114 protein-coding genes and 4 pseudogenes (2 of these 118 cut by a window edge) are annotated in these 110889 nt (G+C 60.7%); 64 read left to right on the top strand and 54 right to left on the bottom strand.

All coding sequences use genetic code 11. The annotated features are described in order from the left end of the window. The 4 genes from BLR69_RS15075 to BLR69_RS15060 all read right to left on the bottom strand — a co-directional run. Positions 1 to 61, bottom strand: the beginning of a protein-coding gene (locus BLR69_RS15075; RefSeq protein WP_071496555.1) for a response regulator transcription factor. Its footprint begins 617 nt before the window's first position; only the first 61 of its 678 coding nucleotides appear in the window; the start codon lies at positions 59 to 61; its stop codon lies beyond the left edge, outside the window. 7 nt (positions 62 to 68) lie between these two features. Next, positions 69 to 476 (bottom strand): translation initiation factor 2, encoded by a 408-nt coding sequence (locus tag BLR69_RS15070; protein ID WP_071496556.1) that lies wholly within the window; start codon positions 474 to 476, stop codon positions 69 to 71. Between the two features lie 105 nt (positions 477 to 581). Next, complete coding sequence (locus BLR69_RS15065; RefSeq protein ID WP_071496557.1) at positions 582 to 881, bottom strand: YciI family protein; 300 nt, start codon at positions 879 to 881, stop codon at positions 582 to 584. Position 882: 1 nt separating this feature from the next. Beyond that, positions 883 to 1479, bottom strand: a complete 597-nt coding sequence (locus BLR69_RS15060) for a septation protein A (RefSeq protein ID WP_058423243.1) — start codon at positions 1477 to 1479, stop codon at positions 883 to 885. An 87-nt stretch (positions 1480 to 1566) separates the two neighbouring features. Between BLR69_RS15060 and BLR69_RS15055 the strand changes: the two genes are divergently transcribed. The 5 genes from BLR69_RS15055 to rluB all read left to right on the top strand — a co-directional run bounded on the left by BLR69_RS15055 (position 1567) and on the right by rluB (position 6328). Beyond that, positions 1567 to 2430 carry a PHP domain-containing protein gene (locus BLR69_RS15055; RefSeq protein ID WP_071496558.1) on the top strand — a complete coding sequence of 288 codons (864 nt, stop codon included), beginning with the start codon at positions 1567 to 1569 and terminating at the stop codon, positions 2428 to 2430. Between the two features lie 13 nt (positions 2431 to 2443). After that, positions 2444 to 3073, top strand: a complete 630-nt coding sequence (locus BLR69_RS15050; protein WP_071496559.1) for an L-threonylcarbamoyladenylate synthase — start codon at positions 2444 to 2446, stop codon at positions 3071 to 3073. A 120-nt stretch (positions 3074 to 3193) separates the two neighbouring features. Continuing rightward, complete coding sequence (locus BLR69_RS15045) at positions 3194 to 3892, top strand: segregation and condensation protein A (protein WP_164365898.1); 699 nt, start codon at positions 3194 to 3196, stop codon at positions 3890 to 3892. 12 nt (positions 3893 to 3904) lie between these two features. Continuing rightward, the gene (gene scpB / locus BLR69_RS15040) at positions 3905 to 4813 is read left to right on the top strand and encodes an SMC-Scp complex subunit ScpB (RefSeq protein ID WP_071496560.1); all 909 of its coding nucleotides are present in this window, start codon (positions 3905 to 3907) and stop codon (positions 4811 to 4813) included. A gap of 303 nt (positions 4814 to 5116) precedes the next feature. Then, on the top strand, positions 5117 to 6328 hold the full coding sequence (gene rluB, locus BLR69_RS15035; RefSeq protein ID WP_025858414.1) for a 23S rRNA pseudouridine(2605) synthase RluB: 1212 nt from the start codon (positions 5117 to 5119) through the stop codon (positions 6326 to 6328). 193 nt (positions 6329 to 6521) lie between these two features. Here rluB and BLR69_RS15030 read toward each other — a convergent pair whose 3' ends face one another. Both BLR69_RS15030 and BLR69_RS30950 read right to left on the bottom strand, forming a co-directional pair. After that, the gene (locus tag BLR69_RS15030) at positions 6522 to 7481 is read right to left on the bottom strand and encodes a M29 family metallopeptidase (RefSeq protein ID WP_071496561.1); all 960 of its coding nucleotides are present in this window, start codon (positions 7479 to 7481) and stop codon (positions 6522 to 6524) included. 73 nt (positions 7482 to 7554) lie between these two features. Continuing rightward, entirely contained in the window at positions 7555 to 7692 is a 138-nt protein-coding gene (locus tag BLR69_RS30950) for a hypothetical protein (protein WP_003175756.1), read from the bottom strand. 638 nt (positions 7693 to 8330) lie between these two features. On the opposite strand from BLR69_RS30950, the gene BLR69_RS15025 reads away from it, so the two are divergent. From BLR69_RS15025 to arfB, 3 genes are all read left to right on the top strand, one after another. Continuing rightward, positions 8331 to 9752 carry an amino acid permease gene (locus BLR69_RS15025; protein WP_071496562.1) on the top strand — a complete coding sequence of 474 codons (1422 nt, stop codon included), beginning with the start codon at positions 8331 to 8333 and terminating at the stop codon, positions 9750 to 9752. A 100-nt stretch (positions 9753 to 9852) separates the two neighbouring features. After that, positions 9853 to 10536: a pentapeptide repeat-containing protein gene (locus tag BLR69_RS15020; RefSeq protein ID WP_071496563.1), complete on the top strand. Its 684-nt coding sequence runs from the start codon at positions 9853 to 9855 to the stop codon at positions 10534 to 10536. 12 nt (positions 10537 to 10548) lie between these two features. Beyond that, positions 10549 to 10962, top strand: a complete 414-nt coding sequence (gene arfB, locus BLR69_RS15015; protein ID WP_034109044.1) for an alternative ribosome rescue aminoacyl-tRNA hydrolase ArfB — start codon at positions 10549 to 10551, stop codon at positions 10960 to 10962. Here the strand turns inward: arfB and BLR69_RS15010 are convergent. The 3 genes from BLR69_RS15010 to BLR69_RS15000 all read right to left on the bottom strand — a co-directional run bounded on the left by BLR69_RS15010 (position 10959) and on the right by BLR69_RS15000 (position 13104). After that, positions 10959 to 12155 (bottom strand): MFS transporter, encoded by a 1197-nt coding sequence (locus tag BLR69_RS15010; RefSeq protein WP_071496564.1) that lies wholly within the window; start codon positions 12153 to 12155, stop codon positions 10959 to 10961. The two genes, arfB and BLR69_RS15010, sit on opposite strands and share 4 nt — an antisense overlap. Positions 12156 to 12259: 104 nt before the next feature. After that, positions 12260 to 12442 carry a hypothetical protein gene (locus tag BLR69_RS15005; RefSeq protein ID WP_071496565.1) on the bottom strand — a complete coding sequence of 61 codons (183 nt, stop codon included), beginning with the start codon at positions 12440 to 12442 and terminating at the stop codon, positions 12260 to 12262. A 350-nt stretch (positions 12443 to 12792) separates the two neighbouring features. Next, the gene (locus BLR69_RS15000; protein WP_071496603.1) at positions 12793 to 13104 is read right to left on the bottom strand and encodes a DUF962 domain-containing protein; all 312 of its coding nucleotides are present in this window, start codon (positions 13102 to 13104) and stop codon (positions 12793 to 12795) included. Between the two features lie 160 nt (positions 13105 to 13264). Between BLR69_RS15000 and BLR69_RS14995 the strand changes: the two genes are divergently transcribed. Further along, on the top strand, positions 13265 to 14323 hold the full coding sequence (locus BLR69_RS14995; RefSeq protein ID WP_071496567.1) for an AraC family transcriptional regulator: 1059 nt from the start codon (positions 13265 to 13267) through the stop codon (positions 14321 to 14323). Here the strand turns inward: BLR69_RS14995 and BLR69_RS14990 are convergent. From BLR69_RS14990 to BLR69_RS14960, 7 genes are all read right to left on the bottom strand, one after another. After that, complete coding sequence (locus BLR69_RS14990; protein ID WP_071489431.1) at positions 14280 to 15734, bottom strand: TrkH family potassium uptake protein; 1455 nt, start codon at positions 15732 to 15734, stop codon at positions 14280 to 14282. The genes BLR69_RS14995 and BLR69_RS14990 overlap by 44 nt on opposite strands. A 177-nt stretch (positions 15735 to 15911) precedes the next feature. Beyond that, the gene (locus tag BLR69_RS14985) at positions 15912 to 17255 is read right to left on the bottom strand and encodes an imelysin family protein (protein WP_071496568.1); all 1344 of its coding nucleotides are present in this window, start codon (positions 17253 to 17255) and stop codon (positions 15912 to 15914) included. Between the two features lie 128 nt (positions 17256 to 17383). Continuing rightward, on the bottom strand, positions 17384 to 19435 hold the full coding sequence (locus BLR69_RS14980; RefSeq protein ID WP_071496569.1) for a putative bifunctional diguanylate cyclase/phosphodiesterase: 2052 nt from the start codon (positions 19433 to 19435) through the stop codon (positions 17384 to 17386). A 442-nt stretch (positions 19436 to 19877) separates the two neighbouring features. Then, complete coding sequence (locus tag BLR69_RS14975) at positions 19878 to 20102, bottom strand: hypothetical protein (protein ID WP_071496570.1); 225 nt, start codon at positions 20100 to 20102, stop codon at positions 19878 to 19880. A gap of 147 nt (positions 20103 to 20249) precedes the next feature. After that, on the bottom strand, positions 20250 to 20846 hold the full coding sequence (locus BLR69_RS14970; RefSeq protein ID WP_071496571.1) for a superoxide dismutase: 597 nt from the start codon (positions 20844 to 20846) through the stop codon (positions 20250 to 20252). Between the two features lie 178 nt (positions 20847 to 21024). Beyond that, positions 21025 to 21624 carry a LysE/ArgO family amino acid transporter gene (locus tag BLR69_RS14965; protein ID WP_071496572.1) on the bottom strand — a complete coding sequence of 200 codons (600 nt, stop codon included), beginning with the start codon at positions 21622 to 21624 and terminating at the stop codon, positions 21025 to 21027. Between the two features lie 5 nt (positions 21625 to 21629). After that, entirely contained in the window at positions 21630 to 22031 is a 402-nt protein-coding gene (locus BLR69_RS14960; RefSeq protein ID WP_071496573.1) for an ACT domain-containing protein, read from the bottom strand. A 98-nt stretch (positions 22032 to 22129) separates the two neighbouring features. Between BLR69_RS14960 and BLR69_RS14955 the strand changes: the two genes are divergently transcribed. The 10 genes from BLR69_RS14955 to BLR69_RS14910 all read left to right on the top strand — a co-directional run bounded on the left by BLR69_RS14955 (position 22130) and on the right by BLR69_RS14910 (position 33250). After that, a complete protein-coding gene (locus BLR69_RS14955; protein WP_071496574.1) occupies positions 22130 to 23023 on the top strand; it encodes a LysR family transcriptional regulator ArgP in 894 nt (297 codons plus the stop codon). Between the two features lie 52 nt (positions 23024 to 23075). Beyond that, positions 23076 to 24074, top strand: a complete 999-nt coding sequence (locus tag BLR69_RS14950; protein ID WP_071496575.1) for an NAD-dependent epimerase/dehydratase family protein — start codon at positions 23076 to 23078, stop codon at positions 24072 to 24074. A gap of 114 nt (positions 24075 to 24188) precedes the next feature. Then, on the top strand, positions 24189 to 25034 hold the full coding sequence (locus BLR69_RS14945; protein ID WP_071496576.1) for an ATPase: 846 nt from the start codon (positions 24189 to 24191) through the stop codon (positions 25032 to 25034). 115 nt (positions 25035 to 25149) lie between these two features. Next, complete coding sequence (locus BLR69_RS14940; RefSeq protein ID WP_071496577.1) at positions 25150 to 26409, top strand: D-mannose isomerase; 1260 nt, start codon at positions 25150 to 25152, stop codon at positions 26407 to 26409. A gap of 104 nt (positions 26410 to 26513) precedes the next feature. Continuing rightward, a complete protein-coding gene (locus BLR69_RS14935; RefSeq protein ID WP_071496578.1) occupies positions 26514 to 27800 on the top strand; it encodes an ABC transporter substrate-binding protein in 1287 nt (428 codons plus the stop codon). A 159-nt stretch (positions 27801 to 27959) separates the two neighbouring features. Further along, positions 27960 to 28868, top strand: coding sequence for a carbohydrate ABC transporter permease (locus tag BLR69_RS14930; RefSeq protein ID WP_058423219.1), 909 nt, complete (start codon positions 27960 to 27962; stop codon positions 28866 to 28868). Beyond that, the gene (locus BLR69_RS14925; RefSeq protein ID WP_010208187.1) at positions 28861 to 29706 is read left to right on the top strand and encodes a carbohydrate ABC transporter permease; all 846 of its coding nucleotides are present in this window, start codon (positions 28861 to 28863) and stop codon (positions 29704 to 29706) included. Before BLR69_RS14930 ends, BLR69_RS14925 begins: the two co-directional genes overlap by 8 nt. Before the next feature lie 2 nt (positions 29707 to 29708). Beyond that, positions 29709 to 30869: an ABC transporter ATP-binding protein gene (locus tag BLR69_RS14920; protein WP_071496579.1), complete on the top strand. Its 1161-nt coding sequence runs from the start codon at positions 29709 to 29711 to the stop codon at positions 30867 to 30869. A gap of 85 nt (positions 30870 to 30954) precedes the next feature. After that, a complete protein-coding gene (locus BLR69_RS14915; RefSeq protein WP_071496580.1) occupies positions 30955 to 32301 on the top strand; it encodes a carbohydrate porin in 1347 nt (448 codons plus the stop codon). Between the two features lie 103 nt (positions 32302 to 32404). Further along, positions 32405 to 33250 carry a D-hexose-6-phosphate mutarotase gene (locus BLR69_RS14910; RefSeq protein ID WP_071496581.1) on the top strand — a complete coding sequence of 282 codons (846 nt, stop codon included), beginning with the start codon at positions 32405 to 32407 and terminating at the stop codon, positions 33248 to 33250. Positions 33251 to 33372: 122 nt separating this feature from the next. Here BLR69_RS14910 and BLR69_RS14905 read toward each other — a convergent pair whose 3' ends face one another. Then, positions 33373 to 34233 (bottom strand): MurR/RpiR family transcriptional regulator, encoded by an 861-nt coding sequence (locus tag BLR69_RS14905; protein ID WP_172832156.1) that lies wholly within the window; start codon positions 34231 to 34233, stop codon positions 33373 to 33375. Between the two features lie 218 nt (positions 34234 to 34451). Between BLR69_RS14905 and zwf the strand changes: the two genes are divergently transcribed. Genes zwf through BLR69_RS14890 form a run of 3 tightly spaced genes read left to right on the top strand, consistent with a single transcriptional unit; the run spans position 34452 to position 37301 of the window. Further along, positions 34452 to 35918, top strand: a complete 1467-nt coding sequence (gene zwf, locus BLR69_RS14900) for a glucose-6-phosphate dehydrogenase (RefSeq protein ID WP_071496582.1) — start codon at positions 34452 to 34454, stop codon at positions 35916 to 35918. Continuing rightward, positions 35905 to 36618, top strand: coding sequence for a 6-phosphogluconolactonase (pgl, locus tag BLR69_RS14895; RefSeq protein WP_071496583.1), 714 nt, complete (start codon positions 35905 to 35907; stop codon positions 36616 to 36618). The genes zwf and pgl overlap by 14 nt, the downstream gene beginning before the upstream one ends. A gap of 17 nt (positions 36619 to 36635) precedes the next feature. Continuing rightward, positions 36636 to 37301: a bifunctional 4-hydroxy-2-oxoglutarate aldolase/2-dehydro-3-deoxy-phosphogluconate aldolase gene (locus BLR69_RS14890; protein WP_026013852.1), complete on the top strand. Its 666-nt coding sequence runs from the start codon at positions 36636 to 36638 to the stop codon at positions 37299 to 37301. 186 nt (positions 37302 to 37487) lie between these two features. Here BLR69_RS14890 and BLR69_RS14885 read toward each other — a convergent pair whose 3' ends face one another. Continuing rightward, positions 37488 to 38669, bottom strand: coding sequence for an aminotransferase class V-fold PLP-dependent enzyme (locus BLR69_RS14885; RefSeq protein WP_071496584.1), 1182 nt, complete (start codon positions 38667 to 38669; stop codon positions 37488 to 37490). A gap of 9 nt (positions 38670 to 38678) precedes the next feature. After that, entirely contained in the window at positions 38679 to 38915 is a 237-nt protein-coding gene (locus BLR69_RS14880; protein WP_010208204.1) for a DUF3820 family protein, read from the bottom strand. A gap of 21 nt (positions 38916 to 38936) precedes the next feature. Here BLR69_RS14880 and BLR69_RS30765 point away from each other — a divergent pair, with 21 nt between their 5' ends. Both BLR69_RS30765 and BLR69_RS14875 read left to right on the top strand, forming a co-directional pair. Further along, positions 38937 to 39128 (top strand): hypothetical protein, encoded by a 192-nt coding sequence (locus BLR69_RS30765; protein ID WP_134434976.1) that lies wholly within the window; start codon positions 38937 to 38939, stop codon positions 39126 to 39128. Next, positions 39121 to 39588 carry a ferritin-like domain-containing protein gene (locus tag BLR69_RS14875; RefSeq protein ID WP_010208206.1) on the top strand — a complete coding sequence of 156 codons (468 nt, stop codon included), beginning with the start codon at positions 39121 to 39123 and terminating at the stop codon, positions 39586 to 39588. The genes BLR69_RS30765 and BLR69_RS14875 overlap by 8 nt, the downstream gene beginning before the upstream one ends. A 146-nt stretch (positions 39589 to 39734) precedes the next feature. Here BLR69_RS14875 and BLR69_RS14870 read toward each other — a convergent pair whose 3' ends face one another. Both BLR69_RS14870 and BLR69_RS14865 read right to left on the bottom strand, forming a co-directional pair. Beyond that, the gene (locus tag BLR69_RS14870; protein WP_010208208.1) at positions 39735 to 40205 is read right to left on the bottom strand and encodes a MaoC family dehydratase; all 471 of its coding nucleotides are present in this window, start codon (positions 40203 to 40205) and stop codon (positions 39735 to 39737) included. A 57-nt stretch (positions 40206 to 40262) separates the two neighbouring features. Then, on the bottom strand, positions 40263 to 41207 hold the full coding sequence (locus BLR69_RS14865; RefSeq protein ID WP_071496585.1) for an alpha/beta hydrolase: 945 nt from the start codon (positions 41205 to 41207) through the stop codon (positions 40263 to 40265). A 232-nt stretch (positions 41208 to 41439) separates the two neighbouring features. Between BLR69_RS14865 and fadD2 the strand changes: the two genes are divergently transcribed. Together fadD2 and fadD1 are read left to right on the top strand one after the other, a co-directional pair. Continuing rightward, positions 41440 to 43128: a long-chain-fatty-acid--CoA ligase FadD2 gene (gene fadD2, locus BLR69_RS14860; RefSeq protein ID WP_071496586.1), complete on the top strand. Its 1689-nt coding sequence runs from the start codon at positions 41440 to 41442 to the stop codon at positions 43126 to 43128. A 394-nt stretch (positions 43129 to 43522) separates the two neighbouring features. After that, positions 43523 to 45214 carry a long-chain-fatty-acid--CoA ligase FadD1 gene (fadD1, locus tag BLR69_RS14855; protein WP_071496587.1) on the top strand — a complete coding sequence of 564 codons (1692 nt, stop codon included), beginning with the start codon at positions 43523 to 43525 and terminating at the stop codon, positions 45212 to 45214. A 116-nt stretch (positions 45215 to 45330) separates the two neighbouring features. On the opposite strand, the gene BLR69_RS14850 is transcribed toward fadD1, so the two are convergent. Then, the gene (locus BLR69_RS14850; protein ID WP_071496588.1) at positions 45331 to 45708 is read right to left on the bottom strand and encodes a hypothetical protein; all 378 of its coding nucleotides are present in this window, start codon (positions 45706 to 45708) and stop codon (positions 45331 to 45333) included. A 201-nt stretch (positions 45709 to 45909) separates the two neighbouring features. Between BLR69_RS14850 and BLR69_RS14845 the strand changes: the two genes are divergently transcribed. The 3 genes from BLR69_RS14845 to def all read left to right on the top strand — a co-directional run bounded on the left by BLR69_RS14845 (position 45910) and on the right by def (position 47758). Then, entirely contained in the window at positions 45910 to 46095 is a 186-nt protein-coding gene (locus tag BLR69_RS14845) for a CsbD family protein (protein ID WP_024077074.1), read from the top strand. 169 nt (positions 46096 to 46264) lie between these two features. Continuing rightward, entirely contained in the window at positions 46265 to 47215 is a 951-nt protein-coding gene (locus BLR69_RS14840; protein ID WP_071496589.1) for a YihY/virulence factor BrkB family protein, read from the top strand. A 3-nt stretch (positions 47216 to 47218) separates the two neighbouring features. After that, complete coding sequence (gene def / locus BLR69_RS14835; RefSeq protein WP_071496590.1) at positions 47219 to 47758, top strand: peptide deformylase; 540 nt, start codon at positions 47219 to 47221, stop codon at positions 47756 to 47758. 185 nt (positions 47759 to 47943) lie between these two features. Here the strand turns inward: def and BLR69_RS14830 are convergent, their stop codons facing one another. Both BLR69_RS14830 and BLR69_RS14825 read right to left on the bottom strand, forming a co-directional pair. Further along, the gene (locus tag BLR69_RS14830) at positions 47944 to 48762 is read right to left on the bottom strand and encodes a class I SAM-dependent methyltransferase (RefSeq protein ID WP_071496591.1); all 819 of its coding nucleotides are present in this window, start codon (positions 48760 to 48762) and stop codon (positions 47944 to 47946) included. A 59-nt stretch (positions 48763 to 48821) separates the two neighbouring features. Beyond that, entirely contained in the window at positions 48822 to 49259 is a 438-nt protein-coding gene (locus BLR69_RS14825; RefSeq protein WP_071496592.1) for a GNAT family N-acetyltransferase, read from the bottom strand. A gap of 301 nt (positions 49260 to 49560) precedes the next feature. Here BLR69_RS14825 and BLR69_RS14820 point away from each other — a divergent pair, with 301 nt between their 5' ends. From BLR69_RS14820 to BLR69_RS14780, 9 genes are all read left to right on the top strand, one after another. Next, complete coding sequence (locus BLR69_RS14820; RefSeq protein ID WP_071496593.1) at positions 49561 to 50490, top strand: fatty acid desaturase; 930 nt, start codon at positions 49561 to 49563, stop codon at positions 50488 to 50490. A 9-nt stretch (positions 50491 to 50499) separates the two neighbouring features. After that, positions 50500 to 51291 carry a phosphate/phosphite/phosphonate ABC transporter substrate-binding protein gene (locus BLR69_RS14815; RefSeq protein WP_071496594.1) on the top strand — a complete coding sequence of 264 codons (792 nt, stop codon included), beginning with the start codon at positions 50500 to 50502 and terminating at the stop codon, positions 51289 to 51291. A gap of 108 nt (positions 51292 to 51399) precedes the next feature. Further along, the gene (locus tag BLR69_RS14810) at positions 51400 to 51909 is read left to right on the top strand and encodes a sigma-70 family RNA polymerase sigma factor (protein ID WP_071496595.1); all 510 of its coding nucleotides are present in this window, start codon (positions 51400 to 51402) and stop codon (positions 51907 to 51909) included. Then, positions 51906 to 52850, top strand: coding sequence for a FecR domain-containing protein (locus BLR69_RS14805; protein WP_076955193.1), 945 nt, complete (start codon positions 51906 to 51908; stop codon positions 52848 to 52850). The genes BLR69_RS14810 and BLR69_RS14805 overlap by 4 nt, the downstream gene beginning before the upstream one ends. A gap of 115 nt (positions 52851 to 52965) precedes the next feature. Beyond that, complete coding sequence (locus BLR69_RS14800; RefSeq protein ID WP_071496604.1) at positions 52966 to 55602, top strand: TonB-dependent receptor; 2637 nt, start codon at positions 52966 to 52968, stop codon at positions 55600 to 55602. 162 nt (positions 55603 to 55764) lie between these two features. Next, the gene (locus tag BLR69_RS14795; RefSeq protein WP_071496605.1) at positions 55765 to 56778 is read left to right on the top strand and encodes an ABC transporter substrate-binding protein; all 1014 of its coding nucleotides are present in this window, start codon (positions 55765 to 55767) and stop codon (positions 56776 to 56778) included. Continuing rightward, the gene (locus tag BLR69_RS14790) at positions 56778 to 57704 is read left to right on the top strand and encodes an aliphatic sulfonate ABC transporter substrate-binding protein (protein ID WP_071496606.1); all 927 of its coding nucleotides are present in this window, start codon (positions 56778 to 56780) and stop codon (positions 57702 to 57704) included. The genes BLR69_RS14795 and BLR69_RS14790 overlap by 1 nt, the downstream gene beginning before the upstream one ends. A gap of 2 nt (positions 57705 to 57706) precedes the next feature. Further along, positions 57707 to 58711 (top strand): ornithine cyclodeaminase family protein, encoded by a 1005-nt coding sequence (locus BLR69_RS14785; RefSeq protein WP_071496607.1) that lies wholly within the window; start codon positions 57707 to 57709, stop codon positions 58709 to 58711. Further along, a complete protein-coding gene (locus BLR69_RS14780; protein ID WP_071496608.1) occupies positions 58708 to 60138 on the top strand; it encodes an aromatic amino acid lyase in 1431 nt (476 codons plus the stop codon). The genes BLR69_RS14785 and BLR69_RS14780 overlap by 4 nt, the downstream gene beginning before the upstream one ends. Here BLR69_RS14780 and gstA read toward each other — a convergent pair. Next, positions 60078 to 60680, bottom strand: coding sequence for a glutathione transferase GstA (gstA, locus tag BLR69_RS14775; protein ID WP_071496609.1), 603 nt, complete (start codon positions 60678 to 60680; stop codon positions 60078 to 60080). The two genes, BLR69_RS14780 and gstA, sit on opposite strands and share 61 nt — an antisense overlap. Before the next feature lie 96 nt (positions 60681 to 60776). On the opposite strand from gstA, the gene BLR69_RS14770 reads away from it, so the two are divergent. From BLR69_RS14770 to BLR69_RS31540, 3 genes and pseudogenes are all read left to right on the top strand, one after another. Further along, positions 60777 to 61646, top strand: a complete 870-nt coding sequence (locus BLR69_RS14770; protein ID WP_071496610.1) for a LysR family transcriptional regulator — start codon at positions 60777 to 60779, stop codon at positions 61644 to 61646. Between the two features lie 168 nt (positions 61647 to 61814). Beyond that, positions 61815 to 62591: pseudogene (locus BLR69_RS31545) on the top strand (PAS domain-containing protein); the annotation flags it as partial. Next, positions 62565 to 63134, top strand: coding sequence for a methyl-accepting chemotaxis protein (locus BLR69_RS31540; protein ID WP_408003533.1), 570 nt, complete (start codon positions 62565 to 62567; stop codon positions 63132 to 63134). The pseudogene BLR69_RS31545 and the gene BLR69_RS31540, both read left to right, overlap by 27 nt. A 56-nt stretch (positions 63135 to 63190) precedes the next feature. Here the strand turns inward: BLR69_RS31540 and BLR69_RS14760 are convergent, their stop codons facing one another. The 5 genes from BLR69_RS14760 to gntR form a co-directional block, all read right to left on the bottom strand. Beyond that, positions 63191 to 63712: a hypothetical protein gene (locus tag BLR69_RS14760; protein WP_071496612.1), complete on the bottom strand. Its 522-nt coding sequence runs from the start codon at positions 63710 to 63712 to the stop codon at positions 63191 to 63193. Positions 63713 to 63845: 133 nt separating this feature from the next. Then, on the bottom strand, positions 63846 to 65255 hold the full coding sequence (locus BLR69_RS14755; protein WP_071496613.1) for an MFS transporter: 1410 nt from the start codon (positions 65253 to 65255) through the stop codon (positions 63846 to 63848). A 9-nt stretch (positions 65256 to 65264) separates the two neighbouring features. Continuing rightward, a complete protein-coding gene (locus BLR69_RS14750) occupies positions 65265 to 66002 on the bottom strand; it encodes an NAD-dependent epimerase/dehydratase family protein (RefSeq protein ID WP_071496614.1) in 738 nt (245 codons plus the stop codon). Positions 66003 to 66017: 15 nt separating this feature from the next. After that, a complete protein-coding gene (locus BLR69_RS14745; protein ID WP_071496615.1) occupies positions 66018 to 66650 on the bottom strand; it encodes a glutathione S-transferase family protein in 633 nt (210 codons plus the stop codon). Between the two features lie 144 nt (positions 66651 to 66794). After that, positions 66795 to 67826 carry an HTH-type transcriptional regulator GntR gene (gntR, locus tag BLR69_RS14740; protein WP_166794328.1) on the bottom strand — a complete coding sequence of 344 codons (1032 nt, stop codon included), beginning with the start codon at positions 67824 to 67826 and terminating at the stop codon, positions 66795 to 66797. 212 nt (positions 67827 to 68038) lie between these two features. Here gntR and BLR69_RS14735 point away from each other — a divergent pair, with 212 nt between their 5' ends. After that, positions 68039 to 68572, top strand: a complete 534-nt coding sequence (locus tag BLR69_RS14735; RefSeq protein ID WP_071496617.1) for a gluconokinase — start codon at positions 68039 to 68041, stop codon at positions 68570 to 68572. 84 nt (positions 68573 to 68656) lie between these two features. Next, complete coding sequence (locus BLR69_RS14730) at positions 68657 to 70009, top strand: GntP family permease (RefSeq protein ID WP_069078116.1); 1353 nt, start codon at positions 68657 to 68659, stop codon at positions 70007 to 70009. A 119-nt stretch (positions 70010 to 70128) separates the two neighbouring features. Here BLR69_RS14730 and alaC read toward each other — a convergent pair whose 3' ends face one another. Then, entirely contained in the window at positions 70129 to 71346 is a 1218-nt protein-coding gene (gene alaC / locus BLR69_RS14725; RefSeq protein ID WP_071496618.1) for an alanine transaminase, read from the bottom strand. Between the two features lie 196 nt (positions 71347 to 71542). Between alaC and BLR69_RS14720 the strand changes: the two genes are divergently transcribed. After that, positions 71543 to 72025 carry a GyrI-like domain-containing protein gene (locus BLR69_RS14720; RefSeq protein WP_071496619.1) on the top strand — a complete coding sequence of 161 codons (483 nt, stop codon included), beginning with the start codon at positions 71543 to 71545 and terminating at the stop codon, positions 72023 to 72025. 60 nt (positions 72026 to 72085) lie between these two features. Here BLR69_RS14720 and BLR69_RS14715 read toward each other — a convergent pair whose 3' ends face one another. Continuing rightward, the gene (locus BLR69_RS14715) at positions 72086 to 72586 is read right to left on the bottom strand and encodes a GNAT family N-acetyltransferase (RefSeq protein ID WP_071496620.1); all 501 of its coding nucleotides are present in this window, start codon (positions 72584 to 72586) and stop codon (positions 72086 to 72088) included. 148 nt (positions 72587 to 72734) lie between these two features. Between BLR69_RS14715 and BLR69_RS14710 the strand changes: the two genes are divergently transcribed. From BLR69_RS14710 to BLR69_RS14695, 4 genes are read left to right on the top strand one after another with little or no spacing between them, the layout of a single operon-like run. Next, a complete protein-coding gene (locus BLR69_RS14710) occupies positions 72735 to 73154 on the top strand; it encodes a YybH family protein (RefSeq protein ID WP_071496621.1) in 420 nt (139 codons plus the stop codon). Between the two features lie 42 nt (positions 73155 to 73196). Next, complete coding sequence (locus BLR69_RS14705) at positions 73197 to 73541, top strand: YciI family protein (RefSeq protein WP_016978318.1); 345 nt, start codon at positions 73197 to 73199, stop codon at positions 73539 to 73541. Between the two features lie 34 nt (positions 73542 to 73575). Beyond that, on the top strand, positions 73576 to 74052 hold the full coding sequence (locus BLR69_RS14700) for an SRPBCC family protein (protein WP_071496622.1): 477 nt from the start codon (positions 73576 to 73578) through the stop codon (positions 74050 to 74052). Next, a complete protein-coding gene (locus tag BLR69_RS14695; protein WP_071496623.1) occupies positions 74049 to 75257 on the top strand; it encodes an RNA polymerase sigma factor in 1209 nt (402 codons plus the stop codon). Before BLR69_RS14700 ends, BLR69_RS14695 begins: the two co-directional genes overlap by 4 nt. Positions 75258 to 75263: 6 nt before the next feature. Here the strand turns inward: BLR69_RS14695 and BLR69_RS14690 are convergent, their stop codons facing one another. Further along, a complete protein-coding gene (locus BLR69_RS14690) occupies positions 75264 to 76118 on the bottom strand; it encodes a LysR family transcriptional regulator (protein ID WP_071496624.1) in 855 nt (284 codons plus the stop codon). A gap of 89 nt (positions 76119 to 76207) precedes the next feature. Here BLR69_RS14690 and BLR69_RS14685 point away from each other — a divergent pair, with 89 nt between their 5' ends. Continuing rightward, a complete protein-coding gene (locus BLR69_RS14685) occupies positions 76208 to 76720 on the top strand; it encodes a multidrug/biocide efflux PACE transporter (RefSeq protein WP_071496625.1) in 513 nt (170 codons plus the stop codon). Here BLR69_RS14685 and BLR69_RS14680 read toward each other — a convergent pair. Next, complete coding sequence (locus tag BLR69_RS14680; protein ID WP_071496626.1) at positions 76619 to 77377, bottom strand: SDR family NAD(P)-dependent oxidoreductase; 759 nt, start codon at positions 77375 to 77377, stop codon at positions 76619 to 76621. The two genes, BLR69_RS14685 and BLR69_RS14680, sit on opposite strands and share 102 nt — an antisense overlap. Before the next feature lie 106 nt (positions 77378 to 77483). Here BLR69_RS14680 and BLR69_RS14675 point away from each other — a divergent pair, with 106 nt between their 5' ends. Next, positions 77484 to 78380: a LysR family transcriptional regulator gene (locus BLR69_RS14675; RefSeq protein ID WP_071496627.1), complete on the top strand. Its 897-nt coding sequence runs from the start codon at positions 77484 to 77486 to the stop codon at positions 78378 to 78380. Here the strand turns inward: BLR69_RS14675 and BLR69_RS14670 are convergent. Beyond that, positions 78377 to 79294: a LysR family transcriptional regulator gene (locus tag BLR69_RS14670; protein WP_071496628.1), complete on the bottom strand. Its 918-nt coding sequence runs from the start codon at positions 79292 to 79294 to the stop codon at positions 78377 to 78379. The genes BLR69_RS14675 and BLR69_RS14670 overlap by 4 nt on opposite strands. 120 nt (positions 79295 to 79414) lie before the next feature. Between BLR69_RS14670 and BLR69_RS14665 the strand changes: the two genes are divergently transcribed. From BLR69_RS14665 to BLR69_RS14655, 3 genes are read left to right on the top strand one after another with little or no spacing between them, the layout of a single operon-like run. After that, on the top strand, positions 79415 to 80173 hold the full coding sequence (locus BLR69_RS14665) for a 5-oxoprolinase subunit PxpA (RefSeq protein ID WP_071496629.1): 759 nt from the start codon (positions 79415 to 79417) through the stop codon (positions 80171 to 80173). Positions 80174 to 80231: 58 nt separating this feature from the next. Beyond that, positions 80232 to 81110 carry a 5-oxoprolinase subunit B family protein gene (locus tag BLR69_RS14660; protein WP_071496630.1) on the top strand — a complete coding sequence of 293 codons (879 nt, stop codon included), beginning with the start codon at positions 80232 to 80234 and terminating at the stop codon, positions 81108 to 81110. Beyond that, positions 81107 to 82081: a 5-oxoprolinase subunit C family protein gene (locus BLR69_RS14655; protein WP_071496631.1), complete on the top strand. Its 975-nt coding sequence runs from the start codon at positions 81107 to 81109 to the stop codon at positions 82079 to 82081. Before BLR69_RS14660 ends, BLR69_RS14655 begins: the two co-directional genes overlap by 4 nt. Before the next feature lie 127 nt (positions 82082 to 82208). On the opposite strand, the gene BLR69_RS14650 is transcribed toward BLR69_RS14655, so the two are convergent. Both BLR69_RS14650 and BLR69_RS14645 read right to left on the bottom strand, forming a co-directional pair. Beyond that, the gene (locus BLR69_RS14650; protein WP_071496632.1) at positions 82209 to 83825 is read right to left on the bottom strand and encodes an inorganic phosphate transporter; all 1617 of its coding nucleotides are present in this window, start codon (positions 83823 to 83825) and stop codon (positions 82209 to 82211) included. A gap of 234 nt (positions 83826 to 84059) precedes the next feature. Then, complete coding sequence (locus BLR69_RS14645; protein ID WP_058423173.1) at positions 84060 to 85082, bottom strand: transporter; 1023 nt, start codon at positions 85080 to 85082, stop codon at positions 84060 to 84062. 206 nt (positions 85083 to 85288) lie between these two features. Between BLR69_RS14645 and BLR69_RS31535 the strand changes: the two are divergent. Continuing rightward, a pseudogene (locus BLR69_RS31535) lies at positions 85289 to 86041 on the top strand (methyl-accepting chemotaxis protein); the annotation flags it as partial. A 165-nt stretch (positions 86042 to 86206) separates the two neighbouring features. Continuing rightward, on the top strand, positions 86207 to 86974 hold the full coding sequence (locus BLR69_RS31530; protein ID WP_408003532.1) for a methyl-accepting chemotaxis protein: 768 nt from the start codon (positions 86207 to 86209) through the stop codon (positions 86972 to 86974). A gap of 138 nt (positions 86975 to 87112) precedes the next feature. Here BLR69_RS31530 and BLR69_RS14635 read toward each other — a convergent pair whose 3' ends face one another. Continuing rightward, positions 87113 to 87421 carry a PepSY domain-containing protein gene (locus BLR69_RS14635; RefSeq protein WP_071496634.1) on the bottom strand — a complete coding sequence of 103 codons (309 nt, stop codon included), beginning with the start codon at positions 87419 to 87421 and terminating at the stop codon, positions 87113 to 87115. 155 nt (positions 87422 to 87576) lie between these two features. Here BLR69_RS14635 and BLR69_RS14630 point away from each other — a divergent pair, with 155 nt between their 5' ends. Beyond that, positions 87577 to 88440, top strand: a complete 864-nt coding sequence (locus BLR69_RS14630) for a sterol desaturase family protein (RefSeq protein WP_071496635.1) — start codon at positions 87577 to 87579, stop codon at positions 88438 to 88440. On the opposite strand, the gene BLR69_RS14625 is transcribed toward BLR69_RS14630, so the two are convergent. Both BLR69_RS14625 and BLR69_RS14620 read right to left on the bottom strand, forming a co-directional pair. Continuing rightward, a complete protein-coding gene (locus BLR69_RS14625; RefSeq protein ID WP_071496636.1) occupies positions 88432 to 89085 on the bottom strand; it encodes a helix-turn-helix domain-containing protein in 654 nt (217 codons plus the stop codon). The two genes, BLR69_RS14630 and BLR69_RS14625, sit on opposite strands and share 9 nt — an antisense overlap. Next, entirely contained in the window at positions 89086 to 90213 is a 1128-nt protein-coding gene (locus BLR69_RS14620) for a glycerophosphodiester phosphodiesterase family protein (protein ID WP_058423170.1), read from the bottom strand. Between the two features lie 232 nt (positions 90214 to 90445). Here BLR69_RS14620 and BLR69_RS14615 point away from each other — a divergent pair, with 232 nt between their 5' ends. Next, the gene (locus BLR69_RS14615; RefSeq protein ID WP_032891062.1) at positions 90446 to 90769 is read left to right on the top strand and encodes a DUF2025 family protein; all 324 of its coding nucleotides are present in this window, start codon (positions 90446 to 90448) and stop codon (positions 90767 to 90769) included. On the opposite strand, the gene BLR69_RS14610 is transcribed toward BLR69_RS14615, so the two are convergent. After that, positions 90766 to 91089, bottom strand: coding sequence for an antibiotic biosynthesis monooxygenase family protein (locus BLR69_RS14610; protein ID WP_071496637.1), 324 nt, complete (start codon positions 91087 to 91089; stop codon positions 90766 to 90768). The two genes, BLR69_RS14615 and BLR69_RS14610, sit on opposite strands and share 4 nt — an antisense overlap. Further along, on the bottom strand, positions 91086 to 91787 hold the full coding sequence (locus BLR69_RS14605; protein WP_172832130.1) for a CTP synthase C-terminal region-related (seleno)protein: 702 nt from the start codon (positions 91785 to 91787) through the stop codon (positions 91086 to 91088). Before BLR69_RS14605 ends, BLR69_RS14610 begins: the two co-directional genes overlap by 4 nt. An 80-nt stretch (positions 91788 to 91867) precedes the next feature. Here BLR69_RS14605 and BLR69_RS14600 point away from each other — a divergent pair, with 80 nt between their 5' ends. After that, positions 91868 to 92746, top strand: coding sequence for a LysR family transcriptional regulator (locus BLR69_RS14600; protein ID WP_071496639.1), 879 nt, complete (start codon positions 91868 to 91870; stop codon positions 92744 to 92746). Here the strand turns inward: BLR69_RS14600 and BLR69_RS14595 are convergent. The 5 genes and pseudogenes from BLR69_RS14595 to BLR69_RS14580 all read right to left on the bottom strand — a co-directional run bounded on the left by BLR69_RS14595 (position 92743) and on the right by BLR69_RS14580 (position 96796). Continuing rightward, positions 92743 to 93261 carry a DUF1003 domain-containing protein gene (locus tag BLR69_RS14595; protein ID WP_071496640.1) on the bottom strand — a complete coding sequence of 173 codons (519 nt, stop codon included), beginning with the start codon at positions 93259 to 93261 and terminating at the stop codon, positions 92743 to 92745. The two genes, BLR69_RS14600 and BLR69_RS14595, sit on opposite strands and share 4 nt — an antisense overlap. Before the next feature lie 76 nt (positions 93262 to 93337). Beyond that, positions 93338 to 93775 (bottom strand): annotated as a pseudogene (locus BLR69_RS31525) (methyl-accepting chemotaxis protein); the annotation flags it as partial. 159 nt (positions 93776 to 93934) lie between these two features. Beyond that, positions 93935 to 94567: pseudogene (locus BLR69_RS31520) on the bottom strand (PAS domain-containing protein); the annotation flags it as partial. 350 nt (positions 94568 to 94917) lie between these two features. Further along, positions 94918 to 95976 carry a diguanylate cyclase gene (locus BLR69_RS14585; protein WP_071496642.1) on the bottom strand — a complete coding sequence of 353 codons (1059 nt, stop codon included), beginning with the start codon at positions 95974 to 95976 and terminating at the stop codon, positions 94918 to 94920. A 193-nt stretch (positions 95977 to 96169) separates the two neighbouring features. Next, positions 96170 to 96796: a TetR/AcrR family transcriptional regulator gene (locus BLR69_RS14580; protein ID WP_071496643.1), complete on the bottom strand. Its 627-nt coding sequence runs from the start codon at positions 96794 to 96796 to the stop codon at positions 96170 to 96172. A 123-nt stretch (positions 96797 to 96919) separates the two neighbouring features. Here BLR69_RS14580 and BLR69_RS14575 point away from each other — a divergent pair, with 123 nt between their 5' ends. The 3 genes from BLR69_RS14575 (at position 96920) to BLR69_RS14565 (ending at position 100431) form a co-directional block, all read left to right on the top strand. Further along, complete coding sequence (locus BLR69_RS14575; RefSeq protein ID WP_071496644.1) at positions 96920 to 97969, top strand: MBL fold metallo-hydrolase; 1050 nt, start codon at positions 96920 to 96922, stop codon at positions 97967 to 97969. A gap of 386 nt (positions 97970 to 98355) precedes the next feature. Beyond that, entirely contained in the window at positions 98356 to 98817 is a 462-nt protein-coding gene (locus BLR69_RS14570) for a hypothetical protein (RefSeq protein ID WP_071496645.1), read from the top strand. A 114-nt stretch (positions 98818 to 98931) separates the two neighbouring features. Further along, entirely contained in the window at positions 98932 to 100431 is a 1500-nt protein-coding gene (locus BLR69_RS14565; protein ID WP_083365810.1) for an amidase family protein, read from the top strand. 112 nt (positions 100432 to 100543) lie between these two features. Here the strand turns inward: BLR69_RS14565 and BLR69_RS14560 are convergent, their stop codons facing one another. After that, positions 100544 to 100924, bottom strand: coding sequence for a helix-turn-helix domain-containing protein (locus BLR69_RS14560; protein WP_071496646.1), 381 nt, complete (start codon positions 100922 to 100924; stop codon positions 100544 to 100546). Between the two features lie 378 nt (positions 100925 to 101302). Here BLR69_RS14560 and BLR69_RS14555 point away from each other — a divergent pair, with 378 nt between their 5' ends. After that, on the top strand, positions 101303 to 101953 hold the full coding sequence (locus BLR69_RS14555; protein WP_071496647.1) for a DUF6933 domain-containing protein: 651 nt from the start codon (positions 101303 to 101305) through the stop codon (positions 101951 to 101953). 6 nt (positions 101954 to 101959) lie between these two features. On the opposite strand, the gene BLR69_RS14550 is transcribed toward BLR69_RS14555, so the two are convergent. The 6 genes from BLR69_RS14550 to argH form a co-directional block, all read right to left on the bottom strand. Continuing rightward, positions 101960 to 102907 (bottom strand): hypothetical protein, encoded by a 948-nt coding sequence (locus tag BLR69_RS14550; RefSeq protein WP_071496648.1) that lies wholly within the window; start codon positions 102905 to 102907, stop codon positions 101960 to 101962. Positions 102908 to 102961: 54 nt separating this feature from the next. Then, a complete protein-coding gene (locus BLR69_RS14545; protein ID WP_071496649.1) occupies positions 102962 to 104131 on the bottom strand; it encodes an MFS transporter in 1170 nt (389 codons plus the stop codon). Between the two features lie 147 nt (positions 104132 to 104278). Beyond that, positions 104279 to 105100, bottom strand: coding sequence for an ABC transporter substrate-binding protein (locus BLR69_RS14540; protein ID WP_071496650.1), 822 nt, complete (start codon positions 105098 to 105100; stop codon positions 104279 to 104281). A 25-nt stretch (positions 105101 to 105125) separates the two neighbouring features. Next, complete coding sequence (locus tag BLR69_RS14535) at positions 105126 to 105890, bottom strand: amino acid ABC transporter ATP-binding protein (protein WP_016974699.1); 765 nt, start codon at positions 105888 to 105890, stop codon at positions 105126 to 105128. A gap of 24 nt (positions 105891 to 105914) precedes the next feature. Further along, positions 105915 to 106793: an amino acid ABC transporter permease gene (locus BLR69_RS14530; RefSeq protein ID WP_071496651.1), complete on the bottom strand. Its 879-nt coding sequence runs from the start codon at positions 106791 to 106793 to the stop codon at positions 105915 to 105917. Between the two features lie 157 nt (positions 106794 to 106950). Beyond that, on the bottom strand, positions 106951 to 108378 hold the full coding sequence (gene argH, locus BLR69_RS14525; protein ID WP_071496652.1) for an argininosuccinate lyase: 1428 nt from the start codon (positions 108376 to 108378) through the stop codon (positions 106951 to 106953). 193 nt (positions 108379 to 108571) lie between these two features. On the opposite strand from argH, the gene BLR69_RS14520 reads away from it, so the two are divergent. Together BLR69_RS14520 and BLR69_RS14515 are read left to right on the top strand one after the other, a co-directional pair. Then, entirely contained in the window at positions 108572 to 109531 is a 960-nt protein-coding gene (locus BLR69_RS14520; protein ID WP_071496653.1) for a LysR family transcriptional regulator, read from the top strand. A 269-nt stretch (positions 109532 to 109800) separates the two neighbouring features. Next, positions 109801 to 110889, top strand: partial view of a Fic family protein gene (locus BLR69_RS14515; RefSeq protein WP_071496654.1) — the 5' portion only. Its footprint extends 456 nt past the window's final position; 1089 of the gene's 1545 nt are visible here — the first part of the coding sequence; the start codon lies at positions 109801 to 109803; the stop codon falls past the right edge of the window.

The raw sequence follows: 110889 nt of genomic DNA, 5'->3' as shown, positions 1-110889 counted from the left end.
ACCAACTGGTCAGCAGCTCGCAGAGCTCCTGGTCATCATCTATCAGTAACAGCTCGCTCATGACTCACTCAATTTAGCCATTGTCGACGGCGACGGTGCCCCCCACTGGCGAAGATCCCGCACAGCAGGGCTATCAGTGCGACGGCCCCACCGGTGACGAACCACTGTTGCTGCTCGGTCAGCCATCGGGTCAAGGCGCCGCCCTGTGTATCTTTGAGTTGCTGGGCCAGGCGTTGGTTCTCTTGGCGAAGGCGACTCAATTGAGCACTTTCGCGGGTAGCGTCCGCGCTCTGCAGTTGCCTGCTCAGTTCTTCGCGCTGGCGTTCGCTTTCTTTCAAACGTTGCTGCAACTCGGTGATCTGGGCGCCGGCACTCAAGGACAGGGGCGTGGAACTGCCGGTGTTTGAGGTTTCTTCAGCGTGGGCCGTAGCCCCGATCATTACCACTGCCAACAGACACAACTGACGTAAGCGCATCGGAACTCCTGATTCCACACGAATATTCAGAACGTTGTCGGCAGGTTACCGAGAATAATGAGCAATCAGGCGTACGCCGAACCGATCAGGTTCGGCGGGCCGTTATCAAGGCAGGACTTGTTTGAATGGCTTGATCACGACGTCGGCGTAAACGCCGGCCGTCACGTACGGGTCGGCTTTGGCCCAAGCCTGGGCATCGGCCAACGAGGCAAACTCGGCAACCACCAGGCTACCGGTGAAACCTGCCGCGCCTGGGTCGTTGCTGTCCACCGCAGGATGCGGGCCGGCCAGTACCAGGCGGCCTGCGGCTTGCAGCACGTTCAGACGCTCGAGATGGGCCGGGCGCACGCTCAGGCGTTTTTCCAGCGAGTTGGCAACGTCGGTGGCAATGATTGCGTAGAGCATGTCAGTCCTCGGTTTTCGGGGTGGTAGGGGCGACGTCATGCAGGTGGCGTGACAGGTAGATACCCTGGCCAACCAGGAACAGCACGGTCATGGCCAGGCTGCCGAAGACCTTGAAGTCGACCCAGTAGTCCTGGAAGGTGAAGGCCACGAACAGGTTGGCGGCGCCGCAGAACAGGAAGAACACGATCCACGCAACGTTCAAGCGTGTCCACACCGGCTCCGGCAGGGTCAGCGCATGGCCCATGATCCGCTTGATCAGCAGGCGGTCACCGATGAAGTGGCTGCCGATGAAGACCAGGGCGAACAGCCAGTTCACCACCGGTGCTTTCCATTTGAGGAAGGTTTCGCTGTGGAACGCCAGGGTCAGGCCGCCGAATACCAGGCACGCGACCAGGGTGAGCCATTGGCTTTTTTCCAGCTTGCGCTGGGAGATGAAAATGGCGCCGTAGACGACGATAGAGCTGATGATCAGTACGGCGGTGGCGCTGTAGATGCCCCCGAACGAGAACTCATGACCGGCGATTTCGATGACCCTGGGGTCGAGCTTGGTAACGATGAAAAACAGCAACAGCGGGATGAAGTCGATGAATTGTTTCACAGTAAGAGCCAGAAGCTGGATGTGGCGGCATAATAACAAACATCCTTGGTAGCGAAAGCGCCAGCTGACTTGAGGTTACACATCCCCGTGAATGTTGATTTGCACTGCCACAGCACGGCCTCCGACGGCGCCCTGGCGCCCGCGGTACTGGTTGCGCGTGCGTTTGAAAAAGGCGTGCGAGTCCTGGCGTTGACCGACCATGACACCCTCGAAGGCCTCGACGAAGCCCGCGAAGCCGCGCATGCGTTAGGCATGCAGTTGGTCAACGGTGTGGAATTGTCCTGCACCTGGGGCGGCGCCACCATTCATGTGCTCGGCTACGGTTTCGATCAAAAAGCCACGCCTTTGGTCGCCGCCATTGCCCAGTTGCACGATGGCCGCTGGCTGCGGTCCGAAGAAATAAGCCGCAAGCTCGGCCTTAAAGGCATGTCCGGTGCCCTGGAAGGCGCCCGCGCCATCCAGCAGGAGCTGGGTGACAGTGGCAACGCACCGGCCCGGCCGCATTTCGCCGAATGGATGGTGCGGGAAGGTTTTGTAAAGGATCGCGCCGAAGCGTTTCGCAAATGGTTGGGGGCCGGCAAGTTGGGGGATGTAAAGCAACATTGGCCGACCCTGGAAGACACCGTCGAGACCCTGCGGGCCTCCGGTGCCTGGGTCAGCCTGGCCCATCCCTGGCATTACGATTTCACCCGCAGCAAGCGCCGCAAGCTGATTGCCGACTATATTGGAGCGGGCGGCCACGCAATCGAAGTGGTCAACGGGCATCAACCCGCCGAGCAGGTCGGCAGCCTGGCGATTCTTGCCCGCGAATTTGGTCTGCTGGTCAGTGCCGGCAGTGATTTTCATGGCCCAGGCGGCTGGTCCGAGATCGGCGAGTATCGTCCCGTCCCGGAAGATTTGCCGCTCTTGTGGGGGCGATTCAAGCATGACCCCATTATTGCCACCGTCTGAACAGGTAGAACACGTGAGTCAATTCTTCCAGATTCATCCGGAAAACCCTCAGGCGCGCCTGATCAAACAGGCCGTCGAGATCATCCGCGCCGGCGGCGTGGTGATCTACCCAACCGATTCGTCCTACGCCATTGGTTGCCAGATCGGCGACAAGGGCGCGGTCGAACGTGTAAGGCGCCTGCGCCAGTTGGACGACAAGCACAACTTCGCGCTGATCTGCAGCGACCTGTCCCAGTTGGGGCTGTTCGCCAAGGTCGACACCGGCACCTTCCGCCTGCTCAAGGCCCACACGCCGGGGCCCTACACCTTTATTCTGAATGCCACCCGCGAAGTGCCGCGCCTGCTGCTGCACCCGAAGAAACGCACCATCGGCCTGCGGGTGCCGGAGCATCCCATCGCCCTGGCACTGCTTGCGGAGTTGGGGGAGCCGTTGATGAGTGTTTCGTTGATCCTGCCGGGTGAAGACGAGCCGTTGTACGATCCCTACGAAATGCGCCAGTTGCTGGAAAAGCAGGTGGACCTGATCATCGACGGCGGCTACGGCGGCAACAAAGCCTCCACCGTGATCAACCTGGCCGACGGCGAACCCGAAGTGATCCGCGTGGGTTGCGGCGATCCGGCGCCGTTCATGGTCGAGGCCTGAATGTCAGCCGTGGAAACCGTCGACAGCCAGGCGGGCGCCCAGCAGGAGCTGCCGTTTGCCATGGTGTATGGCCAGGCGGTCATGGAAATGCCCCTGGATCTGTACATTCCGCCGGACGCCCTGGAGGTCTTCCTTGAAGCCTTCGAGGGCCCGCTGGACTTGCTGCTGTACCTGATCCGCAAACAGAACATCAACATCCTCGACATCCCGGTGGCCGAAATCACCCGCCAGTACATGGGCTATGTCGAGCTGATGCAGTCGGTGCGCCTGGAACTGGCCGCCGAGTACCTCGTGATGGCCGCCATGCTCGCCGAGATCAAGTCGCGCATGCTGCTGCCGCGCTCGGAGACGGTGGAGGCCGAAGAAGACGACCCGCGCGCCGAACTGATCCGCCGCCTGCAGGAGTACGAACGCTTCAAGGCCGCCGCCGAAGGCATCGATGGCCTGAGCCGGGTGGGCCGCGACGTGGTGGTGCCCAAGCTGGATGCCCCCGAAGCCCGTGCGCGCAAGCTGTTGCCGGACGTGAGCCTGGAAGAATTGCTGATGTCCATGGCCGAGGTATTGCGCCGTGGCGATATGTTTGAAAGCCACCAGGTCAGCCGCGAGGCGCTGTCGACCCGCGAGCGCATGAGCGACGTACTGGAGCGCCTCAAGGGCGGCGGTTTCGTGCCGTTTGTCGAGCTGTTCACCGCCGAAGAAGGGCGCCTGGGAGTGGTGGTGACCTTTATGGCGATCCTCGAACTGGTCAAGGAGTCCTTGGTCGAGCTGGTCCAGAATGAGCCTTTTGCGGCTATCCACGTGCGGGCGCGAGCCGAATAAAGAGCTGAATCGATGAATCTGACTGAACCCCGCGAACTGGCACCGCTGCTGGAAGCTTTCCTACTGGCGTCGGGCAAACCGCAATCCCTGGAACGTTTGTTCGAGCTCTTTGAAGAGGCCGAACGTCCCGAGCCGCCAGTGTTCAAGAAGGCGCTGGAGATTCTGCGCAAGTCTTGCGAGGGTCGTGCGTTCGAACTGCGCGAGGTGGCGTCGGGGTATCGCCTGCAGATTCGTGAGAAATTTTCCCCTTGGGTCGGACGCCTGTGGGAAGAGCGCCCGCAGCGTTACTCGCGGGCCATGCTGGAGACCATGGCGCTGATCGCGTATCGCCAGCCCATCACCCGAGGCGAGATCGAGGACGTGCGGGGCGTGGCGGTCAACAGCCATATCGTCAAGACGCTGCTGGAGCGTGAGTGGATCCGCATCGTCGGTTACCGTGACGTGCCCGGCAAACCGGCGATGTTTGCCACCACCAAGGTGTTCCTCGACCATTTCAACCTGAAAAATCTGGACGATCTGCCGCCGCTGGCCGAATTGCGCGAAATGGAAGCGGAGCCGGTGCTCGACTTCGACGACGCCCCGGTGCCGGCCAGCCTGCAAGAGCTTGCCGATGCGACAGCAGAGCCGGAAGAGCCGAAGGACGAAACCAGCTTCCACACCTTGCTGCTGGAACTGGACGACATGGAGCAGGGCATCAAGACCGACTTTGATGACTTGCTGCGCGATGGTGCGACTGAGGCAGAACCCCTGGAAACTGTTGAGCCCGAGCCCGAGGAAGATATCCTTGGCGTCGCCGAAGCCCGCGAAAAACTCCTCGCCGCCGTCGCCGCCCTTGAACAGCCGGCTTTGAGCGATGAAGAAGCCGAAGCCCGCGCATTGGCGGAAGCCATCGAAGCTGAACGTCGCGAGTTCGAAGACTGACGCGTTCCTGCAAACACTGCTGAATCCCTGTGGGAGCGGGCTTGCTCGCGAAAGCGGAGTATCAGCCACCGGAGATGGCGACTGATCCACCGCATTCGCGAGCAAGCCCGCTCCCACATTTTGATTTGTGGTGCTGCCGGCTGGCGGAAAAACCGGTGACTGCGTACTAATCGACTAGTCTCTGATGCGCAACGTGCGCCATGCGCGTATGATTCGCGACCCTTTGCCGAGCTATTCGGCCAAAGCCCCGCTTTCAACATTCTTCAGGCCACGCCTGAATCGACCCACCGGGAGGTGCTTAAGATGAACGACAAAGACCAGAACGACAGCCAGGAAATCGGCCCAGCAGGCGAAAAACTGCAAAAGGTGCTGGCGCGTATCGGCGTGGGCTCGCGCCGCGACGTCGAAGCCTGGATTACCCAGAAGCGCATCAAGGTCAACGGCGTCGAGGCTACCCTCGGCCAGCGCGTCGACCTGCACGACGCAATTACCATCGATGGCAAGGTCATCAAGCGTGAAGAGGCCGCCGAATCGGTGCGCCGCGTGATCATGTACAACAAGCCCGATGGCGAGATCTGCACCCGCGACGACCCGGAAGGCCGTCCGACCGTGTTCGACAAGATGCCCAAGCCCAAAGAAGGCCGCTGGATCAACATCGGTCGCCTGGATATCAACACCACTGGCTTGCTGATGTTCACCACCGACGGTGAACTGGCCAACCGCCTGATGCACCCGTCCTACGAGATGGACCGCGAGTACGCCGTACGTGTACGCGGCGAAGTCGACGACGAGATGATCGAGCGCCTCAAGGCGGGCGTGGTGCTGGAAGACGGCCCGGCCAAGTTCACCGACATCAAGCAGGCACCGGGTGGTGAAGGTTTCAACCACTGGTACCACTGCGTGGTGATGGAAGGCCGTAACCGTGAAGTGCGTCGCCTGTGGGAATCCCAGGGCCTGGTGGTCAGCCGCCTGAAGCGCGTGCGTTTCGGCCCGGTATTCCTGAACTCCGACCTGCCGATGGGCCGCTGGCGCGAAATGAGCCAGTACGAAGTCGACATCCTCAGCGCCGAAGTCGGCCTGACGCCGGTGGCGATGCCGCAGATGAACGCCAAGAGCAAAGACAAGCTTGAGCGTATGCAGCGTAAATCGTCGCGCCCGGTGGCGCGCACCGAGCGGGTTGCCCGCACCCTGCGCCCGGCGTTGAATGCTCCGGCGACCGGCGGTCGTATTTCCCGTGAGCCGCAGATCGAAGGTGAGCGCCGCCCAACCGCGCCGTCGCGTCAGGAAGGCGAGCGTGCGCCACGTGCGCCGCGTCCTGCCCCATCGGGTGGCCGCAGCAACCGGGGTGAAGCGGATCGCCCGGCCGACAACGCCAGCACCAAGCGTCCAGCCAAGCCTGCCGCTAACAAGCGTCCCGGCCCGAAACTGGTCGCGGACGAGCCGTCTGGCAAGCGCCGTGGCGCCCCGGCCGGTTCTGGTCAGCGTCCTGGTTTTGGTCGCAAGAAGCCGCAGTGATGTTTTAATTGCTGCACAAAAACGCCAACCCTCGGGTTGGCGTTTTTTTATGCCTTGGAATACGGTCAAAAATGTGGGAGCGGGCTTGCTCGCGAATGCGGAGTATCAGGTAACACATGCATCAACTGACACGCAGCCTTCGCGAGCAAGCCCGCTCCCACATTTGGATCGTCATAGATTTCTAAATCACTGATCAGAACGCGAAAGTGCCGTCGAATACTGGCTTGTCATCCAAGGCCAACACCCCACTGGCAAAGATCAGATCCAGGTGATGGCTGCCTTTCTGCCCACCGCCCAGGCCCAGATGCAACCCGCAATGGCGCTCCTCGAACCCGGCGTTGCGCGCATACAGATCCTTCACGCCTTCATTGGTACCAATCCCCAACTCCTCCACACGCCGGTTCGACGGGTTGGCATTCAGGTACTTGTTGAAATCATCCGCCAACCCCGGCACCTCGCTGGCCACGCTGCAGATGGTCGAGTTCTCGATCCACAACTCCAGCGGCGATTGCAGCACACCATATTTGCGCGCAAACGGGATGGTGCTGAGAAAGGTACCGACAAACCGCACCTGACCATTGATGGCCTCACTGTGGGTGGCGATCTCGCCCGGGGCCAGATCGTGGTTGCCGACCCCGTTGATATTGGTCCACTTCTTGATGCTGCTCATCGGCGCTTCCAGCCGTGAGCCATGTTTGTCGGTAAAGCTCAGCACGTTGGCCTGGGACATGCGCCGGATCAGCGTGGCATTGAGGTCGGCAATGCGTTGGGGCTCGACGCTGAAGGTGTCGTAGAAATAGTCGCCGTAATCCTTGAACAGCAGGGATTTTTTCCAGTGTTCGGCCATCACGCCTTGCAGGGCACGGATAAAGTCCGGGCCTTCGGCACGAGGGTTGGGCAAGGTGGAGGAATCGTAGAGAAACAGGTACAGGTCGCAGGCTTCGATGGCCTGGGCCAGGGTGTCGCTGGCGGCCAGGTCCAGGCGCTGCACCTGGAAGTTGAAACGGGCGGCGCTGCCTTGGGTGATCGCCTGGGCGATGGCGTCGTAGCGCTCGGTATGGCCCAGCAGCACGGTGGGGCGGCTCAGGCCATTGAGGGCCGGGTGGTGCGCGAGGTAGTAGAGAAAATGTTCGACTGCGCGGGCCTTGTCCATGACGTGCGTCCTTCTGTGCCTTGGGTAAGGGAGCAGGTGCCGTGCACGGCACCTGCCGGGAGCGTGCCGGTTTTTAGAAGGGCCACATCGCGGTGCCAAATGGCACAACAGCGTCGGCTTGCATCATTTCAACGGCGGCCTCATGGGTCGGCGCTTCAAACCAGTCGTCGAGTTGCAGTTCGGTTTCCAGGTCGTTTTCCAGTGCTTGCATGGTGTATCTCCTAGAGGACGGTGTTTGAGAACGGCTTGCCAACGGGCTTCGCAGGCAAGTGGAAAGAACCTAGGAGAGAGTGTTTCAAAATGCAAAATTTTTATTGACACGGTTTCATTTGGATTTTTTGTTCTGTTTTTTATGTTTGATTGTTTCTTGAGGAAAAACAGACAGCTGGCAGCGCTGAATTGCAGGAAATTTCTGACCGTCATTTTTTATTCAGATCACAGCTGTAACGTGAATTTTCCATGCTGTAACGATTAATTTACGAGTAAATGGCGACATTGTTGGTTGATCTTGCCCTGTAAGGATTACCTGACAGATCGTCGCACACGCTTTTGGCGGGCGGCCCCAAGCTGTCGAGCGGTGTACAATGCGCCGCGTTTTACTGTGACCCCCTTGCGTAACCACGTAAAAGGCCAAGACCTCAGGGTGTACCCACCCTGATCACTCCGCCTGGCCACGAGCCGGACGGGTTCGATTTCGTCACAGATAAAAACAAACAGGTGACGCATGACCGTAAGAAAGACGCTGTACTCCTGGTGCCTGCGCTGGGGTTTGAGCGGCGCTGCTTGAGTCGGTAATTCAAGGCAGCAACCTGCAATCAATCTTCTCAAACCTTGCGTGAGACCCTTTTCATGAGTGGACCCCATTCCTCTTCAGGCGAGCTGAAACGCGGCCTGAAAAACCGGCATATCCAGTTGATCGCCCTCGGTGGCGCCATCGGCACCGGCCTGTTCCTTGGCTCGGCCGGGGTGCTCAAATCCGCCGGGCCGTCGATGATCCTGGGTTATGCCATCTGCGGCTTCATTGCCTTCATGATCATGCGCCAGCTCGGCGAAATGATCGTCGAAGAGCCTGTTGCCGGTTCCTTCAGCCACTTTGCCCACAAGTACTGGGGCGGTTTCGCCGGCTTCCTGTCGGGCTGGAACTGCTGGATTTTGTACATCCTGGTGGGTATGTCGGAGCTGACGGCCGTCGGCAAATACGTGCATTACTGGTGGCCGGAGATTCCGACCTGGGTTTCGGCCGCGGCGTTTTTCGTGCTGATCAACCTGATCAACCTGGCCAATGTCAAAGTGTTCGGTGAGGCCGAGTTCTGGTTCGCCATCATCAAGGTGGTGGCCATCGTCGGCATGATCGCCCTGGGCAGCTATTTGCTGGTCAGCGGCAGCGGCGGGCCGCAGGCGTCTGTGACCAACCTGTGGGAGCACGGTGGCTTCTTCCCCCACGGTGTCGGCGGATTGGTGATGGCCATGGCGATCATCATGTTCTCCTTCGGCGGCCTGGAAATGCTCGGTTTCACTGCTGCTGAGGCGGACAAACCGCGCACCGTGATCCCGAAGGCGATCAACCAGGTGATCTACCGCATCCTGATTTTCTACATCGGTGCCCTGGTGGTGCTGTTGTCGTTGACGCCATGGGACAGCTTGCTGGAGACCCTCAACGCTTCGGGTGACGCCTACAGCGGCAGCCCGTTCGTGCAGGTGTTCTCGATGCTCGGCAGTAACACTGCCGCGCATATTCTCAACTTTGTGGTCCTTACAGCGGCGCTGTCGGTGTACAACAGCGGCACTTACTGCAACAGCCGCATGTTGCTGGGCATGGCCGAGCAGGGCGATGCGCCCAAGGCATTGGCCAAGATCGACAAGCGCGGTGTGCCGGTGCGCTCCATCCTTGCGTCGGCGGCGATCACCCTGGTGGCAGTGCTGATGAACTACCTGATCCCGCAGCACGCGCTGGAACTGCTGATGTCCCTGGTCGTGGCCACGCTGGTGATCAACTGGGCGATGATCAGCTTCTCCCACTTCAAGTTCCGCCAGCACATGAACCGTACCGGCCAGGTGCCGCTGTTCAAGGCGCTTTGGTATCCGTACGGCAACTATGTGTGCCTGGCGTTCGTGGTGTTCATCCTGGTGATTATGCTGATGATTCCGGGGATCCAGGTGTCGGTGTATGCGATCCCGGTGTGGGTGGCGTTTATGGCGGTGTGTTATGGCATCAAGAACAAACGCAAGGCCCGTGCGGCCATGAGCACAACGGGGACAGTTCTGGAGTAGGACCTTTCCTTAAACAGAAGACCCGGCGCCGTGCCGGGTTTTTTGTTTGGATGGGCAGGTTAGAATCGCTCCTCGTTTTTCGAGCGTGCCCGGAGGCCCCATGCAACACATCGACATCGACGGCGGCGCCTTTCAGCGTGATGAGTTGGAAGACCTGATCGACCAGCACTCCGGCCCCCTGTGCCTCACTGGCGTGGACTTGAGCGGCGCTGATTTGTCGCGCATGACCCTGGATCATTGGGTGTTCGAACGCTGCATCCTGGTCCAGGCTTCTTTCCTGGGGGCTCGCCTCGAAGGCACGCAGTGGAAAAGCTGCCGTGCCAGCCTCGCCATTTTCGAAGCGGCCAACCTGCTGGAGGCGCAGTTCCACAGCTGCGACCTGAATAACACCCGTTGGCAGCGCAGCAAGCTGTCTCAGGCCAGTTTTGAACACTGCAAGTTGACCGGCGCCAACTTCACCCATTGCGCCTCGCTGGGACTGAGTTTCAGCGAAACGCGGCTGAACAGCGCTTTTCTGTCTGGATTGTCGTTTGCGCGCAGCGTACTGAATAACCTGGATTTTTCCGACAGCGATTTGTCTGATGCCGACTTTCGCAAGGCTGAGCTGGTCGATTGCAGCCTCGCCCATGCTCGCATCAATGGCGCCAATTTTGCCGGCGCCGACCTGCGCGGTGCGGATTTGAGCGGGTTTCGCCTCAATGATGCCAAACTGTTCAAAGGCGCCGTGATTTCCAAAGCCCAGGCGTCGATGCTCTTGTCTGAGTTGGGCTTGTCCGTTGCCTAAGGTTTTTGATTGATGCTGGTGATTTCCAACAACGTCCACCTGCCCGACGCCGAGATCGAGCTGACCGCCATTCGCGCCCAGGGTGCCGGTGGGCAGAACGTCAACAAGGTGTCGAGTGCCGTGCACCTGCGCTTTGATATTCCCGCGTCGTCGCTGCCGGACTTCTACAAGGAGCGGTTGCTGGCGCTGCGCGACAGCCGTATCACCAGCGAAGGTGTGCTGGTGCTCAAGGCGCAGCAATACCGGACCCAGGAGCAGAACCGCGCGGATGCGCTGGAGCGCCTGGTGGAGTTGATCCTCAGCGCCACCAAGGTGGAAAAGAAGCGCCGTCCGACCAAGCCTACGCTGGGCTCGAAAAAGCGTCGCCTCGAATCCAAGACCAAGCGCGGCAGTATCAAGGCCGGGCGTGGCAAGGTCGACTTCTAGGCGTCGCGGGCTTCGCGGGCTTCAGGCGCTTGTCGATACAGGTATACGCTGAGCAATAAGCCTCCCAGGGCGGCGAGGGCGGCGAACAGGAAGATCGATGCAAAGCCAAAGCCAGCCGCCACGGCGCCGGCCAGCGGCCCGGTAATGCCCAACGACAGATCGATAAACAGTGAATAGGCCCCTACGGCTGCGCCTCGGCTGGATGCCGGCACTAGATTGACGGCTTCAACCCCCAGGGCCGGAAACACCAGGGAAAAGCCAAACCCGCTCAACGCCGCACCGGCCAGTGCCAGATGGGCATCTGGCGCCAGCCACAGCATCAGCAGCCCGAGGGTTTCTACGGACAGGCAGGCAATCGCCACGCGAAACCCACCGATGCGGTTGATCAAATTGCCGAACAGCAGCCGTGCGCTGATGAAACTGGCGCCGAACAAACTAAGCGCCCATACCGCGTTATCCCACTGCTGAGTGGTGTAATACAGCGTGATGAACGTTGCGATCGTGCCGAACCCAATCGACCCCAGCGCCAGTCCGCAGCCGTGGGGGAACACTCGGCCCAGCACGTTCATGAACGGCAGGCGCACACCGGCAACAATGGGGGCAGCGACTTTGTTCCACCCCAGTAACAGGCCGACGATTGCCAGCAGGATGATGCTGGCACCCATGCTCCACAGTCCGAAATTTCGCACCAGTACTACGCCCAACGGCGCACCGATGGCCAGGGCGCCGTAATTGGCGATGCCGTTCCAGGAAATGACCTTGGCGGTATTTTGCGCGCCCACCCGGCCGATCCCCCAGCCAATGGCGCCGGAGCCCACCAGGCTTTCGGCGCTGCCCAGGACCAGGCGGCCGATCAGCAGGCAGCCCAGACTCAAGGCCGGCAGGCTTGAAGCCCATGCCGCAAATAACATGAACACACCGCTCAGACCGCAACCCGCCAAACCGATCAGCACGGCTTGTTTGCTGCCAAGGTTGTCGATAATTTTGCCCGCGTAGGGACGGCTCAGCAGAGTGGCCAGGTATTGCACGCTGATCACCAGGCCGGCAATCACCGCGCCGTAGCCCAGTTCGCTATGGACATAGCCCGGCAACACGGCCAGGGGAATGCCGATATTCAGGTAGCCGATAAAGGTGAACAACACGATGGAAACAACTTGCAGCGTGACCGCCATGGGGCGCTGGGTATCTGGCATGGGAGGGGTCCACTGTCGCAGCAGGTAAAGATAGGCTGCTAATGATACCGGTGGTTGGGCCCGCGTAGGGCGGTAAAACGCGAAAACCTCAGATCAAAAAGACCTCAGGGTTGCGCAGGGGCCAGCAGTTGGGTAGTGACCAGGGCCGCCAAGGCGTTCTCCTGGGTGCCGAAGCGCTTGAGCAATACGGCTTGTTTCTGCGCACTGAGGCGGTTCCACACCTCGACCATCTGCAGGGCAGCGTCGAGTACGGCGGTATCCGGGGTGTCGGGGAGGGTATCGGTCATGATGGGCGTCTCGATTGATTCAGGCAGTGTGGAAAGCGCTCAACGTTGCGCTTTCCACACGGTCTGGTACGGCGTCAGTCCTGGCTTTCGCTGTCGACTGGTTTTGCTTCTTTGGCCTCAGGCTGTTTGTCGCTGGCCTGTTGCGGTGTTGGCTGCTCTGTAGGGTGCAGGCTTGGGAAGGGGAGATTAGGTATCTCGTGCATCGTCGTCGCTCCTCGCAAGGTCTGTTTTTTCAATCGCAGGTGATTCCGCGCTTTCAAAAAGCCTTGGCAGGATACAGCACCGCAAATGACAAAAAGATTTTTATGTCGGCGGATGTATGAACTTTCATCGTTTAAACGGTCGTTCGGTTAGAACGGCACCTTGTCCAGAATCATGTCGCGGTACATCACAAAGTCCCCCAGCAAGCTGTAAAACGGGTGCTGAAAGGTCGCCGGACGGTTCTTTTCGAAGAAAAAGTGGCCGATCCAGGCAAAGCTGTAGCCGGCAATCGGCAAGGCGATCAGCAAGCCCAACGAACCCCGGCCGATGGCATACGCCAGAATGCCGATCACCAGCGTGGTACCGATGAAATGCAGGCGCCGGCAGGTACTGTTGGCGTGCTCGGCCAGGTAATAGGGGTAGAACTCAGCAAAGCTATTGAATCGCTTGACGTTTTCCACAGTGGCCGGCCCTTTGGTGGTTATGCCGCCCAACAGATGTTCGGCGGGGAGCTTATTTGAGTCTAGAGTGATCAGTAGTAACAGCCAGTGACAATAGATGCCACTTTAGTATCCTTGGCTTCCTGGCTGTCGTTTGAGCCTGCTTTATTAAGAAGACGCCATGAGCGAACGAACAACTTCTGCAAGCTGGGCGATGGGGATAGTCAAGGCATTGGAAATGGACGGCCTGGATTGCCGCGCCTTGTTCAAGCAATTGGGCCTGGACTACGCTGCCCTGAATGATCCCGATGCGCGGTTCCCGCAGGATTGCATGACCCGCCTATGGCAGCGCGCGGTGGAGCTGTCGGGCAACCCGGCGATCGGCCTGAACATGGGCAAGGTGGTGCGCCCGGCGTCGTTTCATGTGGCCGGCTATGCCCTGATGTCCAGCAACACCCTCGCCGAGGGTTTTATGCGCCTGGTGCGTTACCAGCGCATCATCGCTGAAAGTGCCGACCTGAGTTTCCGACTGATCCCCGAAGGTTATGCGCTGATTCTGACGGTGCATGGCGATCACCTGCCGCCGACCCGGCAAAGCGCCGAAGCCTCGCTGGCCAGTGCCCTGGCGCTGTGTGGCTGGCTCACCGGCCGTACCCTGCAGCCGCGCAAGGTGGTGCTGCAAGGTGATCAACCGGCGGACCTGGCGCCTTACAAACAAGCCTTTCATGCACCCCTGGAGTTCAACGCTCCCTACGACGCACTCATTTTCGAGCGGGCCGACATGGAAGCGCCGCTGCCCACGGCCAACGAGGCCATGGCGCTGTTGCATGATCGATTTGCCGGTGAGTACCTGGCGCGCTTCTCGGAAAGCCGCGTGACCCACAAGGCGCGGCAAGTGCTGTGCCGGCTGTTGCCCCAGGGCGAGCCCAAGCGTGAAGTGGTGGCGCAGACGTTGCACCTGTCCCAGCGCACCTTGCAGCGGCGGCTACAGGAGGAGGGCACCAGCTTCCAGACCCTGCTCGACGACACCCGTCGGGAACTGGCCGAGCAATACCTGGCACAGCCGAGCATGACCTTGCTGGAAATCGCCTATCTGCTGGGTTTTGCCGACCCAAGCAACTTCTTCCGTGCGTTTCGTCGCTGGTTCGATGCCACGCCCGGCGAATACCGGGCGCGGTTGTTGGAACACTCGGTTGTCAGTGACGCCAAAACGCCGGAATACACAGAACAAAGACCGTAATGATCTCCAGTCGGCCGAGCAGCATGCCCAATGACAGGATCCATTTGGCCGCGTCCGGCAGGCTGGCGAAGTTGCCCGCCGGGCCGATGGTTTCCCCCAGCCCCGGGCCGACACCGGACACCGTACTGGCTGCGCCGGTCAAGGCGGTCATCCAGTCCAGGCCCAACAGCGACAACGCGAGGGCTATGGCGCAAATGGTGATGGCGAAGAAGAACGAAAAGGTCAGGATCGAACGTACGATCTCTTCATCCAGCCGGTGGCCGTTGTACTTCTGCTTGATCACCGCGCGCGGGTGAATCAACTGGTTCAAGTTGGCCTTGAGCAGGATGTAGGCGACCTGGAAACGGAAGATCTTGATCCCGCCGGCCGTCGAGCCCGAGCAGCCGCCGATAAAGCCGAGGTAGAAGAACAGCATGAGTGAGAAGTTGCCCCACAGGCTGTAGTCCCCCAACGCGAAACCGGTGGTGGTGACCACCGAGGTTACGTTCAACGCCACATGGCGCAGGGCATCAAGCCAGTGCAGGTTGGTAGTCCACCAGTACCAGGTGCCGAGCACCAGCCAGGTCACGATCAATAAACCGAGCAAGCCTTGTACCTGCTGATCCTTGATCAGCGCCTTGCGGTTGCCACGCAACGTGGCCACATACAGGGTGAACGGCAGGCTGCCGAGAATCATCACCACCACGGCTACCCAGTGCACCGCCGGTTGTTTCCAGTGGGCCAGGGATTCGTCCGAGGTGGAGAACCCGCCGGTGGAAATCGCCGACATCGCGTGGTTGATCGCGTCGAACAGGCCCATGCCGGCCCACCAGAATGCCAGGCTGCCGAGGATGGTGATGCCCACGTAGGCGGCCACGATCAGCCGCGCCACCATGTGCGAACGGGGCATGACCTTTTCCGAGCGGTCAGAGGATTCGGTCTGGAACAGGCGCATGCCACCGATGCGTAGCAGCGGCAGGATCGCTACCGCCATGCCGATAAAACCGATGCCGCCCAGCCAGTGCAGCAGCGAGCGCCACATCAGGATGCCCGGCGACAGGGTGTCCAGGCCACTCAATACCGTGGAACCGGTGGCGGTGATGCCGGACATGCTTTCGAAGAAGGAGTCGGTGTAGCTGATGTGCTGGGTCAGCAGAAAGGGCAGCGCGGCGAACACACACACCACCACCCAGCTGCTGACTGTCAGCAGGTACATGTCCCGTGGGCGCAGGTGTACATGCTCGGGGCGACCGGGAATCACCAGGGCCAGGCCGGCGAGAAAGGTGATCATGCTGGCCCACAGGAACGAGGGCAGGTCGCTGGTGCGTTCGAAGATCACCAGGGTGGCCATGGGCACGACCATGGCGATCGCGAGGGTGATCAGGAAGATGCCGATGATGAAACCGATGATGCGCAGGGTCGGCAACGCCATGAAATTCGCTCGAGATAGGGCAGAGGCGCCATTCTACCTAGGGTGCGGGGCATGTAAACCGGGGTTTGAGGCAATGCAGTCAAATGTGGGAGGGGGCTTGCCCCCGATGGCGATGTGTCAGTAAACACGTGCTTCACTGACACACCGCTATCGGGAGCAAGCCCCCTCCCACCTGGATCAGAACTCGTGATCGGCGTTATCCGGGTTCAGGTCGCTGATGCCCAGCTTGCCCGCTGCCGCTTCGATCGAACCGGTCTGCTTGACCAGTGCGGCGATGGCGTCGCGCACGATCTGGTTGCCTGCGTCGTTACCGGCCGCGATCAACTGGTCGTAGTGCTCACCCTTGTTGGCGTGGTCCACCATGACCTGGATCTTCGCTTCGGTGGCAGCCAGGTCCGCTTTCAGCGCGGAGTCGGCAGCCGGGTCAGCCTTGGCTACCAGGGACGAAAGGCTGGCGCCGGTCATCTTGGTGCCGTCGACGCGGGTGTACTCGCCCAGGTAGACGTTGCGGATGCCCTTGGCGTCGTAGAAGTGCGAGTTGTGGGTGTTGTCGCTGAAGCAGTCCTGTTCGTCTTCCGGCGAGTTGGCTTCCAGGGACACCTTCATGCGCTCACCGGCCAGCTCGCCCAGGGACAGGCTGCCCATGCCGAACAACATTTTGCGCAGGCCATCGGTGGCAGGTTCTGCCTCCAGGGTGGCGCGGTAGTTGTCTTCGACGTTCGGTTTCCAGTTACCGACCATTTCTTCCAGGTCACTGACCAGCAGTTGGGTCACGGCACGCAGGTAAGTACGGCGACGCTCGTTGTGGCCACCGGTGGCGCCGTCGCCAGTCAGGTAGTCCGACGCCGGACGGTTGCCGGCGCCTGGGCCGGTGCCGTTCAGGTCCTGGCCCCACAGCAGGAATTCGATGGCGTGGTAGCCGGTGGCAACGTTGGCTTCGGAACCGCCCAGCTCATTGAGGCTGGCGAGTTTTTCCGGAGTGATGTCCTTCACATCGACCTTGTCTTCGCCGACCTGGATCTGGGTGTTGGCGATGATGTTGGCGGTGGCGCCCGGGTTACCCAGGGCGTGCTCGTAGGACTTGTCGACGTAGTCGATCAGGCCTTCGTCCAGCGGCCATGCGTTCACCTGGCCTTCCCAGTCGTCGATGATGGTGTTGCCGAAGCGGAACACTTCGCTTTGCAGGTACGGGACGCGGGCGGCGATCCAGGCGGTACGTGCGGCTTTCAGGGTTTCGTCGTTCGGCTTGGCGAGGAATGCGTCGATGGCGGTCTGCAGGGTTTTTGCAGTGGACTCGGCATCGCTGTAGACCGCAAACACCATGTCTGCGTAATGCGCGACCACGGCCTTGGCGGCCGCTTCGTCGACCTGGCCGGCAGGGGTGGCAGCCGCTGGAGCGGTAGTGCTGGCAGCCGGGGTCGGCGCCTGTGGCGCTGCGGCCTTGTCTTTACCTTCGCCACAGCCGGCGAGAGAAATGGCAATGGCCAGCAGACTGGCGGTGGCCAGGGGCATACGAATCATGGCGAACATCCTGCTTCGGTTGTTGATGGGGCGCGCGGGGGGAGCGCAAAAACTGCGACATAATGCGAAAGATTTGCATTTTGTGTAAAGGGTTATACGCGGGAAATATTCAGTATCGTTTTGACTAGTCACAGAATCGCTGCGTTATTGCGCTCAGACTGCTTCAGGAAGGCCGCCAACTCCCGGGCCTGCAAGGGTTTGCTGTAGTGGTAACCCTGACCCTCATGGCAGCCCTCGGAGATGATGTAGGCCTCCTGCTCAGCGGTTTCCACGCCTTCTGCGATCACCTGCATGCCCAGGCTTTTGCCCAACTGGATGATGGCCCGCACGATGGTGGCATCGTCGTCGTCATCCAACAGATCCTGAACAAAGCTCTTGTCGATCTTGATCTTGTCCAGGGGCAGGCTTTTCAGGTAACTGAGGGATGAGTAACCGGTGCCAAAGTCATCGATGGCAATCAACGCCCCGGAACGGCGCAGGCTCAGCAGATGCTGGGCTGCGGTGCTGATATCTTCCATCAGGCCGGTTTCGGTGACTTCCAGTTCCAGGCTGCGCGGTGGCAGGCGGTAGATCTGCATCAGGTTATTGACCACCCGTGGCAATTCGGTGTGGTGCAGTTGCACGGTGGACAAGTTGACCGCCATGCGCAGGTCGGTGAAACCCAGGTCGTGCCACTCGCGCAATTGCCGGCAGGCCTGGTCCAGCACCCACTCGCCAATCGGAATAATGGTGCCGTTCTGCTCGGCCAACGGGATAAACAGGTCCGGCGGGACCAGGCCATGCTCCGGATGCTGCCAGCGGATCAACGCTTCCACACCGACCACGCGGTGATCGCGATAGCTGATCTGCGGTTGGTACACCAGGTGGAACTGGTCGCGACTGAGCGCCTCGCGCAGGTCTTTTTCCAGCTCGCGGCGGCGGCGCATTTCGCTGTCGACGCTGGCGATATAGAACTGATAGCGATTGCGCGAACGGGTCTTGGCCAGGGTCATGGTCTGTTCGGCTTTTTGCAGCAGCTTTTCGGTGCTGTCGCCGTCTTCCGGGAACAGGGTGATGCCGATAGTGGCGCGCAGGCGGATGCCTTCGTGGTCGAGGGCGAACTCTGCCTCCAGGTCGTCCAGGATGCTTTGTGCCAGCTCGGCGGCCTCGTAAGGCTGGTCGATATCGGCCTGCACTAGGGCGAACTGGTCGCCGCCCAGTCGAGCGAGTGCGCCGAGGCGACCGCTGTGGGCGCGCAAACGGTCGGCGAGGGCCAGCAACAGTTTGTCGCCGGCCTGGTAGGTGAACTGCTCGTTGACGCTCTTGAAGTCATCCAGCCCCACGCACAACACCGCCACGCGCCGTTGCCGGCGGCCGGCGTCGATGAGGATCTTGTCCAGTTGCTCCTGCAGTTTCTGGCGGTTCGGCAGGCCGGTGAGGAAGTCGTATTGGGCCATGCGCAACAGGCTGCTTTCGGCCTCATGGCGCAGGTGGGTGTTACGTTCGATGGATTCGAGCAGTTGGTTGGCGGTGTTGATCCACAGCCCCAACTCGTTGCGCTCGTGGCCCTTGAGTTGTGGGATCTTGTGCTCGCTGGGGCGGTCCGGGTTGATCGAAGTCAGGTGCTCGATAATCCGTGACAGCGGCTTGGTCAGCAGCCAGTGATAGACCAGGTACAGCACCAGGCCCATGGCCAGGGCGCGCAGCACCCCGGAAATGAAGATGATCACCGAATTGACGATAAATCCCTGGCCATAGGTGGCGGTGTCGAGGGTGATGCTCAGGTCGCCGTAGTACTCGCTGTAGGGGCCTTTGCCGACCAGGGCCGTGGTGAAGGTGCGTTCCTGGCCAAGGATCAGATCGGTCAACCAGCGACTGGGCGCTTGCTGCAAGGCGCGGCTTTTTTCCGCCAGCATGGTTTCGTTGGGATGGCCGATGGACGCCATGCGGACGGCGTCATCCTGGAACAGGCCCTCAATGACTTGCATGCCCATCTCGCGGTCCAGGCTGTAGACGGCCTGGGTCGAGGGGTCGCGAAACATGTCGAGGATGCGCTGGGCATCGCCGGCCACGGCCTGGCGCGTCTTGTAGGCATCGAAAACGATCTGCGCCACGCTCAGCGCGACGCCCACGATCAAGGCCGACAGCAGCACAACCCGTAGCAACTTCACCGACAAGCTGTTCTTGAGTTCCAGCTTCAAAGGGGCATTCCTTGTCTCATGCGGGTGGCCTTCAATATGCCATGAGTATTGGCAATCTGGGGTCGGCAGTCAAAGAGACATTGGGGCAAGGGCTAAAAGTTACGAAAAGAGGAACTGAACCGTCGGAACCGACCACCCAGGTAGGGAGAGGAATACGCCTTTCGTTCAATTGTGGAGAGTTTACGTATGATCGCAGCAGGGGCAGCTGTAGCCGGAGTCGCAGCACTGGCACCCGTGGTTCTACCTTTGGTAGGGGAGGGGGTAAAAATGGCGGCGGATGTCGCGAAGGGCATGTTGGGCGCAGGGATCGGCTTGGCTGGAAGCGCTGTCAGCAAACAACCGCAAATTCAGTTCTGAGTAAGTTTCGCTCCTATGTCATCAGGGGGTGGCGGAGAGAGGCCTTTCCGCCACCTCTTGGTTTCTTCTTCAGCTGGGTCAGCGCTTATTGCTTGAAGCTGATGGTCAACGTTCCTGCGTCTTTCTCCATGGGGAACTCAATAGTTTTGCTGGGGGGGGCTTCCTCCTTGCCAGCAATCTGTTTTGCCAGTGCATCGGCAAAGGGTTGCAACAGCGGCGCGACCGCTTTGACGATGTCGCCAAGCACAGGAAGTCCTGTTTTTACCAGATCGCCCACTACGGGAAGTGCTGTCAGTGCACCAATAGTCATTGTTATTTCTCCGACAGGTAAGAGACCTCAATTCGTCTCACTGAATACGTGGCAAATGACAATGGCTGAGTTCCTGAGCCTAAATGACTATATGTTGCGCAAAAAAAAGCCCGGCATTCGCCGGGCTTTTTTTACTGCAAGCAGTGCTTAGGCAGTGAAGGTCTTGCCTTCGAACTGCTCAGCCACGAACTTCCAGTTGACCAGGTTCCAGAACGCTTCCACATACTTTGGACGCACGTTGCGGTAGTCGATGTAGTAAGCGTGTTCCCACACGTCGCAGGTCAGCAGCGGGGTATCGCCGCTGGTCAGCGGGTTGCCGGCGCCGATGGTGCTGGCCAGGGCCAGGGAACCGTCAGCCTTTTTCACCAGCCAGCCCCAACCGGAACCGAAGGTGCCGACGGACGTCTTGGTGAACTCTTCCTTGAACTTTTCGAACGAACCGAACGCAGCGTTGATGGCTTCAGCCAGTGCGCCGGTCGGTTGGCCGCCGGCATTTGGCGCCAGGCAGTTCCAGTAGAAGGTGTGGTTCCAGACCTGGGCAGCGTTGTTGAAGATGCCACCCGAAGAGGATTTGACGATCTCTTCCAGGGTCTTGCCTTCGAACTCGGTGCCTGGCACCAGGTTGTTCAGGTTCACGACATAGGTGTTGTGGTGCTTGTCGTGGTGGAACTCCAAGGTTTCCTTGGAGATGTGCGGCTGCAGGGCATCGTGTGCGTAGGGCAGCGGCGGCAATTCGAAAGCCATGATAAATCTCCTAATCAGGTCAGTTGCGGTGAGCGCAAGGCCGATCACGGGCGGCCAAACAAGCGCCGGGGAGTTTGTACTCTTTGCGGCGCAGGGTCCGGATCATAGCACCGGGGGTGCGGCAAAACCACGCAACAACTGTGTGGGATAGAGGTTCCAGAGCGTTTTGGAATATTCCTCAGGCACTGATCAATTGATAGGCCACGCTGAACATCATCACCGCCACCAATAGATCCAGCAGGCGCCAGGTGGCGGGGCGTGCCAGCCAGGGCGCCAGCCACGCCGCGCCGAGGGCGAGGGTAGAGAACCACAGCAGCGATGCACTGGCCGCGCCGGCGACGTAGGCGCCGGGCTCGGTTTGTTGGGCGCCGAGTGAGCCGATCAGCAATACGGTGTCCAGGTACACATGGGGGTTGAGCAGGGTGACGGCCAGCGCGCTCAGCAGCACCGCGCGCAATGAGCGCACCTGCAGATTGCCGCCCTGATCCAGGCTCTGTTTCGAACAGGCCCGGCGCAGCGCACAGGCGCCGTACCAGATCAGGAAAGCCGCGCCGCCCCAGCGTGCCACCGCCAGCAGTATCGGGCTTTGCGCCAGTACCGTCGCCAGGCCGAACACCCCGGCGGCCACCAGCAGTGCATCACACACCACGCATAACGCGGCTACTGGCAAGTGATGTTCGCGGCGCAGGCTTTGCGCCAACACAAAGGCATTCTGGGTACCGATGGCCATGATCAGGCCGAGGGCGACCAGCAAACCATTCAGATAGCTTTGCCACATAGGGTCTACTCCGCGTTTGTCGCCAGTTGCTGCAACACCTGCATGGCACGCTGGGCATCGGCACGGCCGACGAACAGGTGGTCGTGGTAATAGCCGGCAATCACGTTGCAACTGATGCCGGCCTTGCCCAATGCGCTGGCGAAGGCGGCGGTCAGGCCCACTGCCTCCAGGGCCGAGTGCACATTCAAGGTGATCCACGCGGCGACGTAGTCGAAGACCAACCCAGCCTGTTCCGCCTGTTGGCGATCGAGGATCAAGGTCAGGCCTTCTTGTTCGCGGAAACTGCCGATCACCTCGCAACCCTCAGGGATGCGCTGATCGGGCAGGGTGCAGAACACGTAGTCACCGTCATTCAGATGCGGGCTCATGCTGCGCAGCAGGGTTGCCAGGGCGGTTTCGCCAGCCATGGGAGGTTCCTTATAAAGAGAGAAGCGATGCTGGCTATTCTCATGGTGCAGGCTGTATAAGAAAAACAAATATTGCTGATCGCTCATTAGAGAAACTGATGTTCGACTATAAATTGCTTTCCGCCCTGGCGGCGGTGGTGGAACAGGCCGGCTTCGAGCGCGCCGCCCAGGTGCTGGGGCTGTCGCAGTCGGCGATCTCCCAGCGCATCAAGTTGCTGGAGGCGCGCATCGGCCAGCCGGTACTGGTGCGGGCCACGCCGCCGACGCCCACCGATATCGGCCGTCGCCTGCTCAACCATGTGCAACAGGTGCGCCTGTTGGAGCGTGACCTGCAAAGCCAGGTGCCGGCCCTGGATGAGGAAGGCATGCCCGAGCGCCTGCGCATCGCGTTGAACGCTGACAGCCTCGCCACCTGGTGGGCCGAGGCCGTCAGTGGTTTTTGCGCCGAGCAGCATCTGCTGCTGGATCTGGTGGTGGAGGACCAGACCGTAGGCCTCAAGCGCATGCGTGCCGGTGAGGTGGCGGCCTGCATCTGCGCCAGCGAGCGCCCGGTGGCCGGGGCGCGTAGCCTGTTGCTGGGGGCCATGCGTTATCGAGCGCTGGCCAGCCCTGCCTTTATTGCCCGGCACTTTCCGGATGGGGTGCGCGCCGACCAACTGGCACGCACACCGGCCTTGGTGTTCGGCCCGGATGATTTCCTGCAACACCGCTACCTGGCATCCCTCGGCGTGGATGGCGGTTTCGAACATCATTTATGCCCATCGTCCGAAGGCTTTATCCGCCTTACCGAAGCGGGCCTGGGCTGGGGGCTGGTGCCGGAATTGCAGGTCCGCGACCAACTGCAAAAGGGCCTCTTGGTCGAGTTATTGCCAGATAAGCCCATCGATGTGCCGTTGTACTGGCATCATTGGCGCAGTGGCGGGCAACTGCTGGGCTTGTTGACCGACCATCTGGCCCAGGCGTGTGGACAGTGGTTGGTGCCGTTGGAGTGATGGCGCGCGTCAAGGCAGCAGCGATGAAAAACGAAAGAACATGGGGTAATACATGAAGATTCTGGTCACCGGCGCAAGCGGCTTCATCGGCGGGCGCTTTGCGCGTTTCGCCCTGGAGCAGGGCCTGGACGTGCGGGTCAACGGGCGACGTGCCGAAGGCGTGGAGCACCTGGTCAGGCGCGGCGCCGAGTTTATCCAGGGTGATTTGAATGACGCCGACCTGGTGCGCGACCTCTGCCGCGACGTCGAAGCCGTGGTGCATTGCGCCGGCGCCGTCGGGCTGTGGGGCAAGTATCAGGACTTTCATCAGGGCAATGTGCTGGTCACCGAAAATGTCGTCGAGGCCTGCCTGAAGGAGCGCGTCGGGCGCCTGGTGCACCTGTCGTCGCCGTCGATCTATTTCGACGGGCGCGATCATTTGGGGCTGACTGAAGAGCAAGTGCCCAAACGCTTCAAACACCCCTATGCCGCCACCAAGTACCTGGCCGAGCAGAAGGTATTCGGTGCCCAGGAGTTCGGCCTCGAAGTAGTGGCCCTGCGTCCGCGCTTCGTCACGGGCGCCGGTGACATGAGCATCTTCCCGCGCTTGCTGAAAATGCAGCGCAAGAATCGCCTGGCCATCGTCGGCGACGGCCTCAACAAGGTCGATTTCACCAGTGTGCACAACCTCAACGAAGCGCTGCTCAGCAGCCTGCTCGCCACGGGCTCGGCGTTGGGCAAGGCTTACAACATCAGCAACGGAACCCCAGTGCCCGTGTGGGATGTGGTGAACTACGTGATGCGCCAGATGGAGTTGCCGCAGGTGACGCGGTATCGCTCCTACGGTTTGTCCTACAGCGTGGCGGCGCTCAACGAAGCGTTTTGCGCGATGTGGCCGGGCCGTCCGGAGCCGGCGTTGTCGCGCCTGGGCATGCAAGTGATGAACAAAGATTTCACCCTCGACATCAGCCGCGCCAGGCATTATCTGGACTATGAACCCAAGGTCAGCCTGTGGACCGCCCTCGACGAGTTTTGCAGTTGGTGGAAGGCCCAGGACCCTGGGTCGAAGTAAGCACACAACAGGCAACACTTCGGGAACCGAATTCGGCGTTCCGGGTCGATCAGAGCGCCGGGAACGCGGTTTATACTCCCGTCGCTCGCCACCTCACCGATTCAGGGTTGATTCATGCGTAACGATGCTAAAGACGACTTCGACAACGTTCCCAGCCTGCGGGCCGATGTCGGGGATGACGATGACTTCGAACCTTCCCCGGCCACTTCAGTGCGTTCGCGTAACGCCAAGGTGGTCAAGGTCAAGAGCGCCAGCACCGGCCCGTTGTGGGCCTTGATCGGCGCGCTGCTGATCGCCTTTGCGGGCCTGGCCTGGTGGAGCTTCCAGCAGATTTCCCTGATGGGCCAGCAGTTGGTGGCCACCCAGGAGAGCTTTGCGCGCATCAGCGAAGAAGCGGCGGGGCGGCTGCAGGATATTTCCGGCAAGGTGGTGGCCAGTGAAGCCAGCGTCAACAACGGCAGCGAAGCGCTGAAACTGCAGATCAAACAGCTTGAAAACCAACTGCTGGAACAGGGCAAGCAGCAAATCGGCGTGGCCGGCCAGGCCACCGAGCTGGACAAGCGCCTGGCGCAAATGACCGCCAGCACCACCGACCTGTCCAACGCCAACAGCAAGCTGCAAGGCCAGGTCCAGGCGTTGACCGACGCCGTGGCGACGCTCAAGGCGGCGCAGGGCGATGCCGGCAAGCGCGACAGCGAAATCAAGGAGCTGTCCGCTGATGTGGCCGCTTTGAAGAAGCAGGGCAACCCCAGCGCTGCCATCGCCCGTATCGAGCAGGACCTCGTGGTGCTCAAGAGCGCCCAGGACAACGCGTCGGCCAGCAGTGATGGGCCTACCAACAAGGAGTTCGACGTGTTCCGCATCCAGACCACGCGCAACATCACCACCTTGCAGAGCCAGGTGCAGACCCTCAACCAACAGCTCAACGCGCCGGCGAGAGTCACCCCGCTCGGGCAATGAGGTCTTTTATGGAAATGTCACCACTCGGTGACATTTCCCATCCCCTTCGTTACTTGCCCCCACCGCGCCCTTGTTTAGACTCCGGTCATCCCACAAACAATAATAAGGGCCACCCATGACCACCCAACCACTGCCTGCCAGCAGTTGGCTGAACGCGCCTGCCCATCACGCCTGGCTCGCTGCCGAAGGGCAGCGCCTGCTGGCGTTTGCCAAGGCGTCTCGTCTGGCCGATGGCTTTGGCAACCTGGACGATAGAGGCCGGTTGCCAGTCGATGCCCGCGCCGAAACCATGAACACCGCCCGCATGACCCACAGCTTCGCCATGGCCCACGCCATGGGGTTGCCCGGTTACGCCGAACTGATTGAGCACGGGGTTGCCTCCCTCAACGGCCCGTTGCGCGACAGTGAGCACGGCGGCTGGTTCGCCACGCCCCACGCCGTCGACGGCAACCGTGGCAAGGCCGCCTACCTGCACGCCTTTGTCGCCCTGGCCGCCAGCTCGGCGGTGGTGGCCGGTGCTCCGGGCGCGCAAAACCTGCTGAATGACGCCATCCATATCATCGACCAGTTCTTCTGGAGTGAAGAGGAGGGCGTGATGCTTGAGTCCTTTGATCAGGACTGGAGCCGCGTCGAGGCTTATCGCGGCGCCAACAGCAACATGCACGCCACCGAAGCCTTTCTTGCCCTGGCCGATGTAACGGGTGACACCCGCTGGCTGGACCGCGCCCTGCGGATCGTCGAACGTGTGATCCACACCCATGCCGCCGGCAACCAGTTCATGGTCATCGAGCATTTCGACACAACTTGGCAACCCTTGCTCGGCTACAACGAAGACAACCCCGCCGATGGCTTCCGCCCCTACGGCATTACCCCCGGCCATGGCTTCGAGTGGGCGCGGCTGGTGCTGCACCTTGAGGCCGCGCGCCTGCAAGCCGGGCTCGCCACACCCGAATGGCTGGTGACCGATGCCAAAGGCCTGTTCGCCAGTGCCTGCGAGTACGCCTGGGCGGTGGACGGCGCCCCCGGCATCGTCTACACCCTGGACTGGAACCACCGCCCAGTGGTGCGCGAGCGCCTGCATTGGACCCACGCCGAAGCCAGCGCCGCTGCCCAGGCCTTGCTCAAACGCACCGGCGAATTGCACTACGAAACCTGGTACCGGCGCTTCTGGGAATTCTGCGAAACCCACTTCATCGACCGCATCCACGGCAGCTGGCACCACGAACTCAGCCCGCACAACCAACCCAGCAGCAAAATATGGGGCGGCAAGCCGGACCTGTACCATGCCTGGCAAGCGGTAGTGCTGCCTGCACTGCCCTTGGCACCCAGCATGGCCAGTGCCATCGGGGCTGGACGCTATGTCACCAACTGGTGACATTTGTGCATCCCTTTGTTACCTGCGCCTCAAAAAACCCTGTTTAAACTCCGTGCAGCGCAAGCCTAAGACTTGCATGCATAACAACAAGAAAAGGTACTCAGATGAACGCGATTAATCGCCTCGCCGTCGCTATTTCCATTGCCTCGTTGTTTCCCCTCAGTGCATTTGCCGCCGACTCCAAAGGTACGGTTGAAGTTGTGCATTGGTGGACCTCGGGTGGTGAGAAGGCGGCTGTAGATGTCCTGAAGGCCCAAGTTGAGAAAGACGGCTTCACTTGGAAAGACGGTGCCGTCGCAGGTGGCGGTGGCGCCACGGCCATGACTGTGCTGAAAAGCCGTGCAGTCGCCGGCAACCCGCCAGGCGTTGCCCAGATCAAAGGCCCTGATATCCAGGAATGGGCGTCCACCGGCCTGCTCGACACCGACGTGCTCAAAGACGTCGCCAAAGAAGAAAAGTGGGACTCCCTGCTCGACAAGAAAGTCTCCGATACCGTGAAGTACGAAGGTGACTACGTCGCCGTACCGGTCAACATCCACCGCGTAAACTGGCTGTGGATCAACCCGGAAGTCTTCAAGAAAGCCGGTATCACCAAGAACCCGACCACCCTCGAAGAATTCTACGCCGCCGGCGACAAGCTGAAAAAAGCCGGCTTCATCCCGCTTGCCCACGGTGGCCAGCCTTGGCAGGACAGCACCGTGTTCGAAGCGGTGGTGCTCTCGGTGATGGGTGCCGATGGCTACAAGAAAGCCCTGGTCGACCTGGATAACGCTGCACTGACCGGTCCGGAAATGGTCAAGGCCTTGACAGAGCTGAAGAAAGTCGCGACCTACATGGACGTCGACGGCAAGGGCCAGGACTGGAACCTCGAAGCAGGCAAGGTCATCAACGGCAAGGCCGGCATGCAGATCATGGGTGACTGGGCCAAGTCCGAATGGACCGCCGCCAAGAAAGTCGCTGGCAAGGACTACGAGTGCGTAGCCTTCCCGGGCACCGACAAAGCCTTCACCTACAACATCGACTCCCTGGCGGTGTTCAAGCAGAAAGACAAAGGCACTGCTGCCGGTCAGCAGGACATTGCCAGAGTCGTGCTGGGTGAAAACTTCCAGAAAGTGTTCAGCATCAACAAGGGTTCGATCCCTGTGCGTAACGACATGCTGAACAAAATGGACTCGTACGGCTTCGACTCCTGCGCCCAGACCGCTGCCAAGGACTTCCTGGCAGACGCCAAGACCGGCGGCCTGCAGCCAAGCATGGCGCACAACATGGCCACGACCCTGGCGGTGCAAGGTGCGTTCTTTGACGTCGTGACCAACTACATCAACGACCCGAAAGCCGACCCGGCCGACACCGCCAAGAAACTTGGCGCTGCGATCAAGTCCGCCAAGTAACGCAGCCCTTCTGTAGGAGCGAGCTTGCTCGCGAAGGTCTTCAAGGATAACGCGAGCATCCAGGATGAACGCGGTGACCTAGAGTTTTTCGCGAGCAAGCTCGCTCCTACAGTGAAAGAGCGACAAGCAAGTCCTTTTTTCCCTGTACTGGATTTCCCCATGAGTTCTGTTGCTGTGTTCAGCAAAGCCTCGCCGTTCGATGCACTGCAGCGCTGGCTCCCCAAACTGGTGCTGGCGCCCAGCATGTTCATCGTGTTGGTGGGCTTCTACGGCTACATCCTGTGGACGTTTGTACTCTCGTTCACCAATTCCACGTTCCTGCCAAGCTACAAATGGGCGGGCCTTGCGCAATACGCGCGGTTGTTCGACAACGACCGCTGGTGGGTTGCGAGCAAGAACCTGGCGGTGTTTGGCGGGATGTTCATCGGCATCACCCTGGTCATCGGCGTGACCCTGGCGATCTTCCTCGACCAGAAAATCCGTCGCGAAGGCTTTATCCGCACCATTTACCTGTACCCGATGGCGCTCTCGATGATCGTCACCGGTACCGCCTGGAAATGGCTGCTCAACCCGGGCATGGGCCTGGACAAACTCCTGCGTGACTGGGGCTGGGAAGGCTTCCGTCTCGACTGGCTGATCGACCCGGACCGCGTGGTCTACTGCCTGGTGATCGCCGCTGTGTGGCAAGCCTCGGGTTTCATCATGGCGATGTTCCTCGCCGGCCTGCGTGGCGTCGATCAATCGATCGTACGCGCCGCACAGATCGACGGCGCGAGCCTGCCGCGCATCTACTGGAGCGTGGTGCTGCCCAGCCTGCGTCCGGTGTTCTTCAGTGCGGTGATGATCCTGGCGCACATTGCGATCAAGAGCTTTGACCTGGTCGCGGCGATGACCGCTGGCGGCCCGGGCTACTCGTCCGACCTGCCCGCGATGTTCATGTACTCGTTCACCTTCAGCCGTGGCCAGATGGGCATGGGCTCGGCCAGTGCCATCCTGATGCTCGGTGCGATCCTCGCGATCATCGTGCCTTACCTCTACTCCGAGCTGAGGACCAAACGTCATGACTAGTCTCGCCTCCAAACCTGCCATCAGCCTGAGTCGCATCGCGATCTACGCGGTGCTGATCCTTGCCGTGCTGCTGTACCTGGTGCCGCTGGTGGTGATGCTGCTGACCAGCTTCAAGACCCCGGAAGACATCAGCTCCGGCAACCTGCTGAGCTGGCCGACCGTGGTCACCGGCATCGGCTGGGTCAAGGCCTGGGCGACTGTGGACGGCTACTTCTGGAACTCGATCAAGATCACCGTTCCGGCCGTACTGATCTCCACCGCCATCGGTGCATTGAACGGCTATGTGCTGTCGTTCTGGCGCTTCAAAGGCTCGCAGCTGTTCTTCGGCCTGTTGTTGTTCGGCTGCTTCCTGCCGTTCCAGACCGTGCTGCTGCCGGCGTCGTTTACCCTCGGCAAGATGGGCCTGGCCAGCACCACCACCGGCCTGGTGTTTGTGCATGTGGTCTACGGCCTGGCGTTCACCACGCTGTTCTTCCGTAACTACTACGTGAGCATCCCGGATGCGCTGATCAAGGCCGCGCGTCTGGACGGTGCGGGCTTCTTCACCATCTTCCGTCAAATCATCCTGCCGATGTCGACCCCGATCATCATGGTCTGCCTGATCTGGCAGTTCACCCAGATCTGGAACGACTTCCTGTTCGGCGTAGTGTTCTCCAGCGGCGACTCCCAGCCCATCACGGTGGCGCTGAACAACCTGGTCAACACCAGCACCGGGGCCAAGGAATATAACGTGGATATGGCGGCGGCGATGATCGCCGGGCTGCCGACCCTGCTGGTCTATGTGATCGCAGGCAAGTATTTCGTGCGCGGCCTCACGGCCGGCGCGGTCAAGGGGTAATCATGGCTACGCTTGAACTTCGCAATGTAAACAAGACCTATGGCGCCGGCCTGCCCGACACCTTGAAGAACATCGAACTGTCGATCAAGGAAGGCGAATTCCTGATCCTGGTCGGTCCTTCGGGGTGCGGCAAATCCACGCTGATGAACTGCATCGCCGGCCTTGAGACCATCACTGGCGGCGCGATCATGATCGGTGATCAGGACGTGAGCGGCATGAGCCCCAAGGACCGTGACATCGCCATGGTGTTCCAGTCCTACGCGCTGTACCCGACCATGAGCGTGCGCGAGAACATCGAATTCGGCCTCAAGATCCGCAAGATGCCCCAGGCCGATATCGACGCCGAAGTGGCGCGGGTGGCCAGGCTGCTGCAGATCGAACACCTGCTCAACCGCAAGCCGGGCCAGCTCTCCGGCGGCCAGCAACAGCGCGTGGCCATGGGGCGTGCCCTGGCGCGTCGGCCGAAGATCTACCTGTTCGACGAACCGCTGTCCAACCTCGACGCCAAGCTGCGCGTCGAGATGCGCACCGAAATGAAACTGATGCACCAGCGCCTCAAGACCACCACGGTCTACGTGACCCACGACCAGATCGAAGCGATGACCCTGGGCGACAAGGTCGCGGTGATGAAGGACGGCATCATCCAGCAGTTCGGCACGCCGAAAGAGATCTACAACAACCCGGCCAACCAGTTCGTGGCGAGCTTTATCGGTTCGCCGCCGATGAACTTCGTGCCGCTGCGCCTGCAGCGCAAGGACGGCCGCCTGGTGGCACTGCTCGACAGCGGCCAGGCGCGCTGCGAGCTGGCCCTGAATACCACGGATGCCGGCCTGGAAGACCGCGACGTGATCCTGGGCCTGCGCCCAGAGCAAATCATGTTGGCGGCGGGCGAGGGCAACAGTGCGTCGAGCATTCGTGCCGAAGTCCAGGTGACCGAGCCAACCGGCCCGGACACCCTGGTGTTCGTGCAACTCAATGACACCAAGGTCTGCTGCCGCCTGGCACCCGACGTGGCACCGCAGGTGGGCGAGACCCTGACCCTGCAATTCGATCCTTCCAAGGTACTGCTGTTCGACGCCAACACGGGCGAGCGACTGGGCACTGCTTCTTCATCGCCCGCACAGGGGCATGCCGACAACGTGGCCCAATTCAAAGGCCGCTGAAGCAGATAAGTTGTTGTTTTGGATAAAAAAAGTAAACCGCGTTAGATAAAAACAGTTTAATAACAATAAAGACGAGGATGTAGGGATGAAAAAGCAACACAACAACACTCGGCTGATCTGCCAAATGTCAGCTGCAGCAGCCCTGGTACTGTCCGCCAATGCGATGGCGGCCGATGCATTCAGTGCTGATTCCAAGTGGATGACCGGCGATTGGGGTGGTGAGCGTACCAAGCTGATCGAGCAAGGTATCGACATCAAGGCTGACTACGTTGGGGAGATGGGCTACAACGCCAAGGGTGGTTATAACCACGACAAGACCGGTCGCTACTCTGACCAGTTCGGTCTCGGTGTGGCACTCGACCTGCAAAAACTGTGGGGCTGGGACAATACCCAGGCCAAGATCCAGTTGACCAACCGTAATGGCCAGAACATCTCCAACGACCGCATTGGCGACCCGCGTGCCGGCACGCTGAGCTCTTCGATGGAAGTCTACGGCCGTGGCCACATGGTGCGTCTGACCCAGTTCTGGATCCAGCACCAGATGTTCGACAACAAGTTGGACGTGAAACTCGGTTACTTCGGCGAAGGCGAAGACTTCAACACCTTCCCGTGCGACTTCCAGAACCTGTCGTTCTGCGGCTCGCAAGTGGGTAACTATGTCAACACCTGGTACAACTGGCCGGTCAGCCAGGCCGCGATCCGCGTGAAGTACAACATCACGCCTGAGCTGTACGCGCAAATCGGTGCGTACAACCAGAACCCGTCGCAGCTGGAGCACGGCAACGGCTTCAAGCTCAGTGGCAGCGGCACCAAGGGCACCGTGATCCCGGTGGAATTGGTCTGGTCGCCGAAGGTCAATAACCTGCCGGGCGAATACCGTGTGGGTTACTACAAAAGCGCTGCCGATGCCTCCGATGTGCGTGAAGACGTGAACGGTAACGATGCGGCTACCACGCGCGCGGACTACCGCACCCACAGCAGCAAAAAAGGCTACTGGTTCGTTGCCCAACAGCAGCTCACCACCCACAACGGCGACGCTTCCCGTGGTCTGAACATTGCGGCCAACGCCACATTCCACGACAAGGAAACCAACACCGTCGACAACTACCAGTCGTTGATGCTGGTATACAAAGGTCCGTTCGACGCGCGTCCAAAAGATGACGTCGGCATCGGTGCGGCGCGTCTGCACGTCAACAATGACGTGAAGAAAAACGCCGAGCTGCTCAACGCCTCCAATGGCGTGAGCGACTACGACAACCCGCTGTACACGCCAATCCGCGAAACCGAGTACAACTTCGAAATCAACTACGGCTTCCACGTCACCAACTGGCTGACCGTGCGTCCTAACCTGCAATACGTCGTCCAGCCTGGCGGCGTGGACAAAGTCGACAACGCGTTGGTGGCTGGCCTGAAAATTCAGTCTACGTTCTAACGCTGTTGCGATAAGCTCCTTCTCTCTGTGCGCATTTTGCGGGTAGCCATGGCTATCCGCTTTTTTTTGGGCTGCATTGTGATGATTTTCAGGACCGTGGCACATGCATGAGCAACCGCTGCAACGCTTTTTCAAATCCTTGCGCGAGCGCCCGGTGTTCGCCTGGGAGCGTTTCCAGATGCGTGACGTGCTGGTGATCGATCATCCACTGTGCCAGGCGGTATTCAGTCGCCAGGGCGCGCAATTGCTGCACTTTCAGCCGACGGGCCAGAAGCCCTGGTTGTGGTGTGCCGCCAAGTGGCCGCAAGTCGGCGCCATCCGTGGCGGCGTACCGGTGTGCTGGCCGTGGTATGGCCGTCACCCGATTGAAAATGCCTGGCCGTCCCATGGCTGGGCACGCTTGATCGACTGGAAACTGCTCGACAGCAGCACTGACGACGACGGCGTACGCCTGCATTGGCAATTGCAGCTGTGCGACTGGCAGGTCGATCTGCATGCGCACCTGGGCGAAACCCTGGAGCTGCGCCTGAGCACCGAGCATCAGGATGAGTTGCCGTGCCAGCTGAGCCATGCATTGCACGCTTATTGGCGCATTGGTCATGTTGATGAGATAGCGCTGTCTGGGCTCGACGGTGCGCAGGGTTACGACCAGCTCAATCGCCAGGTCTGCCAGCAGGAAGGCGAGTTGCGGGTGGAAGGCGGTTGCCAGCGGGTGTTCCAGCACGAGGGCGAATTGCAGCTCAAGGACCACGCCTGGCAGCGCGAACTGTGCATCGACACCGGCGACAGCGCCGACACCGTGGTGTGGCACCCGGGCAGCCGGCCGCTGTTGGGCGTGAGCTTCAACGAGGCGTCGGGGTTTGTGTGCGTGGAGTCGGCGATGGCCGGGGCGAGCCTGGCGCCGGGGGAGAGGGCGCATCTGAGTTTGCAGGCCAGGGCTGGGGTTTAACGGTGTGGCTGCTGGCCCTATCGGGGGCAAGCCCCCTCCCACATTTTGAATGTATTCACAGATCAGAGTGTGGGAGGGGGCTTGCCGCCGATGGGGTCAGTACAGCCAACACAAAGGTTGGCTCAGTTGAACTCATCCCCCACCGGATACCGGCTGTCATTCAAGCTCTCTTTGATCTTGCGCAAATGCGGCTGGAAATCCACCCCGCGACGCAAGGTCATGCCGGTAGCCAATACGTCCAGCACCGTAAGCTGGATGATCCGCGAGGTCATCGGCATGTAGATGTCGGTGTCTTCGGGCAGCGGAATGTTCAGGCTCACCGTGCTGGCCTTGGCCAGCGGCGAGTTCTCGGCGGTCACGCCCAGCACTGAAGCGCCGTTTCCACGGGCGATACGCGCCACTTCCACCAGCTCACGGGTACGCCCGGTGTAGGAAATGATCACGAACAACTCGCCGGTGTGTGCCACCGAGGCGATCATGCGCTGCATCAGCACGTCGGCATGGGCGGTGACCGCCAGGTTGAAACGGAAGAACTTGTGCAGCGCATCCATCGCCACCGGGGCCGAAGCGCCCAGGCCGAAGAAGTGGATCTGCCGCGCCTGGATCAACAGGTCCACGGCCTTGCTGATCAGGGCCGGGTCCAGGGCCTGGCAGGCGCTGTCGAGCGACGCGATGGCGCTGCCAAAGATCTTCTGGGTGTAGGCCTCGGGGTTATCATCGGCCTCCACTGCGCGGCTGACATACGCCGCGCCGCTGGCCAGGCTTTGCGCCAGCTGCAATTTCAGTTCAGGGTAACCGCTGACGCCGAACGAACGGCAGAAACGGTTGACCGTCGGTTCACTGACCGAGGCGGCCTGGGCAAGGGCGGCGATGGAGAAGCGGGTCGCCTGCTGCGGGTTGAGCAGGATGACCTCGGCGACTTTTTTCTCGGCCTTGTTCAATTCTTCGAGGCGGTTCCGGATCTGTTCCAGAAGATTTCGCACGCGGTCCATTCAGTCTTTCCTTCGGGCGACGATGCAAATTAGGGTGGCAACCAATCGACGAGTGGCCTTTTGCGGTGGCCTATCCTACTGAGGGTAGCTGAACACCACCACTCGGAATGCGTATTTCGGGAAAATGTTGTGGTTATTACTACATTTTTCCTTGAGTGATGCCTTGAAAAAAGGTATTTGTAGCTTAACTTGATAAAAGAACAAACATCATGCCTTCGATAACCGTAGAACCCTGCACCTTTGCCCTGTTTGGCGCCTTGGGTGATCTGGCGCTGCGCAAGTTATTTCCTGCCCTCTATCAACTCGATGGCGCCGGCCTGCTGCACGACGACACGCGCATCCTGGCCCTGGCCCGCGAAGCCGGTACCGAGCAACAGCACCTGGCGCACATCGAGCACGCATTGCGAGAGTTCGTCGGCAAGGAACTGGACGAAGCCATCACCCAGCGCTTCCTGGCGCGCCTGACCTATGTGCACGTTGACTTCCTGAAGGCCGATGACTACGTGGCCCTGGCGGACATCGCCGGTACCGAGCAGCGCCTGATCGCCTACTTCGCCACCCCGGCGGCGGTGTACGGCGCCATCTGCGAGAACCTGTCCAAGGTCGGCCTGGCGGACAACACCCGCGTGGTGCTGGAGAAACCGATTGGTTCGGACCTGGAATCCTCGCGCAAGGTCAACGACGCCGTGGCGCAGTTCTTCCCGGAGAACCGCACGTACCGCATCGACCACTACCTGGGCAAAGAAACCGTCCAGAACCTGATCGCGCTGCGTTTCGCCAACAGCCTGTTCGAAACCCAGTGGAACCAGAACTACATTTCCCACGTGGAAATCACCGTGGCCGAGCAGGTCGGTATCGAAGGCCGTTGGGGTTACTTCGACAAGGCCGGCCAGCTGCGGGACATGATCCAGAACCACCTGCTGCAACTGCTTTGCCTGATCGCCATGGACCCGCCGGCCGACCTGTCCGCCGACAGCATCCGCGACGAGAAGGTCAAGGTGCTCAAGGCCCTGGCGCCCATCAGCCCGGACGGCCTGACCACTCAGGTGGTACGCGGCCAGTACATCGCCGGCTACAGCGCCGGCAAGCCGGTGCCGGGTTACCTGGAAGAAGAAAACTCCAACACCCAGAGCGACACCGAGACCTTCGTCGCCCTGCGTGCCGATATCCGCAACTGGCGTTGGGCCGGGGTGCCGTTCTACCTGCGCACCGGCAAGCGCATGCCGCAGAAGCTGTCGCAGATCGTCATCCACTTCAAGGAACCGTCCCACTACATCTTCGCCCCCGAGCAGCGCCTGCAGATCAGCAACAAACTGATCATCCGCCTGCAACCGGACGAAGGTATTTCCTTGCGCGTGATGACCAAGGAGCAGGGCCTGGACAAGGGCATGCAACTGCGCAGCGGCCCGCTGCAACTGAATTTTTCCGACACCTACCGCAGCGCCCGGATCCCGGATGCCTACGAGCGGTTGTTGCTGGAAGTGATGCGCGGCAATCAGAACCTGTTTGTTCGCAAAGATGAAATCGAAGCCGCGTGGAAGTGGTGTGACCAGTTGATCGCCGGGTGGAAGAAATCCGGTGATGCGCCCAAGCCGTACGCGGCCGGGTCCTGGGGGCCGATGAGCTCGATTGCACTGATCACGCGGGATGGGAGGTCGTGGTATGGCGATATCTGATTTGAAACTGCCCCAGGGCGTAACCCCTCATGAGTACCGTACCCCGGTGCTGTTGGCGGAGGGCCTGGCCAATGACGTGGCCGAGCAACTGCGCACGGCCATCAGTGCCCGTGGCGAAGCGACCCTGGTGGTGTCCGGTGGCCGCAGCCCCGTGGCGTTTTTCCAGCACCTGGCCAAGCAGGGCCTGGACTGGTCCAAGGTCACCATCACCCTGGCCGACGAGCGCTGGGTGCCGGTGGAACACGCCGACAGCAATGCCGGCCTGTTGAAGCAGCACTTGCTGCAAGGCCCGGCGGCCAAGGCCAGGTTCTTGAGCCTGTACAGCGCTGCCGCCAACCTCGAAGACGCTGCCGAGCAGGCCGATCGCCTGCTGGCCGAATTGCCAGCCATTGACGTGCTGGTGCTGGGCATGGGCGATGACGGCCACACCGCATCGCTGTTTCCCGACAGCCCGAACCTGAGCCAAGCCTTGCAGCCCGACGGTACCCGTCGTTGCTGGCCGATGCTGGCGCCGACCGTGCCGCACCAGCGCCTGACCATGAGTCGCGCGTTGCTGGCCACGGCGAACTACACCGTGCTGTCGATTTCCGGCAGTTCGAAATTGACCACCTTGAGCGCCGCGCTGGCCAGTGATGACGTCGCTGCCATGCCGATTCGCGCGTTTCTGCAACCTACATTAGAGATTTACTGGTGCCCATGAGCCAAGGATCAGCCGCTATGAAAAGCCCTCAACCGACCGTGTCCATGGCGGACAAAGTTGCCTTGATCGACAGCCTCTGCGCCAAGGCGCGGATCCTGCCGGTGATCACCATCGCTCGCGAACAGGACATCCTGCCGCTGGCCGATGCCCTGGCAGCCGGCGGTTTGACCGCACTGGAAGTGACCCTGCGTTCGGAGTTCGGCCTCAAGGCCATTCAGGTACTGCGCGAACAACGCCCTGAACTGTGCACCGGTGCCGGCACCGTGCTGGACCGTCACATGCTCGAAGCAGCCGAAGTGGCGGGCTCGCAATTCATCGTCACTCCAGGCATTACCCGTGACCTGCTGGAAGCCTCGGTACACAGCCCGATCCCGCTGCTGCCGGGCATCAGCAATGCTTCCGGCATCATGGAAGGCTACGGCCTGGGTTATCGCCGCTTCAAGCTGTTCCCGGCGGAAGTCAGCGGCGGCGTGGCGGCGATCAAGGCCCTGGGCGGTCCGTTCGGCGAAGTGAAATTCTGCCCGACCGGCGGCGTTGGCCCGGCCAACATCAAAAACTACATGGCGTTGAAAAACGTGATGTGCGTGGGCGGTAGCTGGATGCTCGACCCGGAGTGGGTCAAGAACGGCGACTGGGCCCGCATCCAGGAAGTCACCGCGCAGGCATTGGCCCTGCTGGATTGATCTGCTTTTACTGAATCGTTGTTGCTGTGCTTGACGGCATTTTTGCGGTGCACTTGGTCGGTGTACCGCATTTTTTTTGCCTGTAGAAAACTGTAGGAGCGAGCTTGCTCGCGAAGAACGTAAGGACAACGCGTTAAATCAGGATAAACACGTCATCGTTAACGCTCTTCGCGAGCAAGCTCGCTCCTACAGGGGGTTGCTATTCAAGTTGGATATCGCGTTGGCCAAGGTATTGATGTCCGCCGCGGAGGTCACCAACCCCGGCGTCACCCGGATACAGGTGCCGAACGACGCACCGATTCGGGTAGTGACAAACAGGTTGTAGTCCTTGAGCAGCCTGTCCACCATCACCTGCTGATCCCGCCCGCTGAACTTGAACGCCGTAATCCCGCAATACACCCTTGGATCATCCGGCGTCAGCACCTCAATCCCCGGCAATCCCCGCACCTGGCTGACCCACAGGTCCCGCAGGTAATTCACCCGTGCGCCTTTTGCCGCCGCGCCGCCTAATTGGCGATGTTCTTCAAACACCAGCGGTAAGGTCATCAACGCTGGAAAGTTCGGCGTGCTGTAGGACGTACGCGCACGCACATCGGTGGTGGGGTAGTGAAACTCACCCATGTCCGGGTCGATATCCGCCAGGCGCTCCGGGGCGATGTACAAAAAGCCCAGGGTCAGTGGCGCGCCGATCCATTTGTGCAGGTTGAAGCCGGCAAACTGAATGCCCAGTTCGGCCAGGTTGAATTCGATCTGGCCCAGGGCATGGGCACCGTCGAGGATCACGTCCACGCCGTGCTCACGCGCTGCATGGGCGACGGCTTCGACGGGCATCACCAGGCCGGTGCGGTGGGTGACGTGGGTCAGCGCCATCAGTTTCAAACGTGGGTACTGCACAAACGCATCAAGATACGTCTGCACCAGGCTGTCGAAACTGGCCGGGTGTGCGTGGGACAGTTCGATCACCTCCACGCCACGAACGCCGGCCAGCCAACGCATGGCGCCCTTGACCGTGTCGTACTCCAGGTCACTGATCAGCACCTGGTCGCCCGGTTGCAGGCGGTTGTAGTTGCGGATCAGTGACTGCAAGGCTTCGGTGGCATTACGAGTAAAGGCCACCGACTCCGGGACCACATCAATCAGCTCGGCCAGTTGTCGACGAATCTCGAGGTTGTCGCCTTGTTCGAAGCGCTGGCGCACATGCAGCGAATTACTGCGGTTGATAAACCCAACCTGTTCCAGGTAATGCGATTGCACCGTTCGGCTCATGCGACCGAAGTAACCGTTTTCCAGATTGATCGGGCCGGGTTCCAGGGCATAGCGCTCGGAAACAGCCTGCCAATGACGTTCGTTGTCTGCATTCCTTGGCATAGGGGGCTCTTAATGGCGCGGTGCGGGTTTGCCGTGTTTGGCGCGTAGCGGTTCGAGCAATTCAGACAACCCGTTGCTGTCGATCTCCTGCATCAACGCCAGCAAGCCGCCCAGTTCGCCGTGGGGGAAACCTTCACGGGCGAACCAGTTCAGGTAGGGGCCGGGCAGGTCGGCGATGATCCGTCCCTTGTATTTGCCGAAGGGCATTTCGCGGGTGATCAGCAGTTCGAGTTTTTCGGGATTCATGAAGGCTCGGGTGTTTGAGTCGTGACCTTGGAAAATACAGGCATTCTGCATGAAGGCCAAATGACAGATCATGCAAATAACGTACATACAGATGGTTCAATTAATCGTAAATTACTGAAATATATAGATAATTTGTTTTTTGAAAACCTGGCACGGGCGCTGCAACCATTAAGACAACCTTCTAACCCGTACAAGGAATTGAAAAATGACTGACATCAATAAAGAATCGATCTCCGTACTGAACGACCTGATCGAGACCAGCATCGACGGCCAAAAGGGTTTCAAGGAGTGCGCTGAAGACATCAAGCACCCAGAACTCAAAGCCCTGTTCGCCAAGCGTTCCGCCGATTGCGCCACCGCTGCTGCCGAGCTGAAGACTGCCGTGCGTGCCCTGGGTGGTGATCCGGAAGATTCCGGCAGCGTTGCCGGCGCACTGCACCGTGGCTGGGTCGACGTGAAGTCGATGCTCACCGGTAAAGATGAAGAGGCTGTACTGAACGAAGCCGAGCGCGGTGAAGACCACGCGCTGAAGGCTTACAAGGAAGCTATCGAGAAGATCAACAAGCACAACCTGCTGGGCATTCGTGACCTGGTTGAGCGTCAGTACCACGGCGTGCAACGCAACCACGACCAGGTGAAAGCCCTGCGTAACCAGGCTCGCGCTCAGTCGTAAGCCCAGGGTTGTAAATGCTGTAAACAATGTGGGAGGGGGCTTGCTCCCGATGGCGGAGTATCAGTCAACCGATTCATTGACTGATCAACCGCCATCGGGGGCAAGCCCCCTCCCACATTGGTATTGTGTTGAGCCTGAAATTGCTATCAGCCAATGCTGATCGGCGGCAACTCAGTCAATGTCACAACCTGCTGCTTACGCGGCGCCAGGATTTCCGCCTCGCCATCCACCACCAACTCATCGCGCTGGTTGAACACGCGGGTGGCGATGCGCACGCGGAACTTCGGCAGCTTCTCGAGGATTTCCAGTCGCACGGTCAGGGTGTCGCCGATTTTCACTGGCTTCTGGAAGCTCATCTGCTGGCCGATGTAGATCGTGCCCGGCCCGGGCAGCTCGCAGGCAACGGCCGCGCTGATCAGGGCGCCGCTGAACATGCCGTGGGCGATACGCTCCTTGAACATGGTCGCCTTGGCGTACTCGGCATCCAGGTGCACTGGGTTGTGGTCACCGGACATGGCGGCGAACAGCTGGATATCACGCTCCTCCACCAGCTTGCTGTAGCTGGCGGTCTGGCCGACTTCGAGGGCTTCGTACGGGGTGTTGGTTACCTGGGTCATCTAAACGTGCATCCTGTGGCTAATCGGTAATTTAACTAACTGATTTTAATCGAAAATTTATTCGCAGCGGGTAGGCCTGCGCAAGGCCAGGGCCTGGTCGAGCCAGCTCAGTACATCCGCCGTGACTTCATCACGGTTGGTTTCGTTGAACACTTCATGGCGCGCCTGCGGGTAGATATTCAGTTGCAGGTGCTGGCAGCCCGCTTCGCGCAGGGCGTTGGCCAGGCTGTTGAGACGCTTGCCTTCGCTCACCGGATCACATTCACCGCCCATCACCAGGATCGGCAGGCCCGGATCGATCTGCGCGAGATTGGACGCTTTGCTGATTTGCTGCAAGCCGCCGAGCAGGTCGATCCACAGCTGGTTGGTGCAGCGGAACCCGCACAGCGGGTCGTTGATGTACTTGTCCACCTCGGTCGGGTCGCGACTGAGCCAATCGAAAGCGGTGCGATTGGGTTTGAACGCCTTGTTGAACGAGCCAAACGATAGGAATTCGATCAACGCACTGCGCCCGCGCACCCCCTGGCGCAGCCGTTCGGCCCGGGCGATCACCCGCGCGGCGCGGTACAGCGCCACCGGTTGGTAATTCGAACCGCTGAGAATCGCGCCATCCAGGCTGGCGCTGTGGTGCAGCAGATAGGCCTGGGCGATGTAACTGCCCATGCTGTGGCCCAACAGAATGATCGGCAACCCCGGCTGTTGCTGGCCCATATGTTGGTTGAGGCTGGCGAGGTCGCCCACTATCTTGTTCCAGCCGTCGTGCTCGGCGTACAGGCCCAGGGTGCCTTCGTCGGCTGTGCGGCCGTGGCCTCGTTGGTCCGGCGCATACACACCGTAGCCGGCGTCGCACAGGGTTTGCGCCAGGCGCGCATAGCGCCCGCTGTGCTCGGCCATGCCATGGGACAGCATCACCAGGGCCCTGGTCGGGCCTTCGGGCATCCATTGATTGACGTACAGGCGGCTGCGGTCATTCGCGGTCAGCCAGAAGCTGCTGTGGTTCATGGCGGTTCCTTTGCTCAGGGGCTGCTCAAGGTCAGCTCGGGGTTGTTGCAGTGTATAGCTCATCTGCCGAGGATCGGCGCATCTGCCTACACGTCAGCGGCAAGATTCATACAATCAATGACACGGTTTGCTGTATTTGCCTGTTTGGCTATTGCTGCTAACGTCCCCAAAGCTCCGCTTTTCATAGCAGTCAGAAAGCGGCCGGACACACTCAGGTAAGAGGACAAGAATAATGCAACCTGATTTCTGGAATGACAAACGCGCAGCGGGCGTTCCCAACGACATCGACCTTTCTGCCTACAAGTCGGTGATCGAAGTCTTCGAGCGCTCCTGCAAGGCCTTCGCCGACCGTCCGGCATTCAGCAACATGGGCATCACCCTGACCTACGCCGAGCTGGAGCGCCAGAGCGCTGCGTTCGCCGGCTACCTGCAACAGCACACCGACCTCAAGCCGGGCGAGCGCATCGCAGTGCAGATGCCCAACGTGCTGCATTACCCGATTGCCGTGTTCGGCGCTTTGCGCGCCGGGCTGATCGTGGTCAACACCAACCCGCTGTACACCCCGCGCGAGATGCGTCACCAGTTCAAGGACGCCGGCGTGCGTGCGCTGGTCTACCTCAACCTGTTCGGTTCGCGGGTGCAGGAGGTGTGCAGCGACACCGAGATCGACTACCTGATCGAAGCCAAGATGGGCGATTTCATGCCCGCTGCCAAAGGCTGGCTGATCAACACGGTGGTCGACAAGGTCAAGAAGATGGTCCCGGCCTACAACCTGCCGCGCGCGGTGTCATTCAAGCGCGCCCTGCGCATGGGCGCGGGCCTGGGCGTGACCCGCCACCCGGTGACCCTGGACGACATCGCGGTGCTGCAATACACCGGCGGCACCACCGGCCTGGCCAAGGGCGCGATGCTCACCCACGGCAACCTGGTGGCGAACATGCAACAGGCGCGGGCGTGCATGTCCCAGGTCACCGATGATGGCCAGCCGCTAGTGAGGGAAGGGCAGGAGGTGATGATTGCGCCGCTGCCGCTGTACCACATCTATGCGTTCACGGCGAACTGCATGTGTATGATGGTGACCGGCAACCATAACGTGTTGATCACCAATCCGCGGGATATCGGCGGGTTTATCAAGGAACTGAAAAGGTGGCGGTTCTCCTGCCTGCTGGGGCTGAACACGCTGTTTGTGGCGTTGATGGACCATCCGGACTTCAAGACCCTGGACTTCTCCCACCTCAAGATCACCAATTCCGGCGGCACTGCACTGGTGAAGGCCACGGCCGAGCGCTGGAAGGCCATCACCGGCTGTTCCATCGGTGAAGGCTACGGCCTGACCGAGACCTCGCCGGTGGCCAGTACCAACCCCTACGGCAGCCAGTCGCGCCTGGGCACCGTGGGCCTGCCGGTGCCGGGCACGGCGATGAAAGTCATCGACGATCAAGGTCACGAGTTGCCGTTGGGCGAGCGCGGTGAGTTGTGCATCAAGGGCCCGCAGGTGATGAAGGGCTACTGGCAGCAACCGGCCGCCACTGCCGAGGCGTTGGACGCCGAAGGCTGGCTGAAGACTGGCGATATCGCGGTGATCGATGCCGATGGTTTCGTCAGCATCGTCGACCGCAAGAAAGACCTGATCATCGTCTCGGGTTTCAACGTGTACCCCAACGAGATCGAAGACGTGGTGATGGCCCACCCGGCGGTGGCCAACTGCGCCGTGATCGGTGTGCCGGATGACCGCACCGGGGAAGCGGTGAAGCTGTTCGTGGTGGCGCGTGCCGAAGGGGTGAGCCTTGAGGAGTTGAAGGCGTACTGCAAGACCAACTTCACGGGGTACAAGGTGCCTAAGCATATTGTGTTGCGCGACTCGTTGCCGATGACGCCGGTGGGCAAGATCTTGCGGCGTGAGTTGCGCGATATTGCCTGATCTGAAATGCGCTGAAAAAAAGTGGGAGGGGGCTTGCCCCCGATGGCGGTGGGTCAGTCACCAGATGTGTAGACTGAACCACTGCTATCGGGGGCAAGCCCCCTCCCACATTTGTACTGTGCTGTTCTGAAAGCCCCGTTACAGAGCCATTTATCGAGCTATTTCAGCTTGGTTTAAAGTGTGACCAAATATTGTAGGACAGTCGTGTTTATGACCGTGGCCCCCTCTTTTGGCTCTAGGCGGCCTTTGGCAAAGCTGCTACTCTCGGCGCGCTTTGTGACGTCTCGGCCTGCTTGAAAGCGCCAGATTCACCTAAAAAAACATACACCAATAATAATCGCATCAAATGCGATGATGAATTCGCGTCGCTGACGTCGCTGAGGAGTGGGCTTCCATGAACGAAGACTTTTGGAAGGATAAGTACCCCGCCGGGATTGCCGCAGAAATCAATCCAGACGAGTATCCGAATATTCAGGCGGTACTGAAGCAGTCCTGCCAGCGCTTCGCCAACAAACCGGCTTTCAGCAACCTGGGCAAGACAATCACCTACGGTGAATTGTACGAACTGTCCGGCGCCTTCGCCGCGTACCTGCAACAGCACACCGACTTGAAGCCCGGCGATCGAATCGCCGTGCAACTGCCCAACGTCCTGCAATACCCGGTCGCCGTGTTCGGCGCCATCCGCGCCGGCCTGATCGTGGTCAACACCAACCCGCTGTACACCGCGCGGGAAATGGAACACCAATTCAACGACTCCGGCGCCAAGGCCCTGGTGTGCCTGGCCAACATGGCGCACCTGGCGGAAAAGGTCGTGCCCAAGACCGCCGTCAAGCATGTGATCGTCACCGAAGTCGCCGACCTGTTGCCGCCGCTCAAGCGCCTGCTGATCAACAGCGTCATCAAGTACGTGAAGAAAATGGTCCCGGCGTATCACCTGCCCAAGGCGATCAAGTTCAACGACGTGCTGGCCAAGGGGCACGGCCAACCGGTCAGCGACGTCAGCCCGGCCAGCAGCGATGTGGCCGTGCTGCAATACACCGGCGGCACCACCGGCGTGGCCAAGGGCGCGATGCTCACCCACCGCAACCTGGTCGCCAACATGTTGCAATGCAAGGCGCTGATGGGCTCCAACCTCAATGAAGGCTGCGAGATCCTGATCACGCCGCTGCCGCTTTACCACATCTATGCGTTCACCTTTCATTGCATGGCGATGATGCTGATCGGCAACCACAACATCCTGATCAGCAACCCTCGCGACCTGCCGGCGATGGTCAAGGAACTGTCGAAGTGGAAGTTCAGCGGCTTTGTCGGCTTGAACACGCTGTTTGTGGCGCTGTGCAACAACGAAGCGTTCCGCAAGCTGGATTTCTCCGCGCTTAAAGTCACCCTGTCCGGCGGCATGGCCCTGCAACTGGCAGCGGCCGAGCGTTGGAAGGCGGTGACCGGTTGTGGCATCTGCGAAGGCTACGGCATGACCGAGACCAGCCCGGTGGCCACCGTGAACCCGATCCAGCATATCCAGATCGGCACCATCGGCATCCCGGTGCCGTCCACCGTGTGTAAAGTCATCGCCGATGACGGCACTGAACTCGCACTGGGTGAAACCGGCGAGCTGTGCGTCAAAGGCCCGCAGGTGATGAAGGGCTACTGGCAGCGCCAGGACGCCACCGACGAGATGCTCGACAGCGAAGGCTGGCTCAAGACCGGCGACATCGCGATCATCCAGCCGGACGGCTACATGCGCATCGTCGATCGCAAGAAGGACATGATCCTCGTCTCGGGCTTCAACGTGTACCCCAATGAACTGGAAGACGTACTGGCAGGCCTGCCGGGCGTGCTGCAGTGCGCGGCCATCGGTGTGCCGGACGAAAAGTCCGGGGAGCACATCAAGCTGTTCATCGTGGTCAAGCCGGGTGCCACCCTGACCAAGGACCAAGTGATGGAGCATATGCGTGCCAACGTCACTGCGTACAAAGTGCCCAAGGCCGTGGAATTCCGCGATGCATTGCCGACCACCAACGTGGGCAAGATCCTGCGCCGTGAGCTGCGCGATGAAGAGTTGAAGAAGCTCGGTCTTAAAAAGTAACGCTATACCAATGTGGGAGGGGGCTTGCCCCCGATGGCAGTGTGTCAGCTACCGATGTGCTGACTGATACACCGCTATCGGGGGCAAGCCCCCTCCCACATTTTGAACAGCGTTTTTTACAGGGCGAACTGCGCGAAGCTCACGCCAGCCCCTGCCGGACGCACATCCTTCAAGAACGAATCCTTGTCCGCGCTCAGCTCCAGCGTGATCTCCGGCTTGCGCTTGCCCGCATTGCGCACCACCAGGCCTTCGAGCTTTTCACGCAGGAACAGCGTTGGCACCTTCAGGTGCAGCAACTGGTCGGTCTCGGCGTTGTGCATCAACAGGTGGATCCACTCGTACTGGCCCACGGCAATCCGGCCCACCGGCAGGTCGAACCACCAGATGTTGCGCTTGCGGTCCAGGTCGGTGAAGTGGCAGTTGTTGACGCCGAGTACGGCTCCGCCCAGTTCGGTGTTTCTGCGGGCGATGGCCTGTGCTTTATTGAGTTTCATAACCTTCCTACGGGATCTGTTATTCAGCGTTATAGCCTGAATGTGCCGGGCATTCTCGTGGGTTGGCCGCAAAACATAAAGCCAAACCTGCGGTCGGCGATGAAATGCCTGGGTAAAAATAATTGAAACTCTGCGCAACGGCCTCGGGTCAATCTTTAGGTAATGACCCAAAACCCTTGATTGTTCTTTCGGAGAAATACCATGAGCAGCACATCTGACAAGGTTAAAGGCGTGGCAAACGAGGCGGTCGGCAATATCAAGCAAGGTGTCGGTAAAGTCACCGGCAACGACAAACTGCGCGCTGAAGGTGTCATTCAGGAAAAGAAAGGCGAAGTGCAGAAAGCGGTAGGCGACACCAAGGACGCAGTGAAAAAAGCGACCAAGTAAGCGCGCTTTCAAGCAGTCCAAACGGCCATCCACGGATGGCCGTTTTTATGTCACACGGCGTGATTAAAGTTTCGAAATTGTTTCAAGGTCGCCAAATAGGCTACCTTGATGTAGAAAACGGCCCCTGAGTCGCCCACAAACTCAACTTTTTGCGGCGAAAGGAGACGCTATGATTTTTCCGGTTCTCGATGGTCTCAAGCTGCACAAAGTGCTGTTGCGTACCGTCAAGGAATTCGTCGATGACGAAATGCCCACCTATGCGTCGGCACTGGCCTACCAGATGCTGTTCTCGCTGTTTCCCTTCCTGTTGTTCCTGATTGCCCTGATCGGTTTCCTGCACCTGCCGGACTTCTTCACCTGGCTGCGCCTGCAGTCGGAACTGGTGTTGCCGCCCCAGGCGCTGGAGCAGGTGAACCCGGTGATCGACCAGTTGCAGCAATCCAAGGGTGGCCTGCTGTCGGTGGGTATCGTGATTGCGCTGTGGACCGCCTCGGCCGGTGTGCGCCTGATGATGAGCGCGATGAACGCCGCCTACGACGTGGTGGAAGGCCGGCCGATCTGGAAGCGCTTCCCGCTGTCGATTTTCTACACGGTCGGCATCGCCGGCATGTTGCTGGCCGCTGCTGCGCTGATGGTGCTGGGCCCGCAAGTAATGGAATGGCTGGCCGGGCAGATCGGCATGCAGGAGTTCGTGGTGACCCTGTGGACCATCCTGCGCTGGCCGTTGATCGTGATTTTGCTGATGTTCGCCGTGGCCCTCATGTACTACGTGATGCCGGACGTCGAGCAGAAATTCCGCTTCATCACCCCAGGCTCCGTGCTGGCGGTAGTGGTGTGGATCGTCGCGTCCCTGGGCTTTGGCTACTACGTCAAAACCTTCGCCGACTACAACGCCATGTATGGCAGTATCGGCGCGATCATCGTGTTGCTCCTGTACTTCTACATTTCCGCCGCCGTGCTGTTGCTAGGCGCGGAGATGAATGCAGTGATCGAGCACATGTCCGCCGAGGGCAAGGACCCCGGTGAAAAAGAGTTCGACGAACCCGGCCACACTGATGAAAAACAGCACGTCTCAGGCCTCGGCCGGGACCACTCCAAGCCCACCCCTGACGAAGTCTGATCGATGATCCGTGAAATCCTGAAAATGGGCGACGAGCGCCTGCTGCGTATCGCGACTCCGGTTCCGCCGGAAATGTTCGACAGCCCTGAGTTGTGGCAATTGATCGACGACATGTTCCAGACCATGGAACACGTGGGCGGCGTTGGCCTGGCCGCACCGCAGATCGGCGTCGACCTGCAATTGGTGATCTTCGGTTTCGAGGCCAGCGAACGCTACCCGGACGCACCGCCGGTGCCGCAGACGATCCTGATCAACCCGCTGATCACCCCCCTCAGCCCGGTGCTGGAAGAGGGCTATGAAGGCTGCCTGTCCGTGCCGGGCCTGCGGGGCGCGGTAAACCGTTATCAACAGATTCGCTACGAAGGGTTTGATCCCAAGGGCGAGCCGATTGTACGGTTTGCCGACGGTTTTCATGCGCGGGTGGTGCAGCATGAGTGCGACCACCTGATAGGCCGGTTGTACCCGTCGCGGATCACCGACTTCAGCAAGTTCGGATTTATCGAGGTGATGTTCCCGGACATGGACCCCACTGCCGACGACTGATCCTGCAGCTGAATGTGAGGCTGCTTGTTGTGGTGAGCGGGCTTGCCCCGCGCTGGCCTGCGAAGCGGCCCCAACAAAACCACCGCGTTCATTCAGACAAAACTCGGTGGCAGGTTTTAGGGCCGCTTCGCGCCCCAACGCGGGGCAAGCCCGCTCACTACAGAAAAGCGATACTCCAATGTTTGTTAGTGGCTGGGTTTGATAAAACGCAACGTCATCCGATCCGACTCGCCAATCGCCACATACCTGGCCTTATCCTGCTCCCCCAACTTCAACGTCGGCGGCAACGTCCATACACCACCCGGGTAATCCTTGGTGTCCTTCGGGTTGGCATTCACTTCGCTCTGCCCCGCCAGCTTGAACCCGGCATCAGTTGCCAGCTTCACTACCTGGGCGGTGGTCAGGTAGCCGCTGTCCTTGATCGCCTGCAGATCCGCCCCGTCCTTGGCCCGGTGATCTTCCACACCCAGCACGCCGCCCGGTTTCAGTACCTGGTACAACGCACTGAACGTGGCCGACGCGGTTCCCGCCGCTACCCAGTTATGCACGTTGCGAAACGTCAGCACCGCATCCGCCGAAGCGGGTTTGCCGAATACCGGCGCCGTGGGATCGAACTCCACCACCGAGGCCTTGCCGTAGCGCGCTGGGTCAGCCGCGAATTTCTTCTTCAGGTTCTCTTCCGACGTGCGCGCATAGGCGCTGCTGCTCGCGGCCTGCACGGCGGCGATGTACTGCCCGTGATCCTTGAGCAGCGGTGCCAGCACTTCGCTGTACCAACCGCCACCGGGGGTGATCTCGATCACGGTTTGCTTGGCGCCCAGGCCAAAGAATTCCAGGGTCTGTTGCGGGTGGCGATAGCCGTCACGGGCGCTGTTGGCCGGGTCGCGCCAACTGCCGGCCAGTACGCTTTGGTACTGCTGGGCGCTGATCGGTGCGTCGGCGGCCTGGCTCAAGGCCGGGGCGAGCAGGGCGGTGAGGGAGAGAGCGGCGAGCGTCGTTTTCATGATCATCCTGTAAAGGGCCATTGTGTCGCCGAGGCTAGCATGGGCATTGCACCCGTTGATCACACATTATCCGAGGTCGACCTCACCAAACGATCTAAGCCCATCGCGATCATCGGTTTGTTGCGCTTGTAGCGCACCAGCCGTTCATTGAGCGACTGCGGCAGCACGGTGTCCTGGGTAAAGCCCATGCGCTGATACAACCCTTCGAGCTCCGGATGGCACAGCAACCACAGCGTACCGTCCACATCGGCCGCCGCCGCCGTGATCAGTCGCGCCGCCAGCCCTTGGCCGCGATAGGCCGGGTCAACGAACACCCCGGTCAGCCACCGCCCGCCGACCACGGGCGTGAGGCACAAGCCGGCAACAATCTCGCCCTCGCGCGCCACCCACAAACGCCCGCCCTTGAGTGCCTTCATCGACGAATTGTGGTTGCGGTAAAACTTGTTCAGCAGCGGCCACAGCGGCTCGGCCAGCGGTTCGATGTGCAATGGGGGCATGGTCTTCAGGCAGCGTTATCAAGGGCCGGGGATTATAAACGCCTTGTGCGCGGCAATAGGTGGTATACCCATCACTGCAACCCCTTAAAGTGGAGTACGCATCATGGCCAAAGGTATGGATTCAAAGAAAGCCGCGAAGAAAAAACCGGCAAAGACCGCGGATGAAAAACGTGCCGACAAGAAAGCCAAGAAAACCGAGACAGGCCTGTTCGGTCACTGAGTTACAAGCTTAGAACCAAACGATCTGCAAGATTTTCCCGCGCCATTGCACAGAGCAGGAAACACCTGCTCTGAGCTGCCGATGGCCCACTACCTTGATCCTGCCCAACGCCGGGAAATCGAAACCCTGGCCCAACGCTTTACCGCCAGAACCGAGTGGCCGACCTGGCTGCTGTTGATCGGCATCTACGCCGGTTGGTTCGCCGTGATCCTCGGCAGCCATTGGCTGGGCCTGTGGTTGAGCACACTGCTGTTGATCCCGCTCGTGACGCTGTGGCTGTCGGTCCAACACGAACTGCTCCACGGCCATCCCACCCCTTCGCTGCTGCTCAATAAGCTTCTCGGCTATGCACCCTTTGCCGTGTGGTACCCCTACACGCTGTACCGCGACAGCCATCTGCTGCACCACAACGACGCAGACCTGACCCTGCCGGGCGTCGACCCGGAAAGCCGCTACCTCACCCAGCAGCAATGGGACCACAGCTCGCTGTTCGAACGCGGCGTGCATGGGGTGACCAAGACCGTACTCGGCCGCTTCCTGCTTTCTGCCCCTTTGTCGATTGGCCGCCTGATCCGCCATGAATGCCAGCGCCTGCCCCAGGTGTGGCCGATGTGGCTGGCCCACGGTGCTGTCACCGTGCTGATGCTGGGTTTCATCGCCCACTACAGCGCGCTGTCGGTGGGGCATTACCTGCTGCTGGTCAGTGTGCCGGCCTTGTCCCTGGCCTCGATCCGTTCCTACTATGAACACCGCCCGCACCCCCGGCCCGAGCAACGCAGCGTGCTCAACGAAGCGTCCTGGCCGTGGACCTGGCTGTTCCTCAATAACAACCTGCACCTGGTGCACCACGATTTGCCGAAACTGCCCTGGTACTTGCTGCCCACGGTCTATCGCGCCCGGCGTGAACAATGGATCGCGCGCAGTGGTGGCTTTCTGGTGCAAGGCTACGGCCAGTTGATCGGCCGCCACGGGCTCAAGGCCATCGACAGCCCCCGGCACCCCTTTGCGTGAGAGACGAGCATGAGTGAGCACTACGCCGAACTGCTGATGTATGTCGCGCCCGAGCCGGTCCGGCAGGCCAGCCAACAGTGGCTGGCGCGCATCCTTGAACACCTTGGGCTGCGCCGTCTCAATGCCGATCGTCTCGACTTGCCCGGCCTGTGGCTGGCCCCCGAATTGCTGGTGACCCAGACCTGCGGTTATCCACTGATGACCCAGTTGCGCGGTAAGGTCCGCGTGATCGGTCGACCGCGCTATGAGTTACCCCACAGCAGCCAGGGCGAACATTGCAGCCTGCTGCTGACCCGCGACGACAACCCGCGCCACCGCCTGGCGGACTTCCACAACAGCCGTGGCGTGATCAACGGCCACGACTCCAACAGCGGCATGAACCTGTTGCGCGAACGCCTTGCCCCCCTGCAACGCGACGGGCGTTTCTTCGCCAGTGTCGGTATCAGCGGCGCCCACCGCGAGAGCCTGCGCTGGCTGCGCGAAGACCGTGCCGACCTCGCCGCCATCGACAGCGTGACCTACGACTACCTCGCCCGTTTCGCGCCACAGGAGGTGGCGGGCCTGCGCATCGTTACCCGCAGTGCGCCGAGCCCGACCTTGCCCTATATCGGCCCGTTGGGCTTGAGCGATGAACAGGTGGTTCAGATCCGCCGGGCGATGAACCAGGCGTTGCAGGACTTGCCCGAGGTGGCCGAGACACTGGGCTTGCACGAAGTGCTCCCCGCCAACGAAAGCGACTATGCGGTGCTATTGAACTACCAGGATCAGGCCGTCAGTGCCGGTTATCCAGTGCTTCAATAAGGTTATATAAAAATACCTTTTAAATATTATTAAAGAATAAGCGGCCTTGCTAGGATCGCTCCACCGGAACACCGGACATAACGTGCAACCTTCTCAGATGGAGCCACTATGTCCGGCGCCGACACTTCTCACAGCGATTACGTGGGCGGATTGTTCCGCAGTCATTACGACTGGCTGTGCAGCCGTTTGCATCGCCACCTCGATTCCCGCGCCCACGCCGAAGACATTGCCGCCGACACCTTCGTCCAGCTCCTGAGTGCGCCGGGCGTGGTGCCGATCCGCCAGCCCCGCGCCTTGCTCACCACCATCGCCCAGCGCCTGATGTACCAGCTGTGGCGTCGCCGTGACCTGGAGCGTGCCTACCTCGACGCTCTCGATAACGAGGCGACGTCCACCGCGCCATCCCCGGAAGAGCTGGCGCAAATGCTTGAGGCCTTGCACGCCATCGACCAGTTGCTCGACGGCTTGCCCGCCAAGGTCAAGGCGACCTTTTTGCTTTCGCAACTCAATGGCCTGACCTACCCGGAAATCGCCGCCGAGCTGGGGATTTCCCAGCGTTCGGTCAGCGACTACATGACCCGCGCCTTCAACCGGTGCCTGCGGCTGTGCCTGGAATGAACGACGACCTGATCGACGACGCTACGCGCTGGTACGTGCTGCTGCGTTCCGGCCAGGCCACGGCGCGCGACTGGCAGCGCTACCAACATTGGCGTGCCGCCGACCCACGCCATGACGCGCTGTGCCGACAGTTGGAAACGCGCCTTGGCGTGTTCCAGATTCCCCAGGCCCAAGGCGTCAGCGGCCAGCTGTTGCAGCAGGCATTGGCGGCACCGTCCAGTCGCCGCCAGGTGTTGCAGGTCGCGCTGGTCGGTGCGGGTGTGGCTGCCGGCGCGGCTTGGTTGGCCAAGCCGCTGGGTGTGCCTCTGGCGGAACTCACGGCAGATATCCGCACAGGCACCGGCGAGCGCCGCACCGTTAAGTTGGACGATGGCAGCGAGCTGTTGCTCAACGCACAAAGCGCGGCGGATATCCAGTTCGACCCACAACGGCGCCTGGTACGCCTGCGCGAGGGCGAGTTACTGGCCAAGGTGGCCGGCGATCGCATTCGGCCTTTCATGATCCAGACCGACCAGGCGCGTCTGCGCGCCTACGGCAACCGCCTCCTGGTGCGCGAGCGGGCAGGGCAGGGTCAGGTCGTCGCGCTAAACGGCGCGGTAGAAATCGACGGCCAGAACGGCGAGCGCCTGCAACTTGCCGCCGGCCATGCGGTGCATTACGACCGTGCCGGTTTCGGTCCGGTGCAGGCCAGTTCCTTCGGTGCCACGGCCTGGGTCGACGGCTTCCTGCAAGTGCGCGACCGCCCGCTGGCTGAAGTCATCGAGGCGCTGCGGCCTTATCACAACGGCGTGTTGCGCCTGGACCCGGCAGTGGCGGGCCTGCGCGTCAGCGGCCTGTACCGGCTGGATAACCCTCAGCAAATCCTCGACACCCTGGCGCGCACCTTGCCCATTCACATCACCCGCCGTACCGGCCTGTGGGTGACCGTCAATGCTGCATAACCTCGGTTCTATCGACATAACCAAACGATCTGCAAGTTTTCCCCCGGCCGTGCCACATCACTCCCGTAAGCGCTGCGGGGAGCAGCGTTCTCGAGTTTCCTTGGGGGGAGCCAAAGTGAGTCAGTTCAACCGTGTGCCGCGTCGAACCTTTGCCCTGGTGCCGTTGGCCAGTCTGTTTTTCGCGTTCGCCGCCAGTGCTGAAGAGGCGCGCCAGGTCTACCACATCGCCCCTGGCCCGTTGGATGAAGTACTGCTCAATATCAGTCGGCAAAGCGGTCAAGTGATCTCGTTCACGCCACAGTTGGCAAACTATTCTTCGGCCAGCGTGGACGGTTCACTGTCGGCGCAACAGGCTGTCGACGCAGCGCTGAAGGGCACCGGCCTGCAAGTCCAGGTCAGCCCGGACGGCGCGTTCATCATCAAGGAGGGCGCGAGCAAAAACGCCACCCGCAACGTCAAGGCGCAAACCAGTGCTGCGCAAGCACCGACCCTGGACCGCGTGGTCGCCATCGGCACCCGGCGCAGTGATGCCACCGCCCTCACCAGCGCCGCGCCGGTGGACGTGATCAACGCCGAAGAACTCAAGCAGACCGGCGCCACCAGCCTCAACCAGGCTTTGTTCCAACTGCTGCCGTCGTTCAACTTTCCGCAGAACCAGAGCGCCACCCGTGGCCAGAACCCCAAGGGCGCGTCCCTGCGCGGGCTGGCACCGGACCAGACGCTGGTGCTGATCAACGGCAAGCGCCGCCATGCCTCGGCAGTGGTGAACATCTCCGGTGGCGTGCCGTTCATTGGTGCGCAGCCGGTGGACCTGGACATGATCCCCATCAGCAGCATCGACCACGTCGAAGTGCTGCGCGATGGCGCCTCGGCTCAATACGGTTCGGATGCGGTGGCGGGCGTGGTCAACATCGTGCTCAAGGAGCGTGACAGCGGCGGCCAGGTCAACACCCAGCTGGGCAAATACGCCCAGGGCGACGGCTTCAGCAAGACCACCGACGGCTGGTACGGCCTGGGCTTGCCGGGGGATGGTTTCCTCACGCTGAGCTTCAACACCCTCAACAACAAACCCACCGACATTGGCGACAAATACGTCGCCGACGGCCAACCGCAAGACCCCCGATGGGGCGGCGCCGGGCGCGATAAATTCAACCTGGCGGCGAATGCCGAAATCGGCCTCAACGACCAGTGGCGCCTCTACAGTTTCGCCACCTTCGGCCAGGACAAATCGGTGAACAACACGCCGCCGCTGTTGGCCAACAACCCGAACAACGTGCCGGGCATCTACCCCAACGGCACCATTCCCAAGTACCGCTACCGCTATGAAGACGGTGCGCTCACCGTCGGCACCCGCTACGAAGACGAGACCCTCGGCCGCTTCGACCTCAGCGCCACCTACGGGCGCGACCAGCACGATGAACTGGCCTTCAACACTCTCAACCCCAGCTATGGCTTGAACAGCCCGACCAAGTTCGACGTGGCCACCCTGGTCAACGAGCAGACCAACCTCGGCCTGGATTACGCCAAGGATTTGGACGTCAGCTGGTCGAGCCACCCGCTGACTGTCTCGGCAGGCATTGCCTACCGCCATGAGCAGTATCGACTGGAGGCCGGCGACTACGAGTCTTACTCCTTTGGCGGCATCAACGGGGTGCAGGTCGGCGCGGTGCAAGCCTCCGGCCTGACGCCGGATGACGCCGGCACCTACAAGCGTGATGTCGGCGGTGTGTACTTCGGCCTCGAACATCAGCTCACCGATAAATTCCAGGTCGGCCTGGCCGGGCGTACCGAGCACTACTCGGACTTCGGTTCGGCCACCACTGGCAAGCTGTCGGCGCGGTATGACTTCACCCCGCAGGTGGGCTTGCGTGCCACGCTGAACAACTCGTTCCGTGCACCGACCCTAGGCCAGATCGGCACGTCGTGGACCACTACCACCAACGTCGACATCAACGGCAACCCGGTGCTCACCCGCATGTTGCCGGCCGACAACCCGGCCGCCCGTGCCCTGGGCGCCGAGCCGCTCAAGCCCGAGAAGTCCACCAACTACTCCCTGGGCCTGGTGCTGCGGCCGGTCGAAAACGCGTCGCTGACCCTCGACGCTTATCAGATTTCGATCCGTGATCGCTTGCTCTACAGCGGCGGCATTTCCGGGCCGCGTGCCGAGCAGATCCTGCAGCAGGCCGGGTTTGGCCAGTACACCTGGGCGCAGTTCATGACCAACGCGGCCAATACGCGCACGCGGGGTGTCGACATCGTCGGCAAGTACAACCTGGACCTGGCGCAGTACGGCGCGTTGAGCCTGTCGGCCGGTTACACCAAGGCGCGCACCACGATTGAGAAGGTCCACGAAAACCCCAACGGGTTCGATATCCTCACCCGCGAAGCCCGTGGTTTCCTCGAACACGGCTACCCCGAAGACAAGCTGGTGCTCGGCGCCACCCACCGCATCGGCGCCTGGACCATCGCCCTCAGCGAAACCCGCTACGGCGAGTACCGCAAATACGCCGCCAGTGCAGCCAACGCCCAGTACGACCAGACCTTCGGCGCGCAATGGAACACCGACCTGGACGTGAACTACTGCTTCACCCAGCAACTGCGACTGTCGATCGGCGCCAACAACCTGTTCGACAGCAAACCCGACGACTTCAACACCCGCCTGCGCCAGACCCCGGGCCAGCAGTACAGCTACCTGTCGCCGTCGGCGCCGGAAGGGGCCTTTTACTACACGCGGCTCAGTTATGACTTTTAACCGATCTTGAATACCGCAGAGATCAAATGTGGGAGCGGGCTTGCTCGCGAATGCGGTGGGTCAGTTGATGCAAGTGTTGGCTGACCCAACGCCTTCGCGAGCAAGCCCGCTCCCACACTGGATCTTCTGTGTTCTGGAAATTGATTCGCCATGAGGTTCTGCATGAAAAAGCTTAAACACCTGTTTGGTTGCTCGCTGCTGGCACTGGCCGTTCTGGCGCAGCCGACAGCGGCCGCCGACCCCGTCAAACCCATCCACTTCGGTGACATCACCTGGGAAAGCGGCAGCCTGATCACCGAGGTGCTGCGCCTGATCGTCGAGAAGGGCTACGGCCTGCCCACCGACACTTTGCCCGGTAGCACCGTGAGCCTGGAAGCCGCCCTGGCCAAGGACGATATCCAAGTGATTGGCGAAGAATGGGCCGGGCGCAGTCCGGCGTGGGTCAAGGCAGAAAACGAGGGCAAGGTGTTCGGCCTGGGCGACACGGTCAAGGGCGCCACCGAAGGCTGGTGGGTGCCGGAGTTCGTGATCAAGGGCGATGCCGCGCGCGGTATCAAACCCCTGGCGCCGGACCTGAAATCGGTGGCCGACCTGCCGCGCTACAAGGACGTGTTCCGCGACCCGGAAGACCCGAGCCGTGGGCGTTTCCTCAACAGCCCCACCGGCTGGACCTCGGAGATCGTCAACAGCCAGAAACTCAAGGCCTACAAACTCACCGACAGCTTCGTCAACTTCCGCACCGGCTCCGGTGCGGCGCTGGATGCCGAAGTGGCGTCGTCGATCCGTCGCGGCAAGCCGGTGTTGTTCTACTACTGGTCGCCAACGCCGCTGCTGGGCCGCTTCAAGCTGGTCAAGCTGGAAGAGCCGCCGTTCAACGCCGACGCCTGGAAGACCCTGTCCGACGCGAAAAACCCCAACCCCATCGGTACCCGCTCAATGCCGGCACGCCTGGCAATTGGTGTGTCGGCGCCGTTCAAGGCGCAGTACCCGCAACTGGTGAGCGTGTTTGAAAAGGTCGACCTGCCGATTGATTTGCTCAATGGCATCCTCGGCGACATGAGCGAGAAACGTACGCCGCCCCGCCAAGTGGCTGAAGCCTTCCTCAAGGACCATCCAGATGTCTGGCAGCAATGGGTGCCGGCGGATGTCGCGGCCAAGGTCAAGGGGGCGCTCTGATGCTTAAAATCTTCGCTGCGGCGGTACTGTCATTGATCGCCGGTCAGGTGCTGGCGGTCGAGCCCTCCACCTTGCGTATCGGCTACCAGAAAAGCTCGGTGAGCATGGTGCTGGCCCGTGAGCACAAACTCTTCGAAGCGGCGCTGCCCGGCACGCAGGTGCAGTGGATCGAGTTCCTCGGCGGCCCGCCGCTGATCGAAGCGCTGAATGGCGGCAGCCTGGACATCGGCAATATCGGCGACATCCCGCCGATCTTTGCCCAGGCCGCCGGCATCGACTTGCAATACTTTGCCGTCGAGCCCAACGAGGGCAAGACCGAAGCGGTGCTGGTGCCCAAGGCCAGTCCGGTGCAGAGCGTGGCTGAACTGAAGGGCAAGCGCGTGGCGCTGCTCAAGGGCTCCAGCGCGCACAACCTGTTCCTCAAAAGCCTGCTGCGCGCCGGCCTGCAATGGAAGGACGTGAACGTGGTGTACCTGTCGCCGTCCGATGGTCGTGCTGCGTTCGAGCAAGGCAAAGTCGATGCCTGGGTGGTGTGGGACCCGTACTACTCCGCCGCCGTGGTCGACGGCTCCGCCCGTGTGCTGGGTGACGGTCAGGGCCTCAACCCGGCCGGCAGTTTCTTTGTGGTCAGCAGCCCGTTTGCCAAGCAGTACCCGCAGTCCATCGGCACGATCATCCAGACCCTGGGCAAGGCGCAGCGCCTGTCCCTCGACAAGCCCGAAGAAAGCATTGCACTGATGGCCAAGACCCTGGGCCTGCAACCGGCGGTGGTGAAAAGCTACTTCGAACACCGCTCACCCGCGCCGATACGGCCGCTGCAAGCCTCGGACGTCGCTACCCAGCAACGCACGGCGGACCTGTTCTTCGCCAACGGCCTGATCCCGAAAAAGGTCGATGTGCAGCAAGCTGTCTTCAAGGCGCCATGACCATGCAACCGATCTACATCGATTTTCTCAACGGCCTCGACATTGACGAGCTGGGCCTCTCCAACGATGAAATCCTCAGCGCCATCGAAGCCAGCCTGGCGATCCAGGGGCGTGGCGAGGCGGTGATCGAGCCGCGGACCCACCTGATTCCCGGCGGCGAGATCAACGGCCACTTCAATGTGCTGCGCGGCGTACTGGGCGGGGATATCGGCTACGCCGGGGTCAAGGTGGTGGGGGATTTTGTCGACAACTACCGCAAGGGCCTGCCCTCGGAATTGGCGATCCTCAACCTGCTGGACCCGGCCACCGGTATTCCCAGGGCGATCCTCGATGCCTCGGCGATCACCGATATGCGCACCGGCGCGGTCACGGCCATCGGCGCCAAATACCTGGCCCGGCCCGACAGTAAAGTGCTGGCGCATATCGGCGCGCGTGGCACCGCCTACTGGAACGTGCGCCTGCTGGATCACCTGTTCGACTTCGAGGAAATCCGCGTGCACTCACGCCGTAGTGAAAGCCGCGAAGCCTTTGCCGAACGCCTGCGCCGGGACCTGGGCAAGCCGGTGATCGTCACTGACGATTGGGAGTCCACCGTGCGTGGTGCCGACATCGTGGTCGAGGCCTCGCGCCTGGACCAGCCTGAACCGCTGCTGCGCACCGAGTGGATCAAACCCGGCGCCTTCGTGGTCCCCTACGGCACCATGAGCGCGGTGGAACTGTCGCTCACCGACATCATGAGCAAGTTGGTGGTGGATGATTGGGGCCAGTGCAAGGGCGGTCTGTTCGGTTCGTTGCGCGCCCATGTCGACGCGGGAAAGCTCAGCGCCGAGACCCTGCATGCCGAGTTGGGCCAGATCGTGGCCGGCTTGAAGAATGGCCGGGAAACCCCCGAGGAAACCATCCTTTTCTGGCATCGCGGGCTGAGCCTCAGTGACATCGCGTTGGGCCATGCGCTGCTGGAGAAATCCAGGCGCCTGGGCATTGGCCAGCGGTTGCGCTGGGCATGATTCACTTCGATCCCCAAGGCTTGACGCTGGCGGACCTGCTGACGATTGCGCGGCAGGATGTGCCAGCGGATTTCAGCCCAAAAGCGCTTCAACGTATCGATGAAGGTCATCGGCTGCTGGTGAAACTGGCGGCTGAAGGCACGCCGATCTATGGCGTCAACACCGGCCTTGGCGCGGCGGTGGATACGCCGCTGGCGCCGGTGCAGGCGAGCATTCCGTTGGGGCGGGCGGTGGGGGTGGGGCGTCTTGCCAACCGCCAGGAATTGCGCGCCATCACCGCTGTGCGCCTGGCCGGACTGGCCCAGGGGCGCTCGGGAATTTCACTGGCAGCGGCGCAGGCATTGCTCGACCTGCTCAACTCAGGCGTCGAGCCCGAGGTGCCGTTGCTGGGCTCCTTGGGCGAGAGCGACCTGGCGCCGTTGGCGCACCTGAGCCTGGCGCTGGCGGTGCCGCTGACCGGTAAAGATGGCTTGGCGCTGGTCTCGGCGAATGCCGCCAGCGTCGGGCTCGGCGCGTTGCTGGTGGCCGAGGCACAGCGGGCGTTGGAGGCGTTGCTCGCGGCGCTGGCGTTGTCGTGTGAGGGCTATCGCGCCAACCTCAGCCCGTTCCAGCCTTGGGCCTCACGCCTGCGCCCGGCGCCAGGGCAAACCGAGCAATCGGCGGCGTTGTTGCGGTTGCTGGCGGCGGGCGAGTTGGCGGACGGCCCGCGTCGCCTGCAAGACCCGCTGAGCTTTCGCTGCGCCACGGTGGTCCAAGGCGCGGCGCAGCAGGCGTTGCACCAGTTGCATGCGCTGATCGAGTTGGAATTGCGCAGCGGCGCGGACAACCCGGCGTTGATCAGCGAGGAAGCGCTGGTGTTGGCCACGGCGAATTTCGACAGTACGCATTTGGCGCTCGCCGCAGAAGGGCTGGGCCTGGCGCTGAGTCGAGTGGCAGCGTGCAGTGCCGAACGCATCGCCAAGTTGCTCTCGCCGGCGTCCAGTGACTTGCCGCGCTTCCTGATCACTCAACCGGGCCATGTCGGCATGGCGGCGTTGCAGCGCACCAGCTCGGCATTGGTCGCGGAAATCGGCCATTTGGCCAATCCGCTGCCGGCGGTGAGTGTGCCGGTGGCGGATCGTGTTGAAGATTATGCGGGGCAGGCCTTGGCGGTGGTCGACAAGACCCGTCGGTTGGTCGAGCGGGTGGTGTGGCTGGCCAGTATTGAGCTGATCGTCGCGGCGCAGGCGGTGGACCTGCGGGGTACGTTGCGATTGGGGCAGGGCACCGGGCAGATCCATGCCGAGGTGCGCAGCCAGGTTGCGCACCTGGATCAGGATCGCTCGGGCTCGGTGGATGTGTTGGCGCTGGGGCGCTTCATCTCAACTCATGGGTTTTCAGCGGCCAGTGCGGCAACCACCGCAGGTCGCTCACCCACGCGTTGCTGAAACGCCGCCAGCGCCGGCCACTGGCCCAGGTCAATCGCGTGGAATGCCGCCCAGCGCAGCACCACGAACAGGTAGGCATCCGCCACCGAGTAGTGCGACCCCAACAGGTAATCCTGGCGCTCCAGCGTTTGCACCAGCACCGCGAAACGTTTGAACAGCGTGGCCTCGAACAGCGCGCGCATGTCGCCCTGGATCGCGTCGTTGAAGAACACCGCCAAGCCGCCATGAATCTCGGTGGCGATAAAATTCAGCCATTCCTGCAAGCGCACCCGCTCCCAGCTGCCATTGACCGGCGCCAGGCCGGCGGCGGGTTTCAGGTCGGCGAGGTATTGCAGGATCGCGCTGGCTTCGGTGAGTACCTGGCCGTTGTCCAGCTTCAGGGCGGCGACGTAGCCCTTGGGGTTGATCTGCAGGAAGTCTTCGCCCTCGGCGGTGGTCTTGGCCTGGTTATCGACCAGCACCAGGTCGAACGGCAAAGCCAATTCGCGCAGCACGATATGCGGTGCGAGGGAACAGGCGTGAGGGAAGAAATACAGTTTCATCTGGGGCAGCTCCGTTGAATTTGCGCCAGTCTCGCGGGCGTGGCACCGTGCGTAAAATTAAACCTTCAGACCCCCGCCATAAGGACAGCTACTGCCATGATGAACCTGATGCACTGGCGCCTGCTGGTGGCCGTGGCCGATCACGGCAGCATCACCGCCGCCGCCGAGCGGGTGGGCATGACCCAGTCCGCTGCCAGCCAGGCCATGGCCGGCATGGAGGCGACGTTGGGCGCGCAACTGTTCATCCGTGAACCGCGCAAGACCTTGCCTACGGCCCTGGGCTTGAGTGTGATCGAACAGGCGCGGGTGATGCTCGGTGCCTTGCAGGCGATTCGCAGCACTGTGGACGACGCCAGGCCGATGTTGCGTGGGACGATTCGCATCGCCAGTTTCCCGAGGGTGCTGGCGACGTTTCTGACCCCCGCATTGCAACGTTTTGCGCAGCTCTATCCCGGTATCGAGGTCACCACCCTGGATGTCACCGACAACGAAGTGCTCACCTTGCTCGATAGCGGCCTCGTCGACCTGGGCGTGGTGCTCAACCCAACGCCCGAGCGCAATGCGACCGTGCTGGGCCGTGACTTGTGGATGGCCGTGCTGCCAGTGGACCATGCGCTGGCGCAACGCCCGGCTGATGCATGTGTGTCGCTTGAGGAGTTACTTGAGCAGCCTTTCGTACTGGCTACCGGTGGTTGTACCGCCAATGCGCGCAGCCTGGGGGCCGCTGCGGGGCTGACCCTGCGGGATATTCGCGTGGAAGTGCGCGAATGGAACAGTGCCTTCAGCCTGGTGCGCGAGGGGGTTGGCGTCACGCTGGTGCCGGAAATGGCCCTGCCTATCCAGCGCAAGGGCCTGCGGGTGATGGCGCTGAAGGTGCCGCTGCAGCGTGAATTTGCCTTGGTCGGCACGCCGAGTCGTCCACCGTCAGCCGCCGTCAGCGCACTGTTGGAAATGCTGGTTGACTAGTGGCCTTGCATAGCGCCAAGCCCTGTCTATGCTCATCCAGAACCGTTGATGACGCTTGGCATATAAAGCGATTCGGATGGTTGTTCCCATAAAGATCTGCCAGCAATATTCAATCCGTGAATGGAATGCGCCCCTCCAGGCGCTGGTATTTGAAAGGGTGATCCGAACATGTTCAACCGCCATCACAAATCCGACCTGCAACAAATCGAACGTTTCTCCTGCGCCCTGACCGAATCCAACGCCAAACTCGCCGCCATCAGCCGTTCCATGGCCATGATCGAGTTCGACCCTACTGGCGTGATCCTCGACGCCAACGACAACTTCTGCCAAACCATGGGCTACAGCGCCGAGGAGATTCGCGGCAAACACCACCGTATCTTCTGCGACGAGGCTTACACCCACACCGATGCCTACGCCAAGCTATGGCGCGACCTGGCACGGGGCGAGGCGCTCAGCGGCACCTTCATGCGTGTGAACAAGCACGGACAGGAAGTGTGGCTCGAAGCCAGCTATATGCCGGTGCTGGACAAGGACAATCACGTGCAGAGCGTGATCAAGGTCGCGTCGGATATTTCCGCGCGGGTTCACCATGAACATGAAAACCAGAGTCTGATCGATGCCATTAGCCGTTCCATGGCGGTGATCGAGTTCACCCCCCAGGGCCAGATCCTCAACGCCAACGAAAACTTCCTGAAAACCGTGCAGTACTCGCTGGATGAAATCGTCGGTCAGCACCACAGCATGTTCTGCCATCGCAGCGAAGTGGAGTCGCCGGCCTACAAGGCGTTCTGGGCATCGCTCAATCGCGGCGAATACCACTCGCACCGCTTTGAGCGCAAAAACAAATACGGCAAGACATTGTTCCTGGAGGCGTCCTACAACCCGATCTTCGACACCAGTGGGCGCCTGTACAAAGTGGTGAAGTTCGCCAGCGACATCACCGACCAGGTCACCACCCTGAGAACCGCAGCCGACTCGGCCCACGCCACCTCGGTGCAAAACGACGCCTGTGCGCGCAAGGGCTCGGAGGTGGTGCAGCAGACGGTGCAGATCATTGAAGAAATTTCCCACGATCTGAACCAGGCGGCGCAAAGCATTGATGCGGTGAGCAAGCAATCGGACATCATCGGCAGCATCGTGCAGACCATCCGCAGCATTGCCGAGCAAACCAACATGCTGGCGCTCAACGCCGCGATTGAAGCGGCGCGGGCGGGCGAGCATGGGCGCGGCTTTGCGGTGGTGGCCGATGAAGTGCGCAGCCTCGCGGCACGTACCAGCCAGGCGACGGTGGAGATTGTCGATGTGGTGCGCAAGAACCACGACCTGTCGCTGAGCGCGGTGTCGAGCATGCAGTCGAGCTTGAGCCGCACGGGGCTGGGGGTGGAACTGGCGAATGAAGCGGGGCAGGTGATCCTGGAAATCCAGGAAGGGTCACGGCATGTGGTGGATGCGATCGGGCAGTTCAACTCGACGTTGCAACTGCAATAAACCAAAACCCTGTAAGAGCCGGTTTGCCGGCTCCTACCATTGGTCAGCGGTGCTTGTCAGATCGCGGCCAGAGTTTCTTTTACTGTCTGCGCCTGCGGCTCAGCAGTTTTCGCCGCTACCTGCTGCTCTTGCTGCTGCTTCAGGCGTTCAGCCACCTGCTTGGAAATCGCGTCCTGCTTTTCCTGGGACATGTTCTGCACATCCGCCTCGGTCAAGCCCTGCTCCTTGAGCAATTGCTCGCGGATACGTTCGGCCGGGGATTTGCTCATGTAGTCCGTGAACTCGGCGCGCGCCGTGGTGGCGGTCGAACCGGTTTTCGGCACGTCCGCAGTCGCCGTTGAGGCGGTGACGGCCTCGGTGGTGGTCTGCAACTGCACACGGGTCTTGGCGAAGGCTTCGTCGATGCGGTCGGCGGCCTTGTCCAGTTCCTTCTGTGCGGCCGGTACGGTCACGCTTTGCTGCGCGGCCTGCAGGGCACCGCTGTACAGCGCGCTGGCGGCGGCGTTGGCGGGGTCCATGTCGGGCCGTTTGATCTGTTGAACGGTCGACACGGCTTGGGTGTTGTTGTTAACCAGCATGATCGGTCACCTGTGGAAATGTTCGGTGCCACAGGTGGAGCAAATAGCGTGCCGGGTGTGAAGTGCCCGGTTTTACTGTGCATGGTGTGGCCGGCGCGGCAAGGGTTGTCCTGCCGGCGGCCAGCCATTGCCGTCAATGGGCGATATTTTCCAGCGCCAGGTTCCGCGTACGCGGCCCGAACCAACTGATGGTGATCATCACGATCAGCATGCTGCTGGCAATGAACGCCAACACTCCAGGCGTGCCCAGATGTTCGAGGATAAAACCGATCAACAAGCTGCTGAACACCGTGGACAAGCGGCTGAACGAATAACAGAAGCCCACCGCCCGTGCGCGGATGTTGGTCGGGAACAACTCGCTCTGATAGGAGTGGTAGCTGAAGCTCAGCCAGGCGTTGCAGAAGGTGATCATCACCCCGCAGATCACCAGACCCACCGCCGTGGTTTGCAGGGCGAACAGGCTGCCGAAGATCATCGCGCCCAGCGCCGATCCGACGATTTGCCATTTGTTTTCAAAGCGATTGGCCACCTTCACGAACAGCAGCGGCCCCAACGGGTAGGCGAGGGTGATGATGAAGGCGTAGAGCAAACTGTGGGTCACGCTGACGCCCTGGCCGGACAGCAACGCCGGCAACCAATTGCCGAAGCCGAAGAAACCGATGGCCTGGAACACATGAAACACGATCAGCATCAACGCGCGGCGGCGGTATGGCGGTTGCCAGATATCGGCAAAGCGGCCACTGCCTTGCACGCTGACGGCTTCCGGCTCGGGTTCGTCCAGCGGTTTGCCGTGGTCTTTCTGGCAGCGTGCTTCCAGGTTGTCCATGATCGTCCCCGCTTCTGCGAAGCGGCCCTTTTGTGCAAGCCAGCGCGGTGACTCTGGCAGGCGCTTGCGCAGTTGCCAGATAAACAGCGCAAACACCGCACTGCTCAGCACCACCCAGCGCCAGCCCGACACGCCGAACGGCGCTTGCGGCACCAACCACCACGACATCAATGCCACCGCCGGCACCGACAGAAACTGGATGAAAAACGCAAAGGCAAACGCCGAACTGCGCATGCGCTTGGGCACCAGTTCCGAGAGGTAGGCGTCGATGGTCACCAGTTCGATGCCCAGGCCGATACCCACCAGGAAACGCATGCCGATGATGCCCAGCGCTGACGTTTGAAGCCCCATCAACACGGTAGCGACGGTGTACCAGATCAACGCAAAGGTGAAAATCGCCCGCCGCCCGAAACGGTCGGCGATCGGGCTGAGCAGGCTGGCGCCAAGGAATAGACCGAGAAAGGTCGCCGAGGCAAAGGCGGCCTGGTCCGAGAAGCCGAATACGCCCTCGCTGCCGGTGTGGAAAATCCCGTCGCTGATCAGGCCGGGGCTGATATAGGCGGTCTGGAACAGGTCGTACAGCTCGAAAAAGCCGCCGATGGACAGCAACGCCACCAGGCGCCAGACCGTGGCGACGGCAGGCAGGCGGTCGATGCGTGCGCTGATGTGGGCGGCGCGGATTGGGTCGATTCCGTCGGTACTGGAGAGTGCGGGCATGGGGGAAACTCAATAAGTGATCGGAATCTCGAATGTTTGAAACGCGTCATCCTGGGGATGGTAACCCAGCACCCGTGTGGTCTCGCTCAAGTCCAGGCGCTTGAAGCGGTTGTTGGAAATACCATGGGCGATCAGGTGCTTCACCCCCTCGGCTTCTACCGAACGTTGCAGCAACTGCACCGCGTCACGCGGGCTGAGCCAGGCGCTGAGGTCGCGGGCGTTGTTGAGGTCGTGGGTTTCGGGAAATTCGAAGGCGCCGATGCGCAGGGCAATCGTCGACAGCGGTGTTTTCGCGGCGTAATAGCCACACAGCGCCTCGCCGTAGCATTTGCTCACGCCATACAGGTTGGCGGGCATGACCTGCATGCCCGGGGTGATCTGGCGGTCCACCGGGTAACCTTCGATGGTTTGCGCACTGCTGGCGAACACCAGGCGCTTGACGCCAGCGGCTACGGCGGCTTCGAACAGCCAGGTGGTGGCGAGGATATTGTTGGGCAGCAATTCGTCGAACGAGGCGCTGGCGTGGGGGATGCCCGACAGGTGCACGATCACGTCGATGCCTTCAAGCAAGGTGGCTAGCCCGGTTTTATCGCTGAGGTCAGCGTGTATGAAGCGGTGCTCGCCTAGGGCGAAATCCGGCGCAATACGATCAGTGAGCGTGAAGCGGTAGCGATCTTGCGAGGCTTCGAAAAATGTCTTGCCGATTCTGCCGCAGGCGCCGGTCAGCAGTATGTTGAGTCCTTTCACGGTGCAGTCCTTGTTTTAGTTATGGCCGTCGAGGGCAAAGGTTTTGAAACCGGGGCGCTGGCTGAGACGTTGGTAATACGCCTGCACCGCAGGGTAGGGCGGATGTTCCAGGGGCGCGTTGCGCCAGCGGTGGACCGAGAGGCCGACGAGGATATCGGCCAGGGTGAATTCATCACCGGTGACGTAGGCGCCGGTCTTGATCAACTGTTGTTCGAGCAGGCCCATCTTGTCGTTCCAGGCCTGTACGCCGGCCTGGATACGCTGCGGGTCCTGATAGTCCGGGTGCTGGCGTACCAGCGCATGGAACGCGTAGCCCCAAGACGGGTTGAGTTCGGTGGCTTGCCAGTCCATCCATTGCTCGACGCGCGCCCGGGGTGCGGGTTCGGCGGGGAGCAGGTCGTGGCGCTGGTAAAGGCTGACGAGGTAGCGGCAGATGGTGTTGGACTCCCACAGCACGCCGTGGTCGTCGATCAACACCGGCACCTGGGCGTTGGGGTTCAGGGCGAGGAATTCGGCGGATTGGGTAGAGGTGTAGCCGATGCCCCAGTCTTCGCGTTGGTAATCGATGCCCAGTTCCTGGCAGGTCCAGAGCACTTTGCGCACGTTGATGGAGGACGTGCGGCCCAAGATTTTCAGTGAGTGGCCCATGGTGCTTCCCTGGCATGTGGAGAAGGGCCAATCTAGCAGGGGTGATAGCAATGTGGGAGGGGGCTTGCCCCCGATATCGGTGGTGCAGTTGCAGCTAACCGGCCTGACACACTGCAAGCGGGGGCAAGCCCCCTCCCACATGGGTCAAGTGCTTTCTCGTATCTGCAACTCAAACCCCATATCCACCACCGGCTTGGCGATCTTGTTACCGGCCATGATCGTCAACAGATGCTCGGCTGCGCGCCGGCCGATCGCCTCACGCGGTGTACTGATGCTGCTCAGGCGCGGCACCATGAACGACGACGCCGGCAAGTCGTTGAAGCCCAGTACAGCCACACGCTCCGGCACCTTGATGCCATGGCGCATGGCTTCCAGCAGTGCGCCCTGGGCCAGGTCGTCGTTGCCGAAGAAGATCGCATCCACATCCGGATGGGCCGCCAGCAACTGCAGGAACAATTCACCTCCCAGGCCCACGGAAGACGGGCGCGGTGTCAGGAGTTCCAGCGCCGGGTCGTACATCCCGGCTTGTTGCAGCGCCCGGCGGAAACCTTCACCGCGCAGCAACGTACGTTGGTCCAATTGCGCGCCGATATACGCCAGGCGCTTGCGTCCACGGGACAGCAGGTGCGCCGCCGCGGTCTCACCTGCCGCCAATTGCGAGAAACCCACGCAGTTCACCCCGGCGTTGGGGTCCAGGTCCATCATGTACACGCAGGGCACATTGCTGGCCTCGACCATTCGTCGGGCGCTTTCGGTGCGATCAAACCCGGTAAGCAACAAACCCCGTGGCTGGTAGGCCATGTAGTTGCGCAACAGGTTTTCTTCTTCATCGCGGGAGTAATGAGAGTTGCCGATCAGCACTTCGAAGCCCTTGGGGCGCAGGACTTGGTGGATGGCTTCGAGGGTTTCGATAAACAGCAGGTTGGACAACGACGGCACCAACACCACCACCGAATGGCTCTGGGCCGAGGCCAGGGCGCGGGCGGCGGGGTTGACCACGTAGTTCAGTTCGGCGGCGGCCTGTTGCACCTTCTCCACCAGTTCGGTGGCGACGGTGCTGATGCCGCGCAGGGCGCGGGAGGCGGTAATCGGGCTGACGCCGGCCAGGCGGGCGACTTCATTAAGGGTCGGGCGACCCGTGGTGCGCATTTTTTTATCGTTCTTGGAGGTCATCAGGCGGCTTGCCAAACAAAAATCGAGGCACTAAGGTAGCGCTGTCTCCAAGTAGCTGCAAATGCTTGAACGCAGGGTTGCCTGATCCGGTTCAAATGATTGGAGAGGATGCACGCGTCACTCCATAAAAATGACAAGACGGCGCGGGAAAAGCCTGTTTTTGCACTAGCCTTACAGCGTGCAAAGGTAGCGCTATCTGCGTCCTGAGGTGTTTCATGAGTCAACCTGTTACCGCCCTGGTCATCATGGGTGTCGCCGGCTGTGGCAAGACCAGTGTCAGCGAGGCCCTGTGCCGCCTGAACGGCGCCACCGCGATTGAAGGCGACAGCTTTCACCCCGCCGCCAACATCGAAAAGATGAGCGCCGGCCACCCCCTCAACGACGACGACCGCGCCGGCTGGCTCGACATCCTGTGCGATGAACTGCGCCGTTCGCTCAAGGCGGGCGAGCATCCCGTGCTCACCTGTTCGGCCCTGAAAAAGAAATACCGCGACCACCTGCGCGAAGCCGCGCCGGGCCTGGGTTTCGTGTTCCTGGAACTGACCCGTGAAGTGGCCGCCGACCGTGTGTCCCATCGCCCCGGCCATTTCATGCCCGCCAGCCTCATAGACAGCCAGTTCGCCACCCTTGAATCGCCCAAGGGCGAGCCGCTGACCCTGGCCCTCAACGCCAGCGAAGACAGCGTCGAGGAGCTGGCCGAGCAGACCAACGCCTGGTGGCTGCAACACGGCTTTGAACCAACCCATTAATTTTTTGCCGGAAAAGATAGCGCTGTCCCCGGCAGGAAATTCAACACCCGCTTTAATAACAACAACAAACAGGAGAGACCCCCCATGTTTGGCATGTCCCACGAGTCCTACCTGCTGCTAGACGCAGTGGTTACCATCATCGGGTTGATCGTTCTGATCACCAAGTTCAAGGTGCACCCGTTCATTGCGCTGATCATCGCGGCTGGCTTCCTCGGCCTGACCTCGGGCATGCCCGTGGACAAGATTATCAAGGCGTTCCAGGACGGCTTCGGCGGGGTGCTCGGCTTTGTCGGCATCATCCTCGCGCTGGGTACGATGCTCGGCAAGATGATGGCCGAATCCGGCGGCGCCGATCAGATCGCCCAGACCCTGATCCGCGCCTTCGGCAAAGAGAAGGTGCAGTGGGCCATGATGTTCGCTGCGTTCCTGGTGGGTATCCCGCTGTTCTTCGAGATCGGCTTTGTGCTGCTGATCCCGCTGGTGTTCATCGTCGCGCGCCGTACCGGTGTGTCGCTGATCAAGATCGGCATTCCGCTGCTGGCCGGTCTGTCGGCGGTGCACGGCCTGGTGCCACCGCACCCGGGCCCGCTGCTGGCCATCGGCGTGTTTGGCGCGGACATCGGCAAGACTATTCTCTACGGCCTGATCGTCGCACTGCCGACGGCCATCATCGCCGGCCCGATCTTCGGTACGTTCATCGCCAAGTACATCCCGGGCAACCCGTCCCAGGAACTGGTCGATCAACTGGCCCGCGAGCCTGAGAACAAAGACCTGCCGAGCTTCGGCATCACCCTGGTCACCGTGCTGCTGCCGGTGTTCCTGATGCTGCTCAAAACCTTCGCCGACATCGCGTTTGCCGAAGGCAACGTGGTACGCAACTGGATGGACATGATCGGTCACCCGATCACCGCCTTGCTGCTGGCCTTGCTGCTGTCGCTGTACACCTTTGGCCATCGCCAGGGCATCCACTCCAAGCAGATCCTCAAGCTGCTCGATGCCAGCCTTGCGCCGACCGCTGCGATCATCCTGATCATCGGCGCCGGTGGTGGCTTCAAGCAGATGCTGGTGACCAGCGGCGTGGGTGATGTGATCGGTCACATGGCGGTGAATGCACAGATCAATCCGATCCTGCTGGCGTGGCTGGTGGCGGCGGTGATCCGTGTGGCAACCGGTTCGGCCACGGTGGCGACCATTACTGGCGCGGGCATCGTGGTGCCGGTGGTGGGGATGATTCCGGGGGTTAACCGTGAGCTGTTGGTGTTGGCGACGGGGGCGGGTTCGTTGATCCTGTCTCACGTCAACGATGCGGGGTTCTGGCTGGTGAAGCAGTACTTCAACATGACCGTGGCCGAGACGTTCAAGACCTGGACGGCGATGGAGACGATTCTGTCGATCGTGGCACTGATCTTCATCATGCTGCTGTCGTTGGTGGTCTAAGCCACACCGCGGAACAAATGTGGGAGGGGGCTTGCCCCCGATAGCAGAGTGTCAGTCACAGCATCTGGTGACTGATCCACCGCCATCGGGGGCAAGCCCCCTCCCACATTTAGACTGAGTCAGGCGCCGGTTTTGGGGGCGAGGCCATCCGCCCGGAACATCCCGCGAATCCCGCGTACCGCCTGGCGAATCCGATCTTGGTTCTCGATCAGCGCAAAGCGCACGTGATCATCGCCATACTCGCCAAAGCCGATGCCCGGCGATACACACACCTTGGCCTCCAGCAGCAACTTCTTGGCAAATTCCAGCGAGCCCATGGCGGCATACTGCTCGGGAATCTTCGCCCAGACGTACATCGACGCCTTCGGGTTCTCCACCATCCAGCCCAGCTCATGCAGGCCCTTGACCAGCACGTTGCGGCGCTGGCGGTACTGCTCGGCAATGTCCTTCACGCACTGTTGGTCGCCTTCCAATGCCGCAATCGCGGCGACTTGCAGCGGGGTAAAGGTGCCGTAGTCGTGGTAACTCTTGATCCGCGCCAGGGCGTTGACCAGTTCCGGGTTGCCCACCATGAAGCCGATGCGCCAGCCGGCCATGTTGTAGCTCTTGGACAGGGTGAAAAACTCCACCGCAATGTCCTTGGCGCCCGGCACCTGCATGATCGACGGGGCTTTCCAGCCGTCGTAGACGATGTCGGCGTAGGCCAGGTCATGCACCACCAGCACGTCATACTGCTTGGCCAGGGCGATCACGCGTTCGAAGAAGTCCAGCTCCACGCACTGCGCGGTAGGGTTGGACGGAAAGCCCAAGATCATCATCTTCGGCTTGGGGATCGAGCCGCGAATCGCCCGTTCCAGCTCAGCGAAGAAGTCCACGCCAGGCACCAGCGGCACCGAACGCACCTGGGCACCGGCAATTACCGCACCGTAGATGTGGATCGGATAGCTCGGGTTGGGCACCAGCACCGTGTCGCCCTGGTCCAGGGTGGCCAGCATCAAGTGCGCCAGGCCTTCCTTGGAACCGATGGTGACGATGGCTTCCGACTCGGGGTCGATGTCCACTTCATAACGGTCCTTGTACCAGCGCGAGATCGCCCGGCGCAGACGCGGAATGCCTTTGGAGGTGGAGTAGCCGTGGGTGTCTTCACGCTGGGCGACGGTGACCATCTTCTCCACGATGTGCGCAGGCGTGGCGCCGTCAGGGTTACCCATGCTCAAGTCGATGATGTCTTCGCCGCGCCGACGCGCAGCCATCTTCAGCTCGGCAGTGATATTGAAAACATACGGGGGGAGTCGATCTATGCGCGCAAAGCGGCGCGGCGAACCTTGGTCGGCCATTGTTGCCTCGAGAGTACGTAAGCGCCCGGAACCGTCCGAGCGACGTCGGCCACTGCGGTGGCCTGCGGGGCAGACAATACGGTCGATGATGGCCAGTTGTCCAGATGCGTAGGAAAATTTTCTGCATGGAGTACCGCGTGGATATGCCCCTATACTCGATACGGGTTTGTTCCCTCATAAGAAGGAGACTGTTCGTATGGATCAGCAGACAAAACAACCGTTGGAGCCACGCATGGAGGCGGGCAAGGCCCTGGTGATTGCCGGTGTACAAGGGCGTTATTCGAAGGCCACCGTGGGCGATATCCCCAAGCTGTGGGAGTTGTTCGACACCTGCATCAAGGACATCAAGAAGCGCGTCGGCGGTGTGACCTATGGCGTTTGCCATAACCCCCACCATGGCGAATTCGACTACATGGCCGGGGTCGAAGTCCTTACAAAAGCCGACGTGCCAAGCAACTTCCAGTCTATCGAGATTCCGCCGCTCAACTATGCCGTGTTCCCGCATTACGGGCCGGTGCAGGCACTGGAGCAAACCTACGAACGCATCATGTTCGAGTGGTTGCCGCACTCGGGCTACAAGGTGATGGGCGCGGATTTCGAGCGCTACAGCGCGGATTTTGACGGGCGCAAAGGTACCGGGACGGTGGAGATCTGGTTGCCGGTGGGCGAGAGAGGCTGAAGCACTAGCCGATGTCACGTAAACAGGACATTAACGTCTGAAAGTCATGTTTACGTGACATCAAAGGGCTGGGTTAAACACCCTCCTCAATCTGCGCTCATACCCGATCCGCCCTTTATACGCCTCCCCGCTATCGACCCAACCGGCCGACAGATACAACCCCATCGCCGTCACATTGTCCGCGTCCACCGACAACTCCAGGCCCTTGATCTGCGGCCACGCAGCCAGTGCCGCCGCCGGCAGCGCCTGCAAGCACGCCTTGCCAAAACCGCGCCCTTGTTGATGCCGATTGACCTGCAACGCATGCAAGGTTGCGCTGTGTTCATCGGCCCAATGGGGCAGGCACGGTGGGCGTTTGAGCAGCAGGAAGGCCACCGGTATTTCGTCGGCGAGCAGGGCGAAGCCCTTGATGGCGCCGGGGCTGGGATTGACCAGCAGGCTGTTCAGCGCACAGTAGATATCGCCGGAATACGGCAGTTGTTCGGGATGCACTTGCAGGGTGTCGAGTTGCTGTTTCTGCGCAAGGCTCAGCGTCTCATAGGGGACGAGGCGGGTTTCCATCGGTGGTGCATCCGAAATCCTACAAAGAGGCGTGGATTCTAGCGGGTTTGCCGAGGGCGAAATTATTTTTAAGCGGGTTGTCGATTTGCCGAAGGGCCATTCGACTAGGGGTGTCTTCCGTGAGTTTTCTACCCCGAGGAGTATCGCCATGAGCACTGCCATCAACACCTTGATCGAACAATGGAAACACGCCGTCATGGCCAAGGATGTCGACAAGATTGTCAGCTTTTACGCCGATGATATCGTCGCGTTCGACGCCGTTGGCGCCCTGCAATTCAAAGGCAAGGCCGCCTACCAGGCGCACTGGAAGGCCTGCATGGAGTTCTGCCCCGGCCCCGGTATTTTCGATTTTCATGAGCTGCATATCGTTGCCGGAGAAGACAGCGCCTTTGCCCACTGGCTCGCCCACTGTGGTGGCGCCGGGCCGGATGGCGTGCTCAAGACGTGCTGGATGCGGGTCAGCGCCGGTTACCAGCGCATCAAAGGGCAGTGGAAGGTGGTGCATGAACACTGGTCCGCGCCTTTTGACATGGAAACCGGCGCCGGTCTGTTCGACCTGAAACCGTGAGCGCCGCGAACTATAGTCAGTAGTCCGAAAACGGAGAAACCCATGAAATACCTCTGCCTGATCTACAGCAACGAACAGGTGCTGCACACCTCGCCGGACAGCCCGGCAGACCCGGAGTGCTTCGCCTACGCGCAGTCCGTGCAGGCCAGCGGTCGCATGCTGGCTGCCGAGCCGCTTGAGTCGGTGAGCACCGCCACCACCGTGCGCATGCGCAATGGCAAGCTGTCGATCACCGACGGGCCGTTTGCCGAAACCAAGGAGCAGCTCGCCGGGTTCTACCTGATCGAGGCCCGCGATTTGAACGAAGCGATCCAGGTGGCCGGCGGTATTCCGGCGGCCCGGGTCGGCAGTGTGGAAGTGCGCCCGGTGCGCGAATTGAATCTCTGAACACAACAACCATAAGACTCAAGAGGTTTACCCCATGTCTACGCAACCTGCCGAGTTTGAACTGTCCATCAGCCGCGTGATCGATGCACCGCGCAGCCGGGTGTTCCGCGCCTGGACCGAACCCGCCTTGCTCCAGCAATGGTGGGGCCCCCACGGCATGACCACCCCAGAGTGCGAAATGAACCTGTGGGTCGGTGGCCTGTTTCGTACCCTGATGCGTGCGCCGGACGGTGCCGAATACCCGACCCAGGGCGTATTCCTGGAAATCGAAGCGCCCAATCGGCTGGTGTTCACCGACGCCTTCACGCCGGGCTGGATACCCTCGGGCAAGCCGTTCATGACTGCTGAAGTCACCTTCGAAGAGGTCGATGGCAAGACGCTCTACACCGCCCGGGCCATGCACTGGAGCGCCGAAGACAAACAGGCCCACGAAGCCATGGGCTTTCACGATGGCTGGGGCCAGAGCCTGGATCGGCTGGTCACGCTGGTGACCCAGGGCATGCGCGATTGACCCTCTCGGTCGAGGCCCTTTACCGCAGCGAATCACGTCGGGTGCTCGCCACGCTGATTCGCTTGCTGGGCGACTTCGACCTGGCCGAGGAAGCCTTGCACGAGGCGTTTTTCGTCGCCGTGCAGCGCTGGCCGCTGGACGGCGTGCCGGCCAATCCACGGGCCTGGTTGGTGTCGACCGGGCGTTTCAAGGCCATCGACCGTCTGCGCCGCCAGGCGCGGTTTACCCCGTTGTTGCAGGAGCAGGCCGACACGCTGGAAGCGGCTGACTGGAGCGATGAAGACGTGGAAGACGACCGCCTGCGCCTGATCTTCACCTGCTGCCACCCGGCGCTGGCGGCGGATGCCCAGGCGGCGCTGACCTTGCGTGAGATCTGCGACCTCACCACCGAGGAAATCGCCCGGGCGTTCCTGGCCACGCCGGCCACCATTGCCCAGCGCATCGTGCGTGCCAAGGGCAAGATCCGTGAGGCGAAAATCCCTTATCAAGTGCCGTCCAGGGACGCGCTGCCGGAGCGTTTGGACGCGGTGCTGCGGGTGATTTACCTGGTGTTCAACGAAGGGTATTCGGCGTCCATCGGGGCCGACCTGACCCGCGAGGAGTTGACCCGCGAAGCGATTCGCCTGGGGCGCCTGCTGCTGGAGTTGCTGCCCGAGCCGGAGGTCATGGGTTTGCTGGCGTTGATGCTGTTGCACGAGTCCCGCCGCCCGGCGCGCACCTCGGCCGAGGGTGAGTTGGTGCTGCTGGATGAACAGGATCGCTCGCTGTGGGACGCGTCGTTGATTGCTGAAGGCTGTGGGTTGGTGGAGCGCGCACTGGGCACCCGGCGCTTTGGCCCGTATTGCCTGCAGGCCGCCATTGCAGCGGTGCATGCCGAAGCGGCGCGTGCGGATGAGACGGACTGGCCGCAGATCGTCGGGCTCTACGATGTATTGCTCAGGGCAGTGCCGTCACCGGTGATCGAACTGAACCGGGCCGTAGCGCTGGCCATGCGCGATGGGCCGTTGGCGGGCTTGCAGCAGGTGGAGGGCATTCTGGCACGCGGCGAGTTGCTGGATTACCACTTGGCGCATTCGGCGCGGGGGGAATTCTGCCGGCAACTGGGGCGCGTCGAAGAGGCACGCGCAGCCTATGCAAAAGCCCTGTCGCTGACCCAGCAGGCCCCGGAACGACGGTTCCTCGAACAACGTTTGCAAAACCTGTAGGCGATGTCATTCGAGCATCTGGCTCAACATCCAACTGCCCGCCGGCCCCGGTGGGTATTGCCGCGACCAGAGCGCATCCACCGCCACCGAGCGCGGCCAGCCACGAACCTTGAGTTCAACCAGCCCGGCATTGCCAAAACGCTCCACCAGCCAGCGCGGTAATTCCGCCCAGCCGAAACCGAGTTGCGCCATCTCCATCAGCATCAGAAAACTCGGCGCCGACCACACCCGGCCTGTGGGGCGTGTTTCGTTGGGGCTGATGATGCTGGCCAGGCGCAGTTCCCGGTGTTGCTGCAAGGCTTGCGAGTCGATGTTCTCCAGGCGAGCCAATGGGTGAGTGGGCGCAACGAACAGCGCGATTTCCGTGCGTTCGGCCACGGGTGAGCGCGTCAGGTCGGGCGGGTAAATGTCCTGGGCTTCGATCAAGGCAATCTGCGCGCGGCCGCTCTGCACAAGGGCGATCAGGTCTTCGCACTCGGCGATCAGCCACTCCAGTTCAAGGTCCGGGTAGCGTTGCTCGAAGGCCTTGAGCGCGAGTTCAAAGCGTTCCGACTGGTAGGTATCGGACATGGCGATCGTGACCTTCGGCTCCAACCCCTGGGACAACTGGCTCGCTGCCAGTTCCAAACGACTGCTGGCCTCCAGCACCTGCTCGGCGCGTTGCAGCAGCACATGGCCGGCCGGAGTCAGCGTCGGCTTGCGGCTGCTGCGGTCGAACAGTGCCACATTCAGGTCAATTTCCAGGCTCGCCACGGCCGCGCTGACGGTGGACTGGCTCTTGCCCAGCTTGCGTGCGGCCGCCGAAAACGACCCTTGGGTGGCAGCCTGGACAAACGCCTGCAGCACTTCGTGGGAGGCCATGACTATCGCCTTGATCGATGGTTATTAGTTATGAAGTATCGATTCAAAGGGTAATCATGGCAACCATCGTCATTCACAGAGCACAGGTCATGAGCCCTACCAAGTCGATTACTGAACGTGTATGCCAAGCCCTGGGTTTTGAAGGCCTGGCGTTGTTGATCTGTACCCCGCTGCTGGTCTGGATCACCGGCAGACCGGCGCTGGAAATGGGTGCGGTGACCCTGGGCCTGAGCCTGCTGGCGCTGACCTGGAACATTATCTTCAACAGCCTGTTCGACCGTCTCAAGGTGCGCCTGCAACTGTCCAACGGCGGTTGGACGCGGGTGCTGCATGCGCTGATGTTCGAAGGCGGGCTGATCATCGTCGCCGTGCCGTTGATCGCGGCGTGGCTGAACATCAGCCTGATGCAGGCGTTCATGCTCGACATCGGTGTACTGCTGTTTTTCCTGCCGTACACCTATGTCTATCACTGGGGCTATGACGTATTGCGCGACACGTTTTTACAGAAACATGCCGCCCGACGCCTCGATGCGCTGCCCCGTGATCCAGTTGCTACCGTCGGCCAGCAGGACGGCGATGGCGCCGCCGATATCGTCCGGTAAGCCTGCCCGGCCTAGAGCGGTGTTGTTGGCGACCATCGTATTGAGCGCCGCATTGTCGCGCACGGCGCCGCCGCCGAAATCAGTTTCGATGGCGCCGGGCGCGAGGATGTTCACGGTGATCCCACGACCGCCCAATTCCTTGGCCTGATAGCGGGTCAGCACTTCCATCGCACCTTTCATCGACGCATACGCCGCATAGCCCGGCAGGCTGAACCGCGCCAGGCCGCTGGAGATATTGAGGATACGACCACCGTCGTTGATCAGTGGCAACAGCTTCTGGGTTAGGAAAAACGGGCCTTTGAATTGGATCGCCACCAATTGGTCGAACTGCGCTTCGGTGGTCTCGGCAAAGCTGGCGTGGGCACCGATGCCGGCGTTGTTGATCAGAAAATTGAAATGGTCCTGTGCGAAAACATCCTTGAGCAGGGTACTGACTTCGCCGACAAAGGCATCGAAGGTGCCGCTCTGGCTCACATCCAGTTGCAGCATGGCGGCGCGGCCACCCAGGGCCTGGACCTGCTCGACCACCGCTTGGGCTTCCGCCGCCGCGCTGTGGTAGGTGCCGATGATGTCGACGCCCTGGGCCGCCAGGTGAAGCGCGGTGCTTTTGCCCAGGCCACGGCTGGCGCCGGTGATGAGTGCGATTTTACGGGTCATGCTCTAGTCCTCGTGGGTGATCAGTGGGACAGAGTGTATTTATTCGCCCATAACGTGATAAACAGCGTTATACCGGAATCACTGGCCGGATAAGGCGAACAATCAAATGAACAAACTTGAGCTGCTGCGCACCTTCGTGCGTGTCACCGAACTGTCGAGTTTTACCCAGGCCGGCGAGAGCCTGGGGCTGCCGCGCTCGACTGTGTCCGAGCATGTGCAAGCCCTGGAAGAACTGCTCGGCGCGCGCCTGTTGCAACGCACCACGCGCAAGGTGCAGGCGACCCAGGACGGCCGGGTTTTGTATGAGCGCAGCAAGGATCTGCTGTCGCATATGGAGGAGCTGGAGGGCTTGTTTCGCCAGGATGAAGCGCAATTGACCGGGCGCATTCGGGTGGACATGCCCAACGTGATGGCGCGGGAATTGATCCTGCCGCGCTTGCCCGAATTCATGCATGCACACCCCTTGATCGAGCTGGAAATCAGCACCACCGACCGCCAGGTCGACCTGCTCGCCGAAGGCTTTGATTGCGTGCTGCGCGTCGGTGCGCAACCGGACCAGAGCGTGGTGGCGCGCCTGCTGTGCAGCATGCCGATGATCAACTGCGCGAGCGCGGCGTACCTGCAACGCCATGGCATGCCCGAGACGTTGGCCGACCTGGCGCGGCACCAGTTGGTGCATTACGTGCGGCCGCTGGGCGCGCGCTCGGCTGGCTTTGAATACCTGCTGGGCAACAAGGTGCACCGCGTTCCCATGGCCGGGCGCGTGACGGTCAACAGCACCGATGCCTACAAGGCGGCATGCCTGGGCGGTTTCGGGATTACCCAGGTGCCGGCCCTGGGTATCGCTGATTTATTGGCCACCGGTGAGCTGGTCGCGCTGCTGCCGGACTACCCGGCGCCGCCGCTGGACGTGTCACTGCTGTATGCCGGCCAGCGGCATTTGCCGTTGCGGGTGCGGGTGTTCATGGACTGGTTGGCCGCCACCCTGCAAGCCCACCTCTAACGCCGCGCCGACAGTTGCTGCGGCGCCAGGAACGCGTCGTGGAAGTAATCGCGCACCGCCTGCATCGCCGGGGTGAAGGCGCGCTCGCGGTGCCAGGCCAGGCCCACGCTCATCGGCGTGACGGGGTCGGTGACGGTGAGGGTTTCGATGCGCTTGCCTTCCAGGGACCAGGGTCGATGCACCAGGTCGGACAGGATCGCCACGCCGCTGCCATTGGCGACCATGCTGCGCACCGCTTCCACCGAACTGGTGCGCAGCCGCACCAGGGGCGTTTGCCCGGCCTGTTCCCAATAGCGCATGGCGCTGTGTTCGGCCTCGTCGACGGTGAGCAGGATGTAGGGTTCCCGGGCCACGTCGGCCAGGCTCACGGCGCCGCGTTCGCACAGCGGGTGGTGGCTGGGCAGCCACAGGCGGCGTTCCGAATTGAAGAGGATTTCCGAAACGATGGCCGGGTGAGTGAGGTTGGCGGTGAGCACCACCGCCATGTCGAACTGGCCATCGAGCAAGCCCTGTTCGATGGCCTGGCGCTCCTGCTCGAAGACCTCGATGGTCACGTCCGGGTGCCAGTGCTCCATGCGCTGCAAATGGTGCGGCAGGAAGTAGCCGAGTACCGTGTAGCTGGCGGCCAGGCGCAGCACGCCACTGGCGCGGTAGTCGGGCAGCGGGCTGTTCAGCGCGTCATCAACGCTGCGCAGGATCACGTAGGCACGGTTGAGAAAATGCCGCCCGGCATCCGTGAGGTTCATGCCCTGGGCCGAACGCACGAACAACTGCACGCCGAGCATGCCCTCCAACTCCTTGATCGCCGTGGTCACCGCTGACTGGGAGATGTTCAGGTGGATGGCCGCCTGGGAGATCTGGCCGATTTCGGCGGTGGCGACAAAGTAGCGGACTTGGCGCAAGGTCAGGGACATCGGCCTCTCCATAACATAGGGCTATCTGATTTTCAGAAGATGGGTCATCTGATAATAGATCTTCCCAAGGGGTCAAGGGGCAGCCTACTTTTCCAGCATCACTTAGGCGGAGCGACTTCGATGCAGGCAGTGGATTTCAACTCGGACATGGGCGAAGGCTTTGGCCCCTGGACCATCGGCGATGGCGTCGACGCGGAACTGATGGCCTATATCAGCTCAGCCAACATCGCCACCGGCTTCCACGCCGGCGACCCCGGCACCATGCGTCGCACCGTCGAGCGGGCCAAACAATTGGGCGTGGCCATCGGCGCGCATCCGGGCTTCCGCGACCTGGTGGGCTTTGGCCGCCGCCACATCAACGCGCCGGCCCAGGAGCTGGTGGACGACATGCTCTACCAGCTCGGAGCCCTGCGGGAAATCGCCCGCGCCCAAGGCGTGACCCTGCAACACATCAAGCCCCACGGCGCGCTGTACATGCACCTGGCCCGCGACGAAGAAGCTGCGCGGCTGCTGGTGCAGAACCTGCAAATCATCGAGCCGACGCTGCTGCTGTACTGCATGCCCAACTCGGTGATCTGGCGAGTGGCCACGGAACTGGGGCAGCCGGTGGTGCGGGAGTTTTATGCCGACCGTGAGTACGATCTGACCGGCTCCATCGTGTTTACCCGCAATGTGCGGGCGCTGGATCCTGCAACAGTGGCGGCGCGCGTCCTGCGGGCCTGTCAGACGGGACTTGTGCGAACCGTAGAAGGCGAAGACCTGTTTATCGAATTCGATTCCATCTGCCTGCACAGCGACACGCCGGGTGCGCTGGAACTGGTGGAAGCCACCCGCGAAGCGCTGGACCAAGCGGGCATCACGGTCAAAACACCACACTAAAAAATCATCGCCTTATTTTTTCGCCTGCCTTTCTACAACGATTCCAAGAGGAACAGACATGGCTGAAACGTCCCCCATCCGCTACAGCTTCGGCGGTGATGAACACCTGTTTGCCGAGGTCAGCGACAGCATGTCCCTGGAGGCCTTTTTCAAAGGCATGGCGGTGACCCGCGCCGTGGAACGCCTGGCGCTGGAAGGCGTGCTGGATGTGTGCCTGGCCAATGCATCGTTCCAGATTCGCTTTGACCCCGACCGCATCGCGCCCCATGTGCTGCTCGACGCGGTGCAGACCGCCGAAGCCCAGGCCGTGGCCGAACGCACCCTGCACACGCGCATCATCGAAATCCCGGTGCTGTACAACGACCCGTGGACGCACGAAACGCTGATGCGTTTTCGCGACCGTCACCAGGACCCCAGCGGCACCGACCTGGAATACGCCGCACGCATCAATGGCCTGGCTGATGTCGACGCGTTTATCGCAGCCCACAGCGGCGCGCCGTGGTTTGTGTCGATGGTCGGGTTTGTCGCGGGCTTGCCGTTCATGTTCCAGATGGTCGAACGCGAGCGGCAGTTGCAGGTGCCCAAGTACCTGCGCCCACGCACCGATACGCCGAAACTCACCCTCGGCCATGGCGGCTGTTTTGGTTGCATCTACTCGGTGCGCGGTGCCGGCGGTTACCAGATGTTCGGCGTGACCCCGGCGCCGATCTACGACCCGGCGCAGCAGTTGGCGTACCTCAAGGAGCACATGGTGTTCTTCCGCCCCGGCGATATCGTGCAGTTCAAACCCATGGACCGCGACGCTTACGATCAGGCAGTGGCGCAAGTGGATGAAGGACGTTTCGACCTGCGCATCCGCCCGGTGGAATTTTCCCTCGACGCGTTTCTCGCCGACCCTATCGGTTACCCGAAAACCCTGCAGGAGGCGCTGGCATGATCAAGGTCCTCAAACCCGGCCTCGCCACCTCCGTGCAGGACCTTGGCCGCGAAGGTTACTACCACCTGGGCATCCCGCCATCGGGCGCGCTGGATCAATACGCGCTGAGCGCGGCCAACCATCTGGTGGGCAACCCGGTGGGCGCAGCGGGCCTGGAGTGCACGCTGATCGGCCCCGAACTGGAATTCCAACAGGATGCGCTGGTGGCCCTCAGTGGTGCCTTGATGTCACCGCGCCTGGACGGTGAAGTGGTGCATCAGGACACGGCGTTTCAGGTGCGTGCCGGGCAGGTGTTGCGCTTTGAGTTTCCCAAGGCGGGCGCGCGGACTTACCTCGCGGTGGCCGGTGGCATCGATGTGCCGCTGGTGCTCGGTAGCCGCTCGACCTACACCCTTGGCGCGCTGGGCGGCTTTCACGGTCGGCGCTTGCAGGAAGGCGACGAGTTGCCCATCGGTGAAGCCAGTGGCACGCGGCGTGCGGGCGATAGTCTGCCGATGGCGTTGCGCCGTTCGGTGGGCGGTGACGTCACCCTGCGTGTGGTGCCGGGGCTGTATTACGAACGCCTCACGGATGCGGCAAAAAGCAGCTTTTTCGCCGAGCCCTGGACCGTGGGTTCCGAAGCCGACCGCATCGGCTATCGCTTCAAGGGCGGCAGTGCGTTGAGCTTCCAGCCACGGGAGCAGCCGTTTGGCGCGGGGTCGGATCCGTCGAATATCGTCGACAGTTGCTACCCGATCGGTTCGATCCAGGTGCCAGCGGGGTTGGAGCCGATTGTGTTGCACCGGGACGCGGTGTCGGGCGGTGGCTACGCGATGATCGGCACGGTGATCAGCGCCGATCTGGATTTGATCGGGCAGATGCAACCGAACCAGCGGGCGGGGTTTGTGGCAGTGACGCTGGAAGAGGCGTTGGAGGCGCGGCGGGTGTACAAGAAGCGGTTGAAGATAATGTCCGGGCTGTTCGCAGGATAAAACTGTGGGAGGGGGCTTGCCCCCGATTGCAGTGGGTCAGCTACAGAAAGACTGGCTGACACACCGCTATCGGGGGCAAGCCCTCTCCCACATTTGGTTCTCTGTTCACTTTTGCTTCTGTGTGGTGTCAGAAGAGTTGGGTGAATAGCCAGTAGAGGCTGCCGGAAAGCACGATGGCCGCCGGCAACGTCAGCACCCACGCCATCGCCAGATTGCGGATCGTGCGCATCTGCAACCCACCGCCATTGGCCACCATGGTCCCCGCCACACCCGACGACAACACATGGGTGGTCGACACCGGCAACCCATACATGTCCGCCGCGCCGATGGTCAGCATCGCCACCATTTCCGCCGAGGCGCCCTGGGCGTAAGTCAGGTGGGTCTTGCCGATCTTCTCGCCCACGGTCACCACGATGCGCTTCCAGCCGACCATGGTGCCCAGGCCCAGGGCGATGGCCACGGCGATCTTCACCCACAGCGGAATAAAGCGCGTGGAATTATCGATCTGTTGCTTGAACAGTTGCAGCTTGCCTTGGGTGTCGGCGTCAAAGTTGCCGACCTTGCCCTTGTCCATCAGGCGAATGGTTTCGCTGGTCAGGTACATGTCGTTGCGCACGTTGCCGACTGCTTCGGCAGGCACCTTGGCCAGGGAGCCATAACCTTTGACTTCATCACCGATCTGCCCGGCCAGGGCGGCGAGGGCGGGGACCAGTTGCGGGGTGGCTTCCTTGGTGCGCACGTAAGTGGAGAGGATCGGTCGTGGGTCGCCGGTCAGCGCTTGCGGTGCGCTTTTCACCAGGGCTACTTGGGTGACTTCGGCCACGGCGGCGAATTGCAGCGACTGCTCGGCCGGCATGGTGCGGTTCAGCGCGTAGGCCATCGGCAAGGTGCCCACCAGGATCAGCATGATCAGGCCCATGCCTTTTTGCCCATCGTTGGAGCCGTGGGCAAAGGACACGCCGGTGCAGGTGGCGATCAGCATGCCGCGGATCCACCACGGCGGCGGGGTATCGCCTTTTGGCGCCTTGTACAGCGCGCGGTTCTTGACGAAGGCGCGCAGGGCCAGCAACAGCATCGCCGCAAACGCAAAGCCGATCAGCGGCGACAGCAGCAAGGCGTAGCCAATCTTGATCGCCTGGCTCCAGTCCACACCGCTGGTGCCGTCACGCCCGTGCATCAAGGCATTCGCCACGCCCACGCCGATGATCGAACCGATCAGCGTGTGGGACGACGACGCCGGCAAGCCCAGCCACCAGGTGCCAAGGTTCCACAGGATGGCGGCGATCAACAGGGCGAAGATCATCGCGAAACCGGCGGAAGACCCCACCTGCAGAATCAGCTCCACCGGCAGCAACGCAATGATGCCGAACGCCACCGCGCCGCTCGAAAGCAGCACGCCAAGAAAGTTGAAAAAGCCCGACCACACCACGGCAAAATGCGGCGGCAGCGAGTTGGTGTAAATCACTGTCGCCACGGCGTTGGCGGTGTCGTGGAAGCCGTTGACGAACTCGAAACCCAGGGCGATCAACAGCGCCACGCCCAGCAGCAAAAACGGCGTCCAAGTGGTGAGCTGGGCGCCCATTTCGTGCATGTCATGCATCAGGCTGTAGGCGGTGAACAACAGGCCCATGGCGAGCACGGCAAAGAAGATGATCACTGTCACCAGGCTGGGTTTCTTGTCCAGCCTGGGTTTGGGGGCAGCGGGTGAGGCGTGGGGGGAGGCAGTCAGGGAAGGGGTGGCCATGCCGGGGCATCCAGTGTGGGGAGGATGTCGTTCATAGTCATTGCAGAATGTTACAGAGATGCTGCCATAGGTCAGTGTTTGATGGAATTGGGATAGCCGCTGATCCTGTATACGCCGCAGAAACTATGTGGGAGGGGGCTTGCCCCCGATAGCGGTGGGTCAGCCAGCTTATTTGTAGCTGACCCACTGCAATCGGGGGCAAGCCCCCTCCCACTTTTTCAACTGCGTTTCAGTTCAGTAGTCTTTGCGCTTCCTGAAAGCCCAACGCCCGGCGATCAAGGTAAAGGTCGCCACCAACGCTACCAGGATCCAGAAGCCTTCCGGGTCTTGGGAAAGCGGCACCCCGCCCACGTTCATGCCGAAAAAACCGGCGATGATGTTGATCGGCAACGCCAGCACCGTCACCACGGTAAGGGTGAACAGCGTGCGGTTGCTTTGCTCGTTAAGGTTGGCGGCAATTTCTTCCTGCAACAGCTTGATGCGTTCGCCCAGGGCCATCAGGTCGTTGATGATCAGCGCAAACTCCTCGGTGGATTTGCGCAACTCCTTCACGTCTTCCTTCTGCAGCCACTGTGGCGGCCGGTTGAGCAGGCGCAGCAGCGAACCCGGCTCCAGCGCCAGCAGGCGTTGCAGGCGCACCAGCACCCGGCGCGCCGCACCGAGTTCGGCGCGGTTGGTGGACAGGCGTGACGAGAGTAATTGATCCTCGATATGGTCGACGCTGATGCTGGTCTTGCGCACGATTTGCGTCAGCACTTCACCCTGGTCACGCAGCAAGTGCACGAGCAAGGCCAGTGGCGAGCGGAAGCTTTCACCGGCCTTCACCGATGAGCGCAGCTTGTCCACTGAGTGCAGCGGTTGCAGGCGTGCGCTGATCAACAGGCGACTGCGCGCGCACACCCATAGCGTGGAAATATCCGACGAGACCATGCTGCTGAAGTTGAAGACCACGTCGTTGACCACCGCCAGCAAGGCTGAGTCGACGTGTTCGATGCGGGTGGAGCGCGAGCCTTCATGCAGGGCTTCGAAGAACTCTTCCGGCAGATCCAGATGCGCCTGCATCCAGCGTTCACATGCGGCGTGGGCCAGGTTCAGGTGCAACCACAAAAATTCGTCCGGGTCGGCCGGTTGGCGCAAGGCCTGGAGGGCCGTGGCCGAATCGATCTGCTCGCCCTTTTCACCGGGGCGAAAACGGAAACCGTAAAGCAAGCCGAACAGGTCGGAGTCCTGGTGGCTGTGGTCGATGCTGTGGTTCATGAGGGCTCGCAGGAAAAGCGCCTGTAGGAGATTTCACAGGTTCGCATGCGCGAATCATTGCAAGGGGATTTGACAGTTTTGTGACGGTTTTGGATTTATTTCGTTGCGGTGACATTTATTTGACCGCCTGTCAGGAACCGTTCAAGAAGCCTCTGGCCCGGCCGATTCAAGGCATTAAGACCCGCTGTGGATGGGCGGTGCTTTTGATGACAGGGACGTCGCCGTGTGTATGCACCACTTCCCTGTATCGAGGCTTTTCCCCGATGAATGTTTTGCGAACCTCCTTGAGAGCACAAATCCTGTCGCTGCTCGGTGGCAGCCTGTTGGCGATGCTGTTGATCGCCCTGGCCTGTTTCAACTTCCTGTCCAATGGGGTGCAGAGTTATCGCAGTTTGATCGATGGGCCATTACTGACCTCGCAACTGATTGACGAGGCCAACCTGCAATTCAAGGTGCAGGTGCAGGAATGGAAAAACGTCCTGTTGCGCGGCAAGCAGCCTCAGGACATGGAGAAATACTGGGGCCAGTTCCAGGAGCGCCAGCGCGATGTGCAGGGCATTCTCACTCGGCTGGTCACCCAGACCGGCAGCGATCCGAGCCTGAGTCGACGCATCGAAACCCTGCGCCAGGCGCACCAGCAACTCGGTGTGGCTTACCAAAAGGGCCGTGATGCCTATGTGGCAGCAGGGGGCGATGCCACCGCGGGCGATACGGCGGTGAAGGGCGTAGACCGCGCCGCCAGTGAGCAGATGAGTGCGCTGGTCAGTGACCTGCGTGAACAAGGCAGCCAGCAATCCAAGGCCATCAGCGCCTACGCCGAGCGTACCGTGCTGGTGGGGTTGGCGATCATGTTGCTGTCCGGTGTGCTGATCGGCTTGTTCAGCCTGTGGTTGATCAACCGCAACCTGATCCTGCCGATCCGCAGCCTGATCGACTACGTGACGCAACTGAGCCACGGTCGGTTCGCCGAGCGCGTAGCCAGCCGTCGCCAGGATGAGTTGGGTCACTTGGCCGCCGCCGCAAATACCTTGCGCGACTTTCTTGCCGAAACCTTCAGCCGCTTGCAGCGCAGCGCTACCGACCTGGTCGGCGCCAGCGGCGAGTTGAACGCCATCGCCGGGCAGATGGCGACGGGCACTAACGATCAATTCAACCGCACCGACCAAGTGGCCACGGCCATGACGGAAATGTCGGCCACCGCCCAGGAAGTCGCGCGCCATGCCGCCAGTGCTTCCCGTGCGGCAGACGAGGCGGACCATTCGGCGCGCGAAGGCGGTGAAGTGATGAAAGTCACCATCGCCACCATCGGCCAGATGCGCAACGAAATCCTCAACACCGGCACGATCATCCGCCGCCTGGAAACCGACAGCGTACGCATCGGCAAAGTGCTGGAAGTAATTCGTGGCATTGCCGAACAGACCAACCTGCTGGCGCTCAACGCGGCGATTGAAGCCGCGCGTGCAGGCGAAGCAGGGCGGGGCTTTGCGGTGGTGGCTGATGAGGTACGCAGCCTGGCGCAACGCACGGCGGCGTCGATCATCGAGATCAACGGGATTATCGAGGCGGTGCAGACCGGGGCGGTGGACGCGGCTGAAGCGATTGTGAGCGGCCAGTCGTGCAGCGATGAGAGTGTGGAGAAGGTCACCCAAGCCGGCGCGATGCTGGCTCACATCACCCAAGCGGTGGAGGCGATTCGCGACATGAACCGCCAGATCGCCACGGCAGCGGAGGAGCAAACGTCGGTGGCCGAGGACATCTCGCGCAACATCACGCAGATCACCACGGTGGCAACGGCCAACCTCGACAATGTGAAGCGCACCGAAGCGGCGAGCCAAAACCTGCGTGGGTTATCGAGTGAGTTGAATGAGGTGACGGCGCGTCTGAGCGCCTGATCAGGCTAATGCCAACTGTAGGAGCGAGCTTGCTCGCGAAGAACTCATAGGCACCGCGTTTATCCAATGTTCACGCGTTATCGTTGAGTTTTTTTGCGAGCAAACTCGCTCCTACAGGGAGGATTGTTTAAGTTTAAATCAAGTATCGAGCTTGTCTTCCAGCACGGCGCCAGTCTTGGCGTCGAGCTTCACTTCAAACTTCTTGCCAGCGGTGTCGGTCAGTTCGACTTCGTAGACCAGCACGCCACTGTTGTTGTGGTCCAGCTCGGTGTCATTGATGGTGGCGCCTGCATGTTTGGCCAGGGCAGCCGCGTTGAGTTTTTCGAAAGGCATCACCGCGCCGGACTTGAGCAGGCCTTCAATGTGGTCCGGGCGAACATCCGCCTGGGCCAGGCCGGCGGTCAGGGTCAGGGCGGTAGCGGCGAACAGAGCGGTCAAGGTTTTCATGGTGTGTGTCCTTCTTCGGTGAGCTGTTTAAGTGGCGCCAGATTAACCAGCGCAACTTAATTCACCCTTAATTGATTCAAACAGTTGCGCAGTTTGTTCAATCCTCCAGACGCGGGGGATTTCATGCTGGAGGCTCACTTGAGGGGAGACTCGGTATGAAGCGGTTAGTGAGTTGCGTCTATGCGCCTGTATTCCTGTTCGGTTTTATCGGCTGTGGGCTTTGGCGGCCGCACGCGCTGATTCTGCTGTTCGTGATCGCGGTTGCAGTGTCATTCCTGGCAGAGCAGTGGTTGCCCTATGAACCGCAGTGGAATCGCAGCCTGGGCGATCGGCGCCGCGACACCGTGCACGCGCTGGTCAACGAAAGCCTGAATGCCCTGGGGTTGTTGATTCTGCCGGGGCTCACCGCGTTACTGGCGTTCGACGGTGTCTGGCCGCGCGGTTGGCCGCTGTGGGAGCAACTGCTGATGGCCATTGTGCTGGCTGATGCCGGTATTACCTTGATGCATTACGCCAGTCACCGCATTGCGCCGCTGTGGCGTTTGCATGCGGTGCATCACAGTGTGCAGCGGCTTTACGGTTTCAACGGATTGATGAAGCACCCCTTGCACCAGATCCTGGAAGCCACGGCCGGGTTGCTGCCGTTGATCCTGCTGGGGATTCCCCTGGACGTGGCGCAGTTGCTGGCGCTGGCGATTGCCCTGCAATTGCTGTTGCAGCATTCCAATGTGGACATGCGCCTGGGGCCGTTGCGTTGGGTGTTCGCCTGGGCGCCGGTGCATCGGTTTCACCATATGAAATATGGCCGCGCCGGGGATGTGAATTTCGGGCTGTTCCTCAACCTGTGGGACTGGCTGCTGGGTACTGCGTTTTACCGCGAGGGTTATCGCATGGGGGCGGGGGATCTGGGGATTGGCAGTCGACCGGATTTCCCGGTGGACTACGGGGCACAGTTGCGTGATCCGTTCAGGCCGGTTGCCTTGAGCAAGGAGCCGTCACTGCCGGACGAATTACGTTAACAGTTCAACGTCCAGCTGGCGCAATGAAGCTGCTGCCGTGACCCCAAACAGCTGCTTCATGGTCCGTGAGAAATGCGCTGAGTCGGCAAAGCCGGCACCGTGAGCGGCTTCGGTCAGCGTGCCACCGGCGAGGGCCAGTTGCAGGGCGATGCGCAGCCGTCGCCACAGCACCAGGCGACGCACGGGCAGACCGAGTTGATGGGCGAACAGCCGCTCCAGTTGGCTCAAGGACAGGTGCGCGGCCTGGGCCAGAGCCTGGGCTGAGACCTTGCCGGTGAGTTGTTGATCCAGTGCGCAGAGCGCTCGCTCCAGACGTGGGTCCTCCAGGCTGCGTCGGGGGAGTTGATGCAGTGCATCCTGGGACAGGTCTGTGTGCAGCAATGGTGCGATATCAAACATGGCGGGTTCGGCGTACAGCACCGTGACTTCACCTTGAGCGTCAAGAATGGCGTGGGTCTGGCGCGAAGGGATAAACAGGCGGTGGGCCGTGGTGATTTGGCCATCAAGGCTGACCGTGAACGGTGAGCCTTTGGAGACCATCAACTGATGGGCGTAGTGCGCATGGGGCGCGGTGCGCCCCAGCTCGCCGACGATCAGGCCGTAGTCACGCCCCAACCACAGGCGGCCCGACCATTCGGCGGTCACTCAGTACTTATAGTCGTTCAGCAGGTCTTGCACGCTGGACGACGGCCAGCGCTTGTAGAACTTCAGCAATTCGGCGGCGCGGTTGGTGAAAATGCCATCGACGCCGGCCTTCATCACTTTGTCGAAGTCCACCGGTTCATCCACGGTGTAGACGTGCACCAGCAGGCCCTTGTCGTGGGTCAGCTTGTTCATCTCGGGTTTGACCAGGTCCGAATAGCTCTGGTCGCCGTGGTTGGTCAGCTCGGCCGATGGGCCGGTGCCGATGGCGCCGAGGCTCTTGGCTTCGTCGACCCATTTTTCGAACTCGGCGGCATCCTTCGGCTCCTGCTTGGCGTAGTAGGCGGCCTTGGTCGGTTCGCCGGACTCCGCGAAGGTCTGCTTGTTTTTCGGCTCGATGCTGCCTTCACCCACCCACAACAGCAGGATCTTCGGGGTGTTGGGCATTTCTTTCTGCAGCTCTTTGAGGCTGGCAACCTCGAAGGTTTGCAGCACCACGCGGCCCTTGCCCTGGCCGACGCCGGTGTTGCTCTTGCCCAGCTTGGAACCGGCGGAGCTCAGCCAGCCTTTGTCCAGCAGCTTGTTCTTCAGGTCGGCTTCGATGCCCGGGAATTGCTTGGGCTCCTTGGTTTCGATGTACAGGCCGGGTTTGTGCGACGGGTTGCCTTCGGCGATCTTGATGATGTCGTCCAGGCTCTGGATTTTCAGGCCAACGAAACCTGGGCGTGCGCGGTCCGGATAGGCGGCGTTGAACCAGCTGCCGGCGTCGAGGGTTTGCAGTTCTTTCCAGGTGAACTCGTTGGCCGGGGCGTCCTTGCGGTCGGGGAACTTGGTGGCCACGTCGGTGGTGCGTTGCAGGTTGTTGTCGTGCAGGGCGAACAACACGCCGTCCTTGCTGCGCTGCAGGTCCATTTCCAGGTAGTCGGCACCCAGGTCGCGGGCAATTTTGTAGGCCGCAGCGGTGGACTCGGGAGCGTCGTAGGAAGCGCCGCGGTGGGCGATCACGGCCGGGTACGGAATGCCTTCGTTGGTTGCCAATTCAGCCGGGCTGATCGGGTCGGCAGCCTGCGCCTGGCCAAGGCCGAGCATCAGGGCGAGCAGCAAGGCACTCTTGGTAAACGTGACAGGCATATGCGAAGTCCTTTCGTGGAGGTAGCTTTGAGAAGGCCTCCTTTTTAACAATTGATTGCGAAAGGCGCTATCACCAAACCGACATTAACGTGCTCACGCCTCAATTTTCTGCGTTTTTTTTGCAGGCATTGCAGTACTCTTGCCCGAAGCTGCCCCGTTAGAGGGCGGTACTTTGTGCCACGCGTGTAAACCATCTTTCCAGTCCCTGTGGGACTTTTCAGTGAGGTTTACCATGCGCATCACCTCCGAGCTTATCTGCCAGGCCGCCGACCAACTCCACGGTTTTGTTGGCCTCAACCGCAAGACTGGCCAGTACATCGTGCGTTTCAGCGAAGACTCCTTCGGCATGGACGTGGCCGACGACGGCATCATCCCCACCGCCGAATTCGTCTGGCTGCCGGCCCCGGAACAGACCATGACCCTGTCCCGCGAGCGTATCCAGTTGCTGCTGGACCAGAACATCGACGACCGTATCAACATCACCGAGCCGCTGCGGGTGTATATGCGGCGGGTGGAGATTCCGCAGATCAGTGCGTTGCGCAGTCTGGTGAGCTAGCTCGCCTCGAAGCTGTAAGCCCGTTCGACTTTGCACACCCGTGTCTGGAACGCCGAGTACCAGGTGGTGCGCCCCTGTTCGCGTACCGCACGGTGCTCGGCCTGCTGCTTCCAGGCCAGGATCGCCGCCTCGCTCTCCCAATACGACACGGTAATGCCCAACCCGTCTTCCCGTGCTGATTCCACGCCGAGAAATCCCGGTTGTCCGCGCGCCAGTTCGAGCATGCGGTTGGCGGCCTGGCCGTAACCCTGGTCGCCCTCGGTGCGCAGTGAACTGAAAATCACCGCGTAGTAGGGCGGGGCAGGTGTGCGGGCGATCATGCCGACACCGCCTGGCAAGCCTTGAGCAGGGCAATCGCCAGGGGTGGGGTGACGCCTTTCAGCGCAGCGCGCTCGGGTTGGAACAGCGTGGCGACGAAGAACGGGTGGTCAAGCAACTCCACGGACCGCAGATCGCCCTCCGAGTCATGGCCGCTGGGGATCAGGTCGCCTTCCAGCAGGGCGTCGAGAAACTCGAGGTTCACGCCGTAGCGGCAGCGGTAACCTTCCTGCAGGTCAAGGGTGTCGTAGGCCTCGGCGATGCGCGTGTACGGCACCAGGCGCACGGTGTCGGTGGCTTCCACCAGCGCACAACTCAGTGGCGTGATCACGGCGCGCTTGGCGTGCGGCGCGAGTTCGCCATGCTCGGCATCCTTCCAGCCCAGCACGTTGCGCGCATATTCCAGCACCGCGTGCTGAAAACCGCCGCAAGTGCCGAGGAAAGGTCGGCGTTGCTCGCGGGCAAAACGGATCGCCCGCAGTGCGCCATCGGTGTCGCGGTAGGGGCTGGCGGGGACGCACCAGAAACCATCGAAAGTGTGCAATGACTGGGGCAGGGCATCGGTGTCGAGCCACTGGACATGGACGCTCAGCCCAAGGATTTCGGCGGCCTGTTGCAAGGCCACGGGGATGGCTTGGTGCGCGATGACATCGGGGTTGTAATCGCCGATCAGGGCGAGGTGCAGTGGCGTGGTTTTCATCCTGTACATCCCATGGCTTGTGGTGTCCTGGGGCGCACTATAGATTGGCGTTCGCGCAATCAATATTGGCGTTTACCCACATGCTCAATGCAGCTACGCACTATTCACTGGATTACCCTGATTTGTCGCTGATCCTCGCCCTGGTGCGTGGCGGCACGCTCGCACGGGCGGCAGCGTTGTTGCGGGTGGATGTGTCCACGGTGTTCCGCGCGGTGCGGCGCCTGGAGGCGGCGCTGGGCCAGACGCTGTTTGAAAAAAGCCGTGCCGGCTACCTGCCCACCAGCCTGGCGAGCAACCTGGCGCAACAGGCCGAGCGTGCCGAACAGGCCCTGGAAGCAGCGCGTATTGGTGTGGAGCAGGGCGGCGAGGTGATCAGCGGCACGGTGCGCCTGACCTGTACCGACTCCGTACTGCAAGGGTTGCTGTTGCCGGCCCTGGCGCAGTTCATGCCGCACTACCCGGCACTGACCCTGGAGCTGAGCACCTCGAATGATTTCGCCAACCTCAGCCGCCGCGATGCGGATATTGCCCTGCGTCTGACCCGCACGCCGCCGGAACATCTGGTGGGCCGGCGCCTGGGCAATGTGGCTTATCAGGTGTGCGCCAGCGCGGATTTTGCCCGTCAGCATGCGGGCCGTGAGTTGGTCGACCTGCCTTGGGTCGCCCCGGATGACTTCCTGCCCGACCACCCCACGGTCGCCTGGCGGCGCGAGCAGCTGCCCGGTGTGCGCCCCAGTTATCGCTGCAACAGCATGTTATCGGTCACCGAACTGGTACGGGCCGGGTTGGGCGTGGCGGCCTTGCCGGACTTTCTATTGGGCGACGGCCTGCAATCGCTCGGCCCCGCGTTGGCAGGGCATGACACCGCGTTGTGGCTGCTCACGCGCCCGGACTGCCGAGCGTTGCGCTCGGTGGTGACCCTGTTCGATGAGCTGGGGCGGCATGTGCGATTGCCTTAGGTTTTTCGCACAAAGTGCTCATGCATTTCGCAGGTCAGGCTTTCAATGTGCTCAGTCAGTTGTTTGGTCATTTCCGTGAGCCGGGTGTTCTGTTCCAGCAGTTCCAGCAACTGCTTGGTGGTCTGCGCCGCCTGGGCCTGGCGCTCGGTGTTGGCAATCGCCAGGGCTTCGCGGTGCTGCGCATCGGCATCGGACTGTGCCTTGTCGCGGGCGGCCTGGCGGGTCTGGGCCAGCAGGATCAGCGGCGCGGCGTAGGCCGATTGCAGGCTGAACGCCAGGTTGAGCAGGATGAACGGGTACACGTCGAAATGCGTGATGCCGGTCATGTTCAGCACCACCCACAACACCACGATGGCGGTTTGTGCGCCGAGGAAGGTCGGCGTACCGAAGAAGCGTGCGAAGGCTTCGGCCTTGAGGGCAAAGGTGTCGTTGCCGAAGGTCGGCGCCAGATGGGCGTGAGGGCGGTGGAAGCGCAGGTGGTCGACGGGGGCGGCTGCGGGCTTTTCTGGAGTCATGGCGGGCTCGGATCTCGTGCTTGAAGACAAGTCAGCACTATAGACCGAGCCCCCGGCACTCCGTATGAAGATCGGGTCAGTTGCCGCGACGCTCGTTGGCGAACGCACTCACCGCCTGCACCGCTTCACTGGTGCCTTGGCGAATCTGCAGGATCACCGTACCGGCCTGGTTGGCCATTTCAACACCCTGGGCCGCGCGGTCGCGGGTGGCGTCCATGCTGTCGATGGCTTGTCGGGTTTCAGCCTGAATCATCGCAATCATGCTGGAAATCTCCGTGGTGGAGCCGCTGGTGCGCGCCGCCAGTTGCCGGACTTCGTCGGCCACCACGGCGAAACCACGGCCTTGTTCGCCCGCCCGTGCGGCCTCGATGGCGGCGTTGAGGGCCAGCAGGTTGGTCTGGTCGGCGATACCGCGAATGGTGTTGACGATGGCAGTGATCTGCTGCGAGCGATCACCGAGCTTGGCGATCAGTTGCGAGGAATCGTCGATGTCCGCAGAAATTTCGCGCATGCCATTGGCCGTTTTCTGAATCACCTCGGCACCTTTTTCTGCCATGTCCTGGGTGCTCAAGGACAGGTGATAGGCCTGGGCCGCGCTCTGCGCGTCTGCCGCATGCTGTTGCACGCGGGCGGTGATATCCGTGGCGAACTTCACCACTTTGCACAGCCGCCCGCTGGCGTCGTACACCGGGTTGTAGTTGGCTTCGAGCCACACGACCTGGCCGTTTTTGTCCACCCGCTCGAACTGGCCGTTGAACAGTTCTCCCTGGTTCAGGCGTTTCCAGAAGTCGCTGTAGGTCGGGCTGTTGACCAGCGCCGCGCTGCAGAACATTCGGTGATGCTGGCCCTGGATTTGCGCCAGGGTATAACCCATGCGCTGCAGGAAGTTGGCGTTGGCGGTGATGATGGTGCCGTCGAGGTTGAACTCGATCACCGCCATGGCGCGGCCGATGGCGTCCAGCTTGGCATTGGTTTCGCTTTCGGCTTGCAGGCGCGGGGTCACATCCATCGCGTACTTCAACACCTTAGTCACGTGGCCCGCGTCATCACGCACTGGGTTGTAGCTGGCTTCCAGCCATACCGACTGGCCATCGGCGGCCACCCGTTCAAAGGTGCCGGACTGGAATTGGCCATTGCGCAGATTCGACCACAGCTGATTGTACTCAGGGCTGCGGGTGTAGGCCGGGGAACAGAACATTCGATGGGGCTGGCCCTCGACCTGCTCGGCGCGGTAGCCCATGGTCTGGAGGAAGTTGGCATTGGCCCGCAGCACATTGCCTGACAGGTCGAATTCGATCACCGCCATGGAGCGCTCGATAGCGTCCAGCAAACTGGCCTGCTGGGCGACGGTGTGTTGCAGGGTGTTGATGGTTCTTTTATGCGTGTTGAATAGCATGTGCGGTGCTCGGGCAAGCAGACTCTGGAGTTTCCTTGGATATGCGCCTGCCCCCGTAAGGTATACGCCCTACGGTTGACTTGCTCATTGCCAGCTTCCTTGTGCTGACAGAGGGGTGGGACAACGGGTTCAGAGTGATCAGCCTGACAAGAAGTTCGCCCTTGTGGGAGGACCTTTTTTGGGTAGGCGACCAGTGGTGGCATTATGCTTTCTTACCGCATGCCGGCAGCAAGATTCAGACGGGTAGTCGTAGGACAACTTCAGGCGGAATGGGCGATCACTTCTTCGCTGACATTGACCCGGTTGCGCCCGGTGTCCTTGGCGGCGTATAGCGCGCGATCCGCGGCATTCAGCCACATCGCGGCATCGGTGAAGTAGGGTTGGAAATCCGCCAGGCCGATGCTCAGGCTGACCCGCAGTTCGGGGATCTGCGGGTTGCGGTAATTGCTGAAGGTTTCGCGCATACGTTCCATGACCAGGGCGGCCTGTTCCAGTGGCATCTGCGGAAGAATCACACAGAACTCATCGCCCCCGTAACGCCCGGCCAGGTCGTTGTCCCGCAGGTTGCGCCGCAACTCCAGGCTCAACTGCCGTAATACCGCATCGCCGACGATATGACCGTGGGTGTCGTTGATCTGCTTGAAGTGGTCGATGTCGATCAAGGCAATGGTGGCGTGGCTTTGCTGTTGCTGGCACTTGTGGAACTTGAGGTGCAGCAGGTCCTTCCAGGAGCCGTGATTGAGCAGCCCGGTGAGGCTGTCGGTGCGGCTCAGGGCGCTCAGGGCACGCTTGTGTTCGGACAGTTTGATTGCCAGTTGATAGCAGACCATGCCGATGGCCATGGGGTAGAGCGTCAGCATCGGCAGGCAGGTGTAGACCTGCAGCAGGCTGACATCAGGGTTGAACCGGATACCGAACAGCGCCCCGGCTACGCCGATTCCGAGCCCTTGTGCGCACAGGCCACGCAGGAACAGGCGCTTGCCGCCGGCGGCGACGTTATTCATGGTCATCATCGACAGAATGGTCACTGCCGTCAGTGGCGTGAACTGCGTGGCAGCGGCCCAGAAGCCGCCGAGCAGCGAGTCATACAGCAGGTTGCGTTGTTCGGCCTGGTAGGGGTATTGCGAGCGGGTCGACAGTTGATACGCCACATGCGCCCAGGCAAACCCGTTGAACAGCAGGAGTGCCCACACCCAGCCTGGCATGGCGAGGGGGTAAAGGGCGCCGCTGACACTGATGCAACCGATGGCAAGGCCGATGATCCTTGGCTTGTAGATACGCTTGGCAAATGAAAGCCCTTTGCCTTGTCTGTTTTCCATAAATTCCTGGGGCAGCTGTTTTTTTACAGATACGGTGGCGCGCGTTCGCTGGATCAACCGTTGATCGGATAATGACTGTGAATATTGTCAGTTATTCGCGTGAGAATAATCAGTGTCCTTCCAGGCCATTTGCGCAAAACAGAGGGCGAATGCGTCAAAAACGACCTGGAATGTCGCGCACGCAACAGGTTTTTTAAGGTTGGCGGGGGGCGGTGACTTCGTAGCCGGCGAGGAACAGGTCGATGGCCGACTCGATCACACTGGCCTGATTGGCTGCATCCAGGGTGGGTTGGCCGAGGGTAATCTGTGGCCAGAAGGCAAACGCCTTGAGCAGGCTCTGGATCTGGTGGGCGGCGAAGGCAGGGTCGGAGCAGTTGAGCCGGCCGTCTGCCTGGGCGGCGCGAACCCATTGGGTGAAGCCTTCTTCGCGCTGGCTCAGGCGGGTGACCATGTCTTGCGCACGCTCCGGCGAATGGATGGTGGCGGCGATGGCGACGCGGGCGAGGTCGAGGAAGTTGGTGTCCGACATCATCTTCATTTTCGCCTCCAGCAACCCGCGCAGTTGTTCGCGCAACGGGCGGTCGCTGGCGTAGCTGACGTCAAGTTGGGCGACGCTGCTGGCCCAGAGTTGATGAAGAATTTCAGCGAACAGTTCTTCTTTGCTGGGGAAGTGGTTGTACACGGTGCGCTTGGATACGCCGGCGGTGGCGGCGATCTTGTCCATGCTGGTGACCTCGAAACCGTTTGCGCGAAACTCGGCGATGGCCGCTGCCACAATGGCTTCGCGTTTACGGTCGGTGAGGCGTTGAGGGGCAGTCATGGGTGGCGCTCGGCTCTTGAAGGAAAATTACACTCGGTAGTTTACTTGCTCCGGATTTTGTTGCAATCTTGAAACTACACTGTGCAGTGTAATTTATAAGCGATCCGTAGGAGTCACCCGGAAATGGCCACGATCTCGTCGCGTGTCGATTCTTCGCCAGCAGCGCCCAAGCAAGGCCAAGGGCACTTCAGCAACGATGCCCCCGTACAGCACGGTGGCTTCGGCAAGACCTTGCGCATTTTCTGGAACATGTTGTTCAACAAACCACGCAGCACGCGGCCGGTGGGGCAGATCCCGGTCCAACCGCTGACTCGCGAGCAATTGCTGGCGGCCCCGGATCACAGCGTGTTCCGCCTTGGGCATTCCACGGTGTTGCTGAAAATGCGCGGTAAATTCTGGGTAACCGATCCGGTATTTGCCGAGCGTGCCTCACCGTTCAGTTGGGCCGGCCCCAAGCGCTTCCATCAGCCACCGATCAGCCTTGAAGAGTTGCCGCCCCTGGAGGCGGTGATTCTTTCCCACAACCACTACGACCACCTGGACCGCAAGGCTGTCGTCCAATTGGCCGACAAGGCCCGTTATTTTCTTGCGCCGCTGGGCGTGGGCGACATCCTGGTCAAGTGGGGCGTGGAGGCGAGCAAGGTGCGCCAGCTGGATTGGTGGCAGGGCACCGAGGTGGATGGCATTCGGTTTGTCGCCACCCCTGCGCAACATTTTTCCGGGCGTGGCCTGTTTGATGCGAACCAGACTCTGTGGTGTTCCTGGGTGATGATCGATGGTCCTCGGCGGATTTTCTTCAGCGGTGATACGGGTTACTTCGACGGTTTCAAACGCATCGGCGAGCAGTACGGGCCGTTCGATTTGACCTTGATGGAAACAGGTGCCTACAACGTCGACTGGCCCCATGTGCACATGCAACCGGAACAAACCCTGCAAGCGCATATCGACCTCAAGGGCCGCTGGCTGCTGCCGATTCACAACGGCACCTTCGACCTGGCGTTCCATGCCTGGCACGAACCCTTTGACCGCATCATGGCCCTGGCCTGGGAGCGTAACGTATCAATCACCACGCCGCAGATGGGGCAGGCGTTCAGCTTGAATCAACCTGAACGAGGCGGGGCGTGGTGGCTGGAGGTGGAAACCCAGGGGGTGCAGGAACACCTCGCCAGCTGACGGAAGAGGCATCGGAAAAAGGAGTTTTCAAGCTGTTTCAGAGCTGCGACAGGCACCAGCCTACGGTGCGATGATCCCCGGAAAGTCATTAGTCGGGGGACGGTTTTATGGAGAGCAAGTGTAAGAAATATTGGCAAGCGGGTTTGCCTTGTCCGACAGGGCAACCAGTGTCTGCGCTGACTGACTCGTCAGGCCAGGCAACGGCAACCCAGGAGCACACCAGTCCGCGTGGTATCGCTTTCGGTGTTGATCCCCAGGCTCAGGGCGCCTTGGGAAGAAGCGTCCCGATCCCGGGGTATGACGCCCCAGGACTCCCCTTCAAACCTTCGCGCGACCCGTCGCTGTCATTGATTGCATTGAGTGGTATTGACCCCTCTGGGCCAGTGATGGTGGAAGTGCCCCTAGTACAGAACAACACGACCTTTACGGCTACCAGTGTGTTGCAGGGCAGGCGCCTGGGGTTTGCCGAGCGGTTTGTTGAGGACGCTGAACATCAGTTGATTGAGCACAGCCCCTCCTTCCTCAGAGCGCTGGACATCCTGCGCCGGTCCGGCGCCGTCCTGGTACCGGTGCTTGCATATAGGACTGGCGCCCTGCATGCCCGCAATGAAATCGATGGGCTTGTGCATGAGTATCGACTGGATGCCTTGATATCCGACAGTCGCAGCAGCGCATTCCATGAGGCCTGTTGGAGTGGTTATCCAGGGCTGGGTGAGCCGCTTGAGGATGGCGCGACATTGTGGTTCTACGGTGCACGATGGGCGAAGGCGTGGTTGGTGGCCCTGGTGCGCGAGTATCGAAGCTCCCGTCGTTTGATGGACTCATTGGAAAGCTACCCGTTGTGTTGAACTGTCCCACGCAATGAACCGCCCGCGTCGCGCTGCCCGGCAGGAGAAGAGTTTTTAGACTGGCCCACGGATCAACGTTGGTCCTTCGTCATTTCTTACTCCTTGAGAGGTCTTATGATAGGTATCGCATATGGAATGGGTTCCATCGTCTGGCAGTTAATACAGTCTTTTGCAGACGGCAACTCTTCTGTTGTTTCAAAGCCAGTCCCTTCGGGGACCGAGTACCTCAATGTCAATGAGCTTGGCGCGCAAATGGCCCAAGGCAGGTTCGGTTCAGCCGACTTGGTCACGTACCTGCAGGAGCGGATTCGCGGCGTCGACCCGAAACTGAACTCCGTCATCGAACTCAACCCTGACGCACTTGAAACCGCGCGCGAGCTGGACCGTGAGCGAGCCAACGGCAAGGTGCGTGGCCCCCTGCATGGCATTCCTGTTTTGCTCAAGGACACCATCGAAACTAACGGCATGCAAACCAGTGCAGGTGCTTTTGGGCTGGTGGGGGCACCTGTCGGCAAGAACGCCCCACTGGTCGACTACCTGATCAAGCAGGGCGCGGTGATCCTCGGTAAAACCAATATGACCGAACTGGCAGGGTTTCGTGGTGGTCCTGATGGCTGGAGCAGCCGGGGCGGACAAACCCGTAACCCACACGGTGCGGATGCCGCCGTCGGGGGTTCCAGTTCCGGGTCTGCCGCCGCAGTCGCAGCAGGGCTGGCGCCCTTGGCGGTGGGGGCTGAAACCAGTGGTTCGATTATTGTGCCAGCAGCGCGCAATGGGGTTGTCGGGCTCAAGCCCAGCGTTGGCTTGCTGGACCGTAACGGAATTATTCCTGCAAGCCAGCACCAGGACACTCCGGGACCGATGGCGCGTTCGGTCCTTGATGTGGCGCTGATGCTCAATGCCATGTCGGGCAGCGATCCCAAGGATCCGGCGAGCCAGGGAGCGCCCCAAGGTATTGATTACACAAAATCACTGGTCCCAGGCGCCTTGAAAGGCAAGCGTATCGGTTATCCCGCAACGTTTTCTGAAACGGGCGAATCCACACCCACTAAGGACAGTGAGTCATTCCGCCGGATACTTGCCGTACTTCGTGAGCAAGGCGCAGAGGTGGTGCCGGTCGAGATGCGCCTGGCTGATGATTCGCGCTGGGTAGATTTGTTGTTCTCGGACGTGAAGGATGAATTGAATACTTATCTGGGCAAGCGCCCAGGGTTGCCAGTCAAGTCACTGACTGAACTGATCCGGTTCAACGATAAACGCGATGGAGCTGAAGTGGATCACCAGTCAGTCCTCAAGGAGATCAATGCCCAAACCCTGACGCCCGAGCAGAGCAAACCCCTTTGGGATGAGCTCATCCGGGACTTTCGCACTACCATTGATGACCCGATCAAATCGGAGGGTCTGGACGCAATGGTGTCGGATTTTGAGACTAACGATTATTTCGGGGTGGCAGCAGCCGGTTACCCAGGCATCACTGTCCCTTCTGGTAAGGATGAGAATGGGCTACCGACCAGTGCGTATTTTTTCGGGACCCAGTGGTCCGAACCCACCTTGCTGGCCGTGGCCCATGGGTATGAGCAGGCAGCCCATGCTCAAATCAAGCCGGTGCTTTGACGCCGCAAATGATACGTCGGGCATTGCAACTGCATGCCTGACGTTTCGCGGTTGAGGGGGGGGCCATGGGGGGCCGTCCAGGCGCTGACCAGCAAGGTGCTACGGCTGGACGCTATGCACCATTGGGTTGCGCGGTGGGTGAGTCAAGTGGTGACGAAGTTGCCCCGATCAAACGAGAGATGATCCCAGGGGCTGCGTGTTCGGTTGTGGCGGCGTCAACGCGGCGCGCACTCATACCCCACCCCGGCGCAAACCCCGGGAAAAACACCAGGCCTTCAGCCTCCAACCGGAAGGCCAGAGCCAGGCGGGTTTCATCCCCCACGTCGTATTGATTTTCAAACTGTTGAACCGCTTCGACCGCCACGCCAGCCTGAATAGCCAGGTGTTCACGGCTCCAGCCCAGCATCGAGCGCGCTTGCACGCTGTGTTTGGCGGTGAATTGATGCAGGACGATCTGCTGTTCTACGAAAGAGCTCATTGCCAGAGAGGACATGGGGTGTCTCCAGGGTTTGACGGGGAGGACAAACTATACTGTGTTTTTGTACAGTTGTTTTGACCGCTCATCAACTGGATTTTTTTACGACATGGCCTTGCTCGATTTCCTGCGCCCTGGCAGTAATCTATTTGCCAGACGATGGCGATGACAGGTACAAAAAAGCTGCATTTGAAGAACCGACTCAGTAGCTTGGTTATGATGGTCACGCGTGACTTGCCGACGGATTCCGAGTTGGCAGTTCTCACTGAAGAGGTGCTGGATGCGATGAGTTATGCCGTCCGACAACCTTATGACATTGAATGGGTGGATGTCCCTTTATCACAAACCTGGACGGTTGGTTGCTGGCGTGGGAAGTAAAATGAAGGAACAACTGCAATGCTGACATTCAATTGCTCACAAGCTGCCTGTGAGTTTTTCAGCCGAGTACACAAAGGCAAAAAGCATACGCCCGTTCTACGGCCTGCTCTGCCTGTCGAGAGCTATGATCTTCACAGCGACCCCCATCAGTGGCTGGTGCATGCTGCGACAGTTAAACGCAAGCATGTGATAGTGGTTATGCATCTTAAAACCCGTTACTGCATGCTCTTTTTCGATATGAAAAAAGCTGATAGCGAACGATTTTTCCAGGTGTTCTTCGAGCGTTGGACAGCCGGTATTCTAGATAATGCGTTGAAATGCGCAGTGCTGGATTGGGTCGATCCTCAGCTGCTCGAGCAGATGTTGGCTAATCAGGCCTATTGCCTGGTCCAACGTGGCGATCGCAGTGGCCAGACTACCCTTAATGAAGTACTGCGGTTCTTTAAATGGGATGCCGAGGATTTTGATTTCGTAACGCAGCCTTGGAGTCCATTGCGCTACGACGCAGGAATCAATCGAACACCCCGAGGATTCAAAGGGCAAAACGCTTATGTGTTTCCTGATGAGGAAATGCTGATCCACTGGTTGGTAGCCTTCGGGGGCGTAGGTGTCGCCAAGGCTCAACAAACACGCGAAATCTATCGGGCATACAAAGCGTCCTGCCGCTGATGCGTACTATTCCACCCCTGGCGCCTCCCGAATGATCAGGTGATCCAGGTTCTCAATATTCGCGCTGAACACCCCGAACGTCTGCTCGGGGTTTTTCTTGCTCGGTACCTGTTTCAGTTCCGGCGTCACCCCATAGAAGAAGCAGTACAACGCCTGTTCACTGTCCACCACCGCCCTGATCTGCTCCAGGAACGCCTTGCGTTTGCGATAGTTCTCGATGAGTTTTTTGCTCAGGTAGACGTTGACCGAATAGGGCTTCTTGTCGAGCCACACTTTCTTTTCGAAATCGATGCGAAAGCTGCTGGTGTAATCCTTGATTTCTTTGATCTTGCCCCAGTAGATCAGGCCTTTGTTGTCCTGCAGGTATTCGATCTTCTTGAAGAACGTCCAGTAGGTGGCGGTGTGATCGCCGATCTTCAACGGCATGGACTTGAGCTTGTCCTTGTCGTCGATATTGGACACGTAGCATTCCACCGGGTGGGCGAACACGCTGGTTTTATCTGGTGTGGTGTCGCTGGCGCTGTGGGAAGCGGAGATGCGGCTTGAAGGGGTATTCGTTGAGTCTTGTGGGATGCTTCCTTCGGTGTCCATCAATGGGGGCTTTCGCTCGTACTGACGACGGGTGAGTACAAATTCCGATGGGAAATTATCCTCACGCTCGTCGTCGTTTTCGCCGGCTGCGCTCTTGTGGGTGCTGGCGTAGCGGCAGCCGTCGATATGCCGGGTGCCGGTCTTGTTCTTGAAGTGCGGCGTGCGCAGGTAATTGACGTTCTTGGCGTTGAAGGTGCTCAGAGTATTACCGGTATCAAACGCTGCCCGGCACTCATCGTTGGGGCACAGGAAACGGTCCTTGTCGGAGTCGAAGTCGGCGGTCTCGTCGAAATTCAGGTCTCGTACGTCGTAGATCGACAGCTTGTCATCGAGGCTCAGGCTGTAGGCCGTGTCGAATTTCATGGGGCTCGGGTCCATCAGAGGTTTCGCTATTAATAGCGGGATCCTGGGTAAATATCAGCAAGAACCTGCTACCCGTCGGCCACTCAAGAAACACAGGGTGCCACCCACCGCCGTCAACCCGGCCAGCGCATAAAACATCGTGGTGGCCGGTGAGTTGATCAACAGATAGCCGCAAATCACCGGGCTCAACGCCCCGCCAAAGGCCGCCAGGTTCTGCGCGCCGTAGTAACTGCCGCGCAGCGACTCGGGTGCGAGGGTGTCGATAAACAGGAATTCGGACGGGAAGATAATCATCTCGCCCAAGGTAAACACGAACATCGCCACGCACCACGACAGCAGGCTGTCGGCCTGGCTGAAACCGATCAGGCCACCGACGAACAATGCCGTGCCCAGCAGGATCCAGTAGCGCAATTGCTCACGCTTGAGGAACCGGCCGATCTGGTATTGCAGCAGCATCACGGTGATGGCGTTGCAGGCCAGCACGGCGGAAAGAATCTTCAGCGCATCATCCGGGTTATGAATCACCAACAGGAATTGCGACAGGTACAAGGTGTAGCGGCCATGCACGATGGTGCTCAACAGGCTGCCGCCGGTGAACAGGACCAGGCTGCGGTCGTTGCGCAGGGTTTTCAGGGTGGTGAGAAAACTCAAGGGTTTGGTGCTTTCATCACGCAGGGTGGGCGGGATGCCGATCATCAGGAACACGCTGATAAACGCGATGGCACTGGACAACAGAAACGGCAACAGCGGCATTTGCCCGGCGATCACGACCCCGACCATAGGGCCGGTGGCATAGCCGATATTGGTGAGCGTATAGCGCAGTGAAAACACCCGGGCGCGCTGCTCCACCGGCAGGTTCTCGCTGATGATCGCCTTGGAGCCGATCAGGAAAAGCGCAGACGCCGACTCGGTGATCACCAGCGTCAAGGTGGTGAGGTAGAGGTTGGTGGCAAAGGTCAGTAACAGAAAACCGATGGAGCTGGAGAGCATTGCCAGGATCAGCAGCTTGCGTTTTTCCATGCGGTCGATGACGTAGCCGCCATACAGGCCCATCAACGTGGCGGTAAACACCGCGATGCCCATCAGCAAGCCGATGTCCTGCTGGTCCAGGCCCAAGCGGCGACTGAGCAGCAAGGTCATCAAGGGACTGGTCATGGCCCGGCTGATGACGATGGTCAGCGAGCAAATCATCAGGCGGCGGATTACCAGGGAGTAGGTGGCCACGGTGGGGCGGGTGTCCTTGTCTGGGGGGCTTGGTTTTCTGTAGGAGCGAGCTTGCTCGCGAAGATAGCCAACGATAACGCGGGGCATCAGATTGTCCGCGTGGGGCTCGGGTTCTTCGCGAGCAAGCTCGCTCCTACAGAGGAAGGGTTACTGGCCGGAGTTGATAGTGATCTTTTCGACCGCACCTTGCTCCAGGTCCCACTTCTTCAGGATCTTGCCGTAGGTCCCATCATCGATCATGCCCTGCAACGCTTCACTGATCGCCGTGACCAACTCCGTATTGCTCTTCTCAATCCCAAGCCCTGTGAACTGCTTGGAAATCGCCAGACCCACCGGCTTGTACTTGCCCTTATCCAACGACATCAGATATGGAATGGTCTCGCTGCCCTGCATCGCAGCGTCCAGACGGTTCTGCTGCAACTGCGCCCGCGCATCCGCCGAGCCCTCAGTGCCGATCACCACGATCGCCGGCTTACCCGCCGCTTCGCAGTTTTCCTTGCTCCATGCGGCAATTTCCGACGGCCAGGTGGTGCGGCGACTGGTGCCGACTTTTTTACCGCACAGGTCGGTCAATTCCTTGAGGTCTTCGCGCTTGGCCAGGGTGTAGAGCTGCGGGCCGCTGGTGAAGTAGTCGATGAAGGTCACCGCTTTCTGGCGTTCGGCGGTGTCGGTCATACCTGACAGTACGATGTCCACGCGCTTGGTGGTCAGGCCGCTGAGCATTTGCTCGAAGCCGGTTTCCTGCCATTTGATCTTCACGCCCAGGCGTTCGGCCAAGGCATTGCCCAGGTCGAAGTCCAGGCCGGTGAGCTTGTTGGTGGCGGTGTCCTTGAAGTCCATCGGCGGATAGTTCGGCACGATGGCCGCGCTGATCTCGCCCTTGTCCTTGATTGCCGCCGGCAATGCCGCGAAAACAGCGGTGGAGGCCATCAGGCCTGCGAGCAACGTTGGGATAAACAATGTTTTCATAGGGGCGTTCTCGTTTGTTTTTTAGTTAAGTGCGAACGGCAGAAATAAAGCTTTGGGTACGCGGGTTTTGTGGGCTTATTAGAATTTCTTCGGGGCTGCCGGCTTCCACAATCTGGCCGGCATCCATAAACACCATGCGGTTGGAGACTTCGCGGGCGAAGCCCAACTCATGGGTGACCACGATCATGGTCATGCCGGTGGTGGCCAGGTCGCGCATCACCGACAGCACTTCGCCTACCAGCTCCGGGTCTAGGGCTGACGTGGGTTCGTCAAACAGCATCAGCTTGGGGCGCATCGCCAACGCACGGGCAATCGCTACACGTTGTTGCTGCCCACCGGACAATTCCACCGGGTAGGCATTGCGCTTGTCCGCCAGGCCGACGCGGGCCAGCAACTCCAGGGCGTCCTCGGTGGCTTCCTTGGGCGACCGCTTCAGCACCTGGCACGGGCCTTCGATGATGTTCTGCAGCACGGTCATGTGCGGGAACAAATTGAAACGCTGGAATACCATGCCGGTGGCCAACCGCTGGCGGGCAATCTGCGATTCGTTCATCTCATGCAGCTTGTTGCCGACGACCCGGTAACCCACCAGTTCGCCGTCGACCCACAGCCCGCCCTTGTCGATTTTTTCCAACTGGTTGACGCAGCGCAGCAGGGTGCTTTTACCGGAACCCGACGGGCCGATGATGCACATCACTTCGCCCTGCTCGACCTCGATATTGATGTCGCGCAGCGCGTGATACTGGTCGTAATACTTGTTCAGGTTGACGGCCTTGACGATGCTTCTCATGGGGCAAATCTCCTCAACCCAGACTTACGAACGCTTGCCGGCGCCGCGGGCAAAACGGCGCTCAAGGCGGCTTTGACCAAATGAAAGAACAGTCACCACCGCCAGGTACCAGATGCCGGCCACGATCAGCAGCTCCATGACCCGCGCGTTGGCGTAGTAGATGTTTTGTGCGTTGTGCAGCAGCTCCGAGTACTGGATCACGCTGGCTAGGCTGGTCATTTTCACCATGCTGATGAACTCGTTGCCTACAGGCGGAATGATCACGCGCATCGCCTGGGGCAGAATCACCCTACGCAGTGCTTGCAGGCTCGGCATGCCGATGGACTTGGCGGCTTCGTACTGGCCGGTGTCGACCGACAGCAATCCGGCGCGCACCACTTCGGCGGTGTACGCACCTTGGTTGATGCTGAGGCCGAGCAGGGCGGCCACGAACGGCGTCATCAGGTCGACGGTGTCGATGCTGAACAGGCCGGGAATCGCGATCACCGGGAAGATCAGTGCCAGGTTGAACCACAGCAGCAGTTGCAGGATCAACGGCGTGCCGCGAAACAGCCAGGTGTAGGTGATGGCCACGTAGCGCAGGATCGGGTTGGCCGACATGCGCATGATCGCCGTGATCACCCCGATCACCACGCCCAGCGCCATCGCCAGAATCGACATCACGATGGTGTTCACCAGGCCCCAGAGAATGGCCTCAGACGTGAGGAACTGCCCGATGTAGGACCATTCGATCTGGCCGTTGGCAAACGCACGCAACAACGCGGCCAGCACGATCACAATCAAGGTGGCAAAAAACATCCGCCCGTAATAGCGACGCGGCACGTGTTCGTACTGCGTGATATCGAACTGGTTTTCGGACAACTTGCGCTCGGCTGCCAGGCGCTCGGCCGGGGTTTGGTTCATGGTCTTACTCCAAAACTGATAAAGCTCTTGCTGTTGATCGTTCCCACGCTCTGCGTGGGAATGCCGCCCTGGACGCTCCGCGTCCCGCTATTGACGCGTGACTTGGCGACGCGGAGCGTCACAGGATGCATTCCCACGCGGAGCGTGGGAACGAGCGTCAAATACGAAACCCGGTGTAGTCGTCGGCCCATTTCTGTTGAGCCGCCAATGCCCCTTTCAATCGCTCAATCTGCTCCCGAACCCGCTCCGGCGCCGTCCCACCCCACCCACTGCGCGCTGCAATCGCCGCTTCCAGGGTCAGGCAATCGCGCACCTCAGGCGTCAACCGCGCATCCACCTCCGCCAACATCGCCGGCGAGGCTTCCCACAATTCAATCTCATGCTTCTCACAGGCCTGTACCAAGGCGCCGGTAATCTCATGGGCCTCCTTGAACGGCACGCCGCGAGTGGCCAACCAATCCGCCACCTCCGTCGCCAAGGTAAAGCCCATCGGCGCTTGCCTGCGCAGTTCCTCGACCTGCACCTTCATGGTCGCAACCATCCCGGCCATCGCCGGCAGCACCAGTAGCAACGTGTCCACACTGTCCAACACGCTGTGCTTGTCTTCACTCAAATCGCGGTTGTACGACAGCGGCAACGACTTGAGCGTCGACATTAAGCCGGTCAGGTTGCCAATCAAGCGCCCAGCCTTGCCCCGCGCCAATTCGGCAATGTCCGGGTTCTTCTTCTGCGGCATGATCGAGCTGCCGGTGGCGTAGGCATCGTCCAGCACCACCCAGCGAAACTGCCGCGAAGACCACAGGCAAAACTCTTCCGACAAGCGCGAAATATTCACCCCGAGCATGCCCGCCACAAACAGGAACTCCGCAACATGGTCACGGCTGGCGACAGCGTCGATGGAGTTTTCACACGGCCCGGTGTAGCCCATTTCCTTCGCCGAATGCTCCGGCTGCCGTGCAATCGCAGAACCGGCCATTGCCGCCGCACCCAGTGGCGACAACGCCGTACGCGCATCCCAGTCCACCAGGCGTTGCACATCGCGCAACATTGACTGGGCATGCGCCAGCAAGTGGTGGGCGAACACAATCGGTTGCGCCTGCTGCAAGTGCGTGAAGCCCGGGCAGATGCTCTCCACATGCTGCTCAGCCTGCTCCACCAACGCCTGTTGCAAACCCAACACCTCGGTGGTGATGGTGCGCGCATGGTCGCGTAGGAAAAGGCGCAGGTCATTGGCGGTTTGATCATTACGCGAACGCCCGGCGCGCAGCTTGCCGCCCAAGGCGCCGAGGCGCTCGGTCAATACGCGTTCGATAAAGGTGTGCACGTCCTCGTCATCCAGGGTCGGATGCAGCGTGCCGGCGGCGAAGTCCGCACCAATACTGTCCAGTGCTTCGAGGGTGCGCAAGGTCTCCGACTCGTCCAGCAGGCCGGCGCGCTGCAATTCACGGGCATGGGCACGGGAGCCGGCCAGGTCGTAGGGCGTCAGGCGGAAATAGCGCTCAGGGCAACGGGACAACGCGGCCAATGCAGCAGACGGGCCGGTCTTGAAACGAGCGCCCCAAAGGCGGTCGGTGGGCTGGGACATGGATGTTCCTCACGCTTGTTTTTAGAAGAGTCGGAGGCAGTAAAAATAAGTTTTCAACTAGACTGAACCAGCGTCTGACGCGCCGTATTCAAGGTTGCCAAGGGCGGATGTTTATGTTCATTATCGCCGCCTGGCTATGTTCAAGGATTGGGTTGAAGCCTGTTGAATATGGCACTTGAGGTCAACGCGTATTATGGAAACTCCACTTTCCACTTCTGGAAACCTGCCACCCAAACCCGGCACAAGACCGCCCCTGCAACTGAGCGGGCTGGACTTCAAATTGCTGCGCGTGTTCATGGCCGTGGTCGAAGCCGGCGGCTTCAGCGCCGCGCAAAACGAGCTGAACGTGGGCTTGGCGGCCATCAGCAAACAGATTTCCGACCTTGAGATTCGCATCGGCATGCGCCTGTGCACGCGGGGCCGAGAAGGGTTTGGCCTGACCGAAGAAGGCAAGTTGGTGTATCAGGCGTCCATCGAGTTATTTACCTCGGTAGACAGTTTTCGCGACAAGCTTAGTTCGGCGCAAAACGAGCTTATTGGCGACCTTAGTGTGGGTGTAATTGATAACACCGTGTCCGACGTTAATTCCCCGCTCATTACTGCGCTGGGGAAATTACATAGCGAGTCGCCGAAAATTAGATTGCGCCTACATGCCTCGCAATTGGACGAAGTTGAACGCGGCGTGGTCGAAGGGCGGCTGATCGTCGGTATCGTGCCGGTGTATCAACGGCGTGAAGAGTTCGATTATTTCCCGCTGTATGAGGAAAAGGCCCACGCCTACTGTGCTGTAGGACACCCGCTGTTCAATGCGAGCGACATCACCCCAGACGTGTTACGTCAATACGAAGTGGTCAACCATCGGTATGCGATCCATCGCGACAAGGCCAACTTCGTCAACTATGACAGTCAGTCCGCGTCGGCCTCACAAGTCGAAGCCGTCGCGATCCTGATCCTCACTGGCCGTTTCCTCGGCTTCTTGCCCGAACACTACGCCACGCCCTTGGTGAGAGAAGGGCGCCTGCGCGCACTGTGCCCGGAGCAAGTGCACCTGAGCACCGCCTTCAACCTCATCCTGCGCCACAACGCCCCACGCAGCCCGATGGTAAAAGCCTTCGCCACAGCCCTGGGCGTAGACCTCAAAGCCACGACATAAACGCCCGTTGAACACCGATTAACGGGATGACAAAGATCAAATGTGGGAGTTGTCGAGCTCCGGCGAGGCTACGAAGGGATCGCCTCGGTCTCCTGACGGACCCTCAACTCGGATCGCTGCCCTTAAGGTTGTTATCGTTTTCAAATGAAATGGCTAATTCGTTAGCTAATTTAAGAGCGCATTAGCGTTTTCGTACTCACAAAATTATCGTTTTCGTCTAATATTCCCCAATAGTTATCGTTTTTTAGCGTTCGTTAGGGGATTCGACCATGCAGGTAGGTTTCAAGGCACTCGCTGACCGCTACCGTATCGCGCTTGCACAGCCACTACGCGTCGAATCGGTAATCGGTACGACCCGTATGAGCCACGAGAGCAATGGACATGTCGAGCGTAAGTACCCCCTCAGCTACCAACCCTCGGACGACTTTGCAGGGCATTTCGAGTTCGGGCTCAAGTACGAAGAAATTCACCTCGAATTCTTCGCTCGCCTATTTGCTGCAGCCGGCCCTGAGCCCGTCGAAGCCTGGTGCCGGCAAACGCCTTTTGGTCAATATGCCCGCCGCACAGGATTCCTGTACGAGTGGTTAACCGGACTGCACCTTGATGTACCAGATGTTACCAATGGCGGCTATGTCGATGCTGTTTCATCACAGCATTACCTGACCCGAGTTGAGCCTTTGCGTATAAGGCGTTGGCGCATCAACGATAATCTTCCCGGCGTACCTGCGTTCTCTCCCTTGATCCGTCGCACCGAAGCCGTGCAAGAAGCGTTGCAGTTTGATCTGGGCGCAGCACTGGGGGAGCTGAACCAGACCTTTGGCGCTGATATCCTGATGCGCACGGCGAGTTGGCTGACGTTCAAGGAGTCGCGTGCCAGCTTTTTGATCGAGAGAGAGGCAGACAAAGCCGACAGGATCCAGCGGTTTGCCCACGTGATCGCCAAGTACTGTGGTCACATCGAGAATCCGTTGAGTAATGAAAGCCTGCACACCTTGCAAGCCGGTATTTTGGGGGAAGAGGCGCTAGGGCTGGGCTTACGGCACTCACCGGTCTTCGTGGGGCAGGCCACCATGCGCGAGGACATCGTGCACTACATTGCGCCGCAATTTGAGGTGCTGACGCAACTGCTTGATGGCTTGAAAGCATTCGAGTTGGCAACACGGGGCGCTGAGCCGCTGGCCCGGGCAGCTGTAATCGCTTTCGCTTTTGTCTATATCCACCCCATGCGAGACGGCAATGGTCGGATCCATCGCTTTCTGATCAACGATACCTTGATCCGTGATAAGGCGGTGCCTGATGGCGTAATCCTGCCAGTGTCGGCCACAATCACAAGCTCGATTGATTTCCGGGCGCGTTAC

It is taken from the genome of Pseudomonas azotoformans (genome assembly GCF_900103345.1).
GTDB classification, from domain to species: Bacteria; Pseudomonadota; Gammaproteobacteria; order Pseudomonadales; family Pseudomonadaceae; genus Aquipseudomonas; species Aquipseudomonas azotoformans.
Note: the sequence above shows the minus strand (reverse complement) of the source record. Positions and strands in the feature narration are given on the sequence as shown.

Excerpts from the sequence above, each read along its gene's own strand:
- BLR69_RS14815 (WP_071496594.1), top strand. The coding sequence starts at position 50,500 with ATGAGTGAGCACTACGCCGAACTGCTGATGTATGTCGCGCCCGAGCCG.
- BLR69_RS14700 (WP_071496622.1), top strand. The coding sequence starts at position 73,576 with ATGTCTACGCAACCTGCCGAGTTTGAACTGTCCATCAGCCGCGTGATC.
- BLR69_RS14785 (WP_071496607.1), top strand. The coding sequence starts at position 57,707 with ATGCAACCGATCTACATCGATTTTCTCAACGGCCTCGACATTGACGAG.
- BLR69_RS14960 (WP_071496573.1), bottom strand. The coding sequence starts at position 22,031 with ATGGCTGGCGAAACCGCCCTGGCAACCCTGCTGCGCAGCATGAGCCCG.
- alaC (WP_071496618.1), bottom strand. The coding sequence starts at position 71,346 with ATGGCCGACCAAGGTTCGCCGCGCCGCTTTGCGCGCATAGATCGACTC.
- BLR69_RS14630 (WP_071496635.1), top strand. The coding sequence starts at position 87,577 with ATGAAGCGGTTAGTGAGTTGCGTCTATGCGCCTGTATTCCTGTTCGGT.
- BLR69_RS14990 (WP_071489431.1), bottom strand. The coding sequence starts at position 15,734 with ATGGCGTTGCCGACCCTGCGCATCATCGGTTTCATCATCGGCATCTTC.
- BLR69_RS14915 (WP_071496580.1), top strand. The coding sequence starts at position 30,955 with ATGAAAAAGCAACACAACAACACTCGGCTGATCTGCCAAATGTCAGCT.
- BLR69_RS14795 (WP_071496605.1), top strand. The coding sequence starts at position 55,765 with ATGAAAAAGCTTAAACACCTGTTTGGTTGCTCGCTGCTGGCACTGGCC.
- BLR69_RS31530 (WP_408003532.1), top strand. The coding sequence starts at position 86,207 with ATGGCGACGGGCACTAACGATCAATTCAACCGCACCGACCAAGTGGCC.
- BLR69_RS14585 (WP_071496642.1), bottom strand. The coding sequence starts at position 95,976 with ATGGAAAACAGACAAGGCAAAGGGCTTTCATTTGCCAAGCGTATCTAC.
- arfB (WP_034109044.1), top strand. The coding sequence starts at position 10,549 with ATGCTGGTGATTTCCAACAACGTCCACCTGCCCGACGCCGAGATCGAG.
- argH (WP_071496652.1), bottom strand. The coding sequence starts at position 108,378 with ATGTCCCAGCCCACCGACCGCCTTTGGGGCGCTCGTTTCAAGACCGGC.
- BLR69_RS15005 (WP_071496565.1), bottom strand. The coding sequence starts at position 12,442 with ATGACCGATACCCTCCCCGACACCCCGGATACCGCCGTACTCGACGCT.
- BLR69_RS14810 (WP_071496595.1), top strand. The coding sequence starts at position 51,400 with ATGTCCGGCGCCGACACTTCTCACAGCGATTACGTGGGCGGATTGTTC.
- BLR69_RS14705 (WP_016978318.1), top strand. The coding sequence starts at position 73,197 with ATGAAATACCTCTGCCTGATCTACAGCAACGAACAGGTGCTGCACACC.
- BLR69_RS14520 (WP_071496653.1), top strand. The coding sequence starts at position 108,572 with ATGGAAACTCCACTTTCCACTTCTGGAAACCTGCCACCCAAACCCGGC.
- BLR69_RS14910 (WP_071496581.1), top strand. The coding sequence starts at position 32,405 with ATGCATGAGCAACCGCTGCAACGCTTTTTCAAATCCTTGCGCGAGCGC.
- BLR69_RS14890 (WP_026013852.1), top strand. The coding sequence starts at position 36,636 with ATGAAAAGCCCTCAACCGACCGTGTCCATGGCGGACAAAGTTGCCTTG.
- BLR69_RS14845 (WP_024077074.1), top strand. The coding sequence starts at position 45,910 with ATGAGCAGCACATCTGACAAGGTTAAAGGCGTGGCAAACGAGGCGGTC.
- BLR69_RS14820 (WP_071496593.1), top strand. The coding sequence starts at position 49,561 with ATGGCCCACTACCTTGATCCTGCCCAACGCCGGGAAATCGAAACCCTG.
- BLR69_RS14940 (WP_071496577.1), top strand. The coding sequence starts at position 25,150 with ATGACCACCCAACCACTGCCTGCCAGCAGTTGGCTGAACGCGCCTGCC.
- BLR69_RS14710 (WP_071496621.1), top strand. The coding sequence starts at position 72,735 with ATGAGCACTGCCATCAACACCTTGATCGAACAATGGAAACACGCCGTC.
- BLR69_RS15030 (WP_071496561.1), bottom strand. The coding sequence starts at position 7,481 with ATGGACAAGGCCCGCGCAGTCGAACATTTTCTCTACTACCTCGCGCAC.
- fadD1 (WP_071496587.1), top strand. The coding sequence starts at position 43,523 with ATGAACGAAGACTTTTGGAAGGATAAGTACCCCGCCGGGATTGCCGCA.
- BLR69_RS14660 (WP_071496630.1), top strand. The coding sequence starts at position 80,232 with ATGGCTGAAACGTCCCCCATCCGCTACAGCTTCGGCGGTGATGAACAC.
- BLR69_RS14680 (WP_071496626.1), bottom strand. The coding sequence starts at position 77,377 with ATGACCCGTAAAATCGCACTCATCACCGGCGCCAGCCGTGGCCTGGGC.
- BLR69_RS15010 (WP_071496564.1), bottom strand. The coding sequence starts at position 12,155 with ATGCCAGATACCCAGCGCCCCATGGCGGTCACGCTGCAAGTTGTTTCC.
- BLR69_RS14735 (WP_071496617.1), top strand. The coding sequence starts at position 68,039 with ATGAGTCAACCTGTTACCGCCCTGGTCATCATGGGTGTCGCCGGCTGT.
- def (WP_071496590.1), top strand. The coding sequence starts at position 47,219 with ATGATCCGTGAAATCCTGAAAATGGGCGACGAGCGCCTGCTGCGTATC.
- BLR69_RS14870 (WP_010208208.1), bottom strand. The coding sequence starts at position 40,205 with ATGACCCAGGTAACCAACACCCCGTACGAAGCCCTCGAAGTCGGCCAG.
- BLR69_RS14930 (WP_058423219.1), top strand. The coding sequence starts at position 27,960 with ATGAGTTCTGTTGCTGTGTTCAGCAAAGCCTCGCCGTTCGATGCACTG.
- BLR69_RS14965 (WP_071496572.1), bottom strand. The coding sequence starts at position 21,624 with ATGTGGCAAAGCTATCTGAATGGTTTGCTGGTCGCCCTCGGCCTGATC.
- BLR69_RS14925 (WP_010208187.1), top strand. The coding sequence starts at position 28,861 with ATGACTAGTCTCGCCTCCAAACCTGCCATCAGCCTGAGTCGCATCGCG.
- BLR69_RS14655 (WP_071496631.1), top strand. The coding sequence starts at position 81,107 with ATGATCAAGGTCCTCAAACCCGGCCTCGCCACCTCCGTGCAGGACCTT.
- BLR69_RS14560 (WP_071496646.1), bottom strand. The coding sequence starts at position 100,924 with ATGTCCTCTCTGGCAATGAGCTCTTTCGTAGAACAGCAGATCGTCCTG.
- BLR69_RS14780 (WP_071496608.1), top strand. The coding sequence starts at position 58,708 with ATGATTCACTTCGATCCCCAAGGCTTGACGCTGGCGGACCTGCTGACG.
- BLR69_RS14550 (WP_071496648.1), bottom strand. The coding sequence starts at position 102,907 with ATGAAATTCGACACGGCCTACAGCCTGAGCCTCGATGACAAGCTGTCG.
- BLR69_RS14840 (WP_071496589.1), top strand. The coding sequence starts at position 46,265 with ATGATTTTTCCGGTTCTCGATGGTCTCAAGCTGCACAAAGTGCTGTTG.
- fadD2 (WP_071496586.1), top strand. The coding sequence starts at position 41,440 with ATGCAACCTGATTTCTGGAATGACAAACGCGCAGCGGGCGTTCCCAAC.
- BLR69_RS14605 (WP_172832130.1), bottom strand. The coding sequence starts at position 91,787 with ATGAAAACCACGCCACTGCACCTCGCCCTGATCGGCGATTACAACCCC.
- BLR69_RS14920 (WP_071496579.1), top strand. The coding sequence starts at position 29,709 with ATGGCTACGCTTGAACTTCGCAATGTAAACAAGACCTATGGCGCCGGC.
- BLR69_RS14715 (WP_071496620.1), bottom strand. The coding sequence starts at position 72,586 with ATGGAAACCCGCCTCGTCCCCTATGAGACGCTGAGCCTTGCGCAGAAA.
- BLR69_RS14955 (WP_071496574.1), top strand. The coding sequence starts at position 22,130 with ATGTTCGACTATAAATTGCTTTCCGCCCTGGCGGCGGTGGTGGAACAG.
- BLR69_RS14615 (WP_032891062.1), top strand. The coding sequence starts at position 90,446 with ATGCGCATCACCTCCGAGCTTATCTGCCAGGCCGCCGACCAACTCCAC.
- BLR69_RS14665 (WP_071496629.1), top strand. The coding sequence starts at position 79,415 with ATGCAGGCAGTGGATTTCAACTCGGACATGGGCGAAGGCTTTGGCCCC.
- BLR69_RS14580 (WP_071496643.1), bottom strand. The coding sequence starts at position 96,796 with ATGACTGCCCCTCAACGCCTCACCGACCGTAAACGCGAAGCCATTGTG.
- scpB (WP_071496560.1), top strand. The coding sequence starts at position 3,905 with ATGAATCTGACTGAACCCCGCGAACTGGCACCGCTGCTGGAAGCTTTC.
- pgl (WP_071496583.1), top strand. The coding sequence starts at position 35,905 with ATGGCGATATCTGATTTGAAACTGCCCCAGGGCGTAACCCCTCATGAG.
- BLR69_RS14875 (WP_010208206.1), top strand. The coding sequence starts at position 39,121 with ATGACTGACATCAATAAAGAATCGATCTCCGTACTGAACGACCTGATC.
- BLR69_RS14935 (WP_071496578.1), top strand. The coding sequence starts at position 26,514 with ATGAACGCGATTAATCGCCTCGCCGTCGCTATTTCCATTGCCTCGTTG.
- BLR69_RS14675 (WP_071496627.1), top strand. The coding sequence starts at position 77,484 with ATGAACAAACTTGAGCTGCTGCGCACCTTCGTGCGTGTCACCGAACTG.
- BLR69_RS14975 (WP_071496570.1), bottom strand. The coding sequence starts at position 20,102 with ATGACTATTGGTGCACTGACAGCACTTCCCGTAGTGGGCGATCTGGTA.
- BLR69_RS14755 (WP_071496613.1), bottom strand. The coding sequence starts at position 65,255 with ATGCCCGCACTCTCCAGTACCGACGGAATCGACCCAATCCGCGCCGCC.
- BLR69_RS14790 (WP_071496606.1), top strand. The coding sequence starts at position 56,778 with ATGCTTAAAATCTTCGCTGCGGCGGTACTGTCATTGATCGCCGGTCAG.
- BLR69_RS15065 (WP_071496557.1), bottom strand. The coding sequence starts at position 881 with ATGCTCTACGCAATCATTGCCACCGACGTTGCCAACTCGCTGGAAAAA.
- BLR69_RS14595 (WP_071496640.1), bottom strand. The coding sequence starts at position 93,261 with ATGACTCCAGAAAAGCCCGCAGCCGCCCCCGTCGACCACCTGCGCTTC.
- BLR69_RS14885 (WP_071496584.1), bottom strand. The coding sequence starts at position 38,669 with ATGCCAAGGAATGCAGACAACGAACGTCATTGGCAGGCTGTTTCCGAG.
- BLR69_RS30950 (WP_003175756.1), bottom strand. The coding sequence starts at position 7,692 with ATGCAAGCACTGGAAAACGACCTGGAAACCGAACTGCAACTCGACGAC.
- BLR69_RS14555 (WP_071496647.1), top strand. The coding sequence starts at position 101,303 with ATGCTGACATTCAATTGCTCACAAGCTGCCTGTGAGTTTTTCAGCCGA.
- BLR69_RS14745 (WP_071496615.1), bottom strand. The coding sequence starts at position 66,650 with ATGGGCCACTCACTGAAAATCTTGGGCCGCACGTCCTCCATCAACGTG.
- BLR69_RS14610 (WP_071496637.1), bottom strand. The coding sequence starts at position 91,089 with ATGATCGCCCGCACACCTGCCCCGCCCTACTACGCGGTGATTTTCAGT.
- rluB (WP_025858414.1), top strand. The coding sequence starts at position 5,117 with ATGAACGACAAAGACCAGAACGACAGCCAGGAAATCGGCCCAGCAGGC.
- BLR69_RS14825 (WP_071496592.1), bottom strand. The coding sequence starts at position 49,259 with ATGCCCCCATTGCACATCGAACCGCTGGCCGAGCCGCTGTGGCCGCTG.
- BLR69_RS14950 (WP_071496575.1), top strand. The coding sequence starts at position 23,076 with ATGAAGATTCTGGTCACCGGCGCAAGCGGCTTCATCGGCGGGCGCTTT.
- BLR69_RS14880 (WP_010208204.1), bottom strand. The coding sequence starts at position 38,915 with ATGAATCCCGAAAAACTCGAACTGCTGATCACCCGCGAAATGCCCTTC.
- BLR69_RS14565 (WP_083365810.1), top strand. The coding sequence starts at position 98,932 with ATGATAGGTATCGCATATGGAATGGGTTCCATCGTCTGGCAGTTAATA.
- BLR69_RS14600 (WP_071496639.1), top strand. The coding sequence starts at position 91,868 with ATGCTCAATGCAGCTACGCACTATTCACTGGATTACCCTGATTTGTCG.
- BLR69_RS14995 (WP_071496567.1), top strand. The coding sequence starts at position 13,265 with ATGAGCGAACGAACAACTTCTGCAAGCTGGGCGATGGGGATAGTCAAG.
- BLR69_RS14865 (WP_071496585.1), bottom strand. The coding sequence starts at position 41,207 with ATGAACCACAGCAGCTTCTGGCTGACCGCGAATGACCGCAGCCGCCTG.
- BLR69_RS14850 (WP_071496588.1), bottom strand. The coding sequence starts at position 45,708 with ATGAAACTCAATAAAGCACAGGCCATCGCCCGCAGAAACACCGAACTG.
- BLR69_RS14645 (WP_058423173.1), bottom strand. The coding sequence starts at position 85,082 with ATGAACCACAGCATCGACCACAGCCACCAGGACTCCGACCTGTTCGGC.
- BLR69_RS14945 (WP_071496576.1), top strand. The coding sequence starts at position 24,189 with ATGCGTAACGATGCTAAAGACGACTTCGACAACGTTCCCAGCCTGCGG.
- BLR69_RS14650 (WP_071496632.1), bottom strand. The coding sequence starts at position 83,825 with ATGGCCACCCCTTCCCTGACTGCCTCCCCCCACGCCTCACCCGCTGCC.
- BLR69_RS14540 (WP_071496650.1), bottom strand. The coding sequence starts at position 105,100 with ATGAAAACATTGTTTATCCCAACGTTGCTCGCAGGCCTGATGGCCTCC.
- BLR69_RS14760 (WP_071496612.1), bottom strand. The coding sequence starts at position 63,712 with ATGCTGGTTAACAACAACACCCAAGCCGTGTCGACCGTTCAACAGATC.
- BLR69_RS14620 (WP_058423170.1), bottom strand. The coding sequence starts at position 90,213 with ATGCCTGTCACGTTTACCAAGAGTGCCTTGCTGCTCGCCCTGATGCTC.
- BLR69_RS14570 (WP_071496645.1), top strand. The coding sequence starts at position 98,356 with ATGGTGGAAGTGCCCCTAGTACAGAACAACACGACCTTTACGGCTACC.
- BLR69_RS14770 (WP_071496610.1), top strand. The coding sequence starts at position 60,777 with ATGATGAACCTGATGCACTGGCGCCTGCTGGTGGCCGTGGCCGATCAC.
- BLR69_RS14530 (WP_071496651.1), bottom strand. The coding sequence starts at position 106,793 with ATGAACCAAACCCCGGCCGAGCGCCTGGCAGCCGAGCGCAAGTTGTCC.
- BLR69_RS15025 (WP_071496562.1), top strand. The coding sequence starts at position 8,331 with ATGAGTGGACCCCATTCCTCTTCAGGCGAGCTGAAACGCGGCCTGAAA.
- BLR69_RS14985 (WP_071496568.1), bottom strand. The coding sequence starts at position 17,255 with ATGATTCGTATGCCCCTGGCCACCGCCAGTCTGCTGGCCATTGCCATT.
- gstA (WP_071496609.1), bottom strand. The coding sequence starts at position 60,680 with ATGAAACTGTATTTCTTCCCTCACGCCTGTTCCCTCGCACCGCATATC.
- BLR69_RS15020 (WP_071496563.1), top strand. The coding sequence starts at position 9,853 with ATGCAACACATCGACATCGACGGCGGCGCCTTTCAGCGTGATGAGTTG.
- BLR69_RS14805 (WP_076955193.1), top strand. The coding sequence starts at position 51,906 with ATGAACGACGACCTGATCGACGACGCTACGCGCTGGTACGTGCTGCTG.
- BLR69_RS14575 (WP_071496644.1), top strand. The coding sequence starts at position 96,920 with ATGGCCACGATCTCGTCGCGTGTCGATTCTTCGCCAGCAGCGCCCAAG.
- BLR69_RS15070 (WP_071496556.1), bottom strand. The coding sequence starts at position 476 with ATGCGCTTACGTCAGTTGTGTCTGTTGGCAGTGGTAATGATCGGGGCT.
- BLR69_RS14635 (WP_071496634.1), bottom strand. The coding sequence starts at position 87,421 with ATGAAAACCTTGACCGCTCTGTTCGCCGCTACCGCCCTGACCCTGACC.
- BLR69_RS14970 (WP_071496571.1), bottom strand. The coding sequence starts at position 20,846 with ATGGCTTTCGAATTGCCGCCGCTGCCCTACGCACACGATGCCCTGCAG.
- BLR69_RS14535 (WP_016974699.1), bottom strand. The coding sequence starts at position 105,890 with ATGAGAAGCATCGTCAAGGCCGTCAACCTGAACAAGTATTACGACCAG.
- BLR69_RS14685 (WP_071496625.1), top strand. The coding sequence starts at position 76,208 with ATGAGCCCTACCAAGTCGATTACTGAACGTGTATGCCAAGCCCTGGGT.
- zwf (WP_071496582.1), top strand. The coding sequence starts at position 34,452 with ATGCCTTCGATAACCGTAGAACCCTGCACCTTTGCCCTGTTTGGCGCC.
- BLR69_RS14830 (WP_071496591.1), bottom strand. The coding sequence starts at position 48,762 with ATGAAAACGACGCTCGCCGCTCTCTCCCTCACCGCCCTGCTCGCCCCG.
- BLR69_RS14720 (WP_071496619.1), top strand. The coding sequence starts at position 71,543 with ATGGATCAGCAGACAAAACAACCGTTGGAGCCACGCATGGAGGCGGGC.
- BLR69_RS14670 (WP_071496628.1), bottom strand. The coding sequence starts at position 79,294 with ATGTCCCTGACCTTGCGCCAAGTCCGCTACTTTGTCGCCACCGCCGAA.
- BLR69_RS14690 (WP_071496624.1), bottom strand. The coding sequence starts at position 76,118 with ATGGCCTCCCACGAAGTGCTGCAGGCGTTTGTCCAGGCTGCCACCCAA.
- BLR69_RS14730 (WP_069078116.1), top strand. The coding sequence starts at position 68,657 with ATGTTTGGCATGTCCCACGAGTCCTACCTGCTGCTAGACGCAGTGGTT.